The sequence below is a fragment of the Thermodesulfobacteriota bacterium genome (assembly GCA_040754335.1).
Taxonomy (GTDB): Bacteria; Desulfobacterota_D; UBA1144; order Nemesobacterales; family UBA2774; genus 2-12-FULL-53-21.
In genome coordinates this window covers 57672-152913 of record JBFMCV010000006.1, presented here as the reverse complement: position 1 = coordinate 152913, position 95242 = coordinate 57672, and the positions used below count along the sequence as shown (strand labels likewise).

At 54.0% G+C, this 95242-nt stretch carries 95 protein-coding genes and 4 tRNA genes (1 of these 99 running past the window's edge); 45 read left to right on the top strand and 54 right to left on the bottom strand.

The annotated features are described in order from the left end of the window. From AB1598_13290 to AB1598_13230, 13 genes are all read right to left on the bottom strand, one after another. Positions 1-106, bottom strand: a 106-nt coding sequence (locus AB1598_13290; GenBank protein ID MEW6145980.1) for a GTP-binding protein, incomplete at its 3' end; no start/stop codon positions are given. A gap of 52 nt (positions 107-158) precedes the next feature. Then, positions 159-234, bottom strand: a tRNA-Thr gene (locus AB1598_13285). A gap of 13 nt (positions 235-247) precedes the next feature. Next, positions 248-321 (bottom strand) — tRNA-Gly (locus tag AB1598_13280). A 76-nt stretch (positions 322-397) separates the two neighbouring features. After that, positions 398-480: transfer RNA gene (locus AB1598_13275), tRNA-Tyr, on the bottom strand. A 47-nt stretch (positions 481-527) separates the two neighbouring features. Beyond that, positions 528-602, bottom strand: a tRNA-Thr gene (locus AB1598_13270). A gap of 134 nt (positions 603-736) precedes the next feature. Further along, positions 737-1183 (bottom strand): 3-hydroxyacyl-ACP dehydratase FabZ, encoded by a 447-nt coding sequence (gene fabZ, locus AB1598_13265; protein ID MEW6145979.1) that lies wholly within the window; start codon positions 1181-1183, stop codon positions 737-739. 32 nt (positions 1184-1215) lie between these two features. After that, positions 1216-1725 (bottom strand): OmpH family outer membrane protein, encoded by a 510-nt coding sequence (locus AB1598_13260; GenBank protein ID MEW6145978.1) that lies wholly within the window; start codon positions 1723-1725, stop codon positions 1216-1218. Between the two features lie 20 nt (positions 1726-1745). Next, entirely contained in the window at positions 1746-4148 is a 2403-nt protein-coding gene (gene bamA / locus AB1598_13255; protein MEW6145977.1) for an outer membrane protein assembly factor BamA, read from the bottom strand. Beyond that, positions 4138-4812 (bottom strand): ABC transporter ATP-binding protein, encoded by a 675-nt coding sequence (locus tag AB1598_13250; GenBank protein MEW6145976.1) that lies wholly within the window; start codon positions 4810-4812, stop codon positions 4138-4140. Before AB1598_13250 ends, bamA begins: the two co-directional genes overlap by 11 nt. 3 nt (positions 4813-4815) lie before the next feature. After that, positions 4816-6123 (bottom strand): ABC transporter permease, encoded by a 1308-nt coding sequence (locus AB1598_13245; protein ID MEW6145975.1) that lies wholly within the window; start codon positions 6121-6123, stop codon positions 4816-4818. Beyond that, positions 6120-7583: a lysine--tRNA ligase gene (gene lysS, locus AB1598_13240; protein MEW6145974.1), complete on the bottom strand. Its 1464-nt coding sequence runs from the start codon at positions 7581-7583 to the stop codon at positions 6120-6122. Before lysS ends, AB1598_13245 begins: the two co-directional genes overlap by 4 nt. Before the next feature lie 90 nt (positions 7584-7673). Beyond that, positions 7674-8084, bottom strand: coding sequence for a PaaI family thioesterase (locus AB1598_13235; protein MEW6145973.1), 411 nt, complete (start codon positions 8082-8084; stop codon positions 7674-7676). Between the two features lie 69 nt (positions 8085-8153). Then, positions 8154-9341 (bottom strand): MFS transporter, encoded by a 1188-nt coding sequence (locus AB1598_13230; GenBank protein ID MEW6145972.1) that lies wholly within the window; start codon positions 9339-9341, stop codon positions 8154-8156. Between the two features lie 123 nt (positions 9342-9464). On the opposite strand from AB1598_13230, the gene AB1598_13225 reads away from it, so the two are divergent. Further along, the gene (locus AB1598_13225; GenBank protein MEW6145971.1) at positions 9465-9974 is read left to right on the top strand and encodes a hypothetical protein; all 510 of its coding nucleotides are present in this window, start codon (positions 9465-9467) and stop codon (positions 9972-9974) included. A gap of 3 nt (positions 9975-9977) precedes the next feature. Here AB1598_13225 and AB1598_13220 read toward each other — a convergent pair whose 3' ends face one another. The 9 genes from AB1598_13220 to AB1598_13180 all read right to left on the bottom strand — a co-directional run bounded on the left by AB1598_13220 (position 9978) and on the right by AB1598_13180 (position 18906). Continuing rightward, entirely contained in the window at positions 9978-11261 is a 1284-nt protein-coding gene (locus AB1598_13220; protein MEW6145970.1) for a dihydroorotase, read from the bottom strand. Then, positions 11258-12187, bottom strand: coding sequence for an aspartate carbamoyltransferase catalytic subunit (locus tag AB1598_13215; protein MEW6145969.1), 930 nt, complete (start codon positions 12185-12187; stop codon positions 11258-11260). Before AB1598_13215 ends, AB1598_13220 begins: the two co-directional genes overlap by 4 nt. Positions 12188-12190: 3 nt before the next feature. After that, positions 12191-12724 (bottom strand): bifunctional pyr operon transcriptional regulator/uracil phosphoribosyltransferase PyrR, encoded by a 534-nt coding sequence (gene pyrR / locus AB1598_13210; GenBank protein MEW6145968.1) that lies wholly within the window; start codon positions 12722-12724, stop codon positions 12191-12193. A 12-nt stretch (positions 12725-12736) separates the two neighbouring features. After that, on the bottom strand, positions 12737-13084 hold the full coding sequence (locus AB1598_13205; GenBank protein ID MEW6145967.1) for a hypothetical protein: 348 nt from the start codon (positions 13082-13084) through the stop codon (positions 12737-12739). A 43-nt stretch (positions 13085-13127) separates the two neighbouring features. Then, a complete protein-coding gene (gene lepB / locus AB1598_13200; GenBank protein MEW6145966.1) occupies positions 13128-14063 on the bottom strand; it encodes a signal peptidase I in 936 nt (311 codons plus the stop codon). Between the two features lie 95 nt (positions 14064-14158). After that, a complete protein-coding gene (locus AB1598_13195) occupies positions 14159-16321 on the bottom strand; it encodes a bifunctional (p)ppGpp synthetase/guanosine-3',5'-bis(diphosphate) 3'-pyrophosphohydrolase (GenBank protein ID MEW6145965.1) in 2163 nt (720 codons plus the stop codon). A gap of 4 nt (positions 16322-16325) precedes the next feature. Beyond that, complete coding sequence (gene gmk, locus AB1598_13190; protein MEW6145964.1) at positions 16326-16937, bottom strand: guanylate kinase; 612 nt, start codon at positions 16935-16937, stop codon at positions 16326-16328. Positions 16938-17030: 93 nt separating this feature from the next. Further along, on the bottom strand, positions 17031-18095 hold the full coding sequence (locus tag AB1598_13185) for a sugar phosphate nucleotidyltransferase (GenBank protein MEW6145963.1): 1065 nt from the start codon (positions 18093-18095) through the stop codon (positions 17031-17033). Positions 18096-18213: 118 nt separating this feature from the next. Further along, positions 18214-18906 (bottom strand): HAD family phosphatase, encoded by a 693-nt coding sequence (locus AB1598_13180; GenBank protein MEW6145962.1) that lies wholly within the window; start codon positions 18904-18906, stop codon positions 18214-18216. Between the two features lie 293 nt (positions 18907-19199). Between AB1598_13180 and AB1598_13175 the strand changes: the two genes are divergently transcribed. From AB1598_13175 to AB1598_13120, 12 genes are all read left to right on the top strand, one after another. After that, positions 19200-20162 carry a methyltransferase domain-containing protein gene (locus AB1598_13175; protein MEW6145961.1) on the top strand — a complete coding sequence of 321 codons (963 nt, stop codon included), beginning with the start codon at positions 19200-19202 and terminating at the stop codon, positions 20160-20162. Between the two features lie 33 nt (positions 20163-20195). Continuing rightward, entirely contained in the window at positions 20196-20531 is a 336-nt protein-coding gene (locus tag AB1598_13170) for an arsenosugar biosynthesis-associated peroxidase-like protein (protein ID MEW6145960.1), read from the top strand. Positions 20532-20596: 65 nt separating this feature from the next. After that, complete coding sequence (gene arsS / locus AB1598_13165; protein ID MEW6145959.1) at positions 20597-21634, top strand: arsenosugar biosynthesis radical SAM (seleno)protein ArsS; 1038 nt, start codon at positions 20597-20599, stop codon at positions 21632-21634. A gap of 36 nt (positions 21635-21670) precedes the next feature. Beyond that, on the top strand, positions 21671-22303 hold the full coding sequence (locus AB1598_13160) for a TIGR04282 family arsenosugar biosynthesis glycosyltransferase (GenBank protein MEW6145958.1): 633 nt from the start codon (positions 21671-21673) through the stop codon (positions 22301-22303). A 174-nt stretch (positions 22304-22477) separates the two neighbouring features. Next, positions 22478-23005 carry a TlpA disulfide reductase family protein gene (locus AB1598_13155; GenBank protein MEW6145957.1) on the top strand — a complete coding sequence of 176 codons (528 nt, stop codon included), beginning with the start codon at positions 22478-22480 and terminating at the stop codon, positions 23003-23005. Next, positions 23002-23757, top strand: a complete 756-nt coding sequence (locus AB1598_13150; GenBank protein MEW6145956.1) for a cytochrome c biogenesis protein CcdA — start codon at positions 23002-23004, stop codon at positions 23755-23757. The genes AB1598_13155 and AB1598_13150 overlap by 4 nt, the downstream gene beginning before the upstream one ends. 40 nt (positions 23758-23797) lie before the next feature. After that, positions 23798-24556 carry a 4'-phosphopantetheinyl transferase superfamily protein gene (locus AB1598_13145; GenBank protein ID MEW6145955.1) on the top strand — a complete coding sequence of 253 codons (759 nt, stop codon included), beginning with the start codon at positions 23798-23800 and terminating at the stop codon, positions 24554-24556. A gap of 169 nt (positions 24557-24725) precedes the next feature. Next, a complete protein-coding gene (locus AB1598_13140; protein MEW6145954.1) occupies positions 24726-24950 on the top strand; it encodes an FmdB family zinc ribbon protein in 225 nt (74 codons plus the stop codon). A 68-nt stretch (positions 24951-25018) separates the two neighbouring features. After that, positions 25019-26335 (top strand): malic enzyme-like NAD(P)-binding protein, encoded by a 1317-nt coding sequence (locus AB1598_13135; GenBank protein MEW6145953.1) that lies wholly within the window; start codon positions 25019-25021, stop codon positions 26333-26335. Between the two features lie 108 nt (positions 26336-26443). Beyond that, a complete protein-coding gene (locus tag AB1598_13130) occupies positions 26444-27331 on the top strand; it encodes a cation diffusion facilitator family transporter (protein MEW6145952.1) in 888 nt (295 codons plus the stop codon). Between the two features lie 178 nt (positions 27332-27509). Next, a complete protein-coding gene (locus AB1598_13125) occupies positions 27510-27803 on the top strand; it encodes a hypothetical protein (GenBank protein MEW6145951.1) in 294 nt (97 codons plus the stop codon). 239 nt (positions 27804-28042) lie between these two features. Continuing rightward, entirely contained in the window at positions 28043-28696 is a 654-nt protein-coding gene (locus AB1598_13120) for an HAD family phosphatase (protein MEW6145950.1), read from the top strand. Between the two features lie 56 nt (positions 28697-28752). Here the strand turns inward: AB1598_13120 and AB1598_13115 are convergent, their stop codons facing one another. Then, complete coding sequence (locus tag AB1598_13115) at positions 28753-29751, bottom strand: aldo/keto reductase (GenBank protein ID MEW6145949.1); 999 nt, start codon at positions 29749-29751, stop codon at positions 28753-28755. Positions 29752-29952: 201 nt separating this feature from the next. Between AB1598_13115 and AB1598_13110 the strand changes: the two genes are divergently transcribed. From AB1598_13110 to AB1598_13075, 8 genes are all read left to right on the top strand, one after another. Further along, entirely contained in the window at positions 29953-30342 is a 390-nt protein-coding gene (locus tag AB1598_13110; protein ID MEW6145948.1) for a hypothetical protein, read from the top strand. 119 nt (positions 30343-30461) lie between these two features. Next, on the top strand, positions 30462-31745 hold the full coding sequence (locus AB1598_13105) for a TolC family protein (GenBank protein ID MEW6145947.1): 1284 nt from the start codon (positions 30462-30464) through the stop codon (positions 31743-31745). Beyond that, complete coding sequence (locus tag AB1598_13100) at positions 31742-33202, top strand: efflux RND transporter periplasmic adaptor subunit (protein ID MEW6145946.1); 1461 nt, start codon at positions 31742-31744, stop codon at positions 33200-33202. Before AB1598_13105 ends, AB1598_13100 begins: the two co-directional genes overlap by 4 nt. A gap of 90 nt (positions 33203-33292) precedes the next feature. Beyond that, a complete protein-coding gene (locus AB1598_13095) occupies positions 33293-36448 on the top strand; it encodes an efflux RND transporter permease subunit (protein MEW6145945.1) in 3156 nt (1051 codons plus the stop codon). A gap of 91 nt (positions 36449-36539) precedes the next feature. Continuing rightward, the gene (locus AB1598_13090; GenBank protein ID MEW6145944.1) at positions 36540-36965 is read left to right on the top strand and encodes a hypothetical protein; all 426 of its coding nucleotides are present in this window, start codon (positions 36540-36542) and stop codon (positions 36963-36965) included. 150 nt (positions 36966-37115) lie between these two features. Then, entirely contained in the window at positions 37116-37490 is a 375-nt protein-coding gene (locus tag AB1598_13085; GenBank protein ID MEW6145943.1) for a hypothetical protein, read from the top strand. Positions 37491-37733: 243 nt separating this feature from the next. Further along, the gene (locus AB1598_13080) at positions 37734-38255 is read left to right on the top strand and encodes a cytochrome c (GenBank protein MEW6145942.1); all 522 of its coding nucleotides are present in this window, start codon (positions 37734-37736) and stop codon (positions 38253-38255) included. A gap of 77 nt (positions 38256-38332) precedes the next feature. Then, positions 38333-38752, top strand: a complete 420-nt coding sequence (locus tag AB1598_13075; GenBank protein MEW6145941.1) for a TRASH domain-containing protein — start codon at positions 38333-38335, stop codon at positions 38750-38752. A 48-nt stretch (positions 38753-38800) separates the two neighbouring features. Here AB1598_13075 and AB1598_13070 read toward each other — a convergent pair whose 3' ends face one another. Continuing rightward, entirely contained in the window at positions 38801-40549 is a 1749-nt protein-coding gene (locus tag AB1598_13070) for a diguanylate cyclase (protein MEW6145940.1), read from the bottom strand. A 165-nt stretch (positions 40550-40714) separates the two neighbouring features. On the opposite strand from AB1598_13070, the gene AB1598_13065 reads away from it, so the two are divergent. Both AB1598_13065 and AB1598_13060 read left to right on the top strand, forming a co-directional pair. Beyond that, positions 40715-41272: a TlpA disulfide reductase family protein gene (locus tag AB1598_13065; GenBank protein ID MEW6145939.1), complete on the top strand. Its 558-nt coding sequence runs from the start codon at positions 40715-40717 to the stop codon at positions 41270-41272. Between the two features lie 14 nt (positions 41273-41286). Continuing rightward, positions 41287-41763 carry a cytochrome c-type biogenesis protein gene (locus AB1598_13060; protein MEW6145938.1) on the top strand — a complete coding sequence of 159 codons (477 nt, stop codon included), beginning with the start codon at positions 41287-41289 and terminating at the stop codon, positions 41761-41763. A gap of 396 nt (positions 41764-42159) precedes the next feature. Here AB1598_13060 and miaA read toward each other — a convergent pair whose 3' ends face one another. The 19 genes from miaA to AB1598_12965 all read right to left on the bottom strand — a co-directional run bounded on the left by miaA (position 42160) and on the right by AB1598_12965 (position 60456). Next, on the bottom strand, positions 42160-43086 hold the full coding sequence (miaA, locus tag AB1598_13055) for a tRNA (adenosine(37)-N6)-dimethylallyltransferase MiaA (GenBank protein MEW6145937.1): 927 nt from the start codon (positions 43084-43086) through the stop codon (positions 42160-42162). 84 nt (positions 43087-43170) lie between these two features. Beyond that, positions 43171-45258, bottom strand: coding sequence for a polyribonucleotide nucleotidyltransferase (gene pnp / locus AB1598_13050; GenBank protein ID MEW6145936.1), 2088 nt, complete (start codon positions 45256-45258; stop codon positions 43171-43173). 50 nt (positions 45259-45308) lie between these two features. Beyond that, a complete protein-coding gene (gene rpsO, locus AB1598_13045) occupies positions 45309-45578 on the bottom strand; it encodes a 30S ribosomal protein S15 (GenBank protein ID MEW6145935.1) in 270 nt (89 codons plus the stop codon). A 46-nt stretch (positions 45579-45624) separates the two neighbouring features. Beyond that, on the bottom strand, positions 45625-46527 hold the full coding sequence (gene truB / locus AB1598_13040) for a tRNA pseudouridine(55) synthase TruB (GenBank protein ID MEW6145934.1): 903 nt from the start codon (positions 46525-46527) through the stop codon (positions 45625-45627). Between the two features lie 5 nt (positions 46528-46532). Continuing rightward, on the bottom strand, positions 46533-47507 hold the full coding sequence (locus AB1598_13035) for a bifunctional oligoribonuclease/PAP phosphatase NrnA (protein ID MEW6145933.1): 975 nt from the start codon (positions 47505-47507) through the stop codon (positions 46533-46535). A gap of 1 nt (position 47508) precedes the next feature. Continuing rightward, positions 47509-47859: a 30S ribosome-binding factor RbfA gene (gene rbfA / locus AB1598_13030; GenBank protein MEW6145932.1), complete on the bottom strand. Its 351-nt coding sequence runs from the start codon at positions 47857-47859 to the stop codon at positions 47509-47511. 15 nt (positions 47860-47874) lie between these two features. Continuing rightward, positions 47875-48165, bottom strand: a complete 291-nt coding sequence (locus tag AB1598_13025) for a DUF503 domain-containing protein (protein ID MEW6145931.1) — start codon at positions 48163-48165, stop codon at positions 47875-47877. Positions 48166-48176: 11 nt separating this feature from the next. Beyond that, the gene (infB, locus tag AB1598_13020; protein ID MEW6145930.1) at positions 48177-50825 is read right to left on the bottom strand and encodes a translation initiation factor IF-2; all 2649 of its coding nucleotides are present in this window, start codon (positions 50823-50825) and stop codon (positions 48177-48179) included. A gap of 191 nt (positions 50826-51016) precedes the next feature. Then, on the bottom strand, positions 51017-52339 hold the full coding sequence (nusA, locus tag AB1598_13015) for a transcription termination factor NusA (protein ID MEW6145929.1): 1323 nt from the start codon (positions 52337-52339) through the stop codon (positions 51017-51019). Positions 52340-52350: 11 nt separating this feature from the next. Further along, positions 52351-52818, bottom strand: a complete 468-nt coding sequence (gene rimP / locus AB1598_13010) for a ribosome maturation factor RimP (GenBank protein ID MEW6145928.1) — start codon at positions 52816-52818, stop codon at positions 52351-52353. 132 nt (positions 52819-52950) lie between these two features. After that, positions 52951-55014, bottom strand: a complete 2064-nt coding sequence (locus AB1598_13005; GenBank protein ID MEW6145927.1) for a DUF3488 and transglutaminase-like domain-containing protein — start codon at positions 55012-55014, stop codon at positions 52951-52953. A 168-nt stretch (positions 55015-55182) separates the two neighbouring features. After that, positions 55183-55599 (bottom strand): hypothetical protein, encoded by a 417-nt coding sequence (locus AB1598_13000; GenBank protein MEW6145926.1) that lies wholly within the window; start codon positions 55597-55599, stop codon positions 55183-55185. Further along, entirely contained in the window at positions 55596-56105 is a 510-nt protein-coding gene (locus AB1598_12995; GenBank protein ID MEW6145925.1) for a zf-HC2 domain-containing protein, read from the bottom strand. Before AB1598_12995 ends, AB1598_13000 begins: the two co-directional genes overlap by 4 nt. After that, positions 56095-56667 (bottom strand): sigma-70 family RNA polymerase sigma factor, encoded by a 573-nt coding sequence (locus AB1598_12990; protein MEW6145924.1) that lies wholly within the window; start codon positions 56665-56667, stop codon positions 56095-56097. The genes AB1598_12995 and AB1598_12990 overlap by 11 nt, the downstream gene beginning before the upstream one ends. A gap of 212 nt (positions 56668-56879) precedes the next feature. Further along, the gene (gene efp, locus AB1598_12985) at positions 56880-57452 is read right to left on the bottom strand and encodes an elongation factor P (protein MEW6145923.1); all 573 of its coding nucleotides are present in this window, start codon (positions 57450-57452) and stop codon (positions 56880-56882) included. Between the two features lie 42 nt (positions 57453-57494). Further along, entirely contained in the window at positions 57495-57692 is a 198-nt protein-coding gene (locus tag AB1598_12980; protein ID MEW6145922.1) for a DNA gyrase inhibitor YacG, read from the bottom strand. Positions 57693-57756: 64 nt separating this feature from the next. Continuing rightward, positions 57757-58368 carry a D-sedoheptulose 7-phosphate isomerase gene (locus AB1598_12975; GenBank protein ID MEW6145921.1) on the bottom strand — a complete coding sequence of 204 codons (612 nt, stop codon included), beginning with the start codon at positions 58366-58368 and terminating at the stop codon, positions 57757-57759. A 3-nt stretch (positions 58369-58371) separates the two neighbouring features. Then, positions 58372-60183 carry a DNA mismatch repair endonuclease MutL gene (mutL, locus tag AB1598_12970; GenBank protein ID MEW6145920.1) on the bottom strand — a complete coding sequence of 604 codons (1812 nt, stop codon included), beginning with the start codon at positions 60181-60183 and terminating at the stop codon, positions 58372-58374. A gap of 114 nt (positions 60184-60297) precedes the next feature. Continuing rightward, positions 60298-60456: a hypothetical protein gene (locus tag AB1598_12965; protein MEW6145919.1), complete on the bottom strand. Its 159-nt coding sequence runs from the start codon at positions 60454-60456 to the stop codon at positions 60298-60300. A gap of 247 nt (positions 60457-60703) precedes the next feature. Here AB1598_12965 and AB1598_12960 point away from each other — a divergent pair, with 247 nt between their 5' ends. Then, complete coding sequence (locus AB1598_12960) at positions 60704-62059, top strand: hypothetical protein (GenBank protein ID MEW6145918.1); 1356 nt, start codon at positions 60704-60706, stop codon at positions 62057-62059. A 51-nt stretch (positions 62060-62110) separates the two neighbouring features. On the opposite strand, the gene AB1598_12955 is transcribed toward AB1598_12960, so the two are convergent. The 3 genes from AB1598_12955 to topA all read right to left on the bottom strand — a co-directional run bounded on the left by AB1598_12955 (position 62111) and on the right by topA (position 67004). After that, entirely contained in the window at positions 62111-63166 is a 1056-nt protein-coding gene (locus AB1598_12955; protein MEW6145917.1) for a PA0069 family radical SAM protein, read from the bottom strand. A 399-nt stretch (positions 63167-63565) separates the two neighbouring features. Further along, positions 63566-64633: a flavodoxin-dependent (E)-4-hydroxy-3-methylbut-2-enyl-diphosphate synthase gene (gene ispG, locus AB1598_12950; GenBank protein ID MEW6145916.1), complete on the bottom strand. Its 1068-nt coding sequence runs from the start codon at positions 64631-64633 to the stop codon at positions 63566-63568. A gap of 91 nt (positions 64634-64724) precedes the next feature. Then, positions 64725-67004: a type I DNA topoisomerase gene (topA, locus tag AB1598_12945; protein ID MEW6145915.1), complete on the bottom strand. Its 2280-nt coding sequence runs from the start codon at positions 67002-67004 to the stop codon at positions 64725-64727. 421 nt (positions 67005-67425) lie between these two features. On the opposite strand from topA, the gene AB1598_12940 reads away from it, so the two are divergent. Beyond that, on the top strand, positions 67426-68034 hold the full coding sequence (locus AB1598_12940) for a response regulator transcription factor (GenBank protein MEW6145914.1): 609 nt from the start codon (positions 67426-67428) through the stop codon (positions 68032-68034). Here AB1598_12940 and AB1598_12935 read toward each other — a convergent pair. The 4 genes from AB1598_12935 to AB1598_12920 form a co-directional block, all read right to left on the bottom strand. Further along, positions 68031-69335 carry a UDP-glucose/GDP-mannose dehydrogenase family protein gene (locus AB1598_12935; protein ID MEW6145913.1) on the bottom strand — a complete coding sequence of 435 codons (1305 nt, stop codon included), beginning with the start codon at positions 69333-69335 and terminating at the stop codon, positions 68031-68033. The two genes, AB1598_12940 and AB1598_12935, sit on opposite strands and share 4 nt — an antisense overlap. A gap of 163 nt (positions 69336-69498) precedes the next feature. Further along, positions 69499-70182 carry a response regulator transcription factor gene (locus AB1598_12930; GenBank protein ID MEW6145912.1) on the bottom strand — a complete coding sequence of 228 codons (684 nt, stop codon included), beginning with the start codon at positions 70180-70182 and terminating at the stop codon, positions 69499-69501. 170 nt (positions 70183-70352) lie between these two features. Next, positions 70353-71456, bottom strand: coding sequence for a DNA-processing protein DprA (dprA, locus tag AB1598_12925; protein ID MEW6145911.1), 1104 nt, complete (start codon positions 71454-71456; stop codon positions 70353-70355). A gap of 709 nt (positions 71457-72165) precedes the next feature. After that, positions 72166-72465 (bottom strand): MTH1187 family thiamine-binding protein, encoded by a 300-nt coding sequence (locus AB1598_12920; GenBank protein ID MEW6145910.1) that lies wholly within the window; start codon positions 72463-72465, stop codon positions 72166-72168. A 60-nt stretch (positions 72466-72525) separates the two neighbouring features. Between AB1598_12920 and AB1598_12915 the strand changes: the two genes are divergently transcribed. Both AB1598_12915 and AB1598_12910 read left to right on the top strand, forming a co-directional pair. Continuing rightward, positions 72526-72939 (top strand): secondary thiamine-phosphate synthase enzyme YjbQ, encoded by a 414-nt coding sequence (locus AB1598_12915; protein MEW6145909.1) that lies wholly within the window; start codon positions 72526-72528, stop codon positions 72937-72939. A gap of 46 nt (positions 72940-72985) precedes the next feature. Beyond that, on the top strand, positions 72986-73453 hold the full coding sequence (locus AB1598_12910) for a hypothetical protein (GenBank protein MEW6145908.1): 468 nt from the start codon (positions 72986-72988) through the stop codon (positions 73451-73453). Here AB1598_12910 and hemW read toward each other — a convergent pair. Beyond that, positions 73447-74601 (bottom strand): radical SAM family heme chaperone HemW, encoded by a 1155-nt coding sequence (gene hemW / locus AB1598_12905; GenBank protein ID MEW6145907.1) that lies wholly within the window; start codon positions 74599-74601, stop codon positions 73447-73449. The genes AB1598_12910 and hemW overlap by 7 nt on opposite strands. A gap of 97 nt (positions 74602-74698) precedes the next feature. On the opposite strand from hemW, the gene AB1598_12900 reads away from it, so the two are divergent. From AB1598_12900 to AB1598_12885, 4 genes are read left to right on the top strand one after another with little or no spacing between them, the layout of a single operon-like run. After that, positions 74699-75940: a TolC family protein gene (locus AB1598_12900; GenBank protein MEW6145906.1), complete on the top strand. Its 1242-nt coding sequence runs from the start codon at positions 74699-74701 to the stop codon at positions 75938-75940. After that, positions 75924-77072: an efflux RND transporter periplasmic adaptor subunit gene (locus AB1598_12895; GenBank protein MEW6145905.1), complete on the top strand. Its 1149-nt coding sequence runs from the start codon at positions 75924-75926 to the stop codon at positions 77070-77072. Before AB1598_12900 ends, AB1598_12895 begins: the two co-directional genes overlap by 17 nt. A 3-nt stretch (positions 77073-77075) precedes the next feature. Beyond that, positions 77076-77801: an ABC transporter ATP-binding protein gene (locus tag AB1598_12890; GenBank protein ID MEW6145904.1), complete on the top strand. Its 726-nt coding sequence runs from the start codon at positions 77076-77078 to the stop codon at positions 77799-77801. Further along, complete coding sequence (locus AB1598_12885) at positions 77798-79000, top strand: ABC transporter permease (protein ID MEW6145903.1); 1203 nt, start codon at positions 77798-77800, stop codon at positions 78998-79000. The genes AB1598_12890 and AB1598_12885 overlap by 4 nt, the downstream gene beginning before the upstream one ends. Positions 79001-79027: 27 nt before the next feature. Here the strand turns inward: AB1598_12885 and AB1598_12880 are convergent, their stop codons facing one another. Then, complete coding sequence (locus tag AB1598_12880; protein ID MEW6145902.1) at positions 79028-80896, bottom strand: hypothetical protein; 1869 nt, start codon at positions 80894-80896, stop codon at positions 79028-79030. A gap of 244 nt (positions 80897-81140) precedes the next feature. Between AB1598_12880 and eno the strand changes: the two genes are divergently transcribed. The 3 genes from eno to leuD all read left to right on the top strand — a co-directional run bounded on the left by eno (position 81141) and on the right by leuD (position 84629). Continuing rightward, on the top strand, positions 81141-82412 hold the full coding sequence (eno, locus tag AB1598_12875; protein MEW6145901.1) for a phosphopyruvate hydratase: 1272 nt from the start codon (positions 81141-81143) through the stop codon (positions 82410-82412). Positions 82413-82567: 155 nt separating this feature from the next. Continuing rightward, positions 82568-83992: a 3-isopropylmalate dehydratase large subunit gene (gene leuC, locus AB1598_12870; protein MEW6145900.1), complete on the top strand. Its 1425-nt coding sequence runs from the start codon at positions 82568-82570 to the stop codon at positions 83990-83992. A 13-nt stretch (positions 83993-84005) separates the two neighbouring features. Continuing rightward, positions 84006-84629, top strand: a complete 624-nt coding sequence (leuD, locus tag AB1598_12865) for a 3-isopropylmalate dehydratase small subunit (protein MEW6145899.1) — start codon at positions 84006-84008, stop codon at positions 84627-84629. Between the two features lie 13 nt (positions 84630-84642). On the opposite strand, the gene AB1598_12860 is transcribed toward leuD, so the two are convergent. Continuing rightward, positions 84643-84867, bottom strand: a complete 225-nt coding sequence (locus AB1598_12860; protein MEW6145898.1) for a DUF2905 domain-containing protein — start codon at positions 84865-84867, stop codon at positions 84643-84645. 207 nt (positions 84868-85074) lie between these two features. Between AB1598_12860 and rpoN the strand changes: the two genes are divergently transcribed. The 10 genes from rpoN (at position 85075) to AB1598_12810 (ending at position 93055) form a co-directional block, all read left to right on the top strand. Continuing rightward, positions 85075-86634, top strand: coding sequence for an RNA polymerase factor sigma-54 (gene rpoN, locus AB1598_12855; GenBank protein MEW6145897.1), 1560 nt, complete (start codon positions 85075-85077; stop codon positions 86632-86634). Then, on the top strand, positions 86597-87148 hold the full coding sequence (gene raiA / locus AB1598_12850) for a ribosome-associated translation inhibitor RaiA (protein MEW6145896.1): 552 nt from the start codon (positions 86597-86599) through the stop codon (positions 87146-87148). Before rpoN ends, raiA begins: the two co-directional genes overlap by 38 nt. A 17-nt stretch (positions 87149-87165) precedes the next feature. Continuing rightward, complete coding sequence (locus AB1598_12845) at positions 87166-87627, top strand: PTS sugar transporter subunit IIA (protein ID MEW6145895.1); 462 nt, start codon at positions 87166-87168, stop codon at positions 87625-87627. Beyond that, positions 87614-88537 (top strand): HPr(Ser) kinase/phosphatase, encoded by a 924-nt coding sequence (hprK, locus tag AB1598_12840; protein MEW6145894.1) that lies wholly within the window; start codon positions 87614-87616, stop codon positions 88535-88537. The genes AB1598_12845 and hprK overlap by 14 nt, the downstream gene beginning before the upstream one ends. Before the next feature lie 30 nt (positions 88538-88567). Further along, complete coding sequence (gene rapZ, locus AB1598_12835) at positions 88568-89419, top strand: RNase adapter RapZ (GenBank protein MEW6145893.1); 852 nt, start codon at positions 88568-88570, stop codon at positions 89417-89419. Positions 89420-89432: 13 nt separating this feature from the next. Then, positions 89433-89846 (top strand): PTS sugar transporter subunit IIA, encoded by a 414-nt coding sequence (locus tag AB1598_12830; protein ID MEW6145892.1) that lies wholly within the window; start codon positions 89433-89435, stop codon positions 89844-89846. 135 nt (positions 89847-89981) lie between these two features. Beyond that, positions 89982-90305, top strand: coding sequence for a hypothetical protein (locus AB1598_12825; GenBank protein ID MEW6145891.1), 324 nt, complete (start codon positions 89982-89984; stop codon positions 90303-90305). A gap of 60 nt (positions 90306-90365) precedes the next feature. Continuing rightward, positions 90366-91205, top strand: coding sequence for an HAD-IIA family hydrolase (locus AB1598_12820; protein ID MEW6145890.1), 840 nt, complete (start codon positions 90366-90368; stop codon positions 91203-91205). After that, positions 91186-91989, top strand: coding sequence for an alpha/beta fold hydrolase (locus AB1598_12815; GenBank protein MEW6145889.1), 804 nt, complete (start codon positions 91186-91188; stop codon positions 91987-91989). Before AB1598_12820 ends, AB1598_12815 begins: the two co-directional genes overlap by 20 nt. 124 nt (positions 91990-92113) lie before the next feature. Next, positions 92114-93055, top strand: coding sequence for a DMT family transporter (locus AB1598_12810; GenBank protein MEW6145888.1), 942 nt, complete (start codon positions 92114-92116; stop codon positions 93053-93055). 25 nt (positions 93056-93080) lie between these two features. Here the strand turns inward: AB1598_12810 and AB1598_12805 are convergent, their stop codons facing one another. After that, the gene (locus tag AB1598_12805; GenBank protein MEW6145887.1) at positions 93081-94079 is read right to left on the bottom strand and encodes a WG repeat-containing protein; all 999 of its coding nucleotides are present in this window, start codon (positions 94077-94079) and stop codon (positions 93081-93083) included. A gap of 328 nt (positions 94080-94407) precedes the next feature. On the opposite strand from AB1598_12805, the gene AB1598_12800 reads away from it, so the two are divergent. Next, positions 94408-95242 carry the beginning of an ATP-binding protein gene (locus AB1598_12800; GenBank protein MEW6145886.1) on the top strand. Its footprint extends 1607 nt past the window's final position, so 835 of the gene's 2442 nt are visible here — the first part of the coding sequence; its start codon is at positions 94408-94410; the stop codon falls past the right edge of the window.

Genomic DNA, 95242 nt, shown 5'->3' with positions numbered 1-95242 from the left:
ATACCTTCGTTATCGCCGCAGTGAGCGTGGTCTTACCGTGGTCCACGTGTCCTATCGTACCTATGTTCAAGTGCGGCTTCCCCCGCGCAAATTTCTCCTTAGACATCGCCTGGTGTTACCTCCTTAATTGATTAAAGAACGAGTTTTCATATAACGCATGGAGCCCACGAGCGGATTTGAACCGCTGACCTCATCCTTACCAAGGATGTGCTCTGCCGACTGAGCTACGTGGGCAAGGAAAACGATGAGCGGGAGACGGGATTCGAACCCGCGACCCTCAGCTTGGAAGGCTGATGCTCTAGCCAACTGAGCTACTCCCGCTTTTAAAGCATAGCAGCCTGCCTTGAGCTTGATCCCCGGTAAAAACAGGGGGGTTCCATTTCTCATATCAGTTCTATGGGGAGGGCAGGATTCGAACCTACGTAGGCTTGCACCGGCAGATTTACAGTCTGCTGCTTTTGACCGCTCAGCCACCTCCCCTCCGTCTATATTGTATATAACTCTCTGCAATTGCGACATTTTTCCTGTGGAGCTGGCGAAGGGATTTGAACCCCCGGCCTGCTGATTACAAATCAGCTGCTCTACCACTGAGCTACGCCAGCGTCTAAAGAATCTATAGCTCCTATGGATTCTCCGTTAATATGAAATTAGATAGAATTCGCCCCTATATATGAAATCACGTATAATAACATGAGAAAGAGGATACTGTCAAGGTAAGGAATTGATTTTAAATAAATTAATAGAGCGAAACCATAATTTCAGCTTCAGCCACCTTTGAATCCCCGACACTCGCCTCCCCGGCGAATATTATGATCTTCGACCGCATCTTCAGGATCCTCACATCCATCTTCAAAATATCGTTCGGATAGACGGCTTTCCTGAAACGCACCTTTTCAAGCCCGGCAAGGTAAGCCCCGGTCTGCCCTTTGGATAATCTCTCCTCCGTGAAAGACGCGTTATAAAGCACCCCTCCCGCCTGAGCCATCGCTTCGACTATTATTACACCCGGGACTATCGGAGCTCCGGGGAAATGGCCCTTGAAGAACTCCTCCTCCGGGCGGAACCTCCTGACCGCCACGATCCTCGTGCCGTGCTCGAGCTCGACGACCTCATCGACGAAAAGAAACGGCTCCCTGTGAGGAATATGATCCTTGATAGATTCTCTATCAATTAAAATTTTCAAGTTGTTCCCGTCCGTAATAGTTCCGTCAAGCATCAGTTCTTAGCGTCGTAAGCCTGTATGACCTTCTGGGTTATATCGATAGCCGGAGTTGAGAAAATGACCCCGCCTTCGGTTTTTTCGATTATTAGGGTATAGCCCTCGGACGTGCCGATTGACTGGAGTATGCCGTCGAGATCCTTTAATATTTTCTCGAGCAGCTCATAATCCCTTTTCTGGAGCTCGTCCCTGAAGTCGGCCCTGGATCTCTGGAGGTCTTTGTCCAGACGATCGATCTGCTCGGCTTTCTGCTTCCTCGTAGTTTCGTTCATGACGGGTCCGTTCTGTATGAACTCGTTTTTCATCGCTTCCAGCTGCGCGTTCTTGCTCTCAATGATCTGTTGCTTCTGCTTGAACTCGGCTTCGAATGCCGACTTCGCAGCCTTACCCGCCTTCGAATTCGCTATAACCATCTGTAAATCGATAACACCGATTTTGCCACTCTGCGAATACGACAGAGCAGGCGTCAGCAGCAACAAACCTAACACAAGTAACAATACCCTCATTTCTTACACCTCCTTAAAATTTAGAATAATGTTCCGATCGTAAACTGTATTTCGTAAGGATCCTCGCCGGGCAGCCTGTCTCCGAGGGGAAACCCGACTTCGAGCCTCAGAGGACCAAGCGGAGATACCCATCTCACGCCGAAACCCACGTCTTTTCTCAGGTCGTTCGGGTTTAAAGTCACATCCTGCCCGTCGTTAAACGCGTCTCCCATATCGAAGAACAACGCCCCCTTGAACCCCGCCGAAGGCAGGATCGGGAAGATATAGTCGACCGAAAACAGGAGCTGCTGAACGCCGCCGATTATAACGAAGCTTCCGTCGGCAGCGGGTACCCTCGGGCCAACCCTCCTGAAGCCGTAGCCTCTAAGAGTGTTCGGTCCACCGAGAAAGAACCTTTCGCCGACGACCAGGTCGTTCCCGTTATTCCTGAAATCGATGACCCCGTATGTCCCCCTGACGGTCAACACCGTACCGAGCCAAAGGGGAAACCATTGTCTTGATGATACAGTATATTTAATAAAATCGGTATTTCCACCCAACGGGCCGCCCGCTGACTCGATTTCAGTCTCGCTGAGGTTGCCCGCGCTCGGGTCGAGGAGATTATTTCTCGAATCCCAGACCAGACCGAACCCGATGCTGCTGATCGTTTCTTTGGACCTGGTGATAATGAGTCTCGCGTTCTCGTCTATGTCGCCGATCTTCACATCCTCGAGCCTGTACGTTATATTGCCCCTAAGGTTCCACCACAGGTACCTGCCTATAGTCAAGCTTCCGCCGAACGAGCTCCTTTCGAAATCCCTGAACTGCCTGTCGGTCCTGAAGCCGAGGACATCGAGAGTGAAGTCTGTATCGAGGAAGTGGGGGTCCTGATAATTTACATAAAAAAGCTGTGTGACACCGCCTATTTGCGCGTTTAACGTGAGCCTCTTCCCGTATCCGAAAAGGTTCGCTTCCTGAATTTGGCCCGCAAAGATAAATGTCTCGACCGAGCTGAATCCTCCCGCTATGCTGAAGAACCCGGTCGGCTTCTCTTCGACTTTCACCTTTATATCGATCTGGTCCTCGGTGCCGGGGACCCGTTCCGTAGCGACTTCGACGTTATCCTCGAAGAAACCGAGCCTCGTGACCCTCGATTTAATGGCCTGAACCTCCGTGGCGTTGTATAACTGGTCTTCCTCGATGGGAACCTCTCTCCTGATAACCTTATCCCTCGTACGGGTGTTCCCGACTATATCGATTTGCCTCACATATACCTCAGGCCCCTTTTCAATCCTGAACTGGACGGCCACCGTGAGCTCCTGTCTGTTGAGCTTGAACGCAGGCTCAACGTTGGCAAACGCATAACCCTTGTCGCCGTAAAAGGTAGTGAGGCCCGATATGTCCTGGGCCAGCAGGCTGCCTCTGAAGATTTCTCCGCTTTTGAGCTTCAAGGTCGCGCGAAGCTCCTCCTCGGGAACGATCATATCCCCGACGAACGAGAGCTCGCTGACTTTATACTGGTTTCCCTCGTCGATATTGAACGTAATTATATAACCCTTTTCCTCGTCGCTATACGTTATTTCGGGCTTGCTCACCTTTACGTCGAGAAACCCGTTATCGATATAAGTAACCCTTATCCTCTCGGAATCATTGTCTATTTCCTGTGGGTTGTAGAGGCCCTTCTTTGAAATAAAGGAAAACATGCCTTTGGGTTTGGAATAAAGGCCCTTTTTGATGACCTTGGTCTTGAGCTTTTCGTTCCCGACGAATATCACTTTCTTGATGTAGGCCTTCTTACCTTCTTTTATTTCGTACGTGACGCTTACGGTCCCCTCACCCTCGGGCTCGATGCTGTAATCAACCACCGTTCCCACGAGTCCGCTTTGAGCATAAAGGGCGCTTATGGCCTCCTGGCTCTGCTTCACCTTGCTTAGGTCGATAATACGGCCTTCCTTGACGTCGATGACCTCGAGAATCTTATCGCTCTTTATGTCCTTGTTTCCCCTGATCCTGAGGTCGGCGACTACAGGCTTTTCCTTGACCTTATAAATAAGGACGACTCCCTCTGGGGTCTTTTCGGTATCGGCAGTAACGTCCTCGAAGAATCCGAGCTTATACAGCTTCTTTACGTCTTCCCTGACCGTCGCTGAGGAAAGGGGCTCGCCCACCTTTGAGGAAATATTGAGCCCGATGAGCTCCGTCTCCACACGGAGGTTCCCTTCTATCTTTATCTGTATTATTCTGTCCGGCTCCTGCGCAACCGGCTGCTCCGGGCTTTCAGCGCCCTCCGCAGCGCCGACCGCGGGCTCCTTGACCGTATCCGCTTGAGGGGTTTCCTTGCCGCCTGCGTCCTGCCCGAACGCGGTTTCCCGGCATACGTAACTCAAAAGGAGAAACATGGCGACCGCAAAAACGAGCCCGCCCGCTCTGAAGTTAATTGACATCGACGATTTTCCCATCGGAAAGCCTGATACTCCTCTCGAGCCGTCTGGTGATTTCCTGATTATGTGTGACCAGCACCGATGTAATCCCGTATTCCGTGTTAAGCATCAGAAACAAGTCGACGATAGACGCTCCCGTATCCAGGTCGAGGTTCCCGGTAGGCTCGTCCGCCAGAATGACCCTGGGTTTTAATACGACCGCCCTCGCGATCGCGACCCTCTGCTGCTCCCCGCCCGACAGCTCCCCGGGCCGGTGCTCGACCCTGTGCTCGAGACCCACTCTCTTCAGCACATCGAGCGACATCTCCTTCGCGCGGGCCGCGCTCAGCCCGTTAATCAGGCACGGCATCATAACGTTCTCCAAGGCGCTGAACTCAGGGAGCAGGTAATGGAACTGGAAGACAAACCCTATCTCCCTGTTCCTGAATGCCGCGAGCTCGCTGTCGTTCTGCTTGAAAACATTGACGTCCCCGTAATATACTTCTCCTGCTGACGGCTGGTCGAGCGTTCCTAAAATATGCAAAAGAGTGCTTTTCCCCGATCCTGAGACACCGACTATCGCAAGCATTTCCCCGTCCGATATGTCAAGATCAATTCCCTTAAGAGCCTCAACCCGGCCGCCGTCGGTTTCAAACACCTTCCATAAACCTCGTACTCGAATCTCCATTCTTCACTCATACCTCAGTGCCTCAATCGGATCTTTTCGAGACGCCTGGAATGACGGATACAACGTTGCGATAAAACATATCAATATGCTGAAAAAAGCCACCGTAAGAAAATAAAACGGTTCAATTTTAACTGGAAACTCTGAAATAGGATAGACATTATTATCAAATGGAATCAGTTTCCTTATAGTTTCGCTCGTCTTGAGCATGTAGCAGATGCCGTAGCCGGACAGGCTGCCGAGGAGGGTGCCGACTAAGCCTATTATCATCCCGTCTATCACGAATATCTTCAATATCCCGTTCCTGGTCGCCCCCATTGCCCGAAGTATCGCGATGTCCCTGCCCTTCTCCATGACGACCATTGTCAGCGCGCTTACTATGTCGAGCGCCGCAACGAGTATGATCAGCCCCAAAAAAATAGCTATCGCTATCCTCTCGAGCCTGAGCGCTTTGAAAAGGCTCTTGTTGACCTCTTCCCAGTTCCTCGTGTAATAAGGGAAGCCCAATATCGAGGCGAGCTCCGTGCCTATCCCCCTCGCGTCGTAGATATCCCTGACCTTGACCTCCACTCCCGAGACCTCGCCGTTCATATCGAAGAAATCCATGGCGTCCTCAAGGCCGACGTAAGAGATCGACGAGTCGTACTCGATCATGCCGTAATCGAATATACCGGCCACCTCGAATTTCTTCACTTTGGCGGTGGCGCCGAAAGGCCCCATCTTGCCGAAAGGGGATACGAGGCTCACCTGATCCCCCTCCATCACGCCCAGCGTGTTCGCAAGCTCCTTGCCGAGCAGTATGGGGGGTTTCCCCGATTCCGTTTCAGCCGTGAGCTTATTGAGCACCTCCCTGCCAACTCTGCTCAGCTGCTCATCGGATATTCTCTTATCGTCCTCTTTGCTTCCCAACACGCCTCGCCCGAGCGCCTGCTCGATATTCGTGACGGTGCCCGCCGTCCCCGGGTCAATACCCCGCACGACGGAGCCAGACACGTTGTTCTCGCTTGCCATCATGCCCTGCCCGTAAATAAAAGGGCTCGCCCCGAGAACCCCCGGGAATTTGAGCGTCTCGTCTTCTATCTTGGAATAATCCTTCATGGGGCCGTCGTAGCTCAGTATCACTATGTGGGAGCTCACGCCCAGTATCTTTTCCCTGAGCTCCTCCTCGAACCCGCCCATGACCGAAAGCACAACGTTGAGGGCCATCACGCCTATGATCACGCCCAGGACCGAGATGAGGCCGATTATAGAGGCAAACTTCTGTTTACGCCTGGAGCTCAGGTACCTGAGCCCTATAAAGAATTCGTATTTCATTCCGGCCTTAGGTGGGGAAAGAAAATGACTTCCCTTATGGAGGGTGAGTTTGTAAAAAGCATGACGAGACGGTCTATGCCTATGCCCGCCCCTGCAGTCGGCGGCATTCCGTGCTCGAGAGCCGTAACGAAGTCTTCGTCCATTTCGTGCACTTCTTCTTCTCCCTTTAATTTGAGGTCGAGCTGGCTCCTGAACCTTTCCTTCTGGTCTATCGGGTCGTTCAGCTCGGAGAAAGCGTTCGCTATCTCCCTGCCGTATATATAGAGCTCGAACCTGTCCGTAATATCGGGATCGGCCTCGTTCTTCCTCGCGAGAGGGGATACGTCGAGCGGGAAACCGTATACGAAAGCGGGATTCCTGAGCTCCTCGGCTGCTATCTTCTCGAATATCTCGACTATAGCCTTCCCCCTGATACGTTTATGATCGACCCCGATCGAATGGGCTTTTTGAAAGAGCTTCGCGTCGTCCGTGAGGACATCCTTGCCCAGGGTCTGCTCGAGGTGCTCTATCACGTTTATCCTCTTCCAAGGCCGTGTCATATTGATTTCGGCGCCGCCGTATTCGAACACGAGCGAGCCTTTTATCTCGAGCGCCAGGCAGCAGATGAGCTCCTCGATCAGTTCCATGAGGTCTTCGTACGTGGCGTACGCCTGATAAAACTCTATCATGGTGAACTCGGGATTGTGCTGGGTCGAGACCCCTTCGTTCCTGAACGTCCTTCCGATTTCGTAAACCCTCTCCAGCCCTCCGATCACGAGTCTTTTAAGGTAAAGCTCGGGCGCAATCCTGAGGAAGAGGTCCATGCCGAGAGCGTTGTGGTGCGTCTCGAAGGGGCGCGCGGCCGCTCCTCCGGCTATCGGATGGAGGATCGGGGTTTCGACCTCGATGAATTCCCTCTCGTCGAGGAACTTCCTTATGAGCTTGATGATCCTGCTCCGTATGAGAAATATATCCTTGATCTCGGGGTTGGAGATGAGGTCGAGGTAACGCTGGCGGTACCTGGCCTCGACGTCCTTGAGGCCGTGCCACTTCTCGGGGAGAGGATGAAGGGTTTTCGTCAGGAGCTTGAAATCCTTTATGTTGACTGTGAGCTCGCCGGTGCGGGTCTTGAAGAGGTTACCGCTTATGCCGATGAAGTCGCCGAGGTCTACATACCTCTTAAAAAATTTGAGCTTGTCCTCCCCTATGACATCCATTTTCAGATACCCCTGAATCTTCCCCGACCTGTCCGCGATGTGGAAGAATATGCTCTTGCCGAAGTCTCTTAGCCCGACGACCCTGCCCGCGAGTGAGTAGTCCTCGTTTCGGTTCTCGAGCTCGCTTGCCGTGGTCTCTCCGAATTTCGATAAAAGCTCGCCCGCGAGGGCGCCGGGCTTGTATCCGTTCGCGAAGGGATTTATGCCTAAGTTTCTTAATTCATTCAGCTTTTCTTTTCTCTGCTCGAACTGATCGTTGTCCATGATTAAAGTTAAAGGTTCTACCCCAAAAGGAGTTTATCGTCAAGCTCAGCCATGCTCGATATGAAAACGGAATGAAGTGCGGGGAATAGCTCAATCCTTCTTATCGTCAACAATAATATACGTGGCTATGGCCTTGGCAACAAGTTTATTGTCATTAATTATATCGACCTCCGCGGGAACTATCCTGCCCTCCCTCAAGGCCTTCGCGCGCGCCTCTATAACACCCCCGACTACGGGACTGATATAGCTGATATTCATCTCGACCGTCATGAACTTCTTGCCTTTGCCCCTGACCATTCCCGCAATCGCCACGGCGGCGGCGGAATCGGCCAATGTGGACAGAACCCCGCCGTGAGTATAACCGTACGGGTTGGTCAGGTTCTCATCCGTGTGAATCGTGAGCTTGCCGAACCCAGGACGCATCTCCACTATTTTGATCCCGAGAAACTCCCAGAACGGCACTACGGGGAAATCCTTCTTCAAATCTCTCTCCTCCGACATTTACGCCTCCGTTTATATATCGCTATATCTTACCTGACACTGTGTGTTTGCCGCCCGGCCGGCCAAGCTCTAGGCTTCCTTTCCCGCGAAGGCGAAGACAAGGAATCCGAGCACGCATATAGTCCCCGCCGCTTCGAACATAAGACGGAACCCCCATGCCTCCGCTATCACCCCGTAAATGAAAACGCCGAGCATGCCTCCGAACGTGAAGGCGACGCTGCATATCGAGACAGCCTTCCCCCTGTCCGCCTCGGGCGAGAGGTCTATGACCAGGGCGTAAATAGCGGGATAGAAGAGCCCGTGTCCGAGCCCGAACAATACGCCCGCCAGTATGAGGCCCGATGCCCCCGAGGTAAACCCGATCGCAATTACGCTCATCGCGAAGAGAATGAGAGCCGGTAGAGATGTCTTTTTCTTTCCGAACTTGTCGGGAATCCATCCGCCTATGAGCCTCACCGCGAGTATGGCAGCCGTGTACGTTATGAAAAACAGCTCGAACGAGTCTACGCCGATCCTCTTTGCGAACACGGGAACGAAGGTAATCGCCGAAACAAACCCTGTCCCTGCTATCATCAGCGCGAAGGCGGCTGCGAATACACCCCGCCTGAATAGGGCTTCCCTGTAGCTGCCCCCCCGGACGCCGTCAGGCGAAAGAGGCTCGGGCTCCCTGATGAAAAGCGCCGCGAAGACCCCGAAGGACCCGAATATGAAATCGAAGACGAATAAGTCTCCGAAGCCGTACGTCTCTACTATCTTTTTCCCTACATAAGGCGCGAGCGCGAAATTTATAACACTGAACATACCGAAAATCCCGATAGCCTGGCTCCTCCTCGAGGGCGAAGAGACGTCCGCGATGAGAGTCCCCGCCGAGACGAAGCAGAGGGAGAGCGCGGCCCCGTGAAGGACCCTGAGCGCCGGGAAGATGACGCCGAGCGAATCAAGGAACGCGAAGGGGAGAGAGGTAACAGACATGAGGAGCCCCCCGGCGAGCAGGAACCACTTCTTTCCCCACTTGTCTATCAGGATACCGACAGACGGCGTCGTAAGGATCGTCGCCATCGAAGCCGCCCCCATGATGAACCCTATCGACGATTCGCTGCCTCCGAGCTCCTCTATCCGTAGCGGCAATAAGATGAAGGAGTGATAGGTAAAGAAGAAAACGAAGGAAGTTACTGTAATCAGAACGAAGTCCCGGTTGAGGAGCGGCGTATCGCCGGAAGGCCCTCGATCTTTCATGTCCTGAAAAGATGTTTTCATAAGCTATAACGGCTGTGATTATCTTATACCACAAAATTAACAAGCAAAATCAAGGATCGTCAGGTTATACTTCTACCGAAGGGACGGAGAAGACGACTTACTCACGTAATCGGGGGAAAGATCATGGTGAGAATTTTCGTTATTGTAATCCTTACGGCGCTGCTCGGTATCTCCTCATACCTCCTCTATACGAATAAGAACATATCGATCAATATCGACGGTGCCGACTGTGAGGCGCTAACACCCGGCGGCGGAAGAGAAGAAGCGTCGTTATCAGATCCGCAGGACAAAGAGATAGCCCCGTCGGTAAAACCGGCAAGCCCGCCGTCAGAAGCGGCGCGGGAGGACGTGGAGGTCGTCGAGTCGGACGAGCCGGAAATCCACCTCGACCCGACCGTCGGGATGAGCATCAACTACGAGCAGAAGATTGAGACGAGCTACAAGGTCATTGGCCCGAGAAAGTTCTCGCTTCTCACAGACAAGGACGAAACGATGGTCGAGATCGATCTCGATACGGGGAATGTAAAAATCAATCCCAAATATAAAATGGACGACGTCACCAAAGAATTCTGGGAATCCGTCGGACGGAAATATCCGGAAGTCTGCTTCGTTGAAGAACCGAATTCACCTTAGGGATTATACAGAATAAACGATATTGCCGTTTACGATCGTGTAGAGGACGGCCCCTTTCAGGTCCCAGCCGTTAAAAGGCGTATTCCTGCTTTTCGAGCGGAACTTTTCTCTATCGATTTTGACCTGTTTCTCCGGGTCGAATATCACTATATCGGCCTGAACGCCGGGGCTGAGCGTCCCCTTATCGACACTGATAATTGCCGATGGCAGATGCGTGAGCTTGGCGATCATCTGGTTTAACGTGAGGACGCCGTCCTCGACGAGCTTCAGCGAAAGCGGAAGCGCCGTCTCGAGCCCCACGATGCCGAAGGGGGCCTGATCGAACTCCACCATTTTTTCATCCTCGCTGTGGGGGGCGTGGTCTGTAGCTATTATGTCTATGGTGCCGTCCGCGAGCCCTTCCCTGACAGCATCCCTGTCTGTTTCGCTTCTCAAGGGCGGCTTCATTTTAGCGTTCGTATCGTACTGCGCGACGGCCTTATCGGTAAGAGTGAAATGATGGGGCGCCGCTTCCGCCGTCACCTTCACTCCCCTCCCTTTCGCGGCCCGGATCAACCTCACCGACCCCGCCGTGGACACGTGGCAGATGTGGAGGTGAGTGCCGGTAAGCTCGGCGAGCGTTATATCGCGGGATACCATTACGTCCTCCGACGCCGCCGGTATGCCGCTCAGCCCGAGGAGCGTCGACGTGTACCCTTCATTCATAACGCCGTTGCCCGAGAGGTTCAAGTCCTCGGAATGTGATATGACCGGTATCCCGAACGCCTTTACATATTCCATCGCGTGCCGCATGACCTTGGAATTCATCACAGGCATGCCGTCGTCCGACACACCGACGCAGCCGGCCTCAAACATCTCCCCTATCTGCGCGAGCGTCTCTCCGTTCTCTCCCTTGGTTATGGCGCCCAGCGGGAATACGTTTACTATGCCTTCCGTGCGCGCCTTGAGCATTATATATTCGGTCACGGACGCGTTGTCGTTTATGGGGTTCGTGTTGGGCATGCAGACGATCGAGGTGAAGCCGCCCGCAGCCGCGGATTCGCAGCCCGTGCGAATGGTCTCTTTATGCTCGTACCCGGGCTCTCTCAGATGAACGTGCAGGTCGACGAGCCCGGGGGAAACTATCTTGCCCGAGGCGTCCAGGACCTTGACGGCTGAATCCTTTTCGAGCTTTTTAATATCCTCCGGGTAAGACTTTACAGTCCCCTTTTCTATGAGGATATTTCCGACCTTATCGTAGTTCCTGGAAGGGTCTATTATCCTTCCCCCCTTTATCAGTATGCTCATGAGCCGCTCCTCGCCGAGGCGACCAGATAAAACATCGCCATCCTGACCGCTATGCCGTTAGCCACCTGCTCGAGAATGACCGAGCCCGGCCCGTCCGCTATATCTGAAGAGAGCTCGACGCCCCTGTTAATCGGTCCGGGATGCATGACGGTGACGTCCCGGGCGGCGCATCTCAATTTTTCCCTCGTGAGTCCGTAGAATCTCGAATACTCCCTGAGCGACGGGAAGAACTCGGAGTCCTGCCTTTCTTTCTGTATGCGGAGCATGATCACGACATCGGCGCCCTCTACGGCCTTATCGAGGCTGTAGAACGATTTCACGTCTATACTCTCTATATATTTCGGCACCAGCGTCGGCGGGCCCACGACCCTTACCTCGGCCCCGAGCTTCATAAACCCCCATATGTTCGACCTCGCCACACGGCTGTGGAGTATGTCGCCCACTATTACTACCTTTAGCCCCTCTATCCTCCCCTTGAGCTGCCTTATTGTAAAGAGGTCGAGGAGACCCTGGCTCGGATGCTCGTGTGAGCCGTCCCCCGCGTTTATTATCGAAGATTCGAGCTCCTTCGCAAGGAGCCACGGCGCGCCCGACATCGGGTGCCTTATGACGATCATGCTCGCGCCCATCGCTTCGAGGTTCCTCGCCGTATCGAGGAGGCTCTCGCCCTTGACGACGCTGCTCTGGGACGTTGTGAAATTGAGCACGTCCGCGCTCAGCCTTTTCTCCGCTATCTCGAAAGACGACCTCGTCCGCGTGCTCGGCTCGAAGAAGAGATTGCAGACGGTCACGCCCCTCAACGCAGGCACTTTCTTCACGTCCCTCTCTGAAACCTCTTTCATGGACTCCGCCGTATCGAGGATGAGCGATATCTCCTCGGCCGACAATTCTTCGAGTCCCAGTATGTGTTTTCTCTCAAATGCCATTTCTTACTCTTTTACTATAATTACTTCGTCCCTGCCGTCTGATTCCTTCAGATGGACCCTGACCTCTTCCGTGCTGAGGGTGTCGAGCCTGCTCCCGACGTAGTCGGGCTGTATTGGCAGCTCCCTGAGCCCTCTGTCGATCAGCTCCACGAGCTGTATGGAAGAAGGCCTCCCGTAATCCATGATCTCGTCTATGGCCGCCCTGATAGTGCGCCCCGTATAGATAACGTCGTCGACGAGGATGACCTTTTTGTCCTCGACAGGGAAAGGGATTTCGGTTTTCTTGACGTTAGGCCATTCCGTTTTTCGCATGAGGTCGTCTCTGTAGAACGATATATCGAGAATTCCCATCGGCGGCCTTATCCCTTCGAGCTTCTCGATCTCGCGCACGATCCTCTCCGCTATGTAAACGCCCCTAGTTCTGATGCCGATTACGGCGAGATCCCGGGCTCCGTTATTCTTTTCGAGAATCTGGTTGACCATACGCGAGATTGTCCTGCTGACCGAATCCGAATCCATCACAGTTCTTGTAGACATAAATGTTCTCTCTCAATATACGGCTTTGCGCACTCCCTCGCACTCGTAGTCGAACTCGAACTCCTTGGTATATCTGTCGAAAAAAGTAGCCGAATCCCTGTACGTGATCGAGATTACGATATTATCGCCTTCCTCTTTAATACTGTACCGGCTTTTTTCTTTCGGTATCCCGATGTTCCGGAGCATTTCCGATATGCCTGTCTGCACGTAGCCCCGCCCGTATTTATGGTAGACGTCCGCGTTCTCCTGACACACGCCCCTTATCCCGAAAATACCGCGATAGTAGATAGGCACTACTTTAAATCCGACGTAAAAAATCAGGGCCAGGAGCAGGATCCAGAATATCGAAGATATTTTCATCCTTAACTACCTCCGACAACCCGTCATAAATTCGAACCGACCGTCAATCTATACCCGAAAGAATCCTGTTCCATCTGACCTTGTTCCCTATGTCCGGGTTCTCAAAGTCCCATGACCAGTGTATCAGAAAAGCCTTCCCGGCGATATTGCCGACGGGCACGAACCCCCAGAACCTCGAGTCCTGGCTGTTGTCCCTGTTGTCGCCCATCACGAACACGTACCCTTCGGGTACGACGCTTACGGGTATGAAGCTGCCCCTGTTAGTCGAGTCCCTCCCCTTCCTGTAAATCACGCGGTGGACTTCCCCGAAAAGGTCCTCGTCGTATTCGTCGAACTGCTCTCCGTTCCTCTCGTCCGTGTAAGTGCCCGTGAATTCTATAGGCACCTTCTGTCCGTTTATCACGAGCTGTCTCCCGTCGAGGTCTATGCTGTCCCCGGGCACGCCGATCACGCGCTTGATGTAATAAATGTTATTCTTGGAAGGGTCGTGCTCTGTATTGGGGTACGTGAAAACTATGACATCCCCCCTCTTTATCCGTTCCACCGGCAATACGATCTTGTCCGTAAAGGGTATTTTCGTGCCGTATATGAATTTGCTTACGAGGAGGTGGTCACCGACGAGGAGAGTAGGTATCATGGAGCCCGAGGGTATCTTGAAGGGCTGGAACACGAAGGTCCTTATGAGGAGTGCCAAGCCCACCGCGAACACGAGCGCCTCGACGTTCTGTCTCAGCTTCGATTTCGCGAACCTCGAAAGGTAGTCTCTCGAAGCCCCTTCGAGATCGCTCGTCCGCCTTATTATTTCTTCCGTATCACCCCCGGCAAGGGCCATCTCGGCCCCGGCTATCCTTTTACTGACGACGGCTGCGGACTCCGGGCTTATCTTAGCGCTGTTCTTGTTTAAAAGTGCCTGTGTCTGGGATATTATCTGCTTGGCTCTGTTCCTGGCTCTCGCTTCTTTGGACCATATACCGAACATAATTGAGGTTTGAGTATATATGGTGAATGGGTTCCTTTCAATATTTTCAATCGTGAGAGGTTAAACGGCTTCATTTCCGGGATTCTCTCATGATACTAGGCCCTTTCCCATTCGAGCATTCTTTCGACGGACCTCACTCCGTCCACCTGTTTTATGGACTTCATGACGTTCTCGAGCTGCTCCAGGTCGCTGACCACCACATCGAACGTCCCGACCGCCGTATCGACATCGGTAGAATGTATCTCGGCCTTCGATATGTTTATATCGGACGAAGAGAATGAGCTCGTGATGTTGGACAGCATGCCCGGACGGTCGGCGCACATGACGACAATCCTCGCCGGCCTGAGCGGTTTGAAATTCCTGTCCCACTCGACGTCTATGCGCCTCGCGTCGTCCACGTCGAGAAGACGAGGGCAGTCGCTCTTGTGGATCGTTATCCCCTTCCCTCTCGTGATGTAGCCCGTGATCTGCTCGCCGGGCAGCGGGGAGCAGCAGTTGGCGAACCTTATCATGACGTCGTTGTACCCGCTGATGAGCACGCCGCCTTCGCTCGGGCCCGTGATTGTCTGTATGATCTTCTCGATCCTGGATTCTTTCTCGGGGCCGGGACGCATCTTGTCGGTCGGGAGCACGCGCTTCAAGAGGTCGGTCGCCGAAATCTTGCCGAAACCTACCGCCAGGTAGAGCTCCTTTTCGTCCCTGAACTTCAATTCCGAGAGAGCGCTCTCGAGCTCTCCCGCCTTGAGCATAGCCTGGAAGTCGAGCCCGTGCTGCTTGAACTTACGCTCGCAGATGGATTTCCCGACTATCTCCGACTGAGTCCTTTCCTCGTTCCGGAGCCACGAGCGTATCTTCGTCTTCGCACGGGAGGTGACGACGAACTTGAGCCAGTCCCTGTTGGGCTGCCTGTCGCCAGAGGTGACTATCTCCACCGTATCGCCCGTCCTCAACTGGTGGCTGAGCGGGACTAGCTTGCCGTTGACGTTCGCCCTCGTGCACTTGTTCCCGACCTCGGTATGCACGGCGTAGGCGAAATCGACGGGCGTCGCCCCGCTCGGGAGCTCCATGAGGTCTCCCTGGGGCGTGAAGACATAGACAACGTCCGAGATGAGCTCGCCCTTTATCGCTTCCATGTACTCCGTCGGGTCTTTTATGTCTTTCCATTCGAGGAGCTGCCTCAGCGTGGAGTAGATCTCGTACGTGCCGCGGCTGTCGAGCTTGCCTTCCTTGTATTTCCAGTGCGAAGCGACGCCGTACTCCGCGATCTCGTGCATCGCGCGGGTCCTTATCTGTATCTCCATCCTCTCGCCGAAGGGCCCTATCACGGTCGTGTGGAGAGACTGGTAACCGTTCCCCTTGGGGAGCGCTATGTAATCCTTGAAACGTCCCGGCACGGGCTTCCATGCGGAGTGTACGGCGCCCAACGCTTCGTAACATTCCCTGAGCGAGTTCGTGATTATCCTGAACGCTATCACGTCGTACACGCTCTCGAACTCTATATTCTGGGACTGCATTTTTCTATAGATGCCGTACACGTGCTTGAACCTGCCCGTGACCTCGGCGTTTATGTCGAACTCCTCGAGCTTGCCGCCTATTATCTTCTTTATCTCGTCGACGTGAGCCCCCCACTCCTTCTTTCTCTCCTCGATCAGGTTGGCGAGCCTCTCGTATTCCTCGGGATTGAGGAAACGGAACGACAGGTCCTCGAGCTCGTTCGCGAGCCAGTTTATCCCCAGCCTGTGCGCGAGGGGGGCATATATATCGAAGGTCTCTTTCGCTATGCTCTTCCGCCTGCTCTCGGGAAGGTACCCGAGGGTGCGCATGTTATGGAGCCTGTCGGCGAGCTTTATGAGGACCACCCTTATGTCCTTGGCGGTCGCCAATATGAGCTTTCTGAATCCCTCCGCCTGACGCTCGATCTTGGTCGTATAGGGGAGCTGGCTTATCTTTGTGACACCCTCCACTAAAAAAGCGATCTCGCTTCCGAACATGGTATCTATCTCTTCTGTCGTGGCGAGCGTATCCTCGACCGTATCGTGGAGGAGCCCAGTGACTATCGACGACATATCGAGCTTCATTTCGGCCAATATGCCGCACACCTCGAGCGGGTGGCTGAGATACGGCTCTCCCGAACTCCGGGTCTGTCCGGCGTGTACCTTCGCCGAATAGACGTACGCCTTCTTGAGTGTCTCGACGTCCGTATCCGTGAGATAAAGGTAGGAATTCACACGCTCCGTTATGTCGTTAAGCCTGATCATTGTCTTATTCGGTCGAATACCCTTTCTTTACAATCCCCATAGACTTGTCCTTACTGCACCTGGCCGAAATTATTACAGATGTAAGACACTCCGCAGCCCGGTCGAGATCATCGTTTACAATAATATAATCATAGTTGTCTATGTCTTCCATCTCCTTCCTGGCATTGGCGAGACGCTTTTCAATCTCGCCCTTTTTTTCGCTCCCCCTCTCGAGAAGTCTCTGCCTCAGAATGTCAAACGACGACGGGAGGACAAAGCAGTATACCCCTCCGCTGAACCTTTGCTTTATCTGTTTTGCGCCCTGGACATCTATGTCTAGAATGAGGTCGACTCCCGTTTTAGCCGCATTTTCAAGCTCCGCGATAGGGGTGCCGTACATGTGGCCGTATACATTAGCATATTCGGCGAATTTATGCTCTTCGATCATCTTTCCGAACTCACCGTCGGTGACAAAAACATAGTCTCTCCCGTTCACTTCGCCCGCTCTCGGCTTTCTCGTAGTACAGGAAACCGAAAACCTGAGATTGTTCAGACCTTCGAGCACCCTTTTTACGAGCGTGGTCTTCCCGCCTCCCGAAGGACCCGAAACTATGAAGATATTCCCTTCTCGCATTATAATTTCATCCCGCTTATTCGATTAAGCCCTTGGCTCCTATACAATTTTAGGACAGAAAACAATAAATATCAATTGATTATGGCAGGTTGGTGACTAATCTTTATTCTTTTTACTAAGTTCTTCGGCTACCTTCCTCACATCCTGCGACTTATCCTTATCGAGAACCAGTATACCGTCCCCGGAGTCGACCACCACTAGATCCTTCACTCCGACGAGCGCTATGACCCTCTTGTCCCCGAACACGAGACACCCGGACGAATCGACCGAAATTCCCTCACCATGAAATATGTTGTCGTCCACACCCTTGCGCAGGAATTCGTCTAGCGTCTTCCAGCTGCCCACGTCGCTCCACGGGTAGGTAACCGGGATGACGACGGTGTTGTCCGAACGCTCGAGTATCAGTTTATCTATAGAGCCCGGCTCTATGGTTTTATAAAAGGAAGACACTGTAACTTCTTCCGAGGGTTTCCCCAGGCTCGCCGAAATTTCATCGAAATGTTCGTACCATTCGGGAATAATCTTTGAAAAGTCTGAGATTATAGACGAGGCCTTCCACACGAACACCCCGCTGTTCCAGTAGTACCCGCCTTCCTTCAGGAAACCGAGCGCAGTGCCGAGATCGGGCTTTTCTGTAAACCTTTCGACCCTGTACGCGTTCAAGGGCCCCGAGGCGAACACGACTTTCTTGGCGGATTTTATATACCCGTAACCCGTCTCGGGCATTGTCGGCGTTACGCCGAGTGTAATAAGCGGGTAGTTTCCGTTTTCAAGCCTGACCGATGCAGCGCCATAGGCGAATTCAAGCACATCCCGGAACCCTTCGTCGTCGCCCACCGCATGGTCAGCGGGCAGGACGACGATAACCGGCTCTTTTGCGGAACGCTTGATTCTGAGAGTACCGTAAGCAATGCACGGCGCCGTGTTTTTCCCCTCGGGCTCGAGGACGATATTTTCTTCCGGAAGCTCGGGTATGTGTTTAAGGGTCTCTTCCGCATATCCGGCGACGGTGACGACGAATACCTTCTCAATCGGGATCAGGGGCAGGACCCTGTCAACGGTCTGCCTTAAGAGGGACTTTTCGCCGGTGAGCGAGAGAAACTGCTTGGGTTTATTCCGGCTGCTAAGCGGCCAGAACCTCTTCCCCTCCCCGCCTGCCATTACAAGAGCATACATATCCATAGCGTAATAGTAATTGGAGTCAGAGCATTTCTCAATCTCTACGGACGAATAGAGGACCTGCACGCCAAATCGTGTTTGCAGTAGCCGGAAGACTCTATCAAAGCCCCGGGAACAATACGATCAGGTCTTCGATCCCGACCCCGCCCAGGCTCTCTTTCACCATATGCGCATGGGAAAGCTCTTCGGCCGGATAAGAGTTCGTTACGGCGAGACACTTCATCCCTGCCGAGAGAGCGGCCTTGATTCCCGAAACGGAATCCTCTATGACGAGGCACTCCCCGGCAGCTATAGGACCTGTAATCGAAGCCCGGGAGTTGAGCCTTTTTAACACCTCGAGAAACACGTCCGGGGCCGGCTTGCAGTTCTCTACGTCCTCGGCGCTGACGATTACCTCGAAATATCCGCCGATCCCCGCGAACTCGAGTATATCCGTGATCTCGGCCCTAAGCGCCCCTGAGCCTATAGCGAGACGGTACCGGCCCGCTATCCTTTCGATGAAGCTCTTTACTCCGGGCAGTATCTCGATCCTGCCTTTTATCAGGTTATCGTAGTGGCCGGTCTTCCTTTCCATGAGCTCGGCAATGAGGGCTTCTTCGTGCTTATAGTCCCTGTCATCGAGAAGCCTCCTGAAGAAAGTCTTGTCGTCGTATGCCAGGTAGTTGGCGTAGTAGTCCTCTTCGGTAAGCTCTATACCGATGCCCTCGAGTGTAAGCTGGAAGGCGCCTAAATGGACAGGCTCCGTATTCGCTATCACCCCGTCGAAATCAAAAATCACCGATTTTAATTCCATATGAAAATCTGTCTTATCCTCCCGGCTCTAGCTTAGGGTGTTACAACGTAACAATACCCGCCGTCTGCAATTAGCGGAGGGTGTAAATTAAACGATACGCTCACTAATCGAAACCGGAATCCGCAGCAAAAAAATGAAACTCTAAAAGATAATAAGCATCTAAACGGTAGATTTCAACGTAATTACATCTGCCGGGGACCGAGAGTCCTATTTACATCGGGCTATGGAGATGCAAGAATAGATATAAATTCCCAATATCCGCACCTACAACCAATACAGGAGATAAGCAGTATATGGAGACAAAAGACCAAACGAGAGAGAGTGTAAAGGAATTTTACGGCAGGGCAGCCAGGGAACCTCAGGCGAGCCTCTGCTGTCCGGGCGGTTACCCGGCCGAGGAAACGAGCCACATACCCCGCGAGGTAACCGAAAGGTTCTACGGCTGCGGAAGCCCGATCAGCCTTGCGGGAATTACCACCGGAGAAACCGTGCTCGACCTGGGCTCGGGAGCGGGCATAGACTGCTTCATCGCGGCCAAGAAGACAGGGCGGGCGGGAAAGGTCATCGGCGTCGATATGACAGACGACATGCTCAGAGTAGCGAATGAAAACAAGGAGGCGGTATCGGAGAATCTGGGATACAAGAACGTTGAGTTCCGGAAGGGCTATCTCGAAGAGATACCCGCCGACGCCGACTCAGCAGACCTTATCACATCCAACTGCGTCATCAATCTTTCCCCCGACAAGCGGAAAGTATTCTCCGAGATATGGAGGGTGCTCAAGGACCGTGGAAGGATAGTCGTATCCGACATCGTTTCCGACCGCGAGATTCCCGCGCATCTGAAAAACGACGAGCGGCTTCTGGGCGAGTGCATTTCGGGCTCGCTTGCCGAAGACCGGTTTCTCTCCCACATGGAGCAGGCGGGTTTTTACGGCATAGAGGTGCTCGACAAAAAATACTGGAAGTGTGTCGAAAACATCGAATTCTATTCGGTCACTGTCAGGGGATACAAATTCCGGAAAACACCGGGCTGCATCTACACAGGACAGTACGCAACTTACAAAGGCCCCTTCAAGGTGATAATAGACGAAGAGGGACATGTTTTTCCCAGAAATCAGGCCGTCGAAGTATGCACGGATACTGCCTCCAAACTTTCCGCCGCCCCTTATTCGGGCATGTTTATAATAACGGAGTCAGGCAGGAAACAGGAGGAAAGCTCGTGCTGCGCGCCTGACGGCGGAGGCAGCTGCTGCTGAAGCCTAACACACCAGAATTAACGGAGGTACGGGATGGATTACTATGACCCGAAGGACCTGAAACGGTTTTCCGAGATGGGGAAATTCGGCCAGGAGCTGATGAAGAAGTTCTTCGATTATTACAACGCGGCTACCGGCGAGGACGGCGCGCTGACCAGAAGGGAGAAGGCCCTCATCGCACTTGCGGTCGCACACGTCAAACAATGCCCCTACTGCATCGACGCTTACACGACGCAGTGCCTGGAGACAGGGGCCGATCCGGAGCAGATGACGGAGGCTATACACGTGGCCGCATCCATGGAAGCGGGTATCACGCTGATACACGGTATCCAGATGCATAATGCGCTCGAAAAACAAGGCGCATTGTGATCCTCCGTACGAAATAAGAACAGAACGCAGGATTCAGGTCCAGCGGAATAATATTGGAGCATTCTATGCCCGAGGCTCACGCCCTCAAGCAGAAAACGGACGGAATAGTCGAGAGCGACGAGATCAAATACGATTTTTATAAAACGCTCAGGGACAACGGTCAGGAGCTCCGTCCTCTCGGTATAGACACACTCCAGGTAAACGTTACCAAGCTCTGCAACCAGTCCTGCGTACACTGCCACGTCGACGCCTCGCCGAGTAGGACCGAGCAGATGGACCTCGCTACCGCAGACCGGTGCCTGGAAATTCTCGGGGACCATTATCAGATAAAGAATCTCGACATTACAGGCGGAGCCCCTGAGCTCAATCCGCATTTCGACCGCCTCGTCAGGGAAGCTGTGAAGCTCGGGAAGCACGTCATGGTCAGGCACAACCTGACCGTGACGATAGACGGCAATCCCGTAACCGGAGAGAGCAAGTCATATCTCCCCCGGTTTTACGCGGAGCACGGGGTAGAAGTCATTTCGTCGCTGCCCTATTACCAGGAATATTTCACCGACAAGCAGAGGGGCAAGGGCGTATTCGAAAAAAGCGTGCAGGCCATATTGCTGCTCAATGCCGCAGGATACGGCATGGATGACACGGGGCTCATACTGAATTTCGTTTACAACCCCGTTGGAGCGTTCCTGCCCGCGCCTCAGAAAAGCCTTGAAGCGGATTTCAAAAGAGAGCTCGAAAGAAAATACGGCATAGTCTTTAACAACCTCTACACGATAACGAACATGCCTATCAACCGTTTCAAGCAGCAGCTTAAAAAACTGGGAGCCTACGACGAATACATGACCAGGCTCGTAAACGCGTACAACCCGGCCGCCGCCGAGGGCGTCATGTGCAGGTCGCTCGTAAGCGTGGGATACGACGGCAGGATATACGACTGCGATTTCAACCAGATGCTCGAATTGGAGATAGCAGGAAAAGGCAAGCCCATGACCGTCTTTAATTTCGATTACGAGCGTCTTATGAAGAGGAGGATAATCTTCGCTCCCCACTGTTTCGGGTGTACGGCGGGGGGAGGCAGCAGCTGCGGCGGAGCCACCGCATAAAGCTACTCCGTTAATTCAGGCCCTTCATTTACTACGATGCCAGAGAGAGACCGAAAGAATATCCTTATCGTATTCGTCAAGTATCCCGAGCCCGGATTGGTCAAAACGAGGATCGCCCGGGACCTGGGCGCGCAAAGGGCGGCTGAGATGTATGCAAGAATGGCGAAAAGTGTAATAGAGAATGTATCGGCGTCTGACTCGTATGGAACCGTAATTTACTTCGATCCGCCGCACAGAGAAAAGGACGTGAGAGGCTGGCTCGGAACCGAGAATGCGTCCTACGAACCCCAGTCAGGAGGCGAGCTCGGCGAGAGGATGTCTGATGCGTTTGAACGGGTATTCTCCAAGGGGGCGGAAAAAGCCGTGCTGATAGGGACGGACGTTCCGGACATCAGCGGAGACACGGTTACCGCCGCCTTCAGCCTCCTTGAAGAAACGGACGTTGTAACCGGGCCGGCGGCGGACGGCGGGTATTATCTGCTCGGACTCAAAAGCATCGAGCCTTCCCTTTTCAGCGATATCGAATGGGGGACCAGCCTCGTGCTCAACCAAACCCTCAACCGCATTAATGAGAAGAATCTCAGTCATAAGACCCTCGATACATTGAAAGATGTAGACACTATAAATGATGTCCGCCCCGAGCTTCTTACGCCGCTCAGCACGGAATGAGGGATACCGATGCTCAAACTCATGGTTGTTCTAATACCGGTCCATTAATCGCCCGAACCCGGATCCGATCCGCCCGGCGCTTCGTATTCTCTCTATTACCGGCACATAAAAACAATATGAATGGTATATTATTTAGCATTCTTAAAAAGGCGCCCCGTATCACGAGGAGATCGTATGAAGAGAATATTCCTTTACATTTCGCCCGCCGTAATTTTGATTCCGCTCCTGATTATTTCATGTGACCAGGGGAATAGTGAGCAGGGGAGCGGCTCAGGCGGGAACCCCGCAGAGAACTTCTCTCTCGAAACAGTGGACGGCAGGAGTAAAATCAGTCTCCGGGACTTTATGGGGAAGCCGGTAGTGCTCAATTTCTGGGCTACCTGGTGCGGGCCCTGTAAAGAAGAGCTGCCGCTCTTCGAAAGGATGTGGAACAAGTTCAAGGATGAGGACGTCGTATTCATTGGCGTTGACGTCATGGACGACAGAAAGAACGCCGCCGAATTTATCAAGAACACGGGCATTACGTACACAAACCTCTACGACCAGCCGGGCGAAGTCTCGTCCAAGTACAAGGTCGTAGCCCTGCCTGCGACATTTTTCATCAATAAAGAAGGCGAGATAGCGGTTAAAAATTACGGGCCGTTCATAGGAAAAGAGGGGGAAAAGAAATTTAAATTATATATGGAGGACATAACCGAGTGAATCCGGCGGAGGTCCAGGTAAGCTGGCTTATCGCTTTTTTGGCGGGAATAATCTCGTTCCTCTCGCCGTGCGTGCTCCCGCTCATACCGGGTTACGTATCCATGGTCTCCAAAATGTCGTTCGAGGAGCTGACCGGGGATGCGACCGAAGGAAAGGCGGTGAGGATACTCGTGCCGAGCCTCTTCTTCGTGCTCGGCTTCTCGGCAGTGTTCGTCACGCTGGGCGCGTCAGCTTCATTTATAGGCACTTTCCTGCACGAGAACAAGGTGCTCCTCCTCAGGATCTCGGGTGTGATAATAATACTGTTCGGGCTTTTTTCCATGGACATACTCAAGATACCGCAGCTCTACAGGGAAAGGAGGATATACTTCACGGGCGGCAACCTGGGGCTCATAGGCATATTCTTCCTCGGCATCGCGTTCGGGTTCGGATGGACCCCGTGCGTCGGGCCGATACTCGCCTCCATACTCCTTTATGCAAGCACGGCGGAAGGGGCGGGAAAAGGCGCGGTACTGCTCTTCGTATATTCCATAGGACTAGGCCTGCCGTTCATCATCACCGGGCTTGCCCTCTCAAAAGCCCTCACCGCGTTCGGATGGATTAAGCGTAATTACGGTCTCTATAAAATCATCGTCGGCGGGACATTAATTGTCGTGGGCATACTGATGGCAACGAACAACCTCTACTACCTCAATATCTACGGCCAGAGGGCGCTCGACTGGGCGGGCATAGATTTCTGGAAATCGTTCTAAAGAGTTGAGAAAGAGGATAGAACCCCTGTATGATTTACCTGTGAATCCGATAGGCGCGGAACGGAAGAATACTCATGCCGTCAGGACAATCAGCGACGGCGAAGTCCACGTATGGGAGATAGCCCTCGACCACCCGGCGATAAACAACGTATACCTGTTCAATGAAGTACTGTCCGAAGACGAAAGAGTCAGGGCTTCGAGGCTGGGCCTCTCCGTATACAGGGATAAATTCGTCACCGCCCGCGGTTACCTGCGAATAATTCTCGGCTGTTATCTGAACACACGGCCCGCGGATATAGAATTTGAATATAATGAGCACGGGAAGCCGGCGATAGCCGCCGAATCCGATCGGAAGAAAATCAGTTTTAATCTATCCCATTCCCGGAACCTCGCCCTTTGCGCTGTTGCGGCAAAGTGTGATGTCGGTATAGACGTCGAATATATAAGGCCTGTTCTTAAGCCTGAAAAGATCCTCGAACGGTTTTTTACTCCGGGCGAAATGGAATATTTTCAGTCTCGTCCCGAGATCATGAGAATCCGGGCTTTCATGAGCTTATGGACGATAAAGGAGGCTTACTCGAAAGCAGTGGGCAGAGGTTTCTCATCCGCCCTGAAAGAGCTGGATCTTTCTCCAGTTCTCAGTAGTACGTCTCCGTCCGCTGCATCCATAAGCCTTGAAGAATCGGATGAGAGCTGGACGATACTGCAAATCGATACGTGGAATGATTACATAGCTGCGCTGGCTTTTAAAGGCGATAAGCCGCGAATAAGCCGATTCATCGCGGACCGGTCGCTGTGACGGCCGGCAAAATCGTTCCTTAACATCGATAATTATCCCGGTTATACTAAAAATCTTCCGATGGGCCGGGATTATTCCCGGAAAATAACCGGAAAATTACCACGTTGACTACATTTGATATAAATTTATAATACTTTCCATTCATTAGGGCGCCGGAGGTCCCTATAGAGTGCCGATATTTGAATACAGGTGTCTCGACTGCCAGGAATTATTCGAAACTTTGGTTCTTAACAGCGAAGAAGCGGTCGCTTGCGCTACGTGTGAGAGCAGGAATATAGAAAAGCAATTCTCTCCTTTCGGAATAAAATCTGAGGGTGAACTCTCCCCGCCTGGCCGGACAGGCGGCGGATGCGGCTGCAGCCCGACGGGCTGCGGATGCGGAGTGAAAGGCTGACGCGAATACTCGTCATGAATATCCTTACACACACAAAAAAGGAAAAATAAACGGAGGATTATTGTTACATGTCTAATTCGGCTGATGATAAAGAGAAAGAGATGAAGCAAGCCGCACTGGATTACCACAGTGTCGGCCGAAAGGGAAAGCTTGAAGTCGTGCCGACCAAGCCCTGCCTGACTCAATGGGACCTTTCTCTGGCATACTCTCCGGGCGTCGCCGAGCCCTGTATGGAAATATACAGAGACCCTCATCTCGCCTACGAATACACTAACAAGGGGAACCTCGTCGGCGTCATAACGAACGGCACAGCAGTGCTGGGACTCGGAAAGATAGGCGCGCTCGCCGGCAAGCCGGTAATGGAAGGGAAGAGCGTTCTCTTCAAGAGGTTCGCCGGTATAGACGCGTTCGATATCGAATTAAACACCGACGACCCCGAGGAAATCATCAAGACGGTGAAGTATCTCGAGCCCACCTTCGGAGGCATCAACCTCGAAGACATCAAGGCCCCCGAGTGCTTTCACATAGAAGACGAATTGAGGAAGCAGATGGACATCCCGGTGTTTCACGACGACCAGCACGGGACGGCGATAATATCGGGCGCCGGGCTGCTCAACGCATGCGAACTTGTAAAGAAGGAGATAAGCGAGCTCAGAATGACGTTCAACGGCGCCGGGGCTTCAGCGATAGCCTGCGCCGAGTTCTTCATACACCTGGGCGCTAAAAGAGATCACATGATCATGTGCGACAGCCGCGGGGTCATATACAAGGGGAGAGAGGCGAACATGAACCCCCAGAAAGAAAGATTCGCCGTGGATACGAGCGCAAGGACCCTCGAAGACGCCATGAAAGGGGCCGACGTTTTTGTGGGCCTCTCGACCGGAGGCGCGGTCAGCAAAGAGATGGTCAAATCCATGGCGGACAAGCCGATCATATTCGCGATGGCCAACCCGGACCCCGAGATCTCCTACCCGGACGCCAAGGCAGCGAGAAAGGACGTAATTATGGCCACGGGAAGGTCCGATTATCCGAACCAGGTCAACAACGTTCTCGGGTTCCCCTTCATATTCAGAGGGGCGCTCGACGTGAGAGCCAAGGCGATCAACGAAGAGATGAAGGTAGCCGCGGCATATTCTCTCGCGAAGCTCGCCAAAAGGGGAGCCGATGAGAGTGTCGCCAAGGCTTACGGCAAGAAGCATTTCGATTTCGGCCCCGAGTACATAGTCCCCTCCCCTTTTGACCCCAGGGTGCTCGTTTGGGAATCCGTCGCCGTCGCCGAAGCCGCGATGCACACGGGCGCATCGAGAATAAAAATCGATATTGAAGAATACAGGGAGCAGCTGAGCCGGAAAGTCGAAGAAAAGCTCAAGAGATGGAGCGTCTGAGCGGATATTATCGGCAGGGTATTCCGTTTCGGAGAATACCGATCAGTTCATAGCCTTAACGGCTCTCCCGCAGACGTATAAACCGATACCGAGAAGTAAAAAAGCAAGTTGTCATCAAGCAGCAGAGATATTAGCAAAAATATAAAGTTCCGGACTGCTCTTCTCTCCATAAGTGTATCCATCGCATTAATCATCGTTAAAGTCGTGTTCGGTATCCTGACCAACTCGATAAGCGTGCTCGCTTCAGCCGTGGATTCTTTTCTCGATGTAACGGCATCATCCGTAAATCTCTATTCGATAAGGAAATCGGAAAAACCGGCCGACCACGACCACAAGTTCGGACACGGGAAAGCAGAAGGGCTCGCAGGACTGTTCCAGACATTCATCATCGGCTCCTCGGCCGTTTATCTCATATACCTTTCCGTCCTGAGACTTATGGGAGACGAAGCACTGGTATCAGTCGGATGGGGGATGGCGGTAATAGTCCTGTCTATGATAGTCAGCCTCTTCCTCGCGAGGCACATTAAGAGAGTCGCTGAGGAGACGGGAAGCTTGATTCTTAACGCCGACAGCCTCCACTACAAGTTCGACTTATACACCAACGGCGGCATACTGGCGGGGCTGTTCGTCATAAAGCTCACAGGGTTAAACATAATCGACCCTATCATCTCCATGCTCGTGGCGGCGTTTATCGTCTGGTCGACCAAGGATATCCTGATCGAGTCTATCGACATATTGATGGACAAAGAGCTGCCGCAAGAGACAGTCCGGGATATCGAAGAGGTTATCATGGAATTCAATCCGAACGTAAAGAGTTACCACAAGCTCAAGACAAGGAACGCGGGGTCGGTAAAATTCATCGAATTCCACGTCGTTATGGACCACAGGCTGACTTTCATCGAATCGCACGAAATAGCAGAAGATATAGTGAGAGCGATCAAAGAAAAAATCGGAAGCTCCGAAGTAACCGTTCACGTCGACCCCGATATGCGGTAAAACCCGCGCTATCCCCCCGTAATCCGTCAATTTTCACCTCCGATAAAATAATTGTAGAAGTCAACGGCTGCATCAGGAATAATTGGATTTAGATGAGCATCGATAAGGTCATGCAACTTTTATTGCGCTGTTGAGGTTTATATAAATATATAGACGAAGTTATTTATAGGAGACAGCAATGAAAAAACTCATATTGCCGATTTTAATAATTATTGCCTTAGTTATAGCCATGCCTTCCGCAAGCTTTGCGCGGAAAGGACACGGGCAATATAAGCATCATGGCGGGCATTACTACAAGAACCATTCTAGTTTCTCAGCCAACTTCTTTTACGGGCCTGCATATTATCCAAGGCCTTACGTATATTACGCCCCTCCGCCGCCTGTGATCTATGCACCGCCGCCTGTTTATTATGCGCCGTCCTATTATCCCCCAGTCACGGGTTCTTTTAACTTCGGCATCCTAATAGACTAACCGGGAGAAAACACGCGGCGTCTTATAGGTAATTTGGGGGCATCGAGGGGATAAGCATAACTAATCCCCTGTTTTCCTATAAGCATACTTTCAAACTATAGCCGGAGATCGTCTCCGCCATATGAGAGACCGCCCTATCCTTTCTGCGCCTTTTTCAGGAAGGATTTCTCAGGTAACCTCATTACCTTATTAAATCCAGGCCCGAAATTAATTAGAAAGGAACATTCGCAATTCCCCCTATGATCAAAGCTGTAATTTTCGACATGGACGGCGTAATGATAGACAGCGAGCCGCTCTGGGAAAAAACGGAGAGGATACTACTCGCAAGAAGGAACATCGATTACAGCCCGGAGTACAGGGACCTCATAGTGGGTCTCAACCAGAGGGACTCGGGAAAACTCCTGAGAGATACGTTCTCGCTCGGAGAAACGGTCGATGAGATAATATCGGAGAGGGTCGAAATACTGACCGCTATATATGAAGAGGAACTCAATCTCATGCCCGCACTGACGCCACTTTTAGAATCACTCAGGCCGAGGGGATATCTCATGGCTGTGGCGTCGAGCTCTCCACTCAGCGTAATAAACTTCGTACTTGATATGTTCTCGCTCTATCCTTATTTCGACGCCGTCGTATCCGGGGAATGCACGGAGAACGGGAAGCCTCACCCGGACATATATCTACATACGGCCGAGAGGCTCGGCGTGAGACCGCAAGAGTGCGTGGCGATCGAGGACTCGATCAACGGCGTGATGTCGGCGACGGCTGCGGGAATGTACTGTATAGCGATCCCCGACAAGAGGCTCAGCCGAGAAGCGTTCGAAAAAGCCCACCTGATACTGGAGTCCATGGACGAGCTAAATCCCAGGCTGATCGAATCCATCCAGCACTAATTAACGCGAAGAAGATACATCCATACACGCTTGCATAACCGAGGCAAGAGATCATGTCAGTCTTTTGGCTTATGCGAAGGAGGCGCCATGAATTCGGGGCCTACCGGATCCTTGATACACTCCGCGAGTATTTTGTCGATCGCACGGAAGTCGTCGTGATCGAGTGACCATCCCATCATTTCCGGAACGGGGTCCAGCTGGCCGGGGCGTCTCGCCCCCCAGAGCGCGACGTGATTGGGAGCTTTGTCGAGAATCCAGCGTACAGCGAGGTGAATAACCCTTTTCCCGTATTTCCTCCGTGCGTATTCATCCAGCATCCCGACCGCCTTCATATACTGCCCGAACCTCGGCTCCTTGAATTTAGGGTCCGCCTTCCGTATATCGTCCCCTTCGAACCTCGTATCCTCTTTCATCCTCCCGCTAAGTAATCCGCGGCAGATAGCCCCGTAAAAGAGCATCGTAATCCCCTTCGAGTCACAGTAAGGCAGAATATCGTCTTCGATGCCCCTCTCGAACAGGTTATACGGGGGCTGCGAGACATGTAAAGGAGCCTTAAGCCTGAATGCGTCCATATGTTCGACAGAATAGTTACTGACGCCTATCGCCCTAATTATCCCGGCCCTGTAGAGCTCGTCCATGGCGGACGCGGCTTCCTCGATCGGCGTGTCGAAGTCGGGCCAGTGTATCTGGTATATGTCTATATAATTTGTTCTCAGCCTCCCGAGCGAATCTTCGACTTCCTTCATGATGCGGCCCCTGGTTGAATTCCGGTAAACCTTGCCGGATGTCCAGTCGAGACCCGCTTTGGTAGCGATTATGACTTTATCCCTCTGTCCGTACTCGGATAGCGCCTTACCTACTATCTCTTCCGACCTGCCGAAGCCGTAGATCGCAGCCGTGTCCATGAGGTTTATGCCTCTTTCGAGCGCAGAGAGAATCGTGTCTACGGATTCGCGCTCTTCGCTCCCTCCCCAGAGCCAGCCCCCTATAGCCCAGCAGCCTAGACCAATTCGGGAGGACAGAATATCGGTTCCGCTGATCTTCACGTATTCCATATAACGGTACCTCCTTTAAATCACTGACTTTTCATATCGAGTTCGCTCATGCACCCGTGACCTCCGACGATAATCCGGAACTATCTTACCCGTTCCATAATGCTTGTCCCAATCGTCTATAAATCCTGATTGATATCAATCCCCAGGATTAAAACTTATTTGACTTCGACACATTAAGCTATATTATATGAACTGGATATTATGAAGAGATTCACGAGCATTTTCTTGGTATTCAACATCATTCTCTGCTACAGCGGGTTCCAGCCCGACGTTGTCGCTTCGACTGAAACCGCGCCGGCTAAAACTGTGATGAGTTGTCACGGGAACGTTGGCGTTGCTAAGGAGAGCAGCGAAAAACCCGCCATGCACAGGATACACGGACCGTCAGGAAAGATCTCTTCATGCTGTTTGGAGGGACTTACTAACGCCCCTCTCGACCCCCCTTCAAAAATTGATCCGGTCCTGGTTCACACAGTCTCATTGACAAACATGTATTATCAAAGGGGCTACGTCAATCGAGCACAGGGTTTCTCTCAAAGAGAACACGACCCGCCCGATCTGCAGATCGTCAATTCCACATTCTTACTATAATTTCATCTTTTCTATTTGATCCCCGTACTGCCTCGTGATATGTAACTGGCGGCGAGGGATTCTTGCGTTTTCAACATTCATACATTTTAAGCATTCCCCTCTCTACAGGAGGTAAATATATGAAAGCAACATTAGGAACGATATTTCTCATCTTATTATTTACGCAGGGTTTATTTGCGCAGGAAATCGAGACTCTCGATTCCTTGATAAACGAGGCGCGTCAAAATAATCCGGAGATAAAGGCGGCAAACGCCAAGTGGCGGGCGTCTACCAAGCGCCCGTCCCAGGAAGGGACTCTGCCCGATCCGATGATAGGTGTGGGCTGGCAGAACGTGAGCTTCGACAGCATAACCCTCGACGAAGACCCTGACAGCATGCTGAGATTCTCGTTCGAGCAGGAGATACCATTTCCCGGAAAACTCTCCCTGAAAAAGAAGATCGCGGAGAGAGAGTCCGAAGCCGGGGAGAAATCCTACCTGGCAACGGAGAGGAGGGTGATCGCGGATCTCAAGGTCGCCTATTACGACTGGTACCTGGCCGGAAAAGCCATAGAGATCACCGGAAGGAATCAGGAACTTCTCCGGAAGTTCACCAAAATCGCCGAAGTCAAGTACGAGGTGGGAAAGGGCATACAGCAGGACGTGCTCCGGGCGCAGGTCGAGAACTCAAAGTTTATCGAGCAGCTCGAGGTGCTCAGGCAGAGAGAAGAGATAATCGAGGCGAGAATAAAAAGCATACTCAACCGGCCCCAGGACTCGCCGCTCGGAAGACCCGGGAAAATCGATAAAACCCCTCTTATCCTGACATCCGAGGAGGTAAGCGGGCTCGCCGGGGAAAACGCGCCACTCCTTGCGATGAGGGAAAGAGAGATCGCGCGGGGAGAAGAGGCGCTCAGTCTTGCCCGGAAGGATCTCTATCCCGATTTCGTTGTCGAAGCCTCTCCGGGGATCATGGGCAAGGAAGGGAACGGGATCGAGGGCGTATGGGAAGTATCTCTCGGACTGAAGGTGCCGCTCTACTTCTGGAGCAAGCAGAAGCCGGGGATCGAGGAAGCGGCGCTCGAGCTGAAAGGGGCACAGGAGGAGTACAGCTCGACGAACCAGGAGATCAACTTCAGCGTGAAGGAGAGCTACCTCAACGCCAGGACGGCGGAGAAACTCATGAACCTCTATCAAAAGGGGATAATACCCCAGTCAAAGCTCTCGCTCGAATCGGCGGTCTCAGGCTATCAGGTAGGAACGGTCGACTTCCTGACGCTGATAGACAACCTCGTGACCGTTTTCAGCTTCGAGCTCGAATACGAGAGGCAGCTGACGGATTACGAGAAAGCGATTGCGAGGATAGAAGAGCTTTCGGGAGCCGATATTGGAGGCCAATACGAAATGAAGGGAGAACGGAGATGAAGAAGAGAACAGGCTTGAATATTATTGCGGCTTTGGTAGTCCTGACGGCGGTATCGCTCATTATATACAAGTACGGATACAGCATACCGGTGCTGAAAGAGATTCCGTTTTTCTCGGAGAGGCACGAGCATGAGTGGCGCCCTGTCCTTACAGCCGAAGGCGAGATCGATTACTGGACGTGCGCCATGCACCCGTCCGTAAAGATGAAAGAGCCGGGCAACTGCCCTATCTGCGGTATGGAGCTCGTGCCGGTAACTAAAAAACCGGGAACCGGGACCGAGCCCGCTGGAGAGAGCGCCGAGAAAGAAACCGTGGCGGAATCCGAAAGCTCGACCGAAACGGGGGCCGTGGACCATAGCAGGCACGGCATGGGAGTGCCTGCCCCCGAAACTGGAGAAGGCGAGCCGAGCTCCCGATTCACCGTCAGCACGGAGAGGCAGCAGCTGATAGGCGTTAAAACGGAGCCTGTCGCCATGCGCTCAATGGACAAAACGATAAGGACCGTGGGCAGAGTGACGCTCGACGAGACGAAGGTCGAACAAATCCATACGAAATTCAGCGGCTGGATAGACAAGCTCTACGTAGATTACACCCTCGAGCACGTAAAGAAAGGAGACCCGCTGTTCTCCATATACAGCCCGGAGCTCGTCTCGACGCAGCAGGAGTACCTCCTCGCGCTGCGCTCGAAAGAGATCCTCTCGGGCAGTGAGTTCTCCGATATATCCGGCGGAGCGAATTCGCTCCTCGACGCGACGAAGAAACGGCTCGAGCTGTGGGATATTTCCGAAGGACAGATTCGTGAGCTCGGGGAAACCGGGAAGGTAAAGGAGAGCCTCGTCATTTACTCCCCGGTCTCGGGCGTAATTACCGAGAAGAACGTATTCGAGAACATGTACGTCGAACCCGGCACCAGCCTGTATACGATCGCCGATCATTCCAACGTGTGGGTCGAAGTCGATATATACGAGAACGAGATACCGCTCGTCAAGCCCGGCGATCACGCGGTAATGACTTTAAAGTCGTTTCCGGGCGAGGAATTCCACGGGGAAGTAGCGTTCATGCCGCCCCACCTGGACATGAAGACGAGGACGGCGAAGGCGCGTCTCGAATTCTCCAACCCCGACATGAGGCTCCTCCCCGAAATGTATGCGGACGTGAGCATAGACATCCCGCTCGGGGAGAAACTGGCGATACCCGAATCCGCAGTGCTCCGCACCGGGAAGCAGGACGTAGTGTTCGTAGACAGGGGCGGGGGCAGCATGGAGATAAAGAGGGTGGAGCTCGGTCAGAAATCGGACGGTTATTACGAAGTGCTCAAGGGACTCAGCGAAGGAGAGAGAGTCGTCACGAGGGCGAATTTCCTTATCGACTCCGAAAGCAAGATACAGGCCGCGGTCGCATCGTGGGAAGAAGGCGAGGGAGAAGAAGAAAGTATGGGATCACACGAAGGACATTGATACTGCGAGAGCCAGGCGCTGCATGCATGACATCGAGTCTCATTGGCAGAAATGACTGCCTATCGCTAAGAGCTTAAAAGGAAAGGATCGATGATAGATAAAATCATAGAATACTCTGCAAGGAACAAGTTTTTAACGATCACGCTCGTTGCTTTTCTCGCCGCCTGGGGATACTGGGCGATGAAGAACACTCCGCTTGACGCGCTGCCCGATCTGTCCGACGTCCAGGTCATAGTATTCACCGACTGGGAAGGGAGAAGCCCGGACTTGATAGAAGACCAGATCACTTACCCCATCGTCACGAGCATGATAGCCGCTCCAAAGGTGAAATACGTGAGGGGACAGTCGATGTTCGGCACGTCGCTCGTCTACGTGATTTTCGAAGACGGGACGGATTTGTATTGGGCGAGAAGCCGAGTGCTAGAATATTTAAACGAGGTGAGAGGGAAACTCCCCGAAGGAGTCAACCCGACGCTGGGACCCGACGCAACGGGAGTGGGATGGGTCTATGAATACGCGCTGGTGGATGAATCCGGCAAGCATGACCTGGCCGATCTCCGCTCGTTTCAGGACTGGTATTTGAGGTACTGGCTCGAATCGGTTCCCGGAGTCGCCGAGGTCGCGAGCGTGGGCGGCTTCGTGAAACAGTACCAGGTAGAAATCGACCCCAACAAACTCGTAGCCTACGCAATACCCATAAACGAAGTGATAGAAGCGATCAGGACGAGCAACAACGACGTCGGCGGCAGGGTCGTCGAATTCGCGTCGACCGAGTACTACGTGAGGGGAAGAGGCTACATCAAATCTGTGGACGACATCGAGAAAATCATGGTGGGGACGAACGGAAACGGGACGCCCGTTTACGTTAGGGATATAGCAAACGTGCAGCTCGGTCCCGATATCAGGAGAGGCGTTGCCGAGCTCGACGGGAAAGGAGAGACGGTCGGCGGAATCGTCGTCATGCGCCACGGCGAAAACGCTCTCAACGTGATAGAAAGCGTGAAAGAGAAAATCGAAGACATAACGCCGTCGCTGCCCGACGGAGTGAAGATCGTAACCACCTATGACCGTTCCGACCTCATACTCCGCGCAATAGAGACTCTTAAAGGGACTCTCATCGAAGAAATGATCATCGTGAGCCTGGTGATAATCGTATTCCTCCTCCATTTCAGAAGCGCGATAATTCCCATATTGTCGATCCCTATCGGGGTTTTGTTGGCTTTCATCCCCATGTACTACATGCATCTCAACTCGAATATCATGTCACTCGGAGGGATCGCTATTGCAATAGGAGCAATGGTGGACGCCTCGATCATCATCATAGAGAACGTTCATAAAAATCTTGAGAGGTGGCAGTCGGAGGGAGAGGAAGGATCGAGGTTCGACGCTATTCTCGAAGCGATGAAACAAGTCGGAAGACCTGTTTTCTTTTCCTTACTCGTGATCACGGTGTCATTCCTCCCTATATTCACTCTCGAATATCAGGAGGGGAGACTGTTTAAACCTCTTGCATTCACAAAAACGTTCTCGATGTTTTTTTCATCCCTTCTCGCAATAACGATAACCCCAGCCTTAGTAGCCCTTCTCGTGACGGGGAGAGTAAAACCGGAGGAAAAGAACCCCATAAGCAGGTTCCTCATAAGACTGTATGAACCGGTCGTAAAATTCGTGCTCCGTTTCAAAAAGACCGTTTTATTCGCATCGGTCGTAATACTGGTACTGACGGTTTTCCCTTTTCTCAAGCTGGGCTCAGAATTCATGCCCCCGCTGAACGAAGGGACTATCCTTTACATGCCGACGGCCGTGCCCGGTATGTCCATAACGGAAGCCGCCAAAATACTCCAGATTCAGGACAAGATGCTGATGAAATTCCCCGAGGTGGAGAGGGTATTCGGCAAGATAGGACGGTCCGAGTCGCCCACGGACTCAGCACCACTCAGCATGGTGGAGACAGTAGTTACGCTCAAGCCCGAGAGTGAGTGGCGGGCAGGAATGACATGGGAAAAGCTAGTATCGGAAATGAATCAGACAGTAAAATTCCCGGGCATGGCCAATATATTCTGGATGCCCATTCAGACGAGGACAGAGATGTTGACATCGGGCTTCAGGAGCAACCTCGGCATCAAAGTATTCGGTCCCGACCTTAAAACCATAGAGGATATAGCCGTCGAGATAGAGAAGGTGCTCTCTAAAGCGCCCGGGACGAGGAGCGCGTTCGCCGAAAGGATCACGGGAGGGTATTTCCTCAATTTCGACATAGACCGGGAAAAGGCCGCAAGATACGGTCTCACTATAGGAGAAGTCGAGGACGTTATAGAAACAGCTATCGGCGGAAAAAACATATCTCAAACAGTCGAAGGACAGGAGAGATACCCCGTGAACGTCAGGTATCCGAGAGAATTGAGAACCGACATGGACAAGCTCGAAAGGGTGCTCGTCGCAACACCGTCGGGAGCGCAGGTCCCGATCACGCTCCTCGCCGATATCAGCTTCAGCTCAGGCCCTCCAGAGATAAGGAACGAGGACGGGCAGAAAGTAGGCTACGTGTTCGTAGATGTCGAGGGGAAAGACTATGAGGGCTATGTGAAAGAGGCGAAGAAAATAATTCAGGAGGAGGTCAAACTACCGCCGGGCTATACGCTCGTCTGGAGTGGGCAGTACGAGTATTTGCAGCGGTTCAAAAACAGATTACTGACCGTAGTGCCGATTACGATTTTTATTATTTTCGTGTTGCTGTACCTCAATACCGGCTCGGTGGCCAAGACGCTGATTATTTTCCTGGCCGTGCCGTTCTCCGCCGTCGGCGCGATCTGGCTTCTCTATTTCCTGGGCTATAACACAAGCATTGCCGTATGGGTCGGACTGATTGCGCTAATGGGTGTGGATGCAGAGACAGGCGTGTTCATGCTGCTTTATCTAGACCTCGCATATGAGGATATGCGGGCTAAAGGTTCAATGAAAACGAAGCCGCAATTGGATGAGGCGATTGTGCACGGAGCAGTCAAACGACTGCGGCCGAAAGTCATGACGGTAGCAGTGTTGTTCATGGCACTGGTTCCCATCATGTGGTCAACCGGCACCGGCGCGGACGTAATGAAGCGTATCGCCGCTCCGATGATCGGCGGCATCTTCACATCGTTCATCCTCGAGCTGGTGGTCTATCCGGCTATTTACGGTATCTGGCGCTGGTATGTTCTTGAGAGGAAGGAGGAAAGGTTGAGCGTGCAGCCTCAGGAGGGGATCTAACAAAATGTTGTCTTACGAAGAAATTAAAATACCTAAATGTTAAAAAGTTTGAAGCATAAGCACCCAAAACAAACTCAGGGAGGGTTCTTCAATGAAGACCAGAGCATTTGCAGTGAAAGCATTAACGATTTTCAGCTTTTGTCTGATTACGGTGTCGGCTCTTTTGCACGAGCGCGCCTATGCAGGTGATGCGAACCAGAGCCTAGCGGAAAAGCAGTCTCAGCCGGGCGCTTCCCCTATAGAGTCAAAATACGTCTGCATGATAAACAACCAGTCGTTCGCGAAGGAGCAGATCCCCGTCGAGATAGAAGGCAAGACTTACTACGGCTGCTGCCAGATGTGCGAAGGGAAGCTGAAAAGTGACGCGAACGCCCGCACCGCGATTGATCCCGTAAGCAACAACGAGGTCGATAAAGCCACGGCCGTAATCGGGACGATGCCCGACGGAACAGTTTATTACTTCGAAAGCGAAGAGAACCTGAAAAGCTTCAACAGTAATTTGAATTCACAGGATTGACACATGGCGCGGTCGTTGCAGGAAATCGATTTTATTAAATTTGTTGGGAAAATTCCGCCAGTCTAGCGTGTAAGGAGAAAAGCGCGCTCAGTTGATAACCTAGTTACTTCAAAGCGAGAAAACACGTCATAAAAAAAGGAGGTGATACTAATGAAGAAGTCGATGTTAATCTTAGCAGCTTTCACAATGGCCGTGTTGGTTTTTTCTCTCAGCAGAGGAATTCCAGCGAGCACTGAAGAGGAAGTGGACATCACCGTGCTGATCGAAACGGCGGATACGCCCGAAGACCATATCAAGATCGCGGAGTATTACGAAGAGCAGGCGGTCTTGATGGAAAAGAAGGCTACCCTGCACGATTCAATGGCTGAGGCGTACGAGGGAGGAAAGATGGCCGGTATGTCGACCCACTGTGTGAAGCTGGCCGCCGATTCGAAGGCATCCGCCGAACAGTATAGAGAGATGGCGGCGGAGCACAAGAAGATGGCGCAAGAGGCAGAGAGCCAGAGTTCTCCGAAGCCTCAGTGATGGAAACATTCCCCGGGTGAGGGCCAATTCCAGTCTCCCCCGCCCGGGGAAGGGGTAAAATGGTTATCTTAAAATGTAAAACAGGGAAATGTTGGGAGAAAGCGAGTCGCGTTAAAAAAGTTTATAATAACCGTAGAGACGGTCCCGTGTGATACGCCGATATAGAATTATACGCTCTCAAGTCTTTGACTGCGTGTCGGTTTCGATTTAAACGATCCAATATACAAGGGAGGAGGGCAAAAAATGATCAGGGCATTTTTCGTTCTCATATGCTTTTTTATTCTGGGCGCCGTAATTTTTATCTATTCCGGGACCTATAACATAGCGGCGACGGTACCGCACTCGGAAATCGTAACGTGGGTCTTCAACACGGCGAAAATCAGCTCGATAAGGAAACACGCGGAGGGAATCAAGGAGCCCGCTCTCGAGAGCGAGGCGCTCGTGGGGGAGGGGTTCGAGCACTATGAAAACATGTGCGTCGGCTGCCACGGCGCGCCCGGCATCGATCAGGCGGAAGGGTTTAACCCGGCTCCACCCGACCTTGCGGACGCGGCCCGCGCGCTGAGGCCCGCCGAGATCTTCTGGGTTATCAAGAACGGCATAAAAATGACGGGAATGCCGGAATCAGGCTCCACATACTCGGATGACGAGATATGGGGCATAACGGCATTTGTCGTGAGGCTCCCCGAGATGACGCACGAGGAGTATAAACAGATGAAGAGCGAGGCGGGAAAGAACCCGGACGGTCAGCATAACAATCATTAAAGAAAAATAGAAGAGGAGCGGGAGATCGTTTATAATTCGTTTGTGCCCGCTATAAAGACATACAGGAGGTTTTGATTATGAGTACGGGAATCTCGAGGATCATTTCCATATTGATTGTCTCTCTGGTTTTAACAGCCGCCATGACGCTCTTCGTTCAGGCGCCGAGGGCGCAGAACCAGGGAAGCGGCTCGACACAGGCTGATACACAGCCCGAGCTCAAGCAGGTCGAGTCGAAATACGTGTGCATGGTCACGAACCAGCTCTACGACAAGGAGCAGATACCGGTCCAGGTCGAAGGCAAAATGTACTACGGCTGCTGCCAGATGTGCGAGGCGAAGCTGAAGGAAGACCCTTCGAGCCGTATGGCCGTAGACCCCGTGAGCGGGAAAGATGTGGATAAATCGACTGCCGTTATTGGGGCGGCGCCCGACGGCAAGGTCTATTATTTCGAGAATGTTGAGGATTTGAGGGCGTTCGGCACCACGTCTAACAAATAAGGTTCAGGTCAGGCTGTTGTAAATAGAGATACGCTCTCAGTTGAGCGCTCAGGCGACTACTATCCTGTTCCGCCCCTGGGCTTTCGCCTTATAGAGCGCCTTGTCGGCCGATTCCAGGAGGAGCTCGGCGGAAGTTCCGTGCTCCGAAAAGACCACGACGCCCATTGACACCTCTACCGAGCTGATGAAGCTCCCGCGGTGGCGTACACGGACGCGCTTGATCTCGTCGTGGAGCTGCTCGGCCCTCCGGTACGTATTCTCGAGGGACGACCCCGGGAGTATCAGGACGAATTCTTCTCCCCCGTAACGGCAGGCGATGTCCTCGCGCCTGATACGGTCCTTAAAAAAGTCGCCTATGCTGCGGAGCAGCATGTCCCCCGCCGCATGCCCGTAAGCGTCGTTGAACTGCTTGAAGTGGTCGATATCGACCATTATGAGACCGAGGGGCTCCTTGTTGCGCGCGACCCTGCTGATTTCCCTCTTGAGCGTCTCCTCCATATAACGCCTGTTGAAAAGGCCCGTGAGAGAATCGTAGATCGCGTAGTTCTGGAGCGCCTCATGGTGCTTTATGTTCCCGAGGGCGAGCGCGGTGAGCTTCGCCATAGTCGAAACGATATGGCTCGTGTAAATATTGTCACGCTCGCTGACAGGCCCTTCAACATTCCCGAACCCGTTGTGGATGTAGAAAAGCCCGAGGGTCTTGCCCCTCGCAAGCATCGGCGCGCAGTAATAGTTTATACCCGAAGTCTCGGTCAGGTGCTGACAGTAGAGCTCGGTGGGCTGGTTATTCACATAATGGAGCCTGCCGAGCCTGAGCGCCCAGCATTTGTCGGGGAGGAATTCGCGCTCGCTGTTTATCCCCTCCCCCCAGGCGGAAACGCATTCGAGGATATTCAGGACATCGTTGAATATGAACAGCGCCCCCGGCTCGCCGGGAAAGAGCTTGTTGCTGAAATTCGTGACGATAGTGTAAACCTCTTCCTCGTCGTGAGAAGCCTGGAGCAATTCGTCCATTTCGCAAAGGAGGATGAGCTTCCTGTTCTGCCTTTCGAGCCTGCCGATGAGGTCCTGTATATCTTTTCTGATAGTGGTGCTGTTCTCCTCTTCGCCGTCGATTTCAATATCGCCTAAAATTTTCTCGCCGATGACCGGAGCGCCATCGCTGAGGGCACGGATGTTATTCTCCTCGTCTTCACCCGGAACATCCTTTTCCGAAAGCGGCTTCTCGTCACTGATCCGCAGGGAAGGCACCGGCTCGCCGAGGCCGGAAGCGCTCCGTCCCCGCTCGAGCCTGAGCATGACGTTCCCGGCAACAGTCTGGAGCATCGAAACCTGCTCATAGCTCAGGTCTTTGGGTAAAAAACCCGCCAGCGTGAGCGAGCCTATCCTGTGGCCGTTTCCGTCCACAAGCGGAAGACCCGCAATAAACTTTATATCGGGATTGGCCGCGAGGAAAGGGTTCTGCCTTGTCCTCTCGTCCTCGAGCGGCCTCGATATCGCAAGCGCATCATCCGGGTGATTTATGACGTAAGCGCCGAACGACTTGTCGCGGGGGACTTCACTAATCGGGCATTCTATGCCTATGACAGACTTGAACCACTCCCTGTTCTCGTCGACGAACGTAATAAGGGCGATCGGGGTCCTGGAGATGTAAGCCGCGAGCCGCGCGAGCTCGTCGAAGGCGGGATCGGGCCCGGTATCGAGAATATTATAATCCAGGAGCGCCCTGAACCGCTCCACTTCCTCATCATGGAGCCTCATGCTCGTGTTCCTTACTTTATCTATATCTCTGTTCATGTGCGCCGACGGAACCCAGTAACCCCGAGCCAATATTATATCACATCTGCCGGGAAAAGTCCTTTAACTGATTAGAAATAAAATTATTAACTGCGAGAGCCTCTTGGGGATGAAAGATTCCCCCGATTGGCTATAATATCACCTAGCACGATCAAGGAAAGACACATGAGCATATTAAACACAGGGACGAAGCTTGGGGTTCTCGCGGTCATTTTCCTCGTACTCGCCCTCCTCGGATACGCCCTCTTCGGGGAGAGGGAAAACGTGAAGACATCCCCGCTCGTCGGGAAGGAAGCGCCCGAATTCACGCTAAAGCTCTTCGACGGGAAAAGGGTAAGCCTGTCCGAGCTTAAAGGGAAAACTGTGCTTCTCAATTTCTGGGCGTCCTGGTGCATGCCGTGCAGGCAGGAAGCCCCTGCGCTAGAGCAGTCGTGGCTCAAATATAAAGATAAAAATGTCGTGTTCATCGGCGTTAACGTATGGGACGAGAGCTCAAGCGCCGCTTCATACATCGAGCGGTTCGGAGGGGGGTATCCCCAGGGAATAGACCCAGAAGAGGAGATTCAGGTCGACTACGGCATAGGGGGCGTGCCAGAGACCTACTTTATCGGCCCCTCGGGTATAATTACGGATAAGTACGACGGCCCGCTGACGGAGGAAATAATCGATTACTACGTCAACAGGGCTGCCGCACCTGACAGAGAGACATCGTCCATGAACTAGACGCCATGCCTGCCATGCGGAATAGATATTCAGCCGTCTTCATTCTGACCCTTCTGTTTATTGCCTTCCAGCAGGGATACTCCCCGGCCGAAAGCCTGGACGACCGCGTGAACGAGGTAGCCCATCAGCTCATGTGCCCCGTCTGCCAGGGGCAGAGCGTCGCCGAATCGAACTCCAACCTCGCGCAGGACATGAGGCAGATAATCAGGAAGCAGCTCGAAGAAGGGAAATCGAAAGAAGAGGTCATCGCTTACTTCGTGAACAGGTACGGGGAAACGATACTCGCGTCCCCGCCGCCAAAGGGCGTGAACTGGCTCCTCTGGGTGCTCCCCGGCCTCGCGATCGTATTCGGGGGGCTCGGCATAGGGATATACCTCAAATCACAGGGGGGCAAGAGCGCGGCCGGTTCCGGCAAGAGGACGGAGAAGACGGCTCCCGACAGCGACTACATGCTCAGGATAGACGAGGAGTTGAAAAAGCGCGAGTCGTGAGGGACGACAGGCCGCCGCTGATGTCTGGGATTGCCGCGCCTTCGGCCTGAATAATTGTAGGAGCGGCTTCCAGCTGCGATTATTCAAATCTTAAAGACGAGATTCCCGATTAAAACGCTCGGGAATGATAAATACGAAATCCTCCCTTTCCCTCCTTTAGATCCTGAAACAAGTTCAGGACAGGCGGAGGGAATTAGAAGATAAATGCAAAAGATAGATTTCTCGCGCTGCTCGAAATGACAAGGTTGGTTGTTCACGTTCATGTCGCGGCAGGATGCCGCTCCTACGGAGGCGATGCGAGGCAGAAAAACCCATTCATACTTTGACAAGCTCAGTACGAACGGGTTTTTTAAAGACAGATTTACATGGGTCACAAATCATGGCATGAGATACACTCTAGCCGAAAAAGGCGCGGGAGGCTGAGAGCACTTTTTCGAAATCACCGGGGAGGTCGAACCAGTTTATCTCCTTGTCTCTCCTTAGCCAGGTCATCTGGCGCTTGGCGAAGCGTTTGGTGTCGCGCTTGATAAGCCCGACCGCTTCCTCAAGCCTGAGCTCTCCGTCGAGGTAGCGGTTAATCTCTTTATAGCCGATGGACTGCATAGGTTTTAACTCAGGGCCGTAACCCATGAGCCTGAGACTTTTCACTTCGTCGACGAGCCCTTCGGCTATCATCTCATCGACCCTGAGATCTGCCCTGTGTCTCAGTTCCTCGCGCTCGACGGAGATCCCTACCTTTAAGTAATCGTACTCCCTATCCCCGAAATCGTGGAGGGACTGGAGGTGGGACATTTTCTCCCCCGTGAGGTAGAAGACCTCGAGCGCTCTCTCCGCCCTCACGTAATCGTTGGGATGTATCCTGGCCGCAGCCTCCGGGTCGAGCGCTTTGAGCCTCTCGTACACGTACGCGGTCCCGAAGGAGTCCCTGAGCTTCTTTATCCCGTTCCTTATGGAGCTGTCAGAGGGGATGTCCTCTATGAGCCCCGATAGAAGCACTTTGATATACAGATAAGTGCCGCCTACGATTATTATCCTCTTACCCGAGGCGTGGAGCTCTTCTATTACCTTCCGGGCTTCCGCCCTGAATCTTCCGGCGTTGAATTCCTCATCAGGGTTGATTACGTCGACGAGATGGTGCCGGACCCTCCTGCGCTCTTCCGGCGTGGGCTTGGCCGTGCCGATGTCGAGGCGTCTATAGAGCTGAAGCGAATCGGCGCTCACTATCTCGGCGCGGAATCTCTCCGCTAATTCAACGCCCAGCCTGCTTTTACCCGAAGCGGTGGGCCCGAGAACGACGAGAAGCCTGGGTTTTTCGGATTTCACTTTTAACGTGCGAAGAAAAAATCTGAGAACAGAGAAAGAAACCCGCCGGTCCCGAAGAAAGCGGGCCCGGGCGGGACTATTCTCTTATATAGCGCTGCTCGTGTAATTTTCTATATTCTGGTCAAGCGCCTGCTTCCTGCTGAGCCTTATCTTGCCGTCGTGCTCCTTGCCGATGCACTTGACTAAGACCTCGTCTTTTTCTTTAAGGATGTCGGTGACGCTCTTGACCCTCGTCGGGGCGAGCTCCGATATATGCACAAGCCCGTCCTTACCGTAGCCAAGCTCCACGATGGCCCCGAAATCGAGAATCCTCTTTACGACCCCGCGGTAATATTTTCCGACTTCGATCTCTTCCACTATCCCCTGAATTATCCTGACCGCTTTATCGCAGGCTTCCCTGTCGGGTGAGGCTATATTCACCCTTCCGGTATCGTCTATATCGATCTGGACGCCGGTTATCTCTACTATCTTCTTGATTGTCTTGCCGCCCGAGCCGATTACGTCCTTTATCTTGTCCTGGCTTATCTGCATGGTGAGTATTCTCGGCGCGTATGTCGATATTTCCTCTCTCGGTGCTTCGAGGATACCGCTCATCTTGTCGAGGACAGTAAGACGCGCTGCCTTGGCCTGCTCAAGGGCGGCCGAAAGAATCTCTTTCGTGACCCCCGTAACTTTTATATCCATCTGGAGCGCGGTCACGCCGGTTTTCGTGCCGGCGACCTTGAAATCCATATCCCCCAGGTGGTCTTCGTCCCCGAGTATATCGGTGAGGATCACGAATTCGTCGCCTTCCTTGATAAGCCCCATCGCTATGCCGCCTACCGGGGCGGAGATGGGGACGCCTGCGTCCATGAGCGAGAGCGTCGCGCCGCAGACCGTGGCCATCGAGGACGAGCCGTTCGATTCGAGCACGTCGGATACCACGCGAATCGTATAGGGGAATTGCTCCTTTTTCGGGAGCACGGGAATTATAGACCTCTCCGCGAGAGCCCCGTGCCCTATTTCCCTCCGTCCCGGCCCGAGCCTGAAGCTCACTTCGCCCACGCTGTAGGGGGGGAAGTTGTAATGGAGCATGAACGTCTTGGTGATGTCGCCCTCGAGGGAGTCTATCCTCTGCTCGTCGTAAGTCGTGCCCAGTGTCGCCGTAACGGCCGCCTGGGTCTCCCCCCTCGTAAAGAGTGCCGAGCCGTGCGCCCTGGAAAGGAATCCGACCTCTCCGTAAATTTGTCTTACGTCGGCGTATCCCCTGCCGTCGAGCCTTATCTTGTCCTTTACTATGAGCTCCCTTACCAAGTCCTTCAATATCTTTTCGAACGGCCTGGAGACGTCGACTTCCTCGTCGGGATGGAGTGACTTTAAATGTTCCTCCGTCTCCGCGCGTATGCTCTTTATACGCTGCCTCCTCTCGGCCTTGGAGGCGGACATAAAGGTTTCCTTCAATTTCTGCCCGGCATAGGCGAGGACCTCGGCTTCGATCGGATCGTCGGCGACCGCCGGCTCCGGTTCCCGTTTCTGTATATCGAGACCCGCTACGAGGTCTTCCTGGAGCTTGATAAACTCCTGGATGCTCTGATGAGCGAACATGAGGGCGTCCACTATTTCAGGCTCCGGTACTTCGTTCGCCCCGCCCTCGACCATGACGATCGCGTCTTTCGTCCCCGCGACGACGATGTTCATATCGCTCTCGGCAAGGTCTTTCTTCGTGGGGTTGCATATGAACGAGCCGCCTACCCTGCCTACCCTTACCGCGGCGAGAGGCCCGTCGAAAGGTATGTCCGATACCATGAGAGCGGCAGAGGACGCCGTGAGTGACAGCACGTCCGGATCGTGGTCCGGGTCGGCCGAGAATACGGTGACGATAATCTGTGTCTGGTAAGTAAAATCATTCGGTATAAGGGGTCTTATCGGCCTGTCGATAAGCCTCGAAGTCAGGACCTCCTTTTCGTTAGGCCTGCCCTCCCTTTTGAAATATCCGCCCGGTATCTTCCCGGCAGCAGCCGATTTCTCCTGGTAATTGATGGTCAGCGGAAGGAAGTCTTCCCCTTCAGATTTTTCCTCCAGTGCGACAACGGTGGCAAGAACCGCCGTGTCCTCGTACCGCGCGAATACTGCTCCGTTAGCCTGCCTGGCAATCGATCCGGTCTCAAGCCCGTAATGTTTACCGAAAATCATGGCATCGACCTTTTTTGGTTGTATAGTCAAAACTGGCCCTCCTTTGGACCCTACTTTCTAAGTCCGAGTTTCTGAATGAGATCCGGGTATGTCTCCGGTTTGTTTCTTCTTATATAATTCAAAAGCCTTCTCCTCTTCGCGACGAGCGACACGAGACCCCTCCTCGAATGATGGTCCTTCGGGGACTTTTCCGTATGGAGCGAAAGGTCCTTGATCCTGCGGGTCAGAATCGCGACCTGGACCTCGGGCGAGCCGACGTCTTTCTGATGCATGGCATAGTCGCTGATTATCTGAGCCTTTTCTTCCTTCTCAATAGACATTTAATGCCCTCCTTGAACTGCTGTTTCGGTTTCCCTTGTTTATACTCTAATTAAAGACCCTGAGAAGCTTGAATACTATAACTCCTCCGCCGATGTCCTCCGTCTCCGTCGAATCCATCATGGCCTCGGTAACGGCGATGAGGGTCTCGCCCTCGTATACCATGATCCTCTCCCCAGCCTGAAACTCCGGGACCCTCAGCCTTTGGAGATCGTATTTCCTTAACTGCCTTCCTTCCCTGATATCACACGCAATGTCCTGACCGACGGTAATACGCCTCATATGGGAGAGGACGTGGTCGAGAGGGGTCAGTTCCACGGAGCCGTTTTTGATATCATCTATAGTAACGGCGTCGTCGATTGTGAAACCGTCGCTTTCGATCCTCCTCAATTCCGTAAGGTGTCCGCCGCACCCAAGCTCATCGGCGATGTCCGAAGCGAGCACCCTTATATATGTGCCGCGCGAACATTTTACCATAAATCTGACGAGCGGGGGGTTGAAATCCAGTAATTCCAACTCATTAACGTCCACGGTTCTCTCCGCCCTCGGGACCTCCAGACCCTGCCTGGCGTACTCATACAGCCTGACACCGTCCTTCTTAAGGGCGGAGTACATGGGCGGAACCTGTTTAATTTTACCTCTAAATTTTGAAAATGCATCTAATAGCTCGGAATTATTGATAATCCCTATTTCCTTTTCTTCGAGCACCCTGCCCGTTAAGTCTAGCGTGTCGGTCCTCGCGCCGAGCCTCATCACCGCTTCATACTTTTTATGCCCGCTGTCCATAAAGGGGATTATCTTCGTCGCGCCGTTGACACAGATGGGCAGAACCCCCGTGGCGAAGGGGTCGAGAGTGCCTGTATGTCCTGCGCGTTTGGCCTTGAGAAGCCTGTTCACGGTATTGACGGCCGCCTGGGAAGTTATGCCTCTGGGTTTATCGAGAACTAGCACGCCGTTCAAGGGAGCACCTCCCGAATGGAGCCGAATATCCTTTTTTTGACCTCTTCCAGATTCCCGGAGAGAGTGCATCCGGCCGCCCTCTTATGGCCCCCACCTCCGAATCCCTCGGCGATCCTGGCGACGTCCACCTCCCCCTTCGACCTGAAGCTCACCTTCCAGAGGGAGCCTTCTCTGCCGCTCTCCTCCCTGAACAGCATCGCGACCTCGACGCCCTTTATGCTCCTCGGTATGTTAACTATCCCTTCCGTATCTTCCCTCCGTGCCCCCGACTGCGAGAACATTATTTTATCCACGTAGACAGAAGCTATCTTTTTATCCTCGGACACCTCGAGCGTGGGAAGCACGAGCCCTATAAGCTTGAGCTTCCTCAAGGGCTCGCTTTCGAAGAGGGCTTCCGAAATCCCGGCGGGGTCAGCGCCGCGCTCGACGAGCTCCGCCGCCATCCTGAATGTGTCCGGGCTCGTGTTTGAGTACCTGAACGATCCCGTATCGCCGATTATAGTCGTGTACACGTTTTCCGCTATATCGCGGTCGATTTCGACCGGCAGGTGCTTGAGCACCGAATAGACTATCATTCCCGTAGAGGAAGAACGGGGATCAAGGAGATGGAAGTCGGCGGAGGAGTTATTCGTCTGATGGTGGTCCATTATTACGACCTTTCCGCACCGCCCCGACTTGATGAAGTCCTCGAATTCCTCTCCCGCCCTGTTCGTCCCCGTGCAGTCGACGGCGAAAACGAGATCGAACGTCCCTTCAATCTCGTCTATCGAATTGCCGATCCTCTCGGACCGGGGGAGAAAACGGAGGAGCTCGGGCACGCCGTCTTTATTGTAGTATACGACTTCCTTGCCCATCTGCTCGATCCCGAGACCGAGCGCGAGCATCGACCCTATTGCGTCTCCGTCCGGGTTCTCGTGCGACGAAATCAGCACCCGCCTGGCGCCCCTTATCAATCCCAATACCGTTTCCATCTCACTGCTCACCCGAAATCCCTCTCAAAATCTCGTCTACCTTGTATCCTTTTTCAAGCGCTTTATCGTAACTGAATTTAATGTCCGGTATCTTCTTCATCCTTAGCCTTTTCGCGAGCTTGCTCCTGATGAACCCTTTCGCATGCTGAAGCCCCAGGAGCGCGTCCGACTTCTCTGCTTCTCCCCCTAAAACGGTGAAGAATATCTCGGCCATGCTGAGGTTCTCGGTTATTTTTACCCCGGTTATGAATACGGAGCTTATACGCGGGTCCTTCAGCTCACCTCTTACTATCATCCCGGACACTTCCTTCACTATCTCGTCCGAAATCCTCTGCGACCTCTTGACCGTCAACCCCGAACCTGTCTCCTAAAAATGTATTATCTCGAATTCCCTGTTCCCCATCTCGACTACCCCGGTAGTTTCTATGAACTGAGTCACCTGGTCGAGCACGGAATTCACGAAACGCGACTCGTTGCCTACGAGCGAGACGCCTATAGTAGCCTTCTGCCAGAGGTCGTGAGATCCCACTTCCGAAATGGATACGTTGTTGTATCTGGATTTTACTCTCTGGATAAGACTTTTCAGTATCTGTCTCTTGGCTTTAAGTGATCTGTTGCCGTTCATATATAAATCAATTCTGAGTATGCCTATAACCATCTACATGCGGGTCAGAGCTCTTGCTTGATATGTTCATGAGTGTAGAACTCGAGCGTGTCGCCGACCTTGATGTCGTTGAACCTCTCGACGCCTATGCCGCACTCATACCCTGTGTTTACCTCTCTAACGTCGTCTTTAAACCTCTTAAGCGATGCGAGCTTGCCTTCGAATATCACGACCCCGTCCCTGAGCACCCTGACGCTGTTGTCTCTCGAGACCTTCCCGTCCGAGACCATACAGCCAGCGATAGTGCCTATCCGGGAGATATTGAACGTCTCCCTGACCTCGGCGTGTCCCGTGACCTTTTCCTTGACTATCGGCTCGAGGAGCCCCTCCATGGCGCTCCTCACCCTGTCAATCAGCTTGTAGATTATGGTGTGGAGCTCGAGTGACACGCCTTCGCGCTCGGCCGTCTCGAGCGACTTGGCGTCGGGCCTCACGTTGAACCCGACTATTATGGCGTTTGACGCGCTCGCGAGCGCGACGTCCGTCTCGGTTATCGCGCCTACCCCCGTGTGGACGATCTTCACCTGGCATTTTTCCGTGCTCAGCTTGCTTATGGATTCGGTTACGGCTTCGACCGACCCCTGCGTGTCCGCCTTGATTATTAATGCGAGCTCCTTCGCCTCTTCCTGCTCGAGGCTCTGGAACAGGTTCTCGAGAGAGGGCTTCCTTTCCCTGGCCGCGGCCGATTCCCTCTGCTTCATCTCCCTGTGCGCGACTACGTCCTTAGCCGCCCTTTCGTCCTTTACGACATAGAAGAGATCACCCGCCTCGGGCACGCCCGATAGGCCCATTATCTCGACAGGCATCGAGGGCCCGGCTTCGCTCACGCGCCCGCCCTTATCGTCGATGAGCGCCCTCACCCTGCCCGACGTAATCCCCGAAACCACGTAATCCCCGACACGAAGCGTCCCCTCCTTGACGATGACCGTGGCCACGGGTCCCCTGCCCTTATCGAGCTTGGCTTCTATGACGAAACCGTTGGCCCTCTTGGACGCGTCCGCCTTTAGCTCGAGTATGTCCGCCTGAAGGAGGACCAGCTCGAGAAGCTCCCTTATGCCCTTCTTCTGCTTGGCCGAGACCTCCGCGAAGAGCGTATCGCCCCCCCATTCCTCAGATAAAAGGCCGATCTCGGATAACTGTCTCTTAATTCTTTCCGTATTCGCTTCAGGTTTGTCAATTTTATTTACCGCGACTATTATCGGGACCTGGGCGGCCCTCGCGTGGTTTACAGCCTCTATTGTCTGCGGCATGACCCCGTCGTCGGCCGCCACCACGAGGATCACGACGTCCGTGACCTTCGCTCCGCGGGCCCTCATGGCCGTGAAGGCTTCGTGGCCGGGGGTGTCGACGAACGAAACCTTTCTCCCGTCCACGTCGACCGAATACGCCCCGATGTGCTGCGTGATGCCTCCCGCTTCGCCAGCGACCACGTTCGTTTCCCTGATCGCGTCGAGAAGGGTCGTCTTGCCGTGATCGACGTGCCCCATAACCGTTACCACGGGGGGCCTCTGAGTGAGGAGCCTTTCGGTCTCTTCGGGGTAGGTCTCAAGGAGTATATCCTTCTCCTCGAATATATCGACCGAAACGTCGAAGCCGAACTCCTCGGCTACGAGTGTCGCCGTCTCATGGTCGAGCGCCTGGTTGAGCGTCGTCCTTACGCCCATTGTTATGAGCTTCTTGATCAGGTCGCCCGCTTTCACGCCCATCATTCTCGCAAGCTCGCCCAAGTTGATGGATTCGCCTATTTTCAGTGTCCGTCTGGCCGGTTTCGCCGGGAACGGTATAACCCTTGCAGCTTCGTTTATTTCCGGCATGTGCTCTCTTGTTCTGAAGATTTCCTTGTTATTCCTTTCGAACGTCTTTTCCCTGTGCGCGGTGCTGGCCGTAGTACGCGACCTCGCACGCCTGTCTTCTACCAGATATTCTCTCTTTCTGCCGGGGAGCTTCGTCCTGAACGCCTTCCTCAGCTCCTCGAGCGTATCTTCGTCAATAATTTCTTCCCTTTTCGGTTTGACCCTGCGTCCCTTTTTCTTTGCCTTCTTGGCCGCCTCATCGCCTTCGTCCTTTTCAACCTTCTCCTCGGCGGCTTCGCCCGCTTCAAGTCCAGGTGGGGCTTCTTCCTGAGCTTCTTCGGCGAGGGGCATTTCCATGAATTCGGTTTCCGCCTGCTCCAGGCCCTCTTCCTCGGACTCGGCAGGGAGGGCCGCTTCGCCGGGCACAGGCTCCACGGGAGCCTCCGGTATTCCGGACGGCTGACCCAGCGCAGCCTCTTTTAATCGGCCTGCGGATTCTTCCTGCTGCTTCCCGGGGACTTCAGGCAGCGTCTCCTTGACTTCCGCTTCCGCGGGCTCCTCCAGCTTCTTCTTCCTCCGAAGCACCACCCTTTCGCCCTGTCTCCGCTCAACCGTCTCTTCCCCTTTTTCAGAGCGGAATACCCTGACCTTCTCTTTCTCTTCTTCGGCGGGTTTTTGCGCCGAGGCCGCGCCTCCCCCGCCCGAAGAAGCTATCTTGTCCTTTATCTTTTTCGCTTCCTCTTCGGTAATTGAGCTTGCGTGGCTCTTTACGGAAATACCCAGGCCTTTCGCCACGTTCAGTATTTCGGTGTTCGATTTATTCAGATCCTTCGAGAGCTCGTAGACTCTTACATTAGACATATATAAAGCACCCTCAACACAACTGCATATTTACAATAAATTAAAAAAGTTAAGCTTATCCAGAAAAGAGTACCAAAGTTTACAAGCTATTGCAAAAGCGAGACTGATGCGGAAGCGATATATAGTAATCTCTTTGGTTTTCCCTTAGCCCATCCGGCAAAATCAGGTCTGTTTGTATGAAACGGCAGCCGTTATTCCTGCTCCAGCGCGTTACCGCTCTCGGCCTCGGGAGCTTCGGCCTCGGTGAACGACATCTGCTCCAGCTTGTCCTTGAGCGCTATCCTGGCAGCGGTCTGCAGCTTGAGAGCGTCCTCTTCGCTCTTTAGCCCTGCCGACCTCACGAGCGTCTCCGGATCGGCGAAGGCGATGTCCTCGAGCTTATGGAACCCCTCGCCGTATAAGAGATTGGCCGTCACTTCCTTCACGTTGGGCAGCGACATCAGGAGGGTGACCACTTCCTGCTGCTCGCGCTTGACCTGAGACTCCGTCTTAATGTCGATCTTCCATTCACAGAGCTGGGAGGCGAGCCTGACGTTCTGGCCCCTTCTCCCTATGGCGAGAGAGAGCTGGTCGTCGTTCACGATTATCTCCATTGACTTGTTTTCGTCGTCTATTATCACCTTGCTCACCCTGGCAGGGGAGAGCGCATTGCATGCGAACCTCGCCGCGTCCGAAGACCATGGGACTATGTCTATTTTCTCTCCCTTGAGCTCCTGTATCACGTTCTGGACCCTAGCCCCCCTCATCCCGACGCATGCGCCCACCGGGTCGACGTCCGGATCGTTCGAGGTGACCGCTATTTTCGTGCGGCCCCCCGGGTCCCTCGCTATGGCTTTTATTATCACTATCTGATCGCCTATCTCGGGCACTTCGGACTCGAAGAGCTTGCGCACGAAATCGCGGTGGGAGCGCGAGAGGATGAGCTGCGGGCCCCTTTTGGTCTCCTTGATCTCGTAAAGTATGGCCCGGAGCCTCTCCTTGGGCTTGTAGTATTCCCTAGGGACCTGCTGCTCGGGCGGGAGTATCGCCTCAGTCCTGCCGAGATCGACGATTATGTTCTTTCTTTCCACACGCCTCACTATGCCGCTTATGAGCTCCCCTCTCCTGTTCTTGAACTCCTCGTAAATTACCTTGCCCTCGGCCTCTTTTATGCTCTGCAGTATCTTCTGCTTCGCGTTCTGTATCGCTATCCTCGTGAAATCCGGATTTATCTTCACGCCTATCTGGTCGCCGAGCTCGGCTTCGGGGTCGAGCTTGACGGCCTCGTCGATAGCGATTTCAATGTCCGGGTCCGAAATTTCCTCCACAACGGTCTTGAATTCGAAGAGCTCCACGTCGCCGTCGTCTTCGTTAAAATGCACCTCCAGCTCCTTTTCCTTGTCCTGCATACGGAAAAGCTTCTGGGCAGCTGAGAGCACGGCTTCCTCGACCGCGCTTACGATCTCTCCCCTCTCTATGCCCTTGTCTTTACAAACAGAATCCATCACACGGCTTAATTCCGTCATCGTAGCCATTTATTGCCCCCTTAGAAGTCGAGCTCCAGGTTAGCCCTTTCAATATCAATGTACGGTATGGAGAAATTGCCCGCTTCCGTCTCAACGGTCACAAGACCGTCGTTGAATTCCAAGAGTTTGCCTATAAATATTTTCCTTCTTTCAAAATCCTTGTTCGTTTTAATTCTCACTTTCTTTCCAATGAATCTTAAAAAATCCTCGGGTTTCCTGAGCGCCCTCGTAAGGCCGGGCGAGGAGACCTCGAGGGTGTAGGAGCCGGGTATCATGTCGTGTATATCGAGGAGAGTCCCGAGCTCCCTCGAGACGAGTGCGCAGTCGTCTATGGTCACTCCGCCTTCCTTGTCTATGAACACCCTCAGAACGCCGTTTTTACCCTGCCCCTTGAACTCTAAATCGAAGAGCTCGAGATTCTTGCCCGCAAGGAGCGGCTCTAGCAACTCCCTGACATTAAACAAGATATCGTTTTCCCGTGGAGCCATCGCGCCTTGCTCTCTCAATTAAAAAAGCGGGACGTACCCGCTTTTGTCTTATGATTTTACCCTAATAGACATGAATGGGCAAGGACGGAGGCCGGCCGGCCAGGGCCGGGGAGACGCCCGGAAAGCCCTATATCAGGTATTTCTCCTCAATCTTCCGAGAAGTCCTGAGAGGAGCCTGAGCCCTTCTTCATCGGCGGATCCGCCGTATCTGAGCGCCAGGTACTTATCCGTGAGAAGCTTCATCACCGAAGAGGCGGGGTGGCCGGATTTGACGAGCGACTCGGAGAATTCGCTCGCCGTCATAGACTCGGGCTTTGGGAAGCCCTTTCGCGAGAGATATGCGAGCGCCTGCCTATATATGCCCGAGGCCTTATCCCGGGAACTTTTGCTCCGAAGACGGAGCCTCGATTTAATACCCGGCCCGGATGAAGCGAGCCATAAGCAGAGGACGAGTACCGCGATAATAGCGGCAGCCCTGTATCCGAACAGGGATTTACCGCCCCTGTCGACGAAGAGCGTTTTTTTCTTCCAGCTCCACTTGTCCCGGGCCTCATTCAGCAGCCTCATCTGATCCCCTTCGCTGAAATCGATCACGTACCTGCTCCACCTGTATCTCAGGTAATCGACGTAGGAGGAAACGAGGGGGAACAGGCCGGGGGCCGGGCTGACCGCGCCTTCGGGGGTGGGATCGAACGTTACCCACCCGTGCTCCGGGAAATACGCCTCGACCCACGAATGGGCGTCGCTCTCGCGGACGAGGAAAAAATTCCCGTGCTCGTTCGGAGACCCGCCTATAAAGCCGTTCACGACCCTCGACGGGATACCGGCTTCCCTCAAAAGAACCGCCATAGCCGTCGCAAAATACTCGCAGTGTCCCTCTTTTCCCGCAAACAGGAAATCCTCGATGGGGAACCCCCGGGAGCCCGGCTCGAGCGTCCGCGTGTAGGAGTAATTCGCGAGCAGATAGCGTTTTATCGAGAGGGCCTTGTCGTATGCGTTACTTTCCGGAGAAGTGATCTCGAGCGTGAGCTCCTTTACCCGGCTCCCGAGCGGCGGGAGTTTGAGATAAGCGTCCATGCCGTCAGGATACGCCGAATCGTCATTCCTGAGCTCGTCCGGCGAAGGCGCGCCTATATCGGAGACGGCGTAGTATTTTATCCTGTACGATACCCTGTCGCGGAGGCTGTACGAGTCGTTGACCGCGGCCACCCTGCCCCCCGGGACGGAACCGAAGCCGAGCGGGAAATTGGCTGAAAAAAGGACGTCCGTATCGAGGGGCTCCGTTATTATTTCCTGCTCGAGAATATCCCCCTTCTTCCCGGCCGCATTGCCGCCGACGGCGACCCTTCCGTCAGGGCCCGGCTTATATATACTGTAGCCGGCCGAGCCCGACCGCCAGGACTCCCCGTCGAATTCCTCGAGCGCCACGCCCCTCCAGTAGACGGGATAGGGGACGTCGGCTATCTCGCGGTCGAGAACCCTGACCATCATCACGGGCGAGCCGTCTAACTTGATCTCGCCTACCCTGCCGAGCCTGACCTCGTCCGAGAAGCCGCTCCGGAGCTCCCCGGTCCTGAGGAAGCCCGAGCTGAAGTAGCTCCCCCGAAGCCTCGGGACGGATATGAATATGAGCGCCGCCGTGAGGAGGATGCAGATGCTCAGAACGAAAGCGGTGCCGAGGAAAGGAGGGGTGACAAGCCCCGGGTCGCTATCGCCCGGGCTCCCGGCCTCGATCGCGCCCCTCCTCATCTCAAAGACGATAATCGCGCACACGGCGACCGCTATGTAGAGCACGAATGCGGCCGAGTACGAAAAACTGACGGTGACTACGGTCCCGGCCACGAATTGAAAAAAGCTGAGCGCGTAGATCTGTATTATGTCCCTCATTTGCTTTCTGCCGAGGAGCTTCAGGACCTGGACGAAAATGAGGAATTCGAGTATGGCTTTGAAAAGCTCGACGCCTAAGAGAAAAACGCCCGACGCGGCGTAGAGGACGAGGAGAAAGGCGAGCGCGGTGGATAAGCCGTGGCCGATATAATAGCCCTTCCCGTATCTTTCGTTGTAGAAGCTCAGGGCAAGGGAAATCGAAAATACGGCTATGACCGGCCGGCCGACCGCGCCCGTGAGCGAGATCGAAAGGAAGCCCGCCAGGGCCATAAGGTGAGTGAATATCGTGAGCGCATGGGAGACTCTCATCTCTGACCGGCTCCGGCAAGCGAAGATTTCGGGCGGGGGGCACTCCCCCCGGATTAAATTCTATACCCATTAAAGGGGGTGTAAATATCGCATTGCCGGGGTAATTAAGGGAGCCTGCGACAAGTATGCGGGGCGTCTATACGCTTACCCGGACCGGGGACGCATTACTCAGTGCGACCTCCCTCTATACCTATCCTTGATGATATGAAGGGTTTTCTCCTGATCGGGAGTGAGCACGTTTTTAATCTTGAGATACATCTCTATCTTGATGCGTGTGAGGGTCGCCTTCATGTCCTCTATATGGTCGGTTATCTCCATCACCTCGTCCCTCGAGCATTCGGGCTTTCTCAGAACCGTGAGCAGCTCGGCCTCTTCCCTCTTGAGCTCCCTCTGGAAGAGTATTATCTGCTCCCTGTAGGAAGAAAAGATTTCCTCTATGGACTCGACCTGTTTATCCGTGAGCTCCATCTCCTCTTTAATCCTGGGGTTCTTCCACCATTTATAATGGATCTCGCCGCTTATAAATCCAAAAGCATTTACCGATAATAGACAGGTGGCTATTGCCAATGCAAGCGATACCCTCAATTCATATCTCCGTAGCCGTTTATTTTCATGATTTCGACCCTGTTTTCCCACGGGCCGTATATGGACAACGCATCAGCGGTCTCCCTAGATGTGGCGCTGTCAAGCTCGAGCAGTATCTGCTCGTCCTCGGCGTCATTTTCGGCATAGCCCCTGAATCCGGAATCCGGTTTGAATAATACGAACGTAAACATCCCCACTATAATCACCGTCGCGAGAGCGCCTGCGAGGGCGAGGTTGAACTTGAGCTTTTTAAAGCGGGCGAAGAAGCCCGAGCCCGACTCCCTCTCTTCACGGGCCACGCGCACCCAGAAGCCCGAAACGAAGTCGCTCCGGGGCTCGACCCCCTGCCAGCCGTCGAGAAGATCCCAGACGCGCTCTGACCGTGAGAGGTAGAGCCTGCACTCCTCGCATCCGCCTATATGAGCCTCGACCGAAGATCTTTCGGCGTCGGGCAAATCGCCTGAAGAGTAGCCGATTATGAGCTCCCTGTAATCCCTACACTCCATACTCTCCTCCTCCGGGCAAGTAAGGCTTAAGCCTTTCTATCAGCTTCATCCTGCCCCTGTGAACGTAGGCCTTGACCGCGCCCACGGTGCACTCGAGCACCTGGGAGACCTCTTCGTAAGAGAGCCCCTCGTATTTACAGAGCATAATAGCAACTTTCTCCCTCTCAGGCAAAGACTCCATAGCCTCAAATATTACGTCCTTTATCTCCTTTCTGTAGATCAGATCGTCGGCGATATCGAGCTCCGGGTCCCCGATTTCGCCCTTCTCGTCGTTGAGCTCGTCCAGGCTCAGGCTTACGTTCTTTTTCCTTACGTGCGTGAGGCTCACGTTGGTCGCGATCTTGTAGAGCCACGTCGAGAACTTGGCGTCGGGCCTGTAGCTCTTCCTGGATTTGTAAATTCTCAGGAAAACCTCCTGGGCGAGGTCCTCGGAATTTTCTTTGAGATTTGTATATCTGTATATATAATTCACAACCCCTTTGTAATGCCTCCTCATCAATTCGCTGAATGCACCGTCGTCCCCAGACTTTGTCCTCAGCATAAGCTCAATGTCAATGTCCATTTGGAGCCAATTCAGCCTTGTTATTTATTAACTTAAGATTTCGGAAAAGGTTTCGGGGATTCCCGCTTGTAACTGAATCTGCAAGAGGAAATGCAGGATATGCAATTCGCGCCGACCCCGGCCCTGCATTTCGAATCGGGCCGGGTCAGAACGTTCGCAACCGGAATAATCGACGCATGACTGGTTGTCAATATATTTAATTCACTGACAATCTATTTCTTTTTCATTCTCTCCAGATACGCCCCTGTCCTTGTATCGACCTTTATTACGTCTCCGACATCTATAAACAAGGGTACCTGAATCGTGGCGCCTGTTTCGAGCACGGCGGGTTTCGTCGCTCCTGTGACGGTGTCGCCCCTCATGCCGGGCTCAGTGTCCTTTATCTCGAGCTCGACCGCCGTCGGGAGCTCGACTCCCATGGGCTCGCCGTTGAAATAGAGGACCGTCACCTCCTGCTGCTCTTTAATGAAGCTCGCCACCTCTCCCACCTGGGCCGCGCTCAGTGTGTTCTGCTCGTATGTTTCGAGGTCCATGAAGTGAAACCCGATCTCGTCTTTATAGAGGAACTGCATCGACTTCCTCTCCGTATCGGGCACGCGGAAAGAATCGCCCGACCTGAAGTTCTTCTCCTGGACGGCCCCCGTTACCACGTTTCTTATTTTAGTCTTCATTACGGCGCTCCTCTGCGCCATCTTGGAATGACTGTATTCGATTATCTCCCATATCCCGCCCTCGTATTCTATCTTGAGGCCTTTATGGAACTGATTAGTCTGTACTACTGCCATCTAATGCTTACCTCCTGATTTATTTAAAGTCTAAACCCGGGACTATTCATCCTCTTCATCGTCGTGGGCGTTTTCATCGGGTTCCCCGACGTCATCATGGCCGCCCGGTATCCTGTAGCCTTCGGTCACCCACGCGCCGAGGTCGGCCATCTTGCACCTCTCGGAGCAGAAGGGCCTCCACTTATTCCCTTCCCAGGGAGAAAGCTTGCCGCACTTGGGGCATCTCGTTTCCACGGGCACTGAAATTATTTCCTATGAATCCGACATTTCAAGGACAGGTCGAAAATCGCTTTATACAGCGGCCTCAGGTCTCGGCCTTGGGCGCCTCTTTCCTGGAAGGCTCCTTCTTCGCGGCAAGCGACTCCTCAACGAGCTCGCATACTATGTGCGCGAGCGTAATGTGGAGCTCCTGCACCCTGGGGGTGGACTTGGAAGGGACGCTTACGCAGCAGTCGACCGCCTTTTCGACCCTGCTCCTGTCCTGCCCCGTGAAAGCGATCGTTTTCAGCCCCATTGTCCCGGCGGTCTTGAAGGCTTTGAGCACGTTTTCCGATTTCCCGCTCGTGGTTATGCCCCAGGCTACATCCCCCTTGACCCCGAGCGCTTCGATCTGCCGCGAAAACACGTCGTCGAAGGAGCCGTCGTTGGGTACGGACGTGAGTATGGAAGAGTCGGTCGTAAGCGCAAGGGCCGGGAGCGCCTTCCTTAACTTAGAGTACCTGTTCACGAATTCGGCCGCGATATGCTGCGAGTCGGCCGCGCTCCCCCCGTTGCCGAAGATCAGCACCTTCCCGCCCGACCTCAGCGACTTGATTATGGTCGAAGCGGCTTCCTGCACCTCCGCCACGGATTCCTTCGCGAAGCGGAGCTTTATATCGGCGCTTTCCCTGAGTCTCGATATAATACGTTCCTTCATGTCTTATGTCCTTTTGAACATCCTCTCTATGTCCGTGTAGGAAAGCTCTCTCGCAACTGGCCTCCCGTGGGGGCAGGAATGCGGGAACCGGGCGAGGTCGAGCTCCTGAAGCAGCGCCCTCATCTTCTCGGGATTGAGCTCGTAGTTCGCCCTTATCGAAGAGTGGCACGCCATGGTTGAAATCACCGTATCTATTTTGTCCGTAAGGCTCTTCTCCGCACCCGACTCCTTTATCTCCGATACGATGTCTCTCACGAGACGTTTGAGGTCGGTGTTTTTCAGGATAGCCGGGACGCTCCTGACGATAAACGTGTTCTCGCCGAACCCCTCGATGCGGAGCCCCAGGTGCCCGAGCTCGGCTCCGTGCCTCGAAAGTATGTCCGATTCGTGGGGAGAGAGCTCGAGCACCTCAGGTACGAGGAGGTCCTGCGAGGGGACCGACCCCTCTCCCGCGTACGCTTTTTTAAGTCGCTCGTAATTGATCCTCTCATGGGCGGCATGCTGGTCGACGAGTATCATGCCTCCGGGCGATGCGCATATTATATAGAGGTCACCGAGCTGCCCCAGCACCTTGAGGTCCGAGTAAAACCCCGCCCCGCCGAAAAGACCCTTGCGGTCAGCGTCTTCCTCCCGGGCATAGCCGTGCAAGCGTGTCGTCGAAGGGACGCCGTGGACGGCCGTTTCTTCCTCGTGATTATACGCCGGAAAACCGTTCATTCCGCGCTCATCCTCACGGTTACCAAATGTGCGGCTCCCGTAGGCAGCCACGGTCTCGCGGGCGGCCGGGTAACCCGCCGGTACACGCTCGTAACCGTGTCCCGGGCCGCCCAGCCAGGGCGCTCCCTCGAGAAGCCCGGCAACCGACTCCCTCACGAGGTCGCCGACGAGCCTCGCGTCCTCGAACCTCACTTCGTTCTTCGCGGGATGGACGTTTACGTCCACACCGCCTGAAGGCATATCTATGAAGAGCACTCCCTGGGGGAACTTCCCCTTCTCGAGCATCCTGCCGTACGAATCTATAAGAATGCGCGTGAGAAACCTGTCCCTGACGCTCCTCCCGTTCACATACGTATAGAGCTTCTGCGTATTGGACCTCGTGTCGAGAGGGCCCGACATGAAGCCCGAAACGCGCACGCCTCCGCCCCCGGCCGCGACCGGATGGAGGGCGATCCCCGGATAGAGCTCGGATACCCTGTCGGAGACGGTCTCCCTCCCGGGGAGCCGGATGAGCGTCCTGCCCTCGCTCTTGAGTTCGAAGCCGATGCCGGGACTGGATATGGATTCCCTCTCGACGATATCAAGCACGTTCGAGAGCTCGGTCTCGGTCTTTCTCATGAACTTGCGCCTTGCGGGGGTGTTGTAGAAAAGATTCCTCACTTCGACAGTCGTGCCGGGAGGCGCTCCCGCTTCCTCGACGCCTCTGACGATGCCGCCCTCGACCGTGATCACGGTGCCTATCACCTGGTCGTGCGTCCTCGTGGTCATCCTGAACCTGGATACGCTCGCTATGCTGGGAATCGCCTCCCCCCTGAACCCGAGCGTGCTTACGGAGAAGAGGTCTTTGACGTCTCTTATCTTGCTCGTCGCGTGGCGCTCGATCGACATGAGGGAATCGTCCCTAGTCATCCCCTCGCCGTCGTCCGAGACCCTGATTAGCCTCTTCCCGCCGGATTCGAGATCTATCTCTATCCTTTTGCTTCCCGCGTCGATCGAGTTTTCCACGAGTTCTTTTACAACGGAGGCCGGCCTTTCCACTATCTCCCCTGCCGCAATTTTGGAGACAAGATTATCGGATAAAATCCTTATCTTACCCATCTGGTACGAGCCAGTTTACATAAAAGTGGAATACGAGTCAAAAGAGCGCGGGCGCGGGGCGGGGCGTTCCGAATGCGACGCGCCCGGAGAGCCCGAAGCTTTAACGGAAGCCCTTCAAAAGAGCTTCGATATTATGAGTACGAGGAAGAAGAGCGCAGGTATAACGACGCAGGCTATGGAGAGAACGGTGTAGACGGATAGTGTAGTCCGCGCCCCTACGCCGAAGACATCGTCCGAGTGTTTTTTTAGAATCCTTAGATATTCCTTCAGCATCCCGGCTATATATAATCTACTCGAAAAGGATTAATATTGTAATGGACGGTGGATCGGATCTCCCGCATGCATCGGAAGGAAAACTGCACCGGCTGAGGAAAAACCATTAAATTCGAACGCTACAATTTCGACTCCGATTATGTATAATCTTATCCTATTCTCACAGTCAAATTAAGGAGATACGATGCACCTTTTTCCCGGACGCAATATCAAGAATGCCCTCAGACGCGGCTTACGTTTTTCTATCATGACATCAATATTCCTCCCGGTCTTACTATCGGGCCTCTCAGCCCCGGGAGCTCGCGCGGCGGACAGGGAACTGGAATCGCCCAAGAGGGTGCTCGTCGTAAAAGACTACAAGTGGGCCTCGGGCGGCATGGGAAGGCCCGCAATCATGAAAGAGATCACACTCCAGAACATAGGCAAATACGACTACGAAAATATCGCAATCGAGGTCGACCTCTATACGAAGAACGACATACCGCTCGGCTCGATTAGAGGCACTATTCACGACGTACTCCCCCACGGGAGCGAGAAGACCTTCTACAACATCAAGTTCGGGATAATGAGCGCCGAGCTCCAGAATACTATAGCCCGCGTCGCAGGCGCGGACCTCATTGAGAAGGGCACGCCCGCACAGGCGAAGGACCTCATACAGGTGAAGGGGTGGGAATGGACGGGCGGACAATACGGCACCGAAGGGGTGCTTAAAAGCATTACTCTTGTGAACAAGAGCAGGGATAACTGGAAGGACATAAAGATAAGGGTCGATTTCCTGGGCATCCCCGGTGCGAAGGTCGGAGTGAGGGGGTTCACGAGCAGAGCGGTGATACACGATATCCTGCCCGCCAACAGCGAGCGCACTTACAACAACATCAATGTCGGCTTCAGACACCCCGATGCCCGTAGCGTCGACATAAGCGTCATGAGCGCGAAGCAGATCTCGGAAAAAGAGCTCAAGATCAAAATGGCCAAGAAAGAGGGGAAGAAAGCTGTCAAGAAGAAAAAGAAGAAGACCACAGCCACAGGAGAGGGCACGGCCCCGGGCGAGGAAGGCACGGTGCCCGAGAGCCAGAAGGATCTCTCGCTCTCCGAGAGATACAAGCAGAAGCTCGCTCAGGAAAGGGGCGAAGTCCCGGCCCCGCCCGAAGAAGGCACTGAGCCCGCAGGGGAAGCCGAATCCGTGAAAGAAGCCATGACGGGTGAAGGCGGCGAAGAAGCCGCTGCCGAAGGGGCTGGAGAGGAAGAGGCCGCCGAGGGCGAGGAAGAAGAGTACGAGTACGAAGAGGAAGTCCCGATCCCCGAAGAAGACATTGTGGTTGCGGACGTCAAATGGGGGGGAGGAGTAACAGGCACTATAGGGAAGCTGTCCGAGATAACACTCCAGAACCTGAGCGATATATCGTATACCAAGATCCAGATAAAAATAGAGTTCTTCTCTTTCAAGGAAGAGTCTCCGATGTTCTCGAACAAGACCACTATTTACGAAGTGCTGCCTGCCAATAGCACTAAGACGTTCAAGAACATTGACGCGGGCTATCTTAACGCGATCCCGCAGGAGATAAGGGTAGAGGTGCTCACGGCAGTGCCGATGGGGCAGTAACCGTATCCGGTTTCCGTCGCTGCATACGTAGAAGAAGAGGGAAGCGGGCGCTCAGAAGAGGTCGAGCTGGGTCCCACCGGGCCTCCTGAAATGTGTCGTAGAGAGGCTCAACTTGTATCCGTCGAACCCCGCCTTCCTGCAGGCGACCTCAAACAATTCCCTGGCCTGCTCGGCATAGACGCCCTTACCGCGCATCCTGTCGTAAAACTCGGAGCTGTTGAGCCTGCCGCCCCTGACTGACCTTATCCTGTTGAGCACCTTTTCTTTTCTATCGGGGAAGTGCCTCCCGAGCCATGCGGTGAATAGATCCGATACGCCGTATGGGAGCCTGAGCATTATAAACCCGGCGCTCCTCGCGCCCGCGTCGGACGCGCTCTTAACAATATTCGGAATCTCGTGGTCGGTAAGACCGGGTATCACGGGGGCGACCATGACTATCACCGGTATTCCGTTCCGGGAAAGCTCCTCTATCGCCCGGAGCCTCAGGTGCGGCTCCGAAGTCCGGGGCTCCATCACCCTCTTTAACGCGGGGTCGAGAGTGGTAACCGAGACCGCAACCATTATGCCGTCCCATTCCGTAAACCCTTTGAGTACGTCTATATCGCGCGTGACGAGATGGTTCTTCGTCACTATGCCCGCGGGGTTCCTGAATTCGGAAAGGACCTCGAGGCATGCGCGCGTGAGGCGGAAGCGGCGCTCGGCGGGCTGGTAGCAATCGGTATTGCCGCTTATGGCGATAGTGTCGGGGACGTATTTGGGAGAGGAGAGCTCTTTTCTCAAGAGCGCGGGGGCGTCTTCCTTGACGAATATCCTCGATTCGAAATCGAGCCCGAGGGAGAGGCCCAGGAACTCGTGGGTCGGTCTCGCGTAACAGTAGATGCATCCGTGCTCGCAGCCGCGGTAGGGGTTAATGCCGGCGTTAAATCCGACGTCGGGGCTGTCGTTGTAGGTGATGATAGACCTCGTCGTGTCCTTATAGAAAACGGTCTCGGGAGAAATGCCTTCCGATATTTCCTCCTCCGAGGGCTCGAAATCTATCTTCTCGAACCTGTTGCCCGGGTTCTCGGCCGAGCCCCTGCCCTTTATGCCGGCTATTGGGGTGCTCATGAATACACACCCCCTGCGCAAGAAATGACAAATTTATTACTCATGTAAAAAGTATAAAAGATGAGGAGGGGGATTGGTATGGATGTTTTTTTGGTAATGAAAGGAAAAATCCACCCTGACCCTCCTTTACAAAAGGAGGGAATAAAAAATGAAAAGCAAATAATAGATTTCTCGCGTTGCTCGAAATGACAGAAAAAGATGAGATCCTGAATATTTTGGTTTGATAAACGGATAAGCGGTGAATAGTCACATCGTTGGATTCGGCCAGTGGCGTCCGGCTCTTGCACTTGTTCAGAACCGTAGTTCAGGATGAGGGCTTAGAAGCAGGACGAACGGCGTTGGGATAGATCGATGCTAATTTTGAAAAGCGGGTAATGAAACGAGGCTTTGGAATTGCTTTTAATTAACCGGCTCGGCGAAGGTCTCGAGCTCCTTCACGAGCTCGTCCACGATCTCGCATTCCTTAAAAGAACGGACGAGCTTCCCGTCCTTATATAACATGCCCTTGCCGCGGCCGCCGGCTATGCCGATATCCGCCTCCGAGGCCTCTCCGGGGCCGTTCACGACGCATCCCAATATGGCGATCTTTATCGGCCTCGGGAGCTCGATCCCGGTAATCCTCTGCTCGACGTCCTTGACCAACTTCATGAGGTCTATCTCGAGCCTCCCGCATCCGGGGCACGAGATGAGCTCTATGCCGTTCCGCCTCATGCCGAGGGAGCGGAGTATCTTGAGTCCGACATCAATTTCGTCGACAGGGTCTCCCGTTAGCGAGACCCTTATGGTGTCCCCTATGCCTTCGGCTAAGAGCGTGCCTATGCCGACAGAAGACTTGATGGTCCCCATCTCGTAGGTGCCCGCTTCGGTGACGCCCAGATGAAGCGGGTAGTCCGTCTTCTCGGCGAGTATGCGGTATGCGGCTATCATCTTCCTGACGTCGGTCGATTTTACGGATATCTTGATGTCTCTGAAATCGAGGTCTTCGAGTATCGAGACGTGCCTGAGCGCGCTCTCGGCCAGGGCTTCGGGCGTCGGGGAGCCGTGCTTTTTCAATATGTCTTTCTCGAGGGAGCCTGAATTGACGCCTATCCTGATGGGTATCCCCCTCTCCCTGACGGCGTCGACGACGGCCTTTATCCTGTACCTGGCGCCGATGTTGCCGGGGTTTATCCTCATGCCGTCCACGCCCTGCCTGACAGCCTCGAGCGCGAGCTTATAGTCGAAATGGATGTCCGAGACAATGGGTATCTTCGTCCGTTTTTTTATCTTTCCGAGGGCGAGAGCCGCGTCCATATCGGGGACCGCGAGGCGTACTATGTCGCACCCAGCTTTCTCGAGAGACTTTATCTGCGCGACCGTGGCCGGGACGTCCCTCGTATCGGTCTTGGTCATGGACTGCACGGTGACGGGCGCGCCTCCGCCCACACTGACGCTGCCTATATTTATCCGCCTCGAGTTTCTCTGCATATGCCGCATTCTATCTAATTATACGCGATTACCGTGTGTGTTACACATGGAAGGTCGATACAGGCCGCGGAGCTTTCCTGATGCGCGCGCCTCAGTTGAGGAGCGCCTGATCTCCGCCTGCTTTCTTGCGGCCCTGTCCTTTCCCGTTCTGTTTGGGGTCGACCGGGTTTCCGTGCTCGTCGATACCCTTGATGTTCCTGCACTTGGGATAGCCCGTGCAGCCGAGGAATTTGCCGAACCTGCCGCTCCTCACGGCCATCGGCTTTCCGCACTTGTCGCACTTTATGTCTTCCCTTATTACGGGCTCCGCCTTCTCTATAATTTTTATATTGCCCTCGGGGTCGTATTCGAAATTCTTTGCGTTCTTGCAGTCGGGATAGCGCGTGCACGCGAGGAACTCGCCCCTCCTGCTCCTCTTTATGACCATCGGGGCGCTGCACTTGTCGCACTTTATGTCTTCCCTTATCACAGGAGGCACCTTCTCCACGACCTTTATATTGCCCTCGGGGTCGTACTCGAAAGCCTTCGCGTTCTTGCATTCGGGGTACCGCGAGCACGACAAGAACTCCCCGTTCCTTCCCCATTTCACGATCATGTGCGATCCGCAGAGGTCGCACGCGATGTCGGTGGGTATGCCGTCCCTCTTTAGGCTCTTCATGGTATCCTGCGCCTTGTCGAGTCTCGACGAGAACCCCTGATAGAACCCTTTCAGAAGCTCGACCCAGTTTACGTTGCCCTCCTCCACGTTGTCGAGCTTCTCCTCCATGTCGGCCGTGAACTTCACGTCCATTATCTCGGGGAAGCCCTGCACGAGGAGGTCGTTCACCGAGCATCCGAGGAGTGTGGGCTTGAGCTTGCTCTTCTCCTTGGTCACGTATTCGCGGTCTATAATGGTAGAGAGTATGGTCGCGTAAGTGGAAGGCCGACCGACGCCCTTTTCCTCGAGCTCCTTCACTAGGGAGCTTTCGGTGAACCTCGGGGGCGGCTGCGTGAAATGCTGTATCCCCTTGACATCCAGGAGGTCGAGCTCTTCGCCCTTCGAGAGCTCGGGGAGCTTTTTCATTTCGTCCTTTTCCTTCTCTTCCTCCTCCTCTTCCATGCCTTCGAGATATACGGCGGAAAATCCGGGGAATTTCACGACCGAGCCCGTCACCCTGAAGGTCCCTCTCCCGGCCTTTATCTCGACCGTCGTCTGGTCGTAGATAATCGGGTTCATCTGGGAGGCGACGAACCTCTGCCATATGAGCTTATAGAGCTGGAACTCGTCGTCGGAGAGGTATTGTTTTACGGAATCGGGGAGCTTGTTAACGTAAGTAGGCCTTATGGCTTCGTGGGCGTCCTGCGCCGATTTCTTGACCTTGAACGTATTCGGCTTTTCGGGCAGGTATTCGCCGCCGTATGTCTGCCTGATTATATCCCTCGCCTCGTTGAGCGCGTTCGCCGATATCCTCACCGAGTCGGTCCTCATGTACGTGATGAGCCCGACGGGACCCTCCTCGCCGAGATCGATGCCCTCATAGAGCTTCTGCGCGAGCGTCATCGTCTTTTTAACGGAGAACCTGAGCTTCCGGGAAGCCTCCTGCTGAAGCGTGCTCGTGATGAACGGAGGCAGCGCGTTCTTTTTCCTCTCCTTCCTTTCGACCGAGTGTACAACGAACTTTTCGTTCTTTACGGAATCGACTATCGAGCTCGCTAGTTTTTCGTCGGATATTTCGGCCTTCTTACCGTCGTAAGACGACAGCACCGCGGTGAACGAAGAGTCGGGCGTATCCTTGACCCTCTTGAGGTCGGCCTCTATCGTCCAGTACTCCTCCGTCTTGAAGGCCTCAATCTCGCGCTCCCTGTCGACAACGAGCCTGAGCGCCACGCTCTGCACCCTGCCCGCGCTCAAGCCCTTCTTGACCTTCCTCCACAGGATCGGACTTACCTGATAGCCGACCAGGCGGTCGAGGATCCTCCGCGCCTGCTGGGCTTCGAACCTGTCCTGGCTGAGAGTGGTCGGATGGGCTATGGAGTCCTTGACGGCGTTCTCGGTTATTTCGTGTATGAGGACGCGGTGGGATTTGTTCCTTATGTTCAGTTTATCGGCTATGTGCCAGGCTATGGCCTCGCCTTCCCTGTCGGGGTCTGACGCGAGGTAGACCTTGTCCGCGTCCTTGGCGGCCTTCTTCAGCTGGTTCAAATATTTGCTCTTGCCCTTTATGACGACATAGTGGGGATTGAAATCGTTCTCTATATCGACGCCGAGCTTGCTGCTCGGGAGGTCGACGAGATGCCCCGAAGAAGCCTCGACGGCGAAACTCTTCCCGAGAAACTTCTTGATGGTCTTCGCCTTGGCGGGAGACTCCACTATTACAAGAGATTTAGCCATTCATCCTCCTTTTCCCCTGTTAACCTGTTTATCACAATATTAAGCATAAACAAAACCGATTCAATCTTTAGCCAAAAAGATACAGGCATTTTACCTGAATATAATTTGATGCAAATATAGGTTTACGGATGCCCGATGCACGGAAACACGGATCGCCGGACGCCCTATCCCGTCTGAGCCGCATCTCCCGGAAGCCTGACGTAATTTGTTAGTTTGTCCTAAAATTTGTCCGGTTTGCAAGTTTATAACCATCAGGCGCAACGCTATTTCCGCTTGAAAAACCGCATTCAGTTTCTCAAATCCGCTCCTTAACCATCCGTTATGACACGAGATTCGAAGGCAAATTAAAACGCCCGGAGGGCTGTCTGCCGGCTCCCGTCCCGGCGGCACGGTTTTTGCGAATTTATCAACTTGTAAACCTATGGCCCAGAAAGGAATCACAATAGCCCTCATATCGGACTCCAAGCTGATATTGAACGGCATACGCAAGATACTGGAATTCGAGCCGGGGATAATAATCGTCGCCGAGGGAGCGGGGCTCAGCCAGCTGAGATACTGCGCAAAGGTCGAGAGGCCGGATTTCATATTTCTCGACAACAGGGAATCGGCATACGACGTCGGGAAGCTCATGCGCTCGCACGCCATAAAGGCCGGAGACATAAAGGTGATAGAATTTACACAGGAAGAGAGGAGCGGAGAGAGCGCCCCTAACCTTATCAACGTCAACCACGAGACGACATCGACCGAGCTCGTCGCGATAATAAAGAAGGGGGGCAAGGAAGGTCAGGCTCCCGGCCCTAAAAAAACAGACGAGCCCGAACGCTCGAGGATCACGAAAACGGAATCAAGGATAATCAAGCTCATCGCCGCCGGGGAAAGTAATAAAGACATTGCCGGAAAGCTTTCCGTGAGCGAGAAAACGGTGAAGGCGCACATCACGAATATCTTCGAAAAGCTCCACCTCCAGAACAGATACCAGCTCATGCTCTACGGGAAGAGGATGAAGAAAAACGCCGAGATGGGTATCTAGTTGCCCATGCCGACGCCGAAATATTTGAACCCGAGATTCCCGAGCTTCGCCGGGTCGTAGAGGTTCCTGCCGTCGAATATCACGCAGTCCTTCATGATCTCTTTCATCTTCGTGAAATCGGGCTGCCTGTACTCGTTCCATTCGGTGTTTATCACGAGCCCGTGAGCCCCCTTGCACGCGTCGTAGTTGGACGCGGCGTAGTGCACGCTGTCGCCGAAATGCAGCTTCGCGTTTTCCATGGCGACGGGGTCGTGGACGACCACCTCAGCGCCCGCCCCGGTGAGCTTGTCTATAATATAAAGCGAAGGCGCTTCCCTGATGTCGTCCGTTTCGGGCTTGAAAGATATCCCCCAGACCCCTATCCTCTTCCCTTTGAGCCCGCCCTTGTAATATCCCGCGATCTTGTTCCAGAAGATCTCCCTCTGGCGCGCGTTGACCTCGTCGGTCGCCCTGCAGACCTTGAGGTCGTAGCCGAGCCCCTTCGCCATGCTTACGAGCGCCTTTACGTCCTTGGGGAAGCAGGAACCGCCGTAGCCTATCCCGGGAAAGAGGAAGTGGCGGCCTATCCTGCCGTCTGAGCCGATAGCCGCCCTTATCTCGGATATATCGGCCCCTACGAGCTCGCAAAGATTTGCGATGTCGTTCATAAACGAGATGCGCGTTGCCAACATGGCGTTAGCCGTGTATTTCGCAAGCTCGGAGGACCTTATGGATACCGCTATGGCCCTGTCGCCCGAGCGCATGAAGGGCGAGTAGAGCTCCTTCAGAATCCCACCCACGGAAGGCTTGTCGACGCCTATGATAACCCTGTCGGGCTTCATGAAGTCCTCTACCGCGTCGCCTTCCTTGAGGAACTCGGGGTTGGACGCCACGTCGAACTCGATGGAGGTCATTTTCCTTATCTCGTCGCGGACCATCTCCGTAGTCCCGACCGGCACGGTGCTCTTCGTAACTATTATCTTGTAATCGTCCATGTGCTCCCCGATCGACCTCGCGGCGCTCAGCACCGCATCCATGTTCGCCGAGCCGTCGTGATTGGGAGGGGTCCCGACGGCTATCAGTACGATAAAAGAATTCCTGACCGCATGCCCTATGTCGGTCGTAAAATGGAGGCGCTTTTCCTTGAAGTTCTTTTTTACTATCTCTTCGAGGCCGGGCTCGTAAAAGGGAACATGACCCTTCTTGAGGCTCTTTACCTTGTTCTCGTCTATATCCACGCATATTACGTTGTTGCCGCTCCCTGCGAGGCATGCGCCGGTGACTAGACCTACGTAGCCTGTGCCGATCACGCTCAGATTCATGCTGTATGCTCCATACCCGATGACGGGATTGATTTCATTGACGATTTACCCGGAGTTGATTTCTCGTCCAAAGCAGAGAGATTTAATTTAGTACCAATTTCGGACTTAATCAAGGACGAGCGCCCCAAGAGACCCGCATGCCGTGTTTATGACACTCGATTATTTAACTGACGAGCCCGTGGCGGAAGCCGAATAATATGAGTTCCGACCTGTTCTTCACCTTGAGCTTCTTGAACACTTTATAGAGGTGGAACTTCACCGTCTTCTCGCTTATGTAAAGCTCGTCGGCCACATCCTTGTTAGTGTAGCCGTTGAGCACGAGCTTGATGATTTTTATCTCCGTCTCGGTGAGGTCGTATATCTCCCCCTTGCCCCGTACGGTCTTGGCGGGATACGCGGAGCCGTCGAGCACCTTGCCCATGAGCTTCCTTTCCACCCAGAGCTCGCCGCTGTGGACGGCGGCGACCGATTTTATCAGGTGCCTGGAATCGGTGTCTTTTACGAGGTAGCCCCTCACCCCCGACCTTATCGCGTTTATGAGCAGGTTCTCGTTATAGTCGTTGTCTATTATCAGGATCACCTTCGCGACCTTGTTCTTTTTAATGAGACTCAATATCCTCGCGAGGTTAAGGCCGCGGAGGTCGACGTCAAGCAGCAGTATATCGAATACGTGCTCTTCGCAGGACTGGATCAGGTCGATGAGGTTAGAGACCTTTGCGACTACATCGATCCCCGGGTCGTCTTCCAGTATCTTCGATATGCCTTCCCTCAGAAGAGGGAAATGGCAGGCGACTATAGTCCTTATCGGCTCCGTGCCGTTATTAGACACCGCTTTCGGCTGAGACATGCTCTCCTTCCGTCCCAAAAACCCGATCCGCCAGCCGGACCGCACCCTCACGATTGCGGCGGACCGGTTAATAACGCTTGAGAATTTAATATAATTACAATACCAAAGTCTTAAAATGTCAACATACTTTGGTTATAAAAAGCTTAGGACTAAAGTAAGACGGTGCGAATTCAGAGCTTTCTCAGGAAAAGCTTGCCCGGCTGTTGTGATATATAACCGTTCAGCTCGAGCGAAAGCAAAAGCGATAGGACGCTTGAGGGTTCGAGCCCGGAAAGTCTGATTATATCATCTATGTGCACGGGCTCGCCGCCGAGAACCGAATACACGGCCTTCTCCTTGTCCGATAGAGACAAGATGAGGCTTTCGAGGACTTCCGGCGAACCGCAACCCTTCAGATCCCTTAAGACCTCGATCTCGTTTATTATATCGTCCACCGTCTCTACGAGCGTGGCACCCCTTTTGATAAGCCAGTTGGTCCCCCTCGAGAGCTTCCTGTCCACGTTCCCGGGAACGGCGAATACTTCTTTATTCTGGTCGAGCGCGAAGGAGGCGCTTATGAGGGAGCCGCTCTTGTCGGACGCCTGCACGACCACGACGCCCAGGGATAAGCCGCTTATGATGCGGTTCCGCCTCGGGAAGTTCTGGGCGAGGGGCGGGGTGCCTATGAGGAATTCGGAGAGAACGGCTCCGCTTCCGGAAATATCCCTGTAGAGCTTCGTGTTCTCGGGCGGGTAGACGACGTCGACGCCAGAGCCCAGGACCGCTATCGTGCGCCCTCCCCTCCTCAAGGCCTCCTGCTGCGCGATCGAGTCTATTCCGCGCGCCATCCCGCTCACTATGGTCACGCCCAGAGCGGCGAGCTCCCCCGAGAGGGCCTCCGTGACGGTACGCCCGTACCTGTCGGGAACCCTCGTCCCGACTATCGCAATCGATATCCTGTCGCGCGGCATGAGGCTGCCCTTCGCGAAAAGGAAGGGAGGTGGGTTGTAGATCCGGAGGAGCTCCTCGGGATAACCGGGGTCGCCGAGTGTGATGAACTCGTATCCCGACTTCTTTATCCTCTCGACCTCATGATCGACCTTTTCCCATTCGTCAAAGCTCTTGATCGCCTGAACGGCCTTCTCGCCTAAGCCTTCCACCTCGGAGAGTCTTTTCGCTGAAGCTTTAAATATGTCTTCGACCTTGGGGAACCTGGTAAAGAGGTTTTTGATATAGACGTCCCCGATCCCGTTTACGAAGCTGAGTGCAATCCAGTACCTTGCGTCGTCCTGCATGAAGGAAAGTATTAACCGCAAATGGGGAGAGGGGCAAGGATGCGGCGCGCCGGGGGCATGCTCCGGGGAATTATATCCGGAGAGTTTAAAAACGAGATCCTGAAATGATCCTGAAACGATCCCGGATCGGAGTCCGGGACAAGGTTCAGGACATGGTTCAGGATGACTGACTTAAAAGGATGAGATTGCCGCGGCTCCTCCGGAGGTTGGAATTTATATTATATCGTTTCTAAGTACAGTTGCTCTTCTATAATCAGCCAGTACCGACCGGTTCTTGCGCACGCTCAGAACCGTTGCAATGACAGAAAAATAATCCGTCCTTCGACAAGCTCAGGACGAAGGGGTTAAAACTAAATCCCCCTTAGTCCCCCTTTTTCTAAGGGGGAAATAAAAAGACAAAATATGAGATCCTGAAACGATCTCGGATCGGAGTCCGGGACAAGGTTCAGGACATGGTTCAGGATGACTGACTTTAAAGGATGTTAACCCGTTCATGCTTCGACAAGCTTCCCCCTTCGTTAAAGCTTCGGGGGACAGGGCGGACAAACGGATTTGGTTTATTTTATTGAATTGAGGTACACCCCCACCCTAGCCCTCCCCCCTCCTACAGAGGGGGAGGGAATTAAAAAAAAGAGACGAGATGCTGAAACAATCCCGGATCAAATCCAGGACATGGTTCAGGATGACAAGAAGTTTACAAATGAACGATTTAGTCATACTTGAGCTTCTCGCCGAGGCTTTTCATCTTCCCCTCCATCGTATAGGGCTTGTCCGTCCTCTCGCTTATCCTTACAGTAGTGCTTATGCGCTCGACACCTTTCGACCTCAACGCCTCGTGGCATTTCCTTACGAGAGGGGTTATATCCTCCCATTCGCATTCTATATTCGTCCCCATGGAATGGGATTCGTATCTGAGGCCGCTCGACTCTATAACCCTCATCACCAGGGCGACGTATTCGGAGAGCGAGGCGCCGACGCCTATGGGGATTACGCTCAGCTCTATTATCATATTCGTATCTCTCCAAGACCGGTTTACAATCATATAATACAACATACGGAGGAGGACGATATGAAAAGCCTGACCGAGTACCTGTGGTTCAATACTGCGGAGAAGAGGGAGATGGTGCATATAACCGATATAGTAAGCGATATAGTAAGGAGGAGCGGAGTGCGGGAGGGGTTTGCGCTCGTATCCGCCATGCATATAACTGCGGCCGTTTACGTGAACGACCTCGAGGACGGGCTGATAGAGGACATATGGGAATGGCTCGAAGGGCTCGCCCCTTACCGCCGTGACTACAGGCACCACAGGACCGGCGAGGACAACGGGGACGCGCACCTGAAGAACCTCATAATGCATCACCAGGTCATACTCCCCGTTACAAAGGGGGAGCTCGACCTCGGCCCCTGGCAGAGGGTGTTTTACGCGGAGTTCGACGGGGGGAGGAGGAAGAGGGTCATCGTGAAGGTCATGGGCGAATGAGGGGCGTTCGGGGATTGCCCGGTAAGCTCCGTTATAATAAATACGCATGGACGGGAATCGCAAGAGCGGGGACACGGAATACAGGTTCTTCATAGACAAGAACGGGAACTGGTTCCAGGACGGGATAAGGATAAGGCACAGGGGGACCTACCTCTACAACAACAGTCTCCTCGATACGGACGAGGACGGGAGATTCTTCGTAGACGAGGGGAGCGGGAGGCTCTACGTGGAGGTGGAGGACACGCCATACGTCGTGAAGATGGTTTACAGGCGCGGAGATGAATTTATCCTCAGACTCAACGACGAGACCGAAGAGGTCCTTGATTTAGGCTCGCTCCGGCTCACAGCCGGCAACGTCCCCTACGCGAAGGTGAAAAACAAGAGGTACGAAGCGAGGCTCACGAGGCCGGCATACTACGAGCTTATGAAACATGCGGAGAAGGGGGGAAAAGAGTATTTTATTACTGCGGGCGGCAAAAAGCATCTACTCAAGAAAAAGAATCCCGGTTACTGAAGCGAGCTTACCAATCTCACTATAATCTCATCGGATAGTAAAGTGCCCTTCCTTGTTAGCCTTATTCTATCGTCCGACAGCTCGATAAAACCGTCTTCTCTTAACGACTCGATCCGTCCTGCGTCGGGCGCAACGCCGTATCTGCTGATCAAGCTGCTCACATTTATGCCCTCGTTCAGCCTGAAACCCATTATGATACTGTCTTCAACGGCCTCTTCCCTGGAAAGCTCTTCAGTGAAGTCGAGGGGTTTTCTTCCCTCGCCTGCGGCTTTCATATACGAAGCCGGGTTCCTCACGTTCGCCCATCTACGGCCCCACGGGAACCCCTCCGTCTTCATGTGGGAATGCGCGCCCGCGCCGAGCCCGATGTAGTCCTGCCCCTTCCAGTAAAGGAGGTTATGCCTGCACTCGAAACCCGGCCTCGCGTAGTTCGATATCTCGTACTGACCGTAACCCGCATCGCCCAGGAACGCCGTCGTATAGCTTATGAATTCCGAAAGCGCGTCCTCTTCCGGCAGAAGCAGCTTCCCCTTTTTGAAGAGCGCGCCGAACTCCGTGCCGTCCTCTATGGTGAGACAGTAGGCAGACAAGTGGGTCGACCCGAAACGGACCGCTTCCTCGAGGTCGCCCCGCCATTCCTCGAGTGTCTCTCCTCCGGTGCCGTACATGAGGTCGAAGTTATAGTTCCCGAAGCCCGCCCTCCGCACGTCGTCGAGTATACGCCTGCCGTCCTCAGGGGTGTTGATCCTGCCGAGGAACCGGAGCTTCCTTTGGGAAAAGGACTGGACGCCGACGCTAATCCTGTTCACACCGGCCCCGCGGAATCCCGTGAGCTTATTCGAGTCGGCCGTCTTCGGGTTTACCTCGAGGGTTGCCTCGATATCACGCCCGGGATCGGTTACCTCGTAAATTTTAGAGATTATTCTCCCTATGCTTTTCGGCTCGAAAATAGAAGGTGTCCCTCCCCCGAAGAAAATCGTATCGCACCCGCGTCCCTCGATTTCGCTTCTGTAGAGATCTATCTCCCGGAGTATAGACTCCGTATACTCCTCCTCGGGAAGGCTCCCCCTGACGCCCCAGGAATTGAAATCGCAGTAGGGGCATTTCTTGACGCAGTAGGGTATATGTATATAGATTCCGAAGGCCATTACGGTATTTTACGGGAGCCGGGGGGACGCCGCAACAGCGGGGGGATTGCAACGGATATGTTTTAGCGTCATATTATTGCATAAATAAGGGTATGATATGAAGCCGATAGGCGCAAGACTTATAGTCTTACTGTTAGTTCTCTCAGGGCTCAGCCCCGCACTGTCTCAGGAGAAAAAGGTCCTGTCCCTCGAGGAGGCGGTCGGCATAGCACTCGAAAATAACCCCGGAATTACGGTCTCGGACGCTAACATCGAGATATCGAAGGCTTTCGTGAGGAACATGCAGGCCCCCTATTATCCCGACATTTATACGAGGATCATAGTGCCTTTCGTCGGCAGGGAGTCCGGTTTCTTCCTCGACCAGATGATATGGGACTTCGGGCGCACCTCGAACAAGGTGAAGTCGGGCAAGGCCCAGCTCGAGTCCGCAAAATACGACAGGGAGACGACGAGGGAGGATATCGAGCTCAACACCATAGTCAGCTACTACGGCGTCCTCTCCCAGATGCATATTACGGAGGCGCGGGGAAAAAAGGTGGCGGAAGCGGAGAGACGTTTCGAGCGCGCGGAGGGGTTTTATAAAGCGGGCAGGGTCTCGCAGATAGAGGTGACGAAGGAGGAGGTCAGCCTCGGAAATGCGAAGATGGAGCTCGCCGCGGCGAGGAACGACCTCGAGATCGCGGAGGACAGCCTCATGGCCGCGATGGGCATGGAGGGCGAATTTAATTTCGAGCTCGTCGATACGACCGTGTACGAAAAAAAGGATATAAGCCTCGAAGACTCGATAGACCGGGCTCTCGAAACGAGACCCGAGATAAAGAGCCTCAAGGCGCAGGAGGCCTCGATGAAGGCGAACCTCGCGGCGACGAAGAAGGAGTTTTATCCGCTGCTCTTCGGAAGGACGGCTTACAGATTCAAGGGGGAAGGGGCGGAGACGCCGGGATTCATAGCGGGTGTAGGGTTTCAGCTCCCAATATTCGACGGTTTCTCCAGGTTCGCGAACGTACAGGACGCGAAGGCGAAGCTCATGCGGTCCCAGGCCGAGATGGAAACGGCGAAGGTAGAAATCGCGGCAGAGGTGAAGCAGCTGAGGCTCGATCTCGATCTCGCGCAGCAGAATATACAGATAACCGAGAAGACGAGGGAGTCCGCCGAGAGGAGCTTCCTCCTCGCGCAGGAACGGTACAGGCTCGAAAGGGCGTCCGAGCTCGAGCTCGCAGAGGCCGAAGCCCTCTACTCGTCGAGCAACGCGGCATACATGCAGGCTATTTACAATTATAATATAACGGCCGCGAAGCTCGAGCGCGCCGTAGGCGGAACTGATGAAGCTGATAAATAAGAAGACTGTCGCCGGACTCGTCGTGATCCTGTTAGCGGGAATCTACCTCGTGCCGAGGTTCCTGGGCGGGAACGATTCCCGCATCACATACAGGACGGCGGAAGCGGACAGGGACGACGTGATATCACTCATCACCGCGACCGGGACGCTAAACCCACTCACGACGGTCGGCGTCGGGACGCAGGTCGAAGGCGCCGTGAGCAACATCCTCGCCGACTTCAACTCGGAAGTGAAGACGGGAGACCCGCTCGCGGAGATAAACCCGGCGCCGCTCGAGATCGAGCTCAAAAGCGCCCAGGCCGCCATGAAGAAAGCGGAGGCCGACTTCGGCATCGCGAGCTCCCTCTGGAAGGCGAACAAGGAGCTCTACGAAAAGAGACTAATACCCAAAGAGGAATTCGACGACTCGCAGTCGAAATACTCATCGGCGCTGGCCGCTTTCGATCAGTCGAAGGTCGCACTCGAGATCGCCAGAACCAATCTGGAGAATACGGTAATAAGGTCTCCCATTGACGGAATAGTGCTTTCGAGGAGCGTGAACGCGGGCGAGACCGTCGCCCCCGGAGGGAAAGCGCTATTCGTGATATCGAACGATTTGAAAGACATGAAGATAGATACGAAGGTGAGCGAGGCCGATATAGGCAAGCTAGTGCCGGGCCAGAAGGCCTATTTCAAGGTGGACGCCTATCCGGGAGAGACGTTCGAGGGGACGGTATCGCAGGTGAGGAACGAGCCTATAGTGACCAACAACGTCGTCACGTATAACGTCGTCGTTGAGACCGGGAACGAGGAGATGAAGCTGAAACCGGGGATGACGGCCGAGGTGAAGATAGTCGTAGCCGATAAGAAGGACGTTCTCCGCGTGCCCACGGCGGCGCTCAGGTTCATCCCGCCGTCTTCGGCCGATATAAAGGAGAGGCCCGACGAGCTCTCGGACAATTCGTACGTATGGATAACGCTAAGGAACGGCCAGATCGGGGCGCTCCCCGTAAAGACCGGGGTCAGCGACGATATCTACACCGAGATACTGGACGGGGACCTCAGGGAAGGGCAGAAGGTGATAATAGAGGCCGTAACCGGCTCGAAATCGAACGGAAGCTCGTCATACCTCCCTCAGCCGAGGAGATTCTGACGGATGGGCGGGAACGTCATCGTCACGAGAGGCATACACAAAATCTATAAGCTCGGGGACACGGATGTCCACGCATTAAGGGGCGTTTCGGTGGACATCGGGGAAGGAGAGTTCGTCTCGATAATGGGTGCCTCGGGCTCAGGCAAAAGCACGTTCATGAACATAATCGGCTGCCTCGACAAGCCGACGAGCGGTGATTATTACCTCGACGGCGGGAAGGTCTCGGAGCTGGGCAGGGACGAGCTCGCAGAGATCAGGAACAGGAAGATAGGGTTCGTATTCCAGAGCTTCAACCTCCTTGCGAGGACGACCGCGGCCGAGAACGTGGAGCTTCCCATGATATACAACGACTCACCAGCCCGGACGAGGGCGAAGCTCGCCTACGAGGCGCTCGAGCGCGTGGGGCTCAGCGGCAGGGAGAAGCATTACCCGTCCCAGCTATCCGGCGGGCAGCAGCAGCGCGTCGCTATCGCCAGGGCGATAGTTAACGACCCGAGCATAATACTCGCCGACGAGCCCACGGGGAACCTCGACACATCCATGAGCCGGGAGATAATGGAGATATTCAAATCTCTCAACGAGCAGGGCAAGACGATCATTATAATCACGCACGAGCACGATATAGCCGAGTACGCGGAGCGGGCAATCGTATTCAAGGACGGCTCCATAATCGAGGAAAAGAGAAAAGACAAAAGCGGCGCGAGGGCCGCGTCGACCAGGCATACATGAACTTCCAGGCAGCGCTCAGGGTCTCTTCGAGGGCCATAAAATCAAACAAGATAAGGTCGATCCTTACGACACTCGGCATCATCATCGGGGTCGCCGCCGTAATATCCCTGGTTTCCCTCACGCAGGGGGCGAACAGGATGATCGAGGAGCAGCTTACGAGCCTCGGCGGAAAGTCTCTGTTCGTAAACCCAGGCAAGCGCGGCGTCGGGGTGCAGGAAAACGCAATCGACCTCACCGCGGCCGACGCGGACGCTATAAGGGGTATCGATATCGTGAAGTACGTCTCCCCTATGGTGGACGCACCAGAGCAGGTTGTGTGGGGGAACAGGAACTGGTTCACGGTGGTAGTGGGCACGAGCCCCGATTTCGTATACATAAACGACTGGTATCCGGAATCCGGGGTGTTCTTCAACAACGAGGACGTATCGAAGACGGAGAACGTCTGCGTGCTCGGTAAGACGGTCGTGTCGAACCTCTTCGGGTACAGGGACCCGGTCGGGCAGACGGTCAGGATAGGGAAGAATTCGTTCAGGGTGATAGGGGTGATGAGCCCGCTCGGACAGACCTCAGGCGGCAGGGACCAGGACGATGTGGCGCTCATCCCTTATACGACGTTCCAGAAAAGGATACTCGGTACGGATACGCTCGAAACAATATCCGTCGCAGTCGGTTCGCCTGACGATATACCGGCCGCTGAATCCCGTATAAGGTCAGTTCTCAGGGAAAGGCACAAGCTGGATAAAAACGCGGAGGACAACTTTTATATAAGGTCGCAGATGGGCGTGATCGACAGGATATTCGCTATCTCGAACATCATGACGGTGCTCCTGGGGAGCATAGCATCGATCTCGCTCGTCGTGGGCGGCATCGGCATAATGAACATCATGCTCGTATCAGTAGGCGAGAGGACGAAGGAGATAGGGATAAGGATGGCTGTCGGGGCCAAGGAAAAGGATATAATGATGCAGTTCCTGATAGAGGCGGTGCTGCTTTCGCTCACGGGGGGCGTGATAGGCATCGCGGCGGGCGTCCTGGGATCGAAGATAGCGTCTTCAGTCACAGGCTGGAAAACCGTTATATCGCCCGAATCGATCCTGATCTCTTTCTTCTTCGCAGCTCTGATAGGAATATTTTTCGGTATCTATCCAGCGCGGAAGGCGTCGAAGCTAGACCCCATCGAGGCGCTCAGATACGAGTAGGAAACCCCGCTCGCCGGAGCCTGAGTTCTAATAGTAGACGTCGATGAATCCCGCGCCGCCGACCGAGAAATCGTCCTGCTGGTCGCCGTTCACGTCCTCGAGGTTCTCAACGACGCTCCCGAAGTCGGTATCGCCGTCCTGACCAGCGAGGGTGATGTTCGCCTGGTTTGCCGAGACCATGTCGGGAAAATCGTCCTCACCAAAAAATATGTACACGGCGCCGTTCGGAACGCCGGGCGCCCCTACCCCGAAATCCGCATTGGTCACTTTGTATTCAAGCACTATGGCAGTGTTCCTCTGCTCCTCTATCAATTCCGGAGTGAGGAAGGGGAACACGCTTATCGACGTGCCGAACAGGTCTCCCGGGTTCAAACCCGTAAACTCAGTCTCGACTACAGGCGTCGTGCCGTCTTTGAGGTTGGCCTCAAGCGCCTCGCCCGAATAGAGGAACACCGAGCCCGTATCGGAGTTCGTTCCAGGAGCGCCTACAATCACGTCGTCCGTACCGAAGCCGTCCTCGTCTATGTCCCCGTTGCCTGAAATGCTCGTGCCGAAGCCGTCCGCTGCGCTCCCTTCCAGTATAAGGACGTCTGTGGTGTCGGTCGCCAGGTCTTTGCTCTGGAGGTTGGACTTACCGAAAATAATATACGCCTTCCCGATCTCGGGAGCCCCTACCCCGAACTCATCGGAGCCGTTATTGTCGATACGGCCGAGGAGAGAGATATCGAAACCGAAGAGCCCTCCCGCCTGCTGTCCCGTGAATATGGCTTTCGCGTTCGTAGCGGGGACCTCTACGTTCTTCTCCAGGTCGCCGCCCTTAAACACGTATACCCTTCCGGTCTCGGAGCTGTAAAACGGGGCGCCTACTATGAACACGCCCCTCCCGTTCGTCACTCCGCTTCCCTGAGCGACCGAAAAACCGAAGTTGTCCCCGGGGTTCTCTCCGACTATCTCGTAATGGTCTTCGCTGCCGTTCACCAGGTCTATGACTGACGGAATCTGCCTGCTGCCGAGAACGATGTATACCTTTCCGGTGCCTCCGTTGAAATCAGGCGCGCCTATTATGAGCTCCTGCGCCTGGCTGTCGCCCGTGAAATCGTTCGTCGTGGCTAAAGAGGCGCCGAAGCTGTCAGACGCGTTTCCGATGATCGTGACGTCGGCGTCGGCGACGTCTATGGTAGTGCTTCCGTTTTCAGTGAGGTCGTTCTGGCCGAAGAATATATAGACCATTCCCAGACACGGGTCCCCGATAGCGATGTCGTTAATATCCGTATCGAGGCCGCCGCCGCCGCAAAAGTTGTCGTCATCATCGATTATGCATACGTTCTGCGTTACGAGCTCGCCGTCGTAATTCCCCGCCGCGACAGATTGCCCGATGCAGCTCCCGGGCTCGCTGCTCACGTATCTCACGTTCTGAAGCGGCGTCGAAAGCTCGACCACGTTCGACGGCTGCGAGGAGCCGCCCGTCTCGTCGTTGCTGCGTATCGAATAGAAGTATCTCGTGTCCCCCGTGATATCGAGCCTCGGCGAAAGGAAGCTCTCGGCGCTCCCCGCGGGCTGAGGCACCTGGAAGTCGGGGACCTGGGTCGCGTCCTTGAAGTTGTCTATGACCGCGTCCTGGATCTCGGCAAAAGGCACGCCGTCCAGATTGGGGACGCCCAGTATTTCGGCTACCTGCTCGTCGCTGTAGAACCTCGGGAAGTAAATGGTCACAGTCCCGCTGTTCCCGTTATCTCCCGGGGCTGTCCAGCTGAGGAGCCTCGTGATCTCCTCCGATGTGAGGTCGGATATAGTCCCGGGCGTTTTGTCGTCGCCGACGGCGCATGAAATTAGAAGTGCTATAAGAGAAATGCATGCGCATATATAAATCGATTTCAATTTACGAGCAAGCGTCATAAGTTTTTTTCCTTGGAGAATTATTTTTAAATCACAGAATTTTACCGAACCTGCTGCATATTTCCAACAAAAAGAATAAACTCGTCCGCCTGAACGCAGTGTCTTGTGAATTACCGTATTCCTCACGTGAGTCCCGCGGGAACGCTGCATTAATAATAACCGATAAAATTTACCGATTTGATAGGAACCGACTCCTGTGGTAATTTCCCTTAGCCTATATTCGAACCTTCCGGAGGATTATAGAGTGTCTACAATAGCTTCTGTTAAAGCGAGAGAAATTCTGGACTCGAGGGGGAACCCTACGATCGAGGTGGATATTCTATGCGATGACGGCTCATTCGGAAGGGCCGCAGTCCCTTCGGGGGCTTCCACGGGCGAGCACGAAGCGATCGAGCTCAGGGACAACGATAACAAGAGGTACCTGGGAAAGGGCGTCGAGAAAGCCGTAAAGAACGTGAACAGGGTCATAGCGCCTAAGCTCGCAGGGCTCGATGTATCGTCGCAAGGCACGATTGACGGGCTCATGATCGAGCTCGACGGCACGCCCAATAAATCGAAGCTCGGGGCGAACGCTATACTCGGCGTTTCGCTCGCTGCGGCGAGGGCCGCTTCGGACTCCCTCCGCATACCCCTTTACAGGTACCTGGGCGGCATTACGGCCAATACCCTCCCTGTGCCCCTGATGAACATTGTCAACGGGGGGGCGCACGCCGACAACAACCTCGATTTCCAGGAGTTCATGATAGTGCCGCTCGGATTCAGGAGCTTCCGGGAAGCCATAAGGGCGGGCGTAGAGGTATTCCATAACCTGAAATCCATACTGAAGAAGAAAGGCTATTCGACGTCCGTCGGCGACGAAGGAGGATTCGCCCCCTCACTCAAATCGAACGAGGAAGCGGTCGAGTGCATATCGGAGGCGATCGTAAGAGCGGGCTACAAGACCGGCACGGGGATAGCGCTCGCATTAGACGTGGCGTCGAGCGAATTTTACGAGAACGGCAAATATACAGTGGAAGGCAGGAAGCTCGGCAAGGAAAAGTTGATTGAGCTCTACGGCGAGTGGGTGAAGCGCTACCCTATAATATCGATAGAAGACCCCCTCGCGGAAGACGACTGGGAAGGCTGGCGCATGATCACGAAAGAGCTCGGCCAGAAGGTGCAGATCGTCGGGGACGACCTCTTCGTAACAAATACCAAGAGGCTCGAGAGAGGAATAAAGGAAAAAGCCGCGAACTCGATACTGGTAAAGGTGAACCAGATAGGGTCGCTCACCGAGACGCTCGACGCTATCAGGACGGCCGAGAAGGCGGGCTACACCTATATAATCTCGCACCGCTCGGGGGAGACCGAAGATTCGACGATCGCCGATATAGCGGTCGCAACGAACTCGGGGCAGATAAAGACGGGCTCCGCGTCTAGGAGCGACAGGATAGCCAAATACAACCGCCTCCTCAGGATTGAAGAGGAGCTAGGGAGCGAAGCCGTATACCCGGGCAGATCGGCATTTAAGGTCTGAGACCGGGCGCTGCGAGGTCAAACCGGTATTGATTATCGGGAATTAGTACTTATATTTCACCTGTATAAACGGGGATCATTGGGGACGCGCCATGCATAAGTACTTTCTATCATGTATAATTTAGTTCTACTGTCAAATCCGGAGAGGGAAAGGTAATGCCTGAAAAGACACTTTTTAAAAAGATTTGGGAAGCGCACGTGGTGGACGAGGAGCCGGGGAAGCCTACACTTCTTTACATCGACCTCCACCTCGTTCACGAGGTCACCTCGCCCCAGGCGTTCGAGGGGCTCAGGCTTTCCGGGAGAAAGGTCAGGAGGCCCGACCTCACGTACGCCACGATGGACCACAACGTGCCGACCACGAACAGGGCGCTGCCGATAGAGGACCCTATATCGGCGCAGCAGATTGAGGTATTGGTCAGGAACTGCGAGGAATTCGGCATCACGCTCTTCGGTCTCAAAATAAACAGCGAGATGCAGGGCATAGTGCATGTGATCGGCCCCGAGCTCGGGCTGACCAAGCCGGGTCTGACGATCGTGTGCGGCGACAGCCATACGTCCACACACGGGGCTTTCGGCTCTCTCGCATTCGGGATAGGCACGAGCGAGGTCGAGCACGTGCTTGCGACCCAGTGCCTGAGGCAGAGCCTGCCCAGGGAATTCGAGGTCAAGGTGACGGGCGCGCGCGGCTACGGCGTGACGGCCAAGGACATAATACTGAGCATCATCGGGCATATCGGAACGGCGGGGGCCACGGGGACAGTCGTGGAGTACCGCGGGCCCGCCATAGAGGCCCTGACTATGGAAGAAAGGATGACAATATGCAATATGTCGATCGAGGCAGGCGCGAGGGCGGGAATGATCGCGCCCGACGAGAAGACATTCGAATACATAAAAGGACGGAGATACGCCCCCAAGGGAAGGGAGTTCGATGAAGCGGTCGCCGAATGGAGGAAGCTCAGGACGGACGATGGGGCGAAATTCGATAAATCCATCACGCTCGACGCCTCGAGAATGGCTCCCCAGGTGAGCTGGGGCACGAACCCAGGAATGGTCACGGACGTGACGGGCATAGTGCCCGATCCGGGCGCAATCGATAACGAGAACGACCGCAAAGCGACTGAGAGCGCGCTCGAATACATGGGGCTCAAGCCCAGGACCCCCATACAGGACATAAAGGTCGACAGGGTCTTCATAGGCTCCTGCACGAATTCGAGGATACAGGACCTGACGGAGGCGGCAAAAATAGTAAAAGGCAGGAAGGTATCCCCCACGGTGAGAGCCATGGTGGTGCCGGGCTCACAGCTCGTAAAGCTCCAGGCGGAGAAGATCGGCCTCGACAAGATATTCAAGGAGGCGGGGTTCGAATGGAGGGAATCGGGGTGCAGCATGTGTCTCGGCATGAACCCCGACATACTTGAGCCCGGCGAGAGGTGCGCGAGCACGTCCAACAGGAACTTCGAGGGACGCCAGGGCAAAGGGGGGAGGACGCATCTTGTCAGCCCGATAATGGCCGCGGCCGCGGCGATAGAAGGCCACTTCGTAGACGTAAGGGAATGGGACTTACAGAAGGAAATTTAAAAAGGGAGAGAACATGGAACCGCTCAGGAAAGTTACGGGGATCGTCGCCCCGCTCGACAGGATGAACGTGGACACCGACCAGATAATTCCGAAGCAGTTTTTAAAAAGGATAGAGAGGACCGGGTTCGGGGAGTTTCTTTTCTTCGACTGGCGGTATAAAGAGGACGGCAGCCTCAACCCCGAATTCGAGCTTAACAGGGAGCATCTGAAAGGAGCCAACATATTGCTCACGGGACACAACTTCGGGAGCGGCAGCTCCAGGGAGCACGCCCCCTGGGCGCTCAGGGAATACGGCTTCCAGGTGATCATAGCCCCTTCCTTCGCCGACATTTTCTACAATAACTGTTTCAAGAACGCCATACTCCCCATAGTGCTGAGTGAGGAGCTCGTAGAAGAGCTCTTCTCGAGGGTGAACGCGGAGAAAGGCTACACACTCACGGTCGATCTCGAAACCCAGAGCATGGAGGGAGAGGACGGCTGGAAAGCCAAGTTCGACATAGATCCCTTCAAGAAGAAAACACTCCTCGAGGGCCTGGACGATATCGCGCTTACGCTCCATAACGAGGACAAAATAAGTGCTTACGAGGCTCTCATGTCCAAAAGGCGGAAGTGGGCGATACCGGCTGAGCCCCACTGAAAAGGTGCCCCGCCTACCTGCCCCGGAATATGACGCTCAGGATAATCGAGATTATGACGCTTATGAGTATCGAAGTAGCGAGGGGAAAATAGAATGAGGTGTTTCCGCGCCTGAAGTAAAAATCTCCCGGCAGCTTGCCTATTACCGGTATCTTGGGTGCGAAGGTTATCAGGAGCCCGATAACAACGAGAGATATCCCCAGAATAATTATCAGCTTTCCCAGTCCCTGAAATTCCATTCTCAAATTCCTCTCTATATTTCAGAATTAAATTATACCCGCCCGGGGCTGCCGGGCCTATGTAAAGAGCGTAACCCGTGGTTAACCCCGCACGCCTCTCTTAAAAATCGCTGGCATTTTAGACAAATAGGTTATAAGCTTGTAGAATATAAACGAATTGGCATAGAATTTGATGGGGGATTCTAACTTGTTTTGCAAGAGCGGGTTATGAGCACTAATCTCAGCCAGACCACGTCCCAGAGGCAGGTGCTTCAGCAGCGCCTCATATTGACCCAGGAGCTTCAGCTGTTCCTGAAGCTGATACAGATGACGACGCTCGAGCTGAAGGACTATCTCGAAGAGCAGCTCATTGAAAACCCCACACTCGAGGAAGCGGAAGAAGTAAAAGAGAAAGGCGAGAACGGCTCATCGGAAGAATCGATCGATCTCGGTATAACCGGGGACAGCCGGCTGTTCGGCGGCGAGTCGAGCGATATGCCGCATTATTCCTCGAGACAGTACAACGACGAGGGCGAGGAGGAGCAGGCTTGGGAGAACAGGATAAGCTCGCCCGATTCGCTCACGGAACACCTGACCTGGCAGCTGGAAGTCTCGGATTTCACCCCGGAAGAGAAGCATATAGGCTCGATCATAATCGGGAACACGAACGAGGACGGGTACCTCGACATAGGCGTCGAGGAGATAGGGACGCTCTATCTTGCGGGCCCGGAGCCGGTCCCGCAGGCTGAGGACGCCGTTTCCGAAACCGGAGACAACAGCGCGGGGAACGAACCGCCGAAACCCGACCCTGAGCTGATAAACAGGATCACGGACGTCTTAACGCGGATCCAGACGTCATTCGACCCGACGGGCGTATGTTCGAGAGACCTCAAGGAATGCCTGAGGATCCAGGCGCTCGACCTCGGATACACGGAAAACTGCACGGTGCTTAAGCTCATCGAAAACCATCTCGAAGACCTCGACCAGAAAGACCTGTTCGAGATCGCAGAGAGTCTCGGATGCCCGGCCGAGGACGTCAAGGAAGCGCTCATGGTCATATCCACGCTGGAGCCCAAGCCCGGGAGGCCCTATTACGAGAAGGACCCCGAAAAATATATAATCCCCGATTTCTATGTTTATAAGGTCGGCAACGAGCTCCAGGTGCAGCTGAACCGGGATTTCCCGAAGGTGAGGATCAGCAGCTACTACAGGAACCTCTTGAAGAAGGAAAAAAGCCTCCCGCCCGAAGCGAAGCTTTTCCTAAAGGAAAAGATAGAGGCCGCCCAGAGGATAATGAAATGTCTCGAGGAGCGGGAAGCCGCCGTAAAGAAAATCATAGCCAAGATCGTCGAAGTGCAGAGGGACTTCTTCGAGCACGGCAAGGACTATATAAAGCCGCTCATCCTGAAGGACGTCGCGCAGTCGGTGGGCGTCCACGAATCCACTGTGAGCCGCATTACGAGCCGGAGATACATACAGACGCCGCAGGGGACGATAGAGCTGAAATCACTCTTTTCGAGAAAAATCGAAACCTCCCACGGCAAGGAGGTTTCCTTCGAAAGAGTGAAGTCGATGATAAGAGAGATAGTGGCTGAGGAGCTGCCGGAGAGTCCGTATTCGGACGAGGATATTTCCAAAATACTCGAGAGAAGGAACGTAATAGTCGCGCGGAGAACTGTTGCAAAATATAGAAAAACCCTTAAAATACCATCTTCTTCAGCCAGAGCCTCGCAAAAAGGGAAAAAAAGAAATGAGAGTAAGAGTAACGACGAGACATATAAACAATAATCAGGACCCCGAAAAGCTTAAATCTTACGCCGTCAAGAAATCAAAGAGGATAGAAAGGTACCTGAAATCAGGAGACGACCCCTGCGACGTGAGTTTCGTACTGTCGGCGGAGAAGTTCAGGGACACGGCGGAGATATCCATAAGCAGCAAGAATCTCAAGGCCGCGAGCTCTTTCGAAACGACCGACATGTACACCGCGATCGACAGCGCGCTCGACATCATCATCAAGCAGCTCAAGAAAGAGACGGACAAGAAGAAAAAGTCCAAGAGAAGGATCGGGGCGAAGAACAAGGAAGGCGCCGCTGGCGCGGGCACGGCTCCCGAAAGAGGTGCCGGAAGCCTGACCAATATAAGGGTCCGCAAGCTGCCAGAAAAACCCATGACGGTTGAAGAGGCATCGCTCCAGCTCCGGGTGTCGGACGCGAACTTCGTCACCTTCCGGAACAGCGCCTCGAACGATATGAACGTGCTCTACATCGACGGAAAGGGACAGATAACCTTAATTGAACCCTGAAACCGGCAAGCGACACAATGAAAATCTCCGATGTGCTGGAACGAAAAACAGTCATTCCCAACCTTCAATCCAGATCCAAGCCGGACGTGATCAGGGAGCTCACGGAGAATCTGGCATCCGCCTACCCCAATATCAATGACGAGAAGCTGATCGAAGTGCTGATGGAAAGGGAAAGGCTCTGCAGCACCGCCGTGGACTCGGGCGTCGCGATACCCCATGCCAAGCTGAGCGGCATATCGGGCATCATAGCGGGGTTCGGGAGAAGCATAGAGGGCATAGACTACGACTCGCTCGACGCTAAGCTGACTCACCTCTTTATCATTCTCGTCGCCCCCGAGACCTCCATAGGAGCTCATATCCAGCTTTTAGCGAGGATCTCCAGGATATTCAAGAACCCGGAGCTCCGCGCGAAGCTTATGACGCTTGAAACACAGGACGAGATATACGACTCCATAATCATGGAAGATGCGAAACTCTGAAAACGTGGCGACGCTCAGGGTCGAGGAGCTCCTCAAGACCTGGGGCGAAGAACTCCAGATAGAGCTGATAGCGGGCCGGAAGGGGCTCTCACGCGAGATATACTCGGACAGGATACAGAAGCCGGGATTGAAACTTCTGGACCCCGACCTGAAGCTCGAAGAAGGCACGATCCAGATACTCGGCAAAACCGAGATAGCTTACTTCGAAAGGCTCAAGGGGGGCGAAAAAGAGAGCGTGACCAAGAGCCTCTCGTTCCAGAACGTCCCCTGCTTCATAATTTCAAAAGAGCTCGAGCCCGACGAGGCGCTCAAAGCGTCCTGCAACAGGAGGGACATCCCTCTTTTTACGACCAAGCTCTATACAGGCAAGCTTATATCGCTCCTCCAGGAGATACTGGAGGTGAGGCTCGCCCCTTTTGCGACCGTCCACGGGGTGCTTATGGACATACACAGGCTCGGGGTTTTGATACTCGGAAAGAGCGGTATAGGTAAAAGCGAGTGTGCTCTTGACTTAATAAACAGAGGTTCTAAACTCATCTCTGACGATATCGTCGAGATAAGAAAAGTCGGGATATCGAAGCTTGTCGGAAACGGGCCCGAACGCATCAAACACCTTATGGAAGTGAGAGGTGTAGGTATAATTAATATAAAGGACCTGTTCGGGACGACATCGGTCATGGACAAGAGAGAGATCGACATGGTTATAGAGCTTGTTCAGTGGGATCCGGGCACGGAATACGACAGGCTCGGGATCGAAACCGGCAGCTACAGCATCCTCGGCGTACAACTCCCCCATCTGGTCATTCCCGTAAGCCCCGGCAGGAACACGGCTACCATAATAGAAGTAGCGGCACGAAACCAATTGCTGAAAATGAGCGGCGTACACTCGCCCCGCAGTTTTGACACTTGAACATCGGCACGCCGCCCAATAAGGAATTAAATGACTAATCTGGTTATCATCAGCGGCGTCTCCGGCTCCGGAAAAAGCACCGCAATGAACGTCCTCGAAGACCTCGGTTATTACTGCGTCGACAACCTGCCCATGACACTCCTTCCGAAGTTTATCGAGCTCTGCGAGAGTTCGCAGGGAGATATCAACAAAATAGCCCTTGCCGTGGACATACGCGAGGGGGTTTTTTTCAAGGGGGCGCCCGAAGTTATCAAGGACCTCAAGGAGAAGGGCCATCCTATTGACGTCGTCTTCCTCGACTCGTCGGACTCGGCGCTCGTCAGGAGATACAAGGAAACCCGGAGGAAACACCCGCTTTCGGTCAACGGAAACATACTCGAAGGAATATCGAAAGAGAGGGAAATGCTGAGGGAGCTGAAAGAGCTGTCGAGCTACAGCATAGACACTTCCGATTTCAACGTACACGAGCTCAAGGAGCTGATAAAAAACATATTCGACAAATCGCGTACCCAAAGCCTCCTCGTCAACATACTGTCCTTCGGCTTCAAGCACGGCTATCCCTATGACGCCGACATGGTCTTCGACGTGAGATTCCTGCCGAATCCCTTCTTTGTCGAGGAGCTCAAGGAGCTGAACGGCCTCGACGACCAGATCGTTCGTTTTGTTATGAGCAGAGAGGAAACGGGCGAGTATATCGAAAAACTCACGGAGTTCCTCGAATTCCTGATACCCAAGTACGAGAAAGAGGGAAGAACTTACCTAACGATTGCCATAGGCTGCACGGGCGGGAAGCACAGGTCGGTGGTCGTCGCAAAAAAACTGTCCGAACATTTCAAACACCTGTCGCCGGTCACGATACACAGGGACATATCAAAGAGCTAAGGAGATAATCGGGATGGTAGGTATTGTCGTAGTAACCCATGGAGAGCTGGCAAAGGAGCTTATCGCGGCGGTGAATTTCGTGCTCTCGTCGAACCCGCCGGTAAAGATGGAAGGGGTCTGTCTCCATCCCGACAGGGAGTTCGAGACCTTCAAGCAGGAGATAAAGAACGCGATCAAAAGGGTGAAGGGGAAAGACGGAATACTACTCGTGACGGACATGTTCGGAGGGACGCCTTCCAACATCAGCCTTACATTCCTCGAAGAAAACAACGTCGAGGTCATCTCAGGCGTCAACCTGCCGATGCTCCTCAAGCTCGCCACGCTTTCGGACAAGGTCAAGCTGGGCGAGGCCGTCAAGATAGCCGAGGCTGCCGGCAGGGACAACATAATCGTCGCCAGCAAGCTCCTGCACAACAGGAACGGCTGAGAGGGGCGGCTGCCGATTGCATGAGCCGGCGGGGAAGATCCGCTATGACGGGGGCGGTCCGGGATAACGGGCCGTGCCCATTCGCCCCGGTCCCGTGCACTTGAACGGCTTGGGAATAGTAGTTAGGTTATTGTTATGAAGAAGGAAGACATAGAGAGAGTCATTCAGGCCTGGAAGAACCACCTGCTCGTCGGCCATATGGAGGGATACCATCTGGAGATAGCCGATGACGTGCCGCTTGAATACGCCGCGATAGCGCTTTTCCTCGACTCCAAGACGGTAAGGGCGTCGGGGGAGGTGGAAGAATACTACGAGGGTTACAGGCAGGCGGCCGTGGACATCCTGAACCTGATCGGAGTGGAGATCTCGCAGGACGACCAGATGAGGGTTATATCGCTTTTCAGAAAAGAATCCGGAGACGACAAGCAGGAAGAGCTTAAAAGGCATATCTGGGGTTGATTTCCGCGGCTGAAGAGATTCGGATAATATCGGCACATTTCCCCCTCTCGACTAACCTCAATGAGACTCGCTGACCTATTCGACTGTTTCCTCATCGACCTCGACGGCGTGGTGTACGTGGGCGATAGCCCGACCGAGGGCTCCGTCGAAACGATAAACCTCCTGAAGAAAGCCGGAAAAATCGTGATTTTCCTGACCAACGACCCGAGAAAGTCAGCTGCGGAATATTCGGAGAAGCTCCGCGGGATGGGGATCGTGATAAATCCGGGAGACGTCGTCACTTCCGGGATGGCGATCGCATACCATATCAGGAACACGCACACTGACATAAAGGACAAAAAAGCGTACGTCGTCGGGAGCGGCTCGCTCAAGGACGAAATAAAGCTCACGGGGCTTGAGATCGTAAGCGGAGAGGAAGCAAAGAAGGCTGACTTCGTCATAGTCGGCGGCCACCCGGATTTCCATTACGAGGAGATGAAAATAGCGGCCCTTGCGGTACGCGGAGGGGCGGAGTTCTTCGCGACGAACCGCGACCCTGCTTTCCCCGCGCCCGAGGGACTGGTGCCTGCGACAGGGGCGGTGCTCGCATCGATAGAGACCGCATGCGGGAGGAAGGCCGTCGTGGCGGGCAAGCCGGAAGTGATAATGTTCGAAGTGGCCTTAGCCGAGCATCTGCACAGGGACAGAGACAGGTTCGCGATAGTGGGAGACCGTCTCGATACCGACGTCCAGGGGGGGAGGAACGCGGGCATAGCGACGGTACTCGCGCTTTCGGGCTCCACTACCGAAGAGGACCTGATAATTTCCGAAATCAAACCCGACTATGTCATAAGGGACCTGAGGGACCTTTTAAAGGACGCGCCGACAGCGTCAGGGAAGCATGCCCAGAGTAAACATTGATTCGATAGAGCTCCAGTACGAGATATCGGGCTACGGGCCGCCCGTGGTTTTCATCAACGGCCTGACCATGGATCTTAACGGATGGCTGCTCCAGGTGGAGCCATTCAGCAGAAAGTACAGGATGCTGAGATATGACTGCAGGGGCCAGGGGGGATCGGACAAGCCTGAGACCGAGTATTCACAGGAACTGCACGCGGACGACCTCCGCATGCTTATGGAGAAGCTGGACATACCGAAAGCTCACATAATCGGCCTCTCGAACGGCGGCATGATAGCGCAGCATTTCGCCCTGCGCCATCCGGAGAAAACAGGAGCGCTCGTGCTCGTGGATACGTGCTCATACGTGGATACGCTCCTCGGGCTCATCATCACGTCGTGGATAAAGTCAGCCGAGGCGGGCGGGAGCGGGCTCAGATACGACGTCGCCCTCCCGTACCTCTTTTCCGAAGAGTTCACGAAACAGAACCTCGACAGGATGATGGCCATGAAGGAGTTCAATCTGGCGCTGAACCCCGTGAAGCCGGTCGTCAACCTCTCGAAAGCGAGCAGGAACCACGACCTTCGCGACCGCGTCTCGGAAATAAAGGCGCCCACGCTCATAATAGCAGGCGAGGAGGACATACTGATACCGGTCAAATATTCGAGGATCCTGAGGGAGAAAATAAAGAACTCGACCCTCGTCACGATCAAGCACTGCGGACACGTCCCACCGATCGAGAAACCGGACGAATTCAATGAGATAGTCATGAGGTTCCTCGGGGACCACGACAATCTCCTTATTTAACACTGGGCCCCGGCACTCGGGTATATTATTAATATACTTTCGGGAACCCTTCGATCACTCCAGGCCCGGGAAAACGAAGGCTAATCGGAACCAGGAAAACACACTCGGCAGCAAGCGGGACCGGATGAATATTAGAAAAAGCTTGAAAGGCCTAAAGTCAGCAAACAACAAGGCCGTCTTCTGGATGATACTGGGAGGCTTCGACTTCGCGACCATGGGGGCCCTCATACACGCGCTAGGCAGCGAGTGCGATTGGCTTATTCTGGCGTTCCTCAGGATGTTCATGTCTTTCGTGATAGCGCTCGTCCTTACGCGCCGGGCGGGACTCAAACCATTCCTCTTCGACAGGCCGCTGCTCTGGGTGAGGAGCATAGTCGGCTGCTCGGCGATGATCGCGACCTTCTATGCGCTCACAAAGCTCCCCATCTCGGACGTTGCGGTCATAACGGAATCAAGACCGATCTGGGTGGCAATACTTGCGGGATTCCTCCTCGGCGAAACGACGAGTAAAAGGATATGGCTGTCCATAATCCTCGGCATGACGGGGGTCGTACTCGTCGAGCATGCGCACCTCCGCGACCAGAACGCGGCCGGGCTAGCGGCGCTCTTCGCCGCCCTCTCAGGCGCTCTCGTGATGGTGCTCCTGAGGAAGCTGAGGGACATCGATCCGAGGACGATCGTCACGCATTTCTCTGGCACTGCGGCCGCGGTGTGCCTGCTGCTTATCCTCATACTCGGGAGGGAATTCGATTTTTCGTTCATGGAGAAACCCGCGAACCTCCTCATGCTCGCAGGCATAGGCGTTTTCGGGACCGTCGGGCAGCTCGCCATGACGAAGGCTTTTTCCATCGGGGAGGCCCCGGGCGTCGCCTCGGCCGGTTTCATGAGAGTCGGGTTCTCGGCCGGATACGACCTCCTGATCTGGCAGCACGCGTTTCAGATCACGACTCTCGCGGGTATAGCCATGATACTGGGCTCGACCGGCGGATTACTTAAGCCTGCGCAGAACGGAGACGGGGATGCGGGCCTGGCCGAGGAAAAGGCCCAGAAGCTGGGCGCGGGGTGAAGCGCGGCATGACGACGCATATCTATTATTCGAAAGATTTCCATACGAAATTCCCTTTCCCGTCTATGTAACCCCAGTTGCCGTTGCCGAGCTCGACAATAGCTAACCCCTGCGAGAAGCTCACCGCCGTCAGGTAACGGGGCTCTATCGCGACCTCCCCCCTCTTGTTGACGAAACCCCATTTGCCGTCGAGTTTGACAGTCGCGAGCCCTTCCGAGAAATCGCCCGCCTCGTCGAATTGCGGCTGGACTATGATGAGCCCGCTCTTGTTTATAAATCCCTGCTTTCCGTTCCTCGTGACCGCGGCGGCGCCCTCCTTGAAATGCCTCGCTCCCTCGAAGTCCGTCTTCAGCTTGACTTCGCCGAACTTGTCCAGGTAAACGTATTTCCCATCGAGCAAGACGCAGGCGAGGCCGTCCGAATACCCCTCCGCCCATTCGTATTGGGGTTTAATGAAGACATTGCCGTTTTTCTTTATATACCCGCCCTTGCCGTCGACCACTATGAGCGCATAGCCGTCCGAGAAGCTGAACGCCCTCTCGTACCGGGGCGGGATAACCATTTGCCCGTCTTTGTCGATGAAGCCCCACCTGCCGTTGATTTTGACGGCGGCGAGTCCTTCGGAGAACGGCTCCGATTTCTCGAACTGGGGCTCGGAGACAATCTTGCCCACTTTATCTATATATCCGTAACGGCCCTCGATCTTGACCTGGGCGAGCCCTCCCGAGAATTTCTGCGCCTCCTCGAACTCGGGCGTTATGACCATGATTCCGAACTGGTTTATATACCCCCATTTGCCGTCGACCTTGACGAGCGCCCTGTCCTCCGAGAAATCGACCGCGCCTTCGTATTTGTAGGGTATTACGATATCACCTTTCCCGTCAATGAACCCCCACCGGAACTCTTTTTCCACGGGGAAGAGCGGCCCCTTCCCGGTCTCGGCGTCGTATCTCGGGCCGGACGAAGCGCACGACAGAACAATTACAGCCGCTGAAAGTACCGCCAGTACGTTAAATGTTCTCAAACGAATCCCCCCGTGTCAGGCAGGCAATAATAATAAACAAAATGGTAATTTTTAAAAGGAACCGCCGGGAGGACCGTTCATCCCGTGATCCTTCGCACCCCGAAGCCCGTTCCTGCGCCTTCTTTTATCCGGACACGGAAGACCGCGCTTCCGGAGCGGGGTTAAAAGTACTTGCGTATTTACCGTAAATACAGAATAATCTGGATACACCCGAATAAAGACAACGGATTTTACGGCTTTGAACGGGAAATCGCGGGATGGTAATATTTCTCCCGGATTTCGTATTAATATTCATACAGGGGAATAACCTCCACAAAGGGGAATACCGATGAGAAAGGTTCAGGAACTGAAGGTCTCGCAGGTTTACATGTATTGCGACCTTAGCCAGCTTAACTTCAAGACTACGGAAGACCTGCCGCCGTGCACGGACTTCATCGGCCAGAAAAGGGCCGTCGAATCGATAGAATTCGGCATAGGGATGGGCTACGCGGAATACAATATTTTCCTCGTCGGACCGACAGGGGTGGGGAAATCGACGACGATAGAGACAATCCTGTCGAGAGTCGCAAAAACGAAGCCTACCCCTAAAGACTGGTGCTATGTATACAACTTCCTCGACCCGAACGAGCCCAAGGCGATCGAGCTCCCGACGGGAAAGGGGAAGCTCTTCAGAAAGGACATGGAGGACTTTCTCCAGATACTGAAGACGGACATACCGAGGGCTTTCGAGAGCAAGGAGTTCGAGGAGCAGAAGCAGAGCATCATGAACGAGTCCCAGAGGAAAAAGAACGTCCTCTTCGAGGAGCTGCAGAAAAAGGCCGCCGGGAATAACATACAGATACAATTCTCCCCGACGGGGATAATAACTATCCCGCTCATGGAGGGGAAGCCGATATCCCAGGAGCAGTACAATGCGCTTAACGACGAGGCCAAGGACGAAATTATAAACAGGAAGGAAAAGACCGACAACGAGGTCGCGGAGGCCTTGAAAGAGGCCCGGAAAATAGAAAACGAGGCCGTCGAGAGGCTGAAGGAGCTCGAAAGACGTGTCGCCCTCTTCGCGGTCCGCGACCTTATCGAAGACCTGAGCGAGAAATATCAGATGTTTCCGGTAATTATCGATTATCTGGACCAGGTCCAGAAGCACATCCTCGAGAACATAG

Coding starts and splice junctions, on each gene's coding strand:
- AB1598_13260 (MEW6145978.1), bottom strand. CDS start 1,725: ATGAGGGTATTGTTACTTGTGTTAGGTTTGTTGCTGCTGACGCCTGCT.
- bamA (MEW6145977.1), bottom strand. CDS start 4,148: ATGTCAATTAACTTCAGAGCGGGCGGGCTCGTTTTTGCGGTCGCCATG.
- AB1598_13250 (MEW6145976.1), bottom strand. CDS start 4,812: ATGGAGATTCGAGTACGAGGTTTATGGAAGGTGTTTGAAACCGACGGC.
- AB1598_13245 (MEW6145975.1), bottom strand. CDS start 6,123: ATGAAATACGAATTCTTTATAGGGCTCAGGTACCTGAGCTCCAGGCGT.
- lysS (MEW6145974.1), bottom strand. CDS start 7,583: ATGGACAACGATCAGTTCGAGCAGAGAAAAGAAAAGCTGAATGAATTA.
- AB1598_13235 (MEW6145973.1), bottom strand. CDS start 8,084: ATGTCGGAGGAGAGAGATTTGAAGAAGGATTTCCCCGTAGTGCCGTTC.
- AB1598_13230 (MEW6145972.1), bottom strand. CDS start 9,341: ATGAAAACATCTTTTCAGGACATGAAAGATCGAGGGCCTTCCGGCGAT.
- AB1598_13225 (MEW6145971.1), top strand. CDS start 9,465: ATGGTGAGAATTTTCGTTATTGTAATCCTTACGGCGCTGCTCGGTATC.
- AB1598_13220 (MEW6145970.1), bottom strand. CDS start 11,261: ATGAGCATACTGATAAAGGGGGGAAGGATAATAGACCCTTCCAGGAAC.
- AB1598_13215 (MEW6145969.1), bottom strand. CDS start 12,187: ATGGCATTTGAGAGAAAACACATACTGGGACTCGAAGAATTGTCGGCC.
- pyrR (MEW6145968.1), bottom strand. CDS start 12,724: ATGTCTACAAGAACTGTGATGGATTCGGATTCGGTCAGCAGGACAATC.
- AB1598_13205 (MEW6145967.1), bottom strand. CDS start 13,084: ATGAAAATATCTTCGATATTCTGGATCCTGCTCCTGGCCCTGATTTTT.
- lepB (MEW6145966.1), bottom strand. CDS start 14,063: ATGTTCGGTATATGGTCCAAAGAAGCGAGAGCCAGGAACAGAGCCAAG.
- AB1598_13195 (MEW6145965.1), bottom strand. CDS start 16,321: ATGATCAGGCTTAACGACATAACGGAGCGTGTGAATTCCTACCTTTAT.
- AB1598_13185 (MEW6145963.1), bottom strand. CDS start 18,095: ATGGCAGGCGGGGAGGGGAAGAGGTTCTGGCCGCTTAGCAGCCGGAAT.
- AB1598_13180 (MEW6145962.1), bottom strand. CDS start 18,906: ATGGAATTAAAATCGGTGATTTTTGATTTCGACGGGGTGATAGCGAAT.
- AB1598_13175 (MEW6145961.1), top strand. CDS start 19,200: ATGGAGACAAAAGACCAAACGAGAGAGAGTGTAAAGGAATTTTACGGC.
- AB1598_13170 (MEW6145960.1), top strand. CDS start 20,196: ATGGATTACTATGACCCGAAGGACCTGAAACGGTTTTCCGAGATGGGG.
- arsS (MEW6145959.1), top strand. CDS start 20,597: ATGCCCGAGGCTCACGCCCTCAAGCAGAAAACGGACGGAATAGTCGAG.
- AB1598_13160 (MEW6145958.1), top strand. CDS start 21,671: ATGCCAGAGAGAGACCGAAAGAATATCCTTATCGTATTCGTCAAGTAT.
- AB1598_13155 (MEW6145957.1), top strand. CDS start 22,478: ATGAAGAGAATATTCCTTTACATTTCGCCCGCCGTAATTTTGATTCCG.
- AB1598_13135 (MEW6145953.1), top strand. CDS start 25,019: ATGTCTAATTCGGCTGATGATAAAGAGAAAGAGATGAAGCAAGCCGCA.
- AB1598_13125 (MEW6145951.1), top strand. CDS start 27,510: ATGAAAAAACTCATATTGCCGATTTTAATAATTATTGCCTTAGTTATA.
- AB1598_13120 (MEW6145950.1), top strand. CDS start 28,043: ATGATCAAAGCTGTAATTTTCGACATGGACGGCGTAATGATAGACAGC.
- AB1598_13115 (MEW6145949.1), bottom strand. CDS start 29,751: ATGGAATACGTGAAGATCAGCGGAACCGATATTCTGTCCTCCCGAATT.
- AB1598_13110 (MEW6145948.1), top strand. CDS start 29,953: ATGAAGAGATTCACGAGCATTTTCTTGGTATTCAACATCATTCTCTGC.
- AB1598_13105 (MEW6145947.1), top strand. CDS start 30,462: ATGAAAGCAACATTAGGAACGATATTTCTCATCTTATTATTTACGCAG.
- AB1598_13100 (MEW6145946.1), top strand. CDS start 31,742: ATGAAGAAGAGAACAGGCTTGAATATTATTGCGGCTTTGGTAGTCCTG.
- AB1598_13095 (MEW6145945.1), top strand. CDS start 33,293: ATGATAGATAAAATCATAGAATACTCTGCAAGGAACAAGTTTTTAACG.
- AB1598_13090 (MEW6145944.1), top strand. CDS start 36,540: ATGAAGACCAGAGCATTTGCAGTGAAAGCATTAACGATTTTCAGCTTT.
- AB1598_13085 (MEW6145943.1), top strand. CDS start 37,116: ATGAAGAAGTCGATGTTAATCTTAGCAGCTTTCACAATGGCCGTGTTG.
- AB1598_13080 (MEW6145942.1), top strand. CDS start 37,734: ATGATCAGGGCATTTTTCGTTCTCATATGCTTTTTTATTCTGGGCGCC.
- AB1598_13075 (MEW6145941.1), top strand. CDS start 38,333: ATGAGTACGGGAATCTCGAGGATCATTTCCATATTGATTGTCTCTCTG.
- AB1598_13070 (MEW6145940.1), bottom strand. CDS start 40,549: ATGAACAGAGATATAGATAAAGTAAGGAACACGAGCATGAGGCTCCAT.
- AB1598_13065 (MEW6145939.1), top strand. CDS start 40,715: ATGAGCATATTAAACACAGGGACGAAGCTTGGGGTTCTCGCGGTCATT.
- AB1598_13060 (MEW6145938.1), top strand. CDS start 41,287: ATGCGGAATAGATATTCAGCCGTCTTCATTCTGACCCTTCTGTTTATT.
- pnp (MEW6145936.1), bottom strand. CDS start 45,258: ATGATTTTCGGTAAACATTACGGGCTTGAGACCGGATCGATTGCCAGG.
- rpsO (MEW6145935.1), bottom strand. CDS start 45,578: ATGTCTATTGAGAAGGAAGAAAAGGCTCAGATAATCAGCGACTATGCC.
- AB1598_13035 (MEW6145933.1), bottom strand. CDS start 47,507: ATGGAAACGGTATTGGGATTGATAAGGGGCGCCAGGCGGGTGCTGATT.
- AB1598_13025 (MEW6145931.1), bottom strand. CDS start 48,165: ATGGTTATAGGCATACTCAGAATTGATTTATATATGAACGGCAACAGA.
- infB (MEW6145930.1), bottom strand. CDS start 50,825: ATGTCTAATGTAAGAGTCTACGAGCTCTCGAAGGATCTGAATAAATCG.
- nusA (MEW6145929.1), bottom strand. CDS start 52,339: ATGGCTACGATGACGGAATTAAGCCGTGTGATGGATTCTGTTTGTAAA.
- rimP (MEW6145928.1), bottom strand. CDS start 52,818: ATGGCTCCACGGGAAAACGATATCTTGTTTAATGTCAGGGAGTTGCTA.
- AB1598_13005 (MEW6145927.1), bottom strand. CDS start 55,014: ATGAGAGTCTCCCATGCGCTCACGATATTCACTCACCTTATGGCCCTG.
- AB1598_12995 (MEW6145925.1), bottom strand. CDS start 56,105: ATGGAGTGTAGGGATTACAGGGAGCTCATAATCGGCTACTCTTCAGGC.
- AB1598_12990 (MEW6145924.1), bottom strand. CDS start 56,667: ATGGACATTGACATTGAGCTTATGCTGAGGACAAAGTCTGGGGACGAC.
- efp (MEW6145923.1), bottom strand. CDS start 57,452: ATGGCAGTAGTACAGACTAATCAGTTCCATAAAGGCCTCAAGATAGAA.
- AB1598_12975 (MEW6145921.1), bottom strand. CDS start 58,368: ATGAAGGAACGTATTATATCGAGACTCAGGGAAAGCGCCGATATAAAG.
- mutL (MEW6145920.1), bottom strand. CDS start 60,183: ATGGGTAAGATAAGGATTTTATCCGATAATCTTGTCTCCAAAATTGCG.
- AB1598_12965 (MEW6145919.1), bottom strand. CDS start 60,456: ATGCTGAAGGAATATCTAAGGATTCTAAAAAAACACTCGGACGATGTC.
- AB1598_12960 (MEW6145918.1), top strand. CDS start 60,704: ATGACATCAATATTCCTCCCGGTCTTACTATCGGGCCTCTCAGCCCCG.
- AB1598_12955 (MEW6145917.1), bottom strand. CDS start 63,166: ATGAGCACCCCAATAGCCGGCATAAAGGGCAGGGGCTCGGCCGAGAAC.
- ispG (MEW6145916.1), bottom strand. CDS start 64,633: ATGCAGAGAAACTCGAGGCGGATAAATATAGGCAGCGTCAGTGTGGGC.
- topA (MEW6145915.1), bottom strand. CDS start 67,004: ATGGCTAAATCTCTTGTAATAGTGGAGTCTCCCGCCAAGGCGAAGACC.
- AB1598_12940 (MEW6145914.1), top strand. CDS start 67,426: ATGGCCCAGAAAGGAATCACAATAGCCCTCATATCGGACTCCAAGCTG.
- AB1598_12935 (MEW6145913.1), bottom strand. CDS start 69,335: ATGAATCTGAGCGTGATCGGCACAGGCTACGTAGGTCTAGTCACCGGC.
- AB1598_12930 (MEW6145912.1), bottom strand. CDS start 70,182: ATGTCTCAGCCGAAAGCGGTGTCTAATAACGGCACGGAGCCGATAAGG.
- dprA (MEW6145911.1), bottom strand. CDS start 71,456: ATGCAGGACGACGCAAGGTACTGGATTGCACTCAGCTTCGTAAACGGG.
- AB1598_12920 (MEW6145910.1), bottom strand. CDS start 72,465: ATGATAATAGAGCTGAGCGTAATCCCCATAGGCGTCGGCGCCTCGCTC.
- AB1598_12915 (MEW6145909.1), top strand. CDS start 72,526: ATGAAAAGCCTGACCGAGTACCTGTGGTTCAATACTGCGGAGAAGAGG.
- AB1598_12910 (MEW6145908.1), top strand. CDS start 72,986: ATGGACGGGAATCGCAAGAGCGGGGACACGGAATACAGGTTCTTCATA.
- hemW (MEW6145907.1), bottom strand. CDS start 74,601: ATGGCCTTCGGAATCTATATACATATACCCTACTGCGTCAAGAAATGC.
- AB1598_12900 (MEW6145906.1), top strand. CDS start 74,699: ATGAAGCCGATAGGCGCAAGACTTATAGTCTTACTGTTAGTTCTCTCA.
- AB1598_12895 (MEW6145905.1), top strand. CDS start 75,924: ATGAAGCTGATAAATAAGAAGACTGTCGCCGGACTCGTCGTGATCCTG.
- AB1598_12890 (MEW6145904.1), top strand. CDS start 77,076: ATGGGCGGGAACGTCATCGTCACGAGAGGCATACACAAAATCTATAAG.
- AB1598_12885 (MEW6145903.1), top strand. CDS start 77,798: ATGAACTTCCAGGCAGCGCTCAGGGTCTCTTCGAGGGCCATAAAATCA.
- AB1598_12880 (MEW6145902.1), bottom strand. CDS start 80,896: ATGACGCTTGCTCGTAAATTGAAATCGATTTATATATGCGCATGCATT.
- leuC (MEW6145900.1), top strand. CDS start 82,568: ATGCCTGAAAAGACACTTTTTAAAAAGATTTGGGAAGCGCACGTGGTG.
- leuD (MEW6145899.1), top strand. CDS start 84,006: ATGGAACCGCTCAGGAAAGTTACGGGGATCGTCGCCCCGCTCGACAGG.
- AB1598_12860 (MEW6145898.1), bottom strand. CDS start 84,867: ATGGAATTTCAGGGACTGGGAAAGCTGATAATTATTCTGGGGATATCT.
- rpoN (MEW6145897.1), top strand. CDS start 85,075: ATGAGCACTAATCTCAGCCAGACCACGTCCCAGAGGCAGGTGCTTCAG.
- raiA (MEW6145896.1), top strand. CDS start 86,597: ATGAGAGTAAGAGTAACGACGAGACATATAAACAATAATCAGGACCCC.
- AB1598_12845 (MEW6145895.1), top strand. CDS start 87,166: ATGAAAATCTCCGATGTGCTGGAACGAAAAACAGTCATTCCCAACCTT.
- hprK (MEW6145894.1), top strand. CDS start 87,614: ATGCGAAACTCTGAAAACGTGGCGACGCTCAGGGTCGAGGAGCTCCTC.
- rapZ (MEW6145893.1), top strand. CDS start 88,568: ATGACTAATCTGGTTATCATCAGCGGCGTCTCCGGCTCCGGAAAAAGC.
- AB1598_12830 (MEW6145892.1), top strand. CDS start 89,433: ATGGTAGGTATTGTCGTAGTAACCCATGGAGAGCTGGCAAAGGAGCTT.
- AB1598_12825 (MEW6145891.1), top strand. CDS start 89,982: ATGAAGAAGGAAGACATAGAGAGAGTCATTCAGGCCTGGAAGAACCAC.
- AB1598_12820 (MEW6145890.1), top strand. CDS start 90,366: ATGAGACTCGCTGACCTATTCGACTGTTTCCTCATCGACCTCGACGGC.
- AB1598_12815 (MEW6145889.1), top strand. CDS start 91,186: ATGCCCAGAGTAAACATTGATTCGATAGAGCTCCAGTACGAGATATCG.
- AB1598_12810 (MEW6145888.1), top strand. CDS start 92,114: ATGAATATTAGAAAAAGCTTGAAAGGCCTAAAGTCAGCAAACAACAAG.